Here is an 88,623-nt window from a genome sequence, read left to right as displayed (position 1 = left end):
GGCGGAGGAGGCCTGTTCGGTTGCCCCTTGGGAAAGCTGTTCCGAGCTTGCCGAAAGTTCCTGGCTGCCGGACGAGACGTTGTCGGCGGCGGCAAGCGCATCGCCCACCACGCCGCGAAGGCGCTCGATCATCGTGTTGACGTAGCCGAGCAGTTCGCCGATCTCGTCCCTGGTGGTGATCGTCGCAAAGCGGGTCAGGTCGCCTTCGGAGACATTCTGCACGGCGTTGACGGCATTGCGCAGGCCCTTGTTGATCGACATCGCGATCCAGACGGCGGCAAGGATGGCGATCAGCAGGGCCGCGCCGGCGACCGTGATCATGACGAGCCGCGTCCGGGCGTAGCTTTCATTCGCGTCCTGTCCGGCTTCGACGAGACGGCCCCCTTCGAGCTTGACGACCTCGGTCAGGAGCCCGTCTATGTCGTTGGTGACCGTGCGGGCCTCGTTGGTGGAGATCCGCAATGCCGAAGTCGTATCGCCGCCCAGCATCAGGGTGCGGATATGATCGTCCTGCTTGCGGAATTCCGCGGTGAAGGCGGCGAGCTTGGCCCACAGCACTTTTCCCTGCTCTGTCGCCCGGGCTTCGACGGACTTCAGGGTTTCGTCGAAGGAGCGGCGCGCCTCGTCGCTCTTGGATATATAGCCCTGCATCTCCGCCGAGCTGGTCGCCATCAGCAGGTTTTTCTGCTGGCGGATCTGCTGGAGCTGCTCGTTGTTGAGCGCCTGGGCCAGTTTCAGCCGTTCGGCCGGGCCGTCGAGGACGCTTCCGAGAGTCTCGTTGAGATTGCCGAGGCTGAATATGCCGTAGATTGCGGTGGCCAGCAGCATGATGATGATGAAACCGAACGCCGAGGCCAGCTTGAGCTTGATTGAGGCACGCATCTTTACGTCTCCATCGAAAGGATGATCAACCGTGGGAGGCCCCGGTCGCAGAATGATCGTGTTGAGCTGAGAAGATCACTTGAAGATTGGGGATGATGATGAATTCCGTTCCCCGCTTGACAAGGCAGTCGATGAAATCCGGCCGCCAGCGCATGCCGACGCTCGGGGGCGGTTCGCCTGCCGCCCGCATGAGCGTCGTCACTTCATGCACCTTGTCGGTCCGGATGCCCGCAAGCACCGGCTCCCCGTCGATATTGATCTCGATGACGATGATGCGGCTGTCGATGGTCGGCTTGGTCGCCTCCATGCCGAAGGCGAGCCGGATGTCGGCGAGCGGGATGACCTTGCCCCGGAAGTTGATGACGCTGCCGACGAAGGCCTTGGCGCCGGGAACGACCGTCTCGGGCAGGAGATCGAGGATTTCCTGCACGGTCACGGCTTCCAGCGCGAACATCTCGCCGGCGATGTCGAATGTCAGGACTTCCAGCTCGTCGCGGCCGTCCCAAAGGTCTTCGGAAATCTTTCTGATTGCCTCGTTCATCCCGCCGCCCGCAGATGCGCCTCCTGTTGTTGTCCTTCGGCCACCAGGTGACCGACATCGAGGATCAGCGCCACATCCCCGTCGCCGAGGATGGTCGCGCCGGAGAAGGTCGCGACGTCATGGTGCAGCTTCGACATGCCCTTGATGACCGTCTGGTGGTCGCCGATGATCTGGTCCACCACCAGCCCCACCCGTTCGGAACCGGTGGAGATGACCACCACCTTCTGGAAGGGATCGGGCTTGGTGCCGGTGCGGAAGAGATCGCGCAGCCGCAGGAAGGGGACCAGGCTGTCGCGCAGCGAGATGAAGCTGCGGCCGCGCGAACGCATGTCCTCTTCGATCGAAAGCTCCAGGCATTCCTCGACGGCCGAAAGCGGAATGACGTAGCGTCCGGCGCCCACACGGACGAGCAGACCGTCGATGATGGCGAGCGTCAGCGGGATGACGAGCGATATTTCGGAGCCCTTGCCCGGATGGCTGGTGACGTTGATCGTGCCGCGAAGCGCGTCGATCGTCCGTTTGACCACATCCATGCCGACGCCGCGGCCGGACAGGTTGGTGACCTGCTGTGCCGTCGAGAAGCCGGGCTGGAAGATGAGCTGGTAAAGCTCCTGGTCGGTGAGGCTGGCGTTGTGGGCGATGAGCCCGGATGCCTCGGCCTTGGCGCGCACCCGTTCGCGGTTGATGCCGCGGCCGTCGTCCTTGATCGTGATGATGACTTCGCCGGCCTGCTGGCGGGCGGAGAGGAAGATGCGGCCTGCTTCGGGCTTGCCGGCCGCACGCCGCTCGTCCGCCGTTTCGAGCCCATGGTCGCAGGAGTTCCGGACGAGATGAACCATCGGATCGACGAGACGTTCGATGACGCTCTTGTCGACTTCCGTGCTCTCCCCCTCCGTGACGAGTTCGATCATCTTGCCGGTCTCGTTGGCAAGATCGTGGACGAGGCGGCGGAACCTGCCGAAGAGCTGGGTTACCGGCACCATGCGCAGGACCATCATCGTATCGCGCAATTCGCCGGAAAGCCGCTCGACGTCCTCGGATACGGCGCGAAGCTGCAGATCGCCGCTGCCGCCGGCAAGCTGGCTGAGGCGCGACTGGGCGATCACGAGCTCGCCGACGCGATCCATCAGCTCGTCCAGCCGTTCGGCGGGCACGCGGACATTTTCGGAGGGCTTGGCGGGCTTCGCATCGGCGGCGGAGGCCGACGGCGCGGGTGTCGCCGGCCGTGCGGCGAGCGAGGGCGCCGGGGGCTCGGATGCCGCGGCCTTCGTCTCGATCTTCGCCGGGGCCTTCTCTTCCGCGCCGGGTGCCGCAGCCGTGGTGATTTCCAGCTGCATCTCGTCCATGACGAAGATGAAGACATCTTCGATCGCCGAGCGGGGCTGGGCCGTCAGGAGTTCCACGTTCCAGGAAATGTAGAGGTCGGTCGGCGCAAGCAGGTCGAGCGAGGGTATGGCCGAGCGGTCGGCGACGATCCGGCATTCGCCGAGATCGCGCAGCTCGTCGAGGAGCGGCAGCGGGTTGGTCCCGTTTGCCATGGCGTTTCGCGGCAGGGTGAAGCGGATCTTGAAAAGGGTCTGCGCCGGGGCGGCGGGTTTGGCGGGTTGCGCCGCCGCGTCCGGGTTCTTGGCGATCTCCACCGCCGCCCGCAGGCCGGCGAGAAGCGCTTCGCTCATCGCTTCATGGTCCCCTGCCGGCGTTTCGATCAGGGCGCGCATATGGTCCTTGGCTTCGAGAACCGCGGTGACCAGCTGCTGCGTTGCCGGCACCTCGCCCTTGCGGACCAGGTCGAAGGCCGTTTCGCAATGATGCGTGAAGGCTGCGAGCGCGTCGAAGCCGAACATGGCTCCCGAGCCCTTCAGCGTGTGGAGGCCGCGGAAGACCGCGTCCACCTGATCCTTGTCGCCGAGGTTTACGTTGAGATCGAGAAGGCCTGCCTCGATCTGCTCCAGAAGCTCGGCAGCTTCTATTCTGAAAACCGCGATAGGATCGGGAAAGCTCATTTGCCAAGCACCTTCCGGACGATCTTGACCAGGCTTTCCGGGTCGAAGGGCTTGGTCAGCCAGCCGGTGGCGCCGGCGGCCTTGGCCTGCTGCTTCAGGTCGTTGTCGGATTCCGTCGTCAGGAAGATGACCGGAACGCCCATATGCGCCGGCATCTTGCGCAGCTCCCGGATCATCGTGAGCCCATCCATGTTCGGCATGTTGAGGTCGGTGACGATCAGGTCGAACTGGCCTGCCTTGAGCTTGGAGATGCCGTCCAGGCCGTCCACCGCTTCGGTGACCTGGTAGCCGGCATTGCTGAGGGCAACGCGCGTCGTCAGGCGAATGCTGGCGGAATCGTCAACGGTGAGGATGGTGGCGGTCATTGGATTCCCCCTTGATGAAGCCAGAATTTTGCGTCTTCAGCGGATATTCCTTCGAGAAAACCGCTGCGCTGCAGGACCTCCAGCACCGGGCCGCCGACGGGTTGTGCGAGCGCGACATGTTTTCCCGCGGTGCCGGCATAGATCCGGGCAGCTTCCATGAGCTGGATGAAGCTGATGTCCACCTGGCAATCGGCAGGAAACTCAAATATTGTCGACTTGTTGTTGCCGACAACCTGAAGTATTTCCTGTTGAATTGCAGTGATCGTTCGAACCGTCAGGTTCTGTGGTAGACAAAAATAATCATCTTTAACATTGGAAGCAGGCATTTCGACCCCAATATAATTTTGGAAACGCTGAAATAGCTGCATGACTGTGGACTTACATCGTTAACGGGGTATTAATCGTAAGTGGCGATTTCTCACGACATAATAATGATAGGTTGCGTTTCTTGACGTAAACCGGACGAAAAATTAACCACAAGTCGCAAAACCAGCCGTTTCTTCTGCCGGAATTAACTCCTTGCGCCTCAGGATAGCTCCGACGCGGGACAAGACCTTGCCAGCACCTGCTGGCGTGAGGCTGTCCCAGAACGGCGCAATCGGATTTGGCGCCGTCAACAATTTGGGAAGGCGGAGGCCCTGTGGGGCTGAAAGGTGAGGCAGAGTGGCTGTCAGGGCATCCATTTACGAGGTCGCAGAAAGCTCGACGGGCGTTCTGCCTTTTGTCGACCGGATGGAAACGGCGCGTTCACGGATCGAGGAACGTTTCCTGGAGGGCGGCGCAGCACTTCTGTCCATCCTTGATGTATTGAACAAGCTGATTGACTCTCTCGATCAATTGACGGGCTCGCTGGACGAAGGAACGGCAAACGCCACGATGGCCGAGCTGAAGAGCACGGTCGACCGGCTGTCGCATCTGACCGAGATCGAAGCGGTGCGCCAGGCCGGGTTCCAGGAGATCGCCTGCACCGAGCGCAAGCTCGAGCCGCAGATCGGCGACATGCAGGAAACCCTGCGCTATCTGCGCACCTTTGCGGTGACCGCCAAGATAACCGGCGCAGGCATCGCCGATTTTTCCGGTTTTGCGGAAGAGATCCTTGAGCGAATCCAGGAAGGCACGCGGCAGGTCAACGATTTCGCCGGCAAGCTCTCGACGCTTGGCCACGGCCTCGGGCCGGTCATGACCAAGGGAAAGGCGATCCTCGCAAGCTATAACGAGACCGTTCCCCAGATCGTTGCGGGGCTTTCGGATGGGGCCGAGGAAATCGGCAGGCACCGCAAGCTGCTCGTCGAGCGCGCAGCCAAAGTGCGTTCCGTCGCCGGCGGCATCCAGGGGAAGCTCGCTTCGACGCTTTCGGCCATGCAGGTGGGCGATATCACCCGCCAGCGGATCGAACATTGCCAGTCCGGCCTCAAGATCCTTTCGGAATATCTGGAGTCGTCCGAGGGCGCGGTGCTCACGCCCGAGCAGCGCGACAGCCTGTCCCTGATCATCCGCAGGCTCGTATCGCTGCAGCTCGGCCAGTCGATCTCCGATTTCGATCGCGATACGGCGAAGATCGTTGCCACCGTGGCGAGCTTCCGTTCCGACCTGTCGGAAATCGAGGCCCTGCGTGCGGCGATGAGCGACGACAACAACGGTGACAGCGACAGCGCGATCCGCGAACTGGAGAACGGCGTCGCGGCGGCCCGCGTCGCGGTGCGCGAGATCGAGGATGTCGCCCGCGAGGCCGGCGAACTCAGCCGCTCGACCGGCAATATCGTGCATGAACTGCTGGACGGCATCGGTATCGTCAGGGCCGTGCGCACCGACATTCATTATATGGCGCTCAACACCAACCTGCGTTGCGGCAAGATCGGCGAGGAAGGCAAGGCGATCAACGTGGTGACCGCCGAACTGCGGAATTTCGCCGCGCAGCTCGATGAGACCGCGGAGAAGATTCTCGCCGAGCTTCAGACGCTGGAGGTTGCTTCCGACAAGCTGAACGGTGTCCAGTCGGAAGAGCAGGAAGAGTCCCTCGACAAGCGCCTCGAAAAGGCGCTGGAGAACATCCGCGCCGTCGGCGACCGGATGGACGAGCAGACCTCGGCGCTTGGCGAACAGAGCAGGACCGCGGTCGGCGAAATGGATGCGTCGCTGACGCGCCTGAACTTCAATGCCGAGCTTGGCGAGGTGCTGCGCGCCTGCGCGAAGGACATGGAGATCGTCGAGGAGGTGTTCGAGGCTCCCGGCATCGAGGCGGCGCTGGCCGATCTCGGCGGCCGCATCGCCCGTCTCTACACGATGGTGGCCGAACGCGAACTGCACGCCGACGTGCTCGGCACCGCGCCGCCGGCGGAAGCGCCGGCCCTGACGGCTGTCATGTCCGACGAGGATATCGAGGACGCGCTGTTCTGATCCGGAATGGTCCCGGACTGAACGGCAGGCCGGGCATGGGAAGCACGAGATCGAAAAGCCGCGTGAAGGGCGCTGCCCGCGACGGGGAACGGTATCGGGCAAAGCGGGTGAAGCGGCCCGGTCCTTGAAACGACACCCGCAGGCCTCATGCGGGCGGGCGATCGACCGCATCGCCACGGTGATATGACATCCATCCCTGCGATCAGCGCTGTCCCGAAAAACGCGATTGAGGCCTCCTTTGCCGGGCAGGCGTGTTAACATAATGTACGGTTCGCGCCTTGACCTTTGGCCGCGTCTCAGTCATTTGGACCGCCTTTGCTTGATGCGGCGCCCGGTCGGGACGAACCCCGGCGGCGTTCTATAAAGAGAAACAAGATGACCAAGGCTACCTCCTCGGCGCCCTCCCAGCGCATGCTTCGCGTTGGCGAACAGGTTCGCGCCGCCATAACCCAGGTCCTGCAGCGCGGCGAAGTGCGCGACGACCTGATCGAAAAGACCGTGATCTCGGTGTCCGAAGTGCGCATGTCGCCGGACCTGAAGGTCGCCACGGCCTATGTGACCCCGCTTGGGCTTCCGGATCACGCGGCGGTCATCGAGGCTTTGAACCGCCATGCGAAATTCATCCGCGGTCGTCTCGGCGGCCAGCTCCGGCAGATGAAATACATGCCGGAAGTGCGTTTCCGCGACGATACGAGCTTCGACAACTACAAGAAGATCGACGATCTCCTGCGCTCGCCCGAAGTCCAGCGTGACCTCGATGGCGACGGCGAAGACGAAAAGTAATCAATCAAGAGCAAGCATGTCCAAACCACGCAAACCCAAGGGCCGGCCGGTTTCCGGCTGGCTGATCCTCGACAAGCCGGTGGATTTCGGCTCGACCGAGGCCGTCTCCAAGATCAAGTGGCTGTTCAACGCCCAGAAGGCGGGTCACGCCGGCACGCTCGATCCGCTTGCCTCCGGCATGCTGCCGATCGCGCTCGGCGATGCGACGAAGACGGTCCCCTATGTGATGGATGGCCGCAAGATTTACGAATTCGCCGTCACCTGGGGTGAGGAGCGCACGACCGACGACCTCGAAGGCGAAGTGACCGTCACGTCCGACAAACGCCCGGGCGAACAGGATATCCGCGACCTGCTGCCGAAATATACCGGCACGATCACCCAGGTGCCGCCGCAGTTCTCGGCGATCAAGATCGCCGGCGAACGCGCCTATGATCTCGCCCGCGACGGCGAGACGGTCGAGATTCCTTCGCGGGAAGTGGAGATATTCCGTCTGACGCTGCTCGGTGTCACGGCCGACAAGGCGCATTTCGAGGTGGAATGCGGCAAGGGCACCTATGTGCGGGCGCTGGCGCGCGATTTCGGCCGCGACCTCGGCTGCTACGGCCATATTTCCGAGCTTCGCCGCACGTTCGTGGCGCCGTTCGCCGAGGATCGCATGGTGCCGCTCGCCGATCTCGTGGCGCTGGAGCAGATCGAGGACCGCGACGAGCGGCTTGCCGCGCTCGATGAATTCCTCATCGACACGGCCGAGGCGCTCTCGAACCTTCCGCATCTGCCGGTTACCGACGACCAGGCGCACCGGCTGAAGATGGGCAACCCCGTGATCCTGCGCGGCCGTGACGCCCCGGTGGCGCAGGCCGAAGCCTATGCGACATCCCGCGGCAAGCTGATCGCCATCGGCGAGATCGGCCAGGGAGAGTTCCGCCCGAAGCGGGTCTTCGGCTGAGCTGGATGCGGACCTGGAGATCGCGGCGCAAGCCGCCCGCGGTCATCCATTCGGCCCATTTGCCGTTTAAGCCGGCTCTCCGGTGCTGTCGTGAACCCCGACCGGGGACGACGGGGTTGCGCCGATGCCTTTGTCGGCCTCGATACGGAGGAGGAGCGCATGGCTGTCGACAAACGTGCGCCGCGGGATGCCGATCTTGCCGTCTCCGGCATGCTCAGCCGCGATCCGCATGATCTTGCCGAGGCGATGGATGATTTCGGCCATATCGTCCGGAAGCGCCCGCAGGCGGTCTTCAGGGCCGCATCGTCCGCCGATATCGCCGGACTCGTGCAGTGGGCCGCGGCCCGGGGCCTGAGGATCGCGGCCCGTGGGCAGGGCCACTCGGTCTACGGGCGTGCGATGTCCGACGGTGGAATCGTCCTCGATATGCGGCCGCTCGGCGCTGTTCACGACGTTCGGCCGGATCGCATGGTCGTCGATGCCGGGGTGACATGGAGCACTGTCCTCGACAGGGCATTGGCCCATGGGCTCACGCCGCCGGTGCTCACGAACTATCTCGAACTGTCCGTGGGCGGCACGCTTGCCGTCGGTGGCATCGGCGGGACGACGTTTCGCCATGGCATGCAGACGGACAATGTCCTCGCGCTGAATGTGGTGACGGGCGACGGCCGTGAATTGGCGTGTTCCGCAGAGGTGAATTCCGATCTTTTCGACGCCGTCCGCGCGGGACTGGGTCAAAGCGGGATCATCACGCAGGCCACGTTGCGTCTGATGCGCGCTCCCGGACGCGTCCGCCGGTTTCATCTGTTCTATGCCAACTTGCCGTCCTTGGCCGCCGATCAGCGGATCGCGCTTGCGGATGGCCGTTTCGACCACCTGCAAGGCGCAATCCTGCCCGACGGCAACGGTGGCTGGAAATATCAGCTCGAAGGCGTGGTGTTCTACGACGGCCATGCTGCTCCGGAGAACAAGGCCGTTCTTGCCGGCCTGTCGGATCGGCGCGGCGGGGCGGATATCTCCGACCTGACCTATGCCGAGGATGTCCGGGCGTTCTCGCGTCTCGAAAACCTGCTGCGGTCCAATGGGCAATGGTTCCATCCGCATCCCTGGCTGCTCACGTTCCTTCCCGGCTCCAGTGCGGAGGACATCGCCAGCGACATTCTGGACGGATTGACCAACGTGGATGTCGGTCCCTTCGGGCGGATCACCTTCTATCCCCTGCTCGCCGGGGCGCTGCGCACGCCTTTGCTCCGGCTGCCGGACGAGGACGTCGTCTTCCCGTTCAATCTGGTCCGCATCCCCGCGTCGGACGATGCTCTCGGCGCAGGGCGGCTGGTTGCCGGCAATCGCCTGCTCTACGACCGTATTCGCAGCGCGGGGGGATGCCTCTACCCGGTCAGCGCCTTTCCGATGTCGCAGGACGACTGGAAAAGTCATTTCGGGCCGAAGTGGTCGTTTCTGCATGAAGCCAGGCGACGCTACGATCCGCCCGGCACGCTCGCTCCCGGCTATGAACTGTTCTGACCGTCGCCGATGCGCCGCCGGCAAGGTGAGCCGGAGACCGTGCTCTGCGAGGCCAGAATATCGGCTCTTCCAATCCGGACCCGAATGGTTTATAGGCACCGCCAGCATGAAGGCCGCCAGAGGCGCCCCTTTTGCTTTTCATGGCCAAGGCTGGACGACATCCCGGCTTTTGGCGTCCCTACTCCTCTTCAACAGAAAGGATCGTCCGATGTCGATCACTGCCGAGCGCAAGGCTGCGCTGATCAAGGAATACGCCACCTCCGAGGGCGACACCGGTTCCCCGGAAGTACAGGTTGCGATCCTGACGGAGCGCATCAACAACCTGACCGAACACTTCAAGGACCACAAGAAGGACAACCATTCCCGCCGTGGTCTTCTGACGCTGGTTTCGAGCCGCCGCTCGCTTCTTGACTATCTCAAGAAGAAGGACGAAGCGCGTTACATCAAGCTGATCGCCGGCCTGGGCATTCGCCGCTAAGAAATCCTCCGGCGGGCCTGGAAACAGTGCCCGCCGGATGCCTTTTCGGGCCTTGCCCGATGAAATGCTCAAGCCGCGCACCAGATTGACGCGGCATGAGAGACGACGACGGACCCGGATGGGCCGGATCTGTCAGCCAACCGTTGACCTGTCATGGGGCAGGATTGCCGGATGCTTTCGGCCGAAGCCCTCGGGGCTTTGGCCAGGTTTCTCTTCCGGGGAAGCCGCCGATGAAAAGCCTCCCGTTGTCTTGCCCATGATGCGTCACAGATCGCGGTCGATCATGCGCTGCGCCGGATGTGGGCGATGCGTATGCCCCCGTATAAGGACAAGACATGTTCAATACTCACTCTGTCGAAATCGAATGGGCCGGCCGCCCGCTGAAGCTGGAAACGGGCAAGGTCGCCCGCCAGGCTGACGGCGCCGTCATCGCCACCTATGGCGAGACCGTGGTTCTTGCCACCGTCGTTTCCGCCAAGGCGCCGAAGCCGGGCCAGGATTTCTTCCCCCTCACGGTCAACTACCAGGAAAAGACCTATGCCGCCGGCAAGATCCCGGGCGGCTATTTCAAGCGCGAAGGCCGTCCGAGCGAAAACGAAACCCTCGTTTCCCGCCTGATCGACCGGCCGATCCGCCCACTCTTCCCGGAAGGCTACAAGAACGACACGCAGGTCGTCGTCACCGTCCTGCAGCATGACCTGGAAAATAATCCGGACGTCCTGTCGATGGTCGCCACGTCGGCAGCCCTGACGCTCTCCGGCGTTCCCTTCATGGGCCCGGTCGGCGGCGCCCGCGTCGGTTACATCAACGGCGAATACGTGCTCAACCCGCATCTCGACGAGATGGACGAGTCGAGCCTCGATCTCGTCGTGGCCGGCACCCAGGACGCCGTGCTGATGGTCGAATCCGAAGCCAAGGAACTCGCCGAGGACGTCATGCTCGGCGCCGTCATGTTCGGCCATCGCGGTTTCCAGCCGGTGATCGACGCGATCATCAAGCTTGCCGAAGTCGCCGCCAAGGAGCCGCGCGAATTCGAACCGGAAGACTTCTCCGCTCTTGAAACCGAGATGCTCGGGCTTGCCGAGGCAGAGCTGCGCGAAGCCTACAAGATCATCCAGAAGGCCGATCGTTACGCCGCCGTCGATGCCGTGAAGGCCAGGGTCAAGGCTCACTTCCTGCCGGAAGAGGGCGAAGCCAGGTACACGGCCGAGGAAATCGGCGCCGTCTTCAAGCACCTGCAGGCCAAGATCGTCCGCTGGAACATTCTCGACACCAAGAGCCGCATCGACGGCCGCGATCTTGAAACGGTCCGCCCGATCGTCGCTGAAGTCGGCATCCTGCCGCGCACCCACGGTTCGGCCCTGTTCACCCGTGGCGAAACCCAGGCGCTGGTTGTCGCCACGCTCGGCACCGGCGAAGACGAGCAGTATGTCGACAGCCTGACCGGCATGTACAAGGAGCAGTTCATGCTCCACTACAACTTCCCGCCCTTCTCGGTCGGCGAAACCGGCCGCATGGGCTCTCCGGGCCGCCGCGAGATCGGCCACGGCAAGCTCGCATGGCGCGCCATCCATCCGATGCTGCCGGGCCAGGAGCAGTTCCCCTACACGCTGCGCGTCGTTTCCGAAATCACCGAGTCCAACGGTTCGTCCTCGATGGCGACCGTCTGCGGCACCTCGCTGGCGCTGATGGATGCCGGTGTTCCGCTGGCGAAGCCGGTTGCCGGCATCGCCATGGGCCTGATCCTGGAAGGCGACCGCTTTGCGGTTCTTTCCGATATCCTGGGTGACGAAGATCATCTCGGCGACATGGACTTCAAGGTCGCCGGCACCGCCGACGGCATCACCTCGCTGCAGATGGACATCAAGATCGCCGGCATCACGGAAGAGATCATGCGTGTCGCGCTGAGCCAGGCGCAGGGTGGCCGCAAGCACATCCTCGGCGAAATGGCGAACGCGATCACCGAAAGCCGCGGCCAGCTCGGCGAGTTCGCGCCGCGCATCGAAGTGATGAACATCCCGGTCGACAAGATCCGCGAAGTTATCGGTTCGGGCGGCAAGGTCATCCGCGAGATCGTCGAGAAGACCGGCGCCAAGATCAACATCGAGGACGACGGCACCGTCAAGATCGCTTCCTCCTCCGCCAAGGAGATCGAAGCGGCCCGCAAGTGGATTCACTCGATCGTCGCAGAGCCGGAAGTCGGTCAGGTCTACGAAGGTACGGTCGTCAAGACCGCTGACTTCGGTGCCTTTGTCAACTTCTTCGGCGCCCGCGACGGCCTCGTGCACATCTCGCAGCTCGCCGCCGACCGTGTTGCCAAGACGACCGACGTCGTCAAGGAAGGCGACAAGGTCTGGGTCAAGCTCATGGGCTTCGACGAGCGCGGCAAGGTTCGCCTGTCGATGAAGGTCGTCGACCAGGCCACCGGCCAGGAAATTCCGCAGGAAAAGAAAGAGAAGAAGTCCGACGGCGAAGCCGCCGAGTAAGCTTCCCTCTCCTTGACCAATAACGAGGCGCGGAAGTCTTTCCGCGCCTTTTTCTGTATCGGAGCGAAGCGCTCCCGAGACCGGCTCGAAGAGCGAGCCGGTGGATGACCCAGAGGACGACCCAGAGGACGACAATGAACCGCGACGCCCTGAAGACCCTTTTCTATCCTTTCGTCACGGAAGCGGTTCCGCTGCCCGCTGCGGGCGAGCGCGTGCTTTTCCTCGGCGCCGAGGGCGGCAACGTCCTGCCGGACGGCTTTGAAGGCGAGATCACGTCCGTGCAGCCCTTCCGGCCGCTGTTCCGCGGCCTGCGCGAGGGGGCGCTTCCGGATGCCGAGGGCGCGGACTACGACTTCGCGCTGGTTCTGTGCGGCAAGCATCGCGGCGAGAACGAGGATCGCGTGGCCGAGGCGCTGGAGCGCGTCAGGGCAGGCGGCATCGTCGTCATCGCCGGTGGCAAGGAGGACGGCATCCAGCCGCTCCGCAACACGCTTCTGAAGCTCGGCCTGCAGATCGACTACACGCCGAAATATCACGGCGTGGCCATCTGGTTCGCCCGGCCGCAGGATGCCGGGGCGGCGATCAAGGCATTGAAGAAGTCGACGGTGCTGGTGGACGGCCGTTTCGAGGCCGCGCCGGGGGTCTTCTCCCATGACCGGGTCGATGCCGGATCGGAGCTGCTTGCCGGTCGCCTGCCTTCGGATTTCGACGGCAATGCCGCCGATTTCGGTGCCGGATGGGGTTATCTCTCCGTGATGCTGGCGGAAAGCTCGCCGCGCGTGAACCGTATCGACCTCTATGAAGCCGACCACCGGGCCCTGGAATTCGCCAGACGGAATCTCGCCCGCAATTGCCCCGGCCTGGATGCCCGTTTCCATTGGCATGATCTCGGCGGCGAGCCGGTGAAGGACAAATACGATCTCGTGGTCATGAATCCGCCCTTCCATGAGGCGCAGGCGGCCGATCCGGAGATCGGCAAGGCGATGATCCGCGGCGCGGCATCGGCGCTCAAGAATGGCGGCCGGCTGCTGCTGGTCGCCAACCGCGGCCTGCCCTATGAGCCGGTCCTGGCGGAAGGGTTCCGCGAGCATGGTGAAACCTGCCGCAATGCGCGTTATAAGGTTCTGTGGGCGCGGAAATAGGATTTAGGCTGCTTCGATTTCCTTGCGGGCAGCACTCGCGAGGAAGGCGGAGCGTGTGAGGCCGCGTCCCCTTGCGGCCGCGTCTATCGCATCCAGCATTCCCTTTTCGAACGTGACGTTGGCGCGCACGACCCTGGTATCATCTTCGATGAATGGGATGCGGGCCAGGAACGCACCCTTCGCAAGCTCCGCACGGATTTCCGCGCGGGCCATGAGGTCGCCGTAGGAGAATGGCTCGGGCAGGGCCGCGTCTTCGGCCCAAAGCCGAAGTGCTTCAATCGCATTGGCGGTCAGATCCTCTTCCACATCCGCCGCAGAAAAGACCGAGGGCAGGTCCGGGAAGCTGATCCCAAAGGCGCTGTCATTATCCTTGTGGACGAGAGCCATGAAGTATTTCACCGGTTCACCTCAAATCCATCCGGCCTGCTTGGCAATCGCAGGCGCGGTGCCAATCGGCAAATCCTTCTTCGGGTGCGGAACGATGATCGTTTGCGCACCCCTGCGAAGCTTGTGGTGAGATCCTCTTGCAGAAATCAATTCAAAGCCTTCGCGTTTCAAGCGGGCGATGATTTTATGGCTATTACGCTCCATCGCCACCCCGCTCCCTAACCGCGAAGATAGATGATCCTGCTTGAGGAAACAAGGAAATGCGCATTATGATGTGTATTTTTGGTGACGGAAAACGTGACTTTCGTCATTGGAAATCACTCCGCATCCGCCTTGCGCAGCCGGTCCAGCGTCGGCAGCGACGTGATGCTGTAGCCGGCATCGACGTAGTGGACCTCGCCGGTCACGCCGCGGGAAAGATCGGACAGGAGATAGAGGGCCGAACCGCCGATATCCTCGATGGTGGCGGTCCGCCGCAACGGCGAATTCTTCTGGTTCCAGGAATAGATCGCGCGGGCATCGGAAATGCCGGCGCCTGCGAGCGTCCGCACCGGTCCCGCGGAGATCGCGTTGACGCGGATGTCGCGCGGGCCGTAGTCGGCGGCGAGGTAGCGGACGGAAGCCTCCAGCGCCGCCTTGGCCACACCCATAACGTTGTAGTTGGGGATGACGCGCTGGGAGCCGTTGTAGGTCAGCGTCAGCATGGAGCCGCCATCGGTCATCAGCTCGGCGGCGCGCTTGGCGATTTCCGTGAAGGAGAAGCAGGAGATCACCATGGTGCGGCTGAAGTTTTCACGCGTCGTATCGGCGTAGAGGCCCTTCAGCTCGTTCTTGTCGGAAAAGCCGATCGCATGCACGACGAAATCGAGCGCGCCCCAGCGTTCCCGGATGGCCGCGAATGCGGCATCGACCGAGGCGATGTCCTCGACATCGCAGGGGACGATGAAATCGGAGCCGAGCTCCTCGGCGAGCGGCTTGACGCGTTTGCCGAGAGCCTCCCCCTGGTAGGTGAAGGCGAGTTCCGCGCCCTGGGCGGCGATGGCCTTGGATATGCCCCAGGCGATCGAGTGATTGTTGGCGACCCCCATGATCAGGCCGCGTTTCCCCTGCATGAATCCCGTCATGGAATTATCCGTTGTAACGCTGGAAGACGAGCGTGGCGTTGGTGCCGCCGAACCCGAAGGAATTGGAAAGAGCGATATCGATCTTGGCGTCGTCGATGCGTTTGCGCACGATCGGCACGCCCTCGAATTCCGGGTCCAGGGTTTCGATATGGGCGCTCTCGCCGATGAAGCGCTCCTGCATCATCAGAAGGCTGTAGATCGATTCCTGCACGCCGGCGCCGCCCAGCGAATGGCCGGTGAGCGACTTGGTCGACTGGACATGCGGAATCCTGTCCCCGAACACTTCGCGGATCGCGCCGATCTCCTTCGAATCGCCGACCGGGGTCGAGGTGCCGTGGGTGTTGATGTAGTCCACCTCGCCCTTCACCGTCGCAAGCGCCTGGCGCATGCAGCGCACCGCGCCCTCGCCGGAAGGCGCGACCATGTCGTAACCGTCCGAGGTGGCGCCGTAACCCGTGAGTTCGGCATAGATCTTCGCGCCGCGCGCCTTGGCATGCTCCAGTTCTTCCAGAACCAGAACGCCGGCGCCGCCGGCGATGACGAAACCGTCGCGGTCGACGTCATAGGCACGCGAGGCCTTTTCCGGCTGGTTGTTGAATTTGGTCGTCATGGCGCCCATGGCGTCGAAAAGGTTCGACATGGTCCAGTCGAGGTCCTCGTGGCCGCCGGCGAACATGACGTCCTGCTTGCCCCACTGGATCATCTCGGCGGCATTGCCGATGCAATGGGCCGAGGTGGAGCAGGCGGACGAGATCGAGTAGTTCACGCCATGGATCTTGAACCAGGTGGCGAGCGTCGCGGATGCCGTGGACGACATGGCCTTCGGCACCGCGAACGGGCCGATGCGCTTCGGGCTGTTGTTCTTGATCGTGATTTCGGCGGCCTCGATCAGCGTGCGCGTGGAAGGTCCGCCCGAGCCCATGATGATGCCGGTGCGTTCGTTCTGGCTATAGTCTTTTTCTTCCAGGCCGGAATCGGCGATCGCCTGCTTCATGGCGACGTGGTTCCAGGCGCCGCCCTGGGAGAGGAAGCGCATCGCCCGGCGATCGACGAGGTCGGTCGGGTCGAGCGTCGGTCTGCCCCAGACCTGGCATCTGAAGCCGTGCTCGGCAAAATCGGGGGAGAATGAAATGCCGGATTTTGCTTGACGCAAGGATTCGGTGACTTCGGCGGCATCGCTTCCGATCGAGGATACGATACCAAGACCCGTGACAACTACCCGTCTCATCTGATCAAACCTTTGTTGTTTTCGTCAGCCGCCTGAATGCGGTTTCAGGCCGTCTTGTCTTTCGACAGACCCACGCGAAGGTCGGTCGCCTGATATATGGTTTCTCCGTCCGCCTTCAGCCAGCCGTCGGCCGTGCCGAGCACCAGGCGGCCGCGCATGACGCGCTTGAAGTCGATGCCGTACTCGATAAGCTTGGTGTGCGGGCGGACCATGCCCTTGAACTTCACTTCGCCGGTTGAAAGCGCCATGCCGCGGCCCTCTTCACCGAGCCAGCCCAGGAAGAAGCCGGTCAATTGCCACATGCCGTCGAGGCCGAGGCAGCCCGGCATGATCGGGTTGCCCTCGAAATGGCAGGGAAAGTACCAGTCCTCGGGGCGCACGTCGTATTCCGCGCGGATATAGCCCTTGTCGAAGGTGCCGCCCGTTTCCGAGATATCCGTGATGCGGTGAACCATCAGCATGGGCGGCAGGGGCAATTGCGCATTGCCAGGCCCGAAAAGTTCGCCATGTGCGCAGGTTAGGATTTCTTCGTAAGAGAAGCTGGACTGTCTGGGTGCCATAAATTTCCGTTCCCCCCGTTGAACCTTCGACCTTTTGTTTCAGAACCACTATTGCAAGATCGCTCGAAATTGAAGCGTGACGATGACCGTGCGCTCCGCTCTGGGGAAAGCTGCCAAGCGCTGGAACATTCGTCTGTTCAGGTCCGCATATAGGAAGCTATGGGCGCAAACCAGAGGCTTGTGAAGGAAATAACGCGTTTTTGGCCAAGTCCCGGTCCGTATCCTCCGGAAACTATTGAAAGTGCTGACCGTAAAAGTTATATCGGAAAGTCAAGATACCTGACATGCGGGTGAACGGCAGGAGCTGACGGGCAAAATATGGCAGAAGCCATTACGGACATCGAGACGAGACTGCGCTTTTGCGGTCTGCGGCCGACGAGGCAGCGCGTAGCGCTCGCCGACCTCCTGTTCGCAAAGGGCGACCGCCACCTGACCGTCGAGGAGCTGCACGAAGAGGCGACGACCGCGGGTGTCCCCGTCTCGCTGGCAACCGTCTACAACACGCTGCACCAGTTCACCGAGGCCGGGCTCATTCGTGTCCTGGCGGTCGAAAGCACCAAGACCTATTTCGACACCAACATCTCCGATCACCACCACTTCTTCGTGGAAGGCCGCAACGAGGTGCTCGATATCCCGGTCAGCAATCTGGAGATCGGCAATCTCCCGCAGGCGCCGGAAGGCATGGAAATCGCCCATGTCGACGTGATCATCCGGCTTCGCGAAAAGAAAGCCTGACACGGCCGGTTTATTTCCTGTTTCTGCTGCCTTTGATCGCCTCGTCGGGATGACGGCCGGGGCGAGGCCTGTAACGCGGCAGCGTCCAGCCGTAATGGATGGCGCCGCCGCGCAGCGCGAAGGCGACGATGACGCCGAAGCCCGAGCTGACCTGCAGCGGCAGGTCGAGCGCGTGGGCGGCGGTGAAGCCGCCGGCGCCGGCAAGGGCCGCGGTAATGTAGATTTCCGGCCGGAGCAACACCGAAGGTTCGTTGGCAAGCAGGTCGCGCAGGATGCCCCCGAAGGCGGCGGTCAGCGTGCCGGCGACGATGGCGATCGTCGGCGAGTCCGTCGCGGCGAGGCCTTTTGCCGCGCCCAGCACGCTGTAGGCGGCAAGCCCGACCGCATCGAGCCATATCAGCAGGCGGTAGCGCCATTCCACGCGATGCGCCGTGCAGAAGACGAATATGCCGGCGGTCACGCAGATCAGGATATAGGTCGGGTCGAGCACCCAGAAGACCGGGGTCCGGCCAAGGATGATATCGCGAAGCGTGCCGCCTCCAAGCCCGGTGACGGCCGCCAGAAAGAGGAAGCCGATCAGGTCGAGTTCCTTGCGGGAGGCGGCGAGCGCACCCGTCGCCGCAAACACCGCGATGCCGGCATAGTCGAGAATCGTCAGCAAGGACATGCAAATCCCCAGCGTCCCCGGAACATCCGTGCGCGCAGCTGGACGCACGGGAAATGCTCCCGATCATTGAAACCACGCAATGCCGCTTTCCGACGATCGATCCCGATCTCGATTCCGGGCTGATGCCGTCGCCGCGATCCAGCGTCGCGCAAGCGCAAGCCTGTATCATAACCGCCGGTGATCGCGCCCGTCATCTGCGGGCAGGCGCCGTGAACAGATGAATTTGCGGAAGGTGGTGCCGTGAAGAAGCTCCTGATCGTATTCGTCCAGGCAATGGCGCTGATCCTGGTTCCGGCCCTGTCCCTTGCGCAGCAGGAGCTCGTCAGCGATCCGGAGATCTACGAGAAGGACCATTTCCGGGCCGAGTGCAAGATCGCCCAGTTCGAGCCGGACTTCATCAAGCGGTTCGACATCAACAATGACGGCATCGTCGACCTGGTGTCGGACCACAGCAAGCTGGTCTGCGACGGCAACAGGGGACCGGCCTGCAACAACGACGGTTGCCCCTACAATTTCTACATCCAGGCCAAGGAAGGCGGTTACATCATGATCGCCACCGCGCAGATATACGGCTACGACTTCGTCAAGTATTTCGGCAACATGGTCTTCGTGCTGAAGATGCACCCCCGCTATTGCGACCGCACCGACGCGGTGCCCTGCGAAATGCGCGTGCGCGTGCGCGGCGGCCGCTTCGTCACGATCTCGAAGCAATAATCATCCCGGAAAGATGTCGCCGATCCGCCCGGCAAGGTAATAGGCCGTCAGGCTCATCCATTCCCGCGCGGCGGTCGTGGTCAGCTGCGCGTTGAGCGAGGGCTGGGTGAAATCCGGCGAAAGGGCGGCGATGCCGCTCGTCCGATAGTCCACCGGCCAAGGCGTGACCTCGATCCCCGCCTTGCGGAACAGGCCGATCGAGCGCGGCATGTGGTAGGCGGACGTGATCAGCAGGCAGTTTTCCAGCCCCCGGCTCTTCAGGAGTTCGGCCGTGTTGAGCGCGTTCTCATAGGTCGTGCGGGAGCTGTTTTCCTTCACGAGCCGGTCGGCCGGAATGCCGAAGGCGGAAAACAGGCGTTCCGATGTCTCGGCCTCTCCTTCATATCCGCCGCTGATCGAGCCGTCGCCGCCGGAAATGAGTATGCGGGCCTCCGGGTGGTTGCGCGCAAGCCGCATCGCCTCCACGAAACGGTCGGCCGCCTGGTTGAGCTCGAAGCCGCCGCGCGCGGTGTTGATTTCATTGTCGAGCGCGCCGCCGAGCACGATCATGCAGGAAAGATGGTCGGGCTCCTGCGCGGGTTTCGGAAAGCGTGCCTCCAGGACCTGCAGCGCGACCGCTCCCGTCGTGGTGAACAGCGTGACGAACAGCGTCAGGGCCGCGGCAAGTGCTGCAAACCCGCAGGATCTTCGCCACCCGGCAAAGCACAGGAGGGCCGCTATTGCCGCGAGGAGAAACGCGGCGGAGAGCGGTTGGGCGAAGACCCAGAACAGTTTTGAAAGCAGGAACATCCGGTCTTCTGATAATAAGGGTCAGGCGCGGCGCCTGGCCGGGTTTGCCGGCTGCTGGTGAAAGTGCAGATGCAGGGGGCGCGGCAGGAAGATGGTCACGAAGGCCAGGGAGACGACCGCCAGCACGACCACCCAGAGGGCGCCGTTGCCCATGTATTTTGTCACGAACGCTCCGGCCACCGCGCCGCAGGCCATTCCCGTCCAGGGAACGGTCTGGATGACCCACCCCGCCGGATTGCGGTCTCCCACGATCCAGCGGCCGATTCCCCGGCCGAAACGCGAGAGGGCGCCGGTGATATAGGTCAGGCCGATCGGCAGGCCCTCGATATGTTCCACGGTGGCATTGATCATGCCCATGGCCAGAATGACCAGATAGAACTGCACGCGCGGATATTCCGTTTCCGGCAGGCTTGCGGCCAGTGCAAGCGTCACGGCCACGCCGGAAAGGACCACGAAGGTCCTGAGCGCCGAAAGCGTATGTGCAAGCACGATCCCGAGCGCGTTGCCGATGACGAAGACCCAGAGGGCGAAATACAGAATCAGCGCATGGGTGTAATCGCCACCGGCGAAGGAAAGGGCGGCACGCGTCGTATTGCCGGTCATGAAAGAGACGAAGTCGCCGGAAAGAAGCAGGCCCACGGCGTCGGTCATGCCCGCGACGAAGGAGATTGCCGCGACGAGCGCGAGGCCTGTGACAGTCCGTCTTCTTCTGATGATGTAGCGTCGTCTTTCTCTGGTCATGGAGGCCCCTTCCGCCTCGAAAATCCGCAGCGATCACGTCGGGATGGCATCGATCCGACTTGATCGCCGAAAAGTAGAAAAAAAATGGCAAATCCGCCCTGCCGCGCCGGCCCGGTCATGCACGAAGCCAGGCTTCGATACCCTTTGCGGCGGCGCGGCCCGTGGCGAAACAGGCAGTCAGCAGATAACCACCCGTTGGGGCCTCCCAATCAAGCATTTCTCCTGCGACAAAAAGCCCCGGCAGGCATTTCAGCATGTAGTTTCCGTCGAGACCGGCCCAGCTCACGCCGCCGGCCGACGAAATGGCTTCCGCGATCGGGCGCGTATGAAGAAGGGGGATGGGCAGGGCTTTGATCAGCGCCGCCAGTTCACCGGGGCTCATGCGGTTGGAGCCGGGCGCGAGTTCCCGCAGCAATGCGGCTTTCACGCCTTCGAGACCGGCTCCCTTGCGCAGCCGGTTGGAGAAGCTTGCCTTGGCGTCCTGCCGGGCGAGATCGCGGCCGATGCGTTCGGCGTTTCGGCCCGGCATCAGGTCGACCACGAGCGCGGCATGGCCATGCTCTGCGAGCCTGTTCCTCAACGCGGCGGAATGGGCATAGACGAGGCTTCCCTCGATCCCGTGTTTTGAGATCACGAATTCGCCCTGGAATGTGCCCGCATCCGACGTCGTCGTCACCGACTTCAGCGGCGCGCCGGCGAAGCGTTCGCGAAACGTGGCGCTCCAGGCGGTGTCGAAACCGCAATTGGACGGCTGGAAATCGGTGATCTCCACGCCCTTTGCCCTGAGCTGCGGCACCCAGGCGGCGTCAGAGCCGAGCCGCGGCCAGCTCGCGCCGCCGAGCGCCAGCAGGGCGGCATCCGGCCGGATGAGCAGATCGCCTTCGGGCGTCGTCAACCGATGGCCGTCGCCGTCAAGTCCCGTCCAGCGATGGCGCGTCTTCAGCGTCACGCCCTGTGCCTCCAGCCGGCGCAGCCAGGCGCGCAGCAGCGGCGAGGCCTTCATGACCTTGGGAAAGACGCGGCCCGACGTGCCGATGAAGGTTTCGGCGCCGAGGCCGGCCGCCCAATCCCGCACGTCCTGGGGCGTAAAGGCATCGAGCGCCGGCTGCAGCCGCGGAAGGGCCGCGCCGAAACGTTCCCCGAACCTGGCGAAGTCCTCGGAATGCGTGATGTTGAGCCCGGACTTGCCGGCCAGCAGGAATTTCCGCCCGAAGGTCGGCATGGCCTCGTAGACGGTCACCGAATGACCCGCGGCGGAAAGCACTTCCGCCGCCATGAGCCCCGCCGGCCCGCCGCCGATGATCGCAACTTGCTTCGTCATGATCTCCGGTTACGGCAGATCACTTCGCTTTGCCATAGCCTCCTGCGGTCGGCGTGATGACGGTCACCGCTTCGCCCGGCCCGATCACCGTCTGGGAGCAGCCGCCGAGTTCCTCGAAGCTGCCGTCGAGACGGCGCACCGTCGTCCGGCCCATCTCGCCCGCCTCGCCGCCGGCAAGACCATGCGGCCGGATCGTCCGGTGCGAGGAGAGGATGGCGCAATCCATCTTCTCCAGGAAACGGATCGTCCGCTTCGTGCCGCTGCCGGACGAGAATTTCCCCCTGCCGCCGGAATTGTCGCGGATGTGGAAGTCTTCGAGCAATACCGGATAGCGGGTTTCGAGGATTTCCGGGTCGGTAAGGCGGGAATTCGTCATGTGGACATGCACGGCGTCCGTGCCGTCAAAACCCCTGCCGTCGTTGAAAACGCCCGCCGGCGAGCCGGAGCACAGCGTTTCGTAATACTGGTAGGTGGCGTTGCCGAAGGTCAGGTTGTTCATCGTTCCCTGGCTCGCGGCCATGGCGCCGAGCGCGCCGAACAGCGCGTTGGTCACATGCTGGCTGGTCTCCACGTTGCCCGCGACAACAGCGGCCGGATATTGCGGCTTCAGCATCGAGCCTTCCGGCACGACGATCCGGATCGGCCTGAGGCAGCCGGCATTCATCGGGATCGAGCTTTCGACCATGACGCGGAAGACGTAGAGCACGGCGGCGCGGGTCACCGGTTCCGGTGCGTTGAAATTGTTTCTCCTCTGCGGGCTGGTGCCGGTGAAATCGACGGTCGCCTCGCGCCTGGCCTTGTCGATGGTGATCTTCACCCGGATCACGCTACCCTGGTCGGTCGCATAGGAGAATTCCGCGTCGCTGAGCTTCGCAAGAACGCGGCGGACGCTTTCCTCCGCATTGTCCTGCACATGCCCCATATAGGCCTGCACCACGGGAAGCCCGAACTGCGCGATCATCTTGCGCATCTCGTGCACGCCCTTTTCATTGGCGGCGATCTGCGCGCGCAGGTCGGCGACGTTCTGGGCGACGTTGCGGGCCGGGTAGGGGTGGTCGGACAGGAGCCTGGTGATGCCTGCTTCGTCGAACCGTCCGCGGTCGACCAGGAGCACGTTATCGAACAGCACGCCTTCCTCGTCGACCGTCGTCGCAAGCGGCGTCATCGAACCCGGCGCGGTGCCGCCGACATCCGCATGGTGGCCGCGCGAGGCGACGTAGAACAATATCTTCTGGCCGGTCTCGTCGAAAACCGGGGTCACGACGGTGATGTCCGGCAGATGCGTACCGCCGTTATAGGGCGCGTTCAGCGCGAAGACGTCGCCGGGGCGGATCTTGCCCTTGTTCCGGGCGATGACGCTTTCGACCGAACGGTCCATCGAGCCGAGATGCACCGGCATGTGCGGGGCATTCGCCACCAGCGCGCCGTTCTCGTCGAAGACGGCGCAGGAGAAGTCCAGCCGCTCCTTGATGTTGACCGAGGACGCGGTGTTCTGCAGCGTCACGCCCATCTGTTCGGCGATCGACATGAAGAGGTTGTTGAACACTTCGAGCAGGACCGGGTCGGCCTCGGTGCCGATTGGTTTGGCGCGCGAAAGCTCGGCGACGCGCTTCAGCACGACGTGGTTCAATCCCGTGATCTCGAAAGCCCAGCCCTCTTCCACGACGATCGTCTGATGCGGTTCGACGATCAGGCAGGGGCCGTTCGCCCTTGCCCCCGGCCGGATGTCGGCGCGGCGATAGACCGGCGCTTCGCGCCATGCGCCGCCGGAGAAGAATTTCGTCTCTTCGGCGGCATCCGGCGCGGCGCTGTCGAGCGCCGATTGCGGTTCCACCGGGTTCGCGCCGCCGCCGACCGCCTCGACCTCGTAGGCTTCGAAGATGATCTCGCGGTTTTCGAAGATGAAGCCGAACTGCTTCCTGTGCGCGGTCTCGAAAGCGGCCGTCATCCCGGCCGCGTCGCCGAGCGTGACCGGCAAGGTCGTATCCGTGCCCTGGTAGCGCAGGTGGGCGCGATGCAGGACACCCGTCTCGGCCCCGGAAACGCCCTGGGAGGCCATTTCCCCGACAACGCTGGAGGTGAGCTCGTCACGGGTCGGGCCGAGCGAAGCTAGCGCTTTTGAAAGCCCCTGCGACACGGTGCGCTGTCGGGTGGCGCGGATATCGGCAAGCCCCATGCCGTAGGCGGAAAGAATGCCCGAGAACGGGTGGATCAGAACGGTCGAGATGCCGAGCGCATCGGCCGTCAGGCAGGCGTGCTGGCCGCCGGCGCCGCCGAAGCAGGTGAGTACGTAATGCGTGACGTCGTAACCGCGCTGGACGCTGATCTTCTTGACCGCGTTCGCCATGTTCTCGACGGCGATGGCGAGGAAGCCGTCCGCCACCTCTTCGGGCGACCGGCCGTCGCCGATCACCCTGGCCATGTCTTCGAAGGCCGTGCGCACCGCATCCGCATCGAGCGGCTGGTCGCGGTCCGGTCCGAAGATCGCCGGGAAAAGTCCTGGCGAGAGCTTGCCCAGCATGACATTCGCATCGGTGACGGTCAGCGGGCCGCCGCGACGGTATGCCTTCGGGCCGGGATTGGCGCCGGCCGAATCCGGGCCGACGCGGAAACGGCCGTTCTCGAAATGCAGGATCGAGCCGCCGCCGGCCGCAACCGTGTGGATCGACATCATCGGCGCGCGCATGCGCACGCCGGCGACTTCCGTCTCGAACGAACGCTCCAGCTCGCCGTCGTAATGCGAGACGTCGGTGGAGGTGCCGCCCATGTCGAAGCCGATCATCCGGTCGAAGCCCGCAAGCCGCGAGGTCTCCACGGCGCCGACCACGCCGCCGGCGGGGCCGGACAGGATCGCGTCCTTGCCCTGGAACAGCCGCGCGGCGGTAAGCCCGCCGGAGGACTGCATGAACATCAGCTGCGCACCCTGGCCGTCGGCGGCGTCGAGCCCGGTGCCGAGTTCGCCCGCCACCTGCTCCACGTAGCGGCGCAGGATCGGCGAGAGATAGGCGTCGACCACCGTCGTGTCGCCGCGGCCGACCAGCTTGATCAGCGGTGAAACCTCGTGGCTGACGGAGATCTGGGTGAAGCCGATGGCGCGGGCGATCCCGGCGACGGTCCGTTCGTGGGCGGGGAAACGGTAGGCATGCATGAAGACGATCGCGAGGGCGCGGAAGCCGGCGTCGAACTGCGCCTGAAGCTCCCCGCGGATGGCTTTCTCGTCCGGCGCGGCCTCGACGGTGCCGTCGGCGCGCACGCGTTCGTCCACCTCGACGACGGCGCTGTAGAGCAGTTCCGGCTTGACGATCTGCTTCGCGAAGATGTCGGCGCGGGCCTGGTAGCCGATCGCCAGCGCATCGCGGAAGCCGCGCGTGGTGACGAGCAGGGTGCGTTCGCCCTTCCGCTCCAGGAGCGCATTGGTGGCGACCGTCGTTCCCATCTTCACGGCGCCGATGGCATCGGCCGGGATCGGGGCGCCTTTCGGTATGCCGAGAAGCTCGCGGATGCCCTGCACCGCCGCATCGCGATATGCCTCGGGATTTTCGGACAGCACCTTGTGGGCCGTGAGCGTTCCATCCGGTTTCCGTCCGACGATATCGGTGAACGTGCCGCCGCGATCGATCCAGAAATCCCACCTGTTGTCGGCCATATCCCGCCTCTCCTTGGAACCAGAGTTGCGACACGGGAACATTTTGTCGATAAAACGTCAATTATTTAATTGTAAAAGCGCGGCTTCATCCGGCATTTCGGCTGCCGCCGTTCTGGACGCTTCCGGGAAGATGTGATTTGAGAGGGCGGAAAATAAGCGCTGCAGCGTCTTCGACAGGAGAAAACCCGATGTCGTCGGACAAGAACGAATTCGGCCCCATCGTTTCCTCCGGGCATCTGGCGAGCGGAGCCTTGCCGGCGCTGTCGGAGATAGAGTTCGGCATGATCATGCTGAACCACGCGTTCAATCGCTGGATGGTTCGCTGCATGGCGGCGGTCGGCGTGTCCGATCTCTCCCCCGTCGACATCCTCGTGCTGCACAACATCAACAGCCGCAACAAGCCGAAGACGCTGGCCGACATCGCGCTCGTCCTCAACATCGAGGATACCCATGTCGTGACCTATGCGCTGAAGAAACTGGAACGATTGAAGCTGATCAAGTCCGGCCGGCGCGGCAAGGAAAAGCTCGTCATGGCGACGGAGGCCGGCGCCGACGCCTGCGCGCGCTACAAGGCGATGCGCGAGAGCCTCCTGGTGCGTTCGGTGCTGGCCACCGAAGTATCGGCGGAATCGCTCTCGGAAGTCGCAGCCCGCCTGCGGGCGCTTTCCGGCCATTACGACCAGGCCGCGCGCGCCGCCGCTTCTCTTTAGGCGAAAAGAGCCTTCATCAGCGGATGGGTCGGGTCCGCCATCCCGTCGAGCACGTTGAAATGGTGCTTGTCCGGCTCCTCGACGGCCTCCGTCTCCGCGCCCAGTCCTTTCCAGATGCTGGCAAGAAGTGCGTTCTGGCGGATGAACTCCGCCCGTTCGCCGGCTCCCGCCCAGCAGGTCACCCGGGCGCCGGGCAGCGGCTCCAGCAGCGCCGGGCTCTCCTCGTAGGCTTCCTCCCGGTCGATGCGCATCCTTGCGTTCGAGGAGAGGTTGATGAGCGGCCTGAGATCGTGCAGGCCGGAAAGCGAGACGGTATTGGCGATGCGGCCGCGCACCGCCTCCGGCAAGGGTGACGTCGCGGAGATCATCCGCGTCACCAGATGCCCGCCCGCCGAGTGACCGATCAGCCGGACAGGCCCGTCGATCGCGCCGGCTGCCGCTTCGACCGCCTTGCCGATCTCGACGGTGATGCCGGCGATGCGGTTTTCGGGAGCGAGCGTATAGGAGGGCATGGCGACCGCATAACCGCGCGCCACGGCGCCCTGCGCGTAATGCGACCAGTAGCCGTTGTCGAGGCCGATCCAGAAGCCGCCGTGCACGAAGACGACGAGGCCTTCCGGCGTGTCCTCCGGCAGGAAGAGATCGAACCGGTTGCGAGGCCTTTCGCCATAGGCGAGGCCGAGTTTCGCACGGCCAGCCGCGGCCAGCTCTTCCCGATACCGCCGCGCGGGCTCGACCCAGGCTGCCGGCCAGCGGTCGCCCTGGGGAATATTGATGCCGTTGGCATAGGCGTTGTCCCAGTCGCTGATCCGGTGGCGCATCGTCTTTTCTCTCCTTGGGCGCGGTTGTGCAGGCCCGGGCCGCATACTGGCATCGCCGTCGCCGGCATGGAAGCCGGTTTGGGCTTCCATGCCGGCCATCCGGCGAATTATTACAAACTTAAAATTTCTCTCTTGCAACCCGGGAGCAGCGGTGTAATTCTGAATAAAAGGCAAAAAGCCGCATCGATAAGAAATTGGGGAATTGAGAAATGCTGGGACCGTCAGGCCATCAGGATACGTTTGCCCGCGACAATCTTCCGCCGCCGGACCTGTGGCCGGATATCGGGCTCAAGGACTTCGATTACCCGGAATGGATGAACGCGGCGGTTGAACTGACCGACCGCATGGTGGATCGCGGCTTCGGCGATCATACCGCCCTTATCGGAAACGGTCGCCGCCGCACCTACAAGGAACTTTCCGACTGGACGAACCGCATCGCCCGGGCGCTGACCGAGGATTACGGCCTGAAGCCCGGCAATCGCGTGCTGATCCGTTCTGCCAACAATCCGGCCATGGTCGCCTGCTGGCTGGCGGCGACGAAGGCGGGCGCGGTGGTCGTCAACACCATGCCGATGCTGCGCGCCGGCGAACTGGCGAAGATCATCGACAAGGCCGAAATCTCCATGGCGCTCTGTGATACGCGCCTGATGGACGAACTGGTCGCAACCGCCAAGGAAAGCCGGTTCCTGATCCAGGTCATCGGCTTCGACGGCACGGCCAATCACGATGCCGAGCTCGATCGCGCCGCGCTCGACAAGCCCGTGCGTTACGATGCGGTGAAGACCGGTCGCGACGACGTGGCCCTGCTCGGGTTCACGTCCGGTTCCACCGGGATACCGAAGGCGACCATGCACTTTCATCGCGATATCCTCATCATCGCCGATGCCTATGCAAGGGAAGTGCTGGGCGTGACGCCGGAGGACATATTCGTCGGTTCCCCTCCGCTCGCCTTCACCTTCGGCCTCGGGGGGCTTGCGGTCTTCCCGCTGCGCTTCGGCGCGGCCGCGACGCTTCTCGAACAGGCGACGCCGCCGAAAATGGTCGAGATCATCGAGACCTACAAGGCGACGATCAGTTTCACTGCGCCCACCGCCTATCGCGCCATGCTGGCCGCGATGGATGCGGGCGCCGACCTGTCCTCGCTCCGCATCGCCGTTTCCGCCGGGGAGACCCTGCCGGGGCCTGTCTTCGAGGAGTGGGTGAGGAAGACCGGCAAGCCGATCCTCGACGGCATCGGCGCCACCGAGATGCTGCACATCTTCATCTCCAACCGCCTGGACGATCTGAAGCCCGCCTGCACCGGCAGGCCGCTCACCGGCTATGAGGCGATCGTCGTGGACGAGGACATGAAGGAAGTGCCGCGCGGCACGGTCGGCCGGCTGGCGGTCAAGGGACCGATCGGCTGTCGTTATCTCGCCGACGAGCGGCAGAAGGACTATGTCAGGAACGGCTGGAACCTGACGGGCGACAGCTTCGTGCAGGACGGGGAGGGCTACTTCCACTTCGCCGCCCGCTCCGACGACATGATCATTTCCGCCGGCTACAACATCGCCGGGCCGGAGGTGGAGGCGGCGCTCCTGAAGCATGACGCCGTATTGGAATGCGCCGTGGTCGGGGCGCCCGACGATGCACGCGGCACGATCGTCCAGGCGCATGTCGTGCTGGCAAAGGGCGTGGAGCCGAGCGCCGCGCTGGTGGAACTCCTGCAGAACCACGTCAAGGGCGTGATTGCGCCCTATAAATATCCGCGCTCGATCGTCTTCACCGACGCGCTGCCGAAAACCGAATCCGGCAAGATCCAGCGTTTCCGCCTGAAGCAGAAGCTTTCGGCCTGACCGTACTCGACGACGGTTGCATTTTGCCGCGCACGTAGAGTGGAAGTTTCCACGCAAATGTGGAAGACAAAGATGACCCGGCGGACATTCCATGTCCACCGAAGGCATCGGGAACGATTACAACAACAAACGGGAGTTCGTCACATGAAGAAACTGCTTGCTGCCGCGACGCTGGCATTGGGCGTCAGCGTCTCCGGCCTCGCTCTCGCCGAGCCGCTGAAGATCGGCATGATCACCACGCTTTCGGGCGGCGGCGCCGGTCTCGGCATCGATACGCGCGACGGTTTCATGCTGGCAATCAAGAATTCCGGCAACAAGGACATCACGGTCGTCACGGAAGACGATGCCCAGAAGCCGGAACTCGCCGTGCAGATCGCCGACAAGATGATCCAGAGCGATCAGGTGGACGTGCTGACCGGCATCGTCTGGTCGAACCTCCTGATGGCGGTCGCGCCGGGCGCCGTGGCGCAGGGCAAGTTCTACGTGTCGACCAATGCCGCCCCGGCCCAGCTTGCCGGCGTGAACTGCAACAGGCTCTATTTCAACGCCGCCTACCAGAACGACAACCTGCACGAGGCGATGGGCGAATATGCCAACAAGGGCTTCAAGAAGATGTTCATCCTCGCCCCGAACTATCCGGCGGGCAAGGATTCGCTGACGGGCTTCAAGCGCTACTACAAGGGCGAGCTCGTATCGGAAGTCTACACCCAGGTCGGCCAGACGGATTACGCCGCCGAAATCGCCCAGATGCGGGCATCCGGCGCAGACGGCATCTTCGTCTTCCTGCCGGGCGGCATGGGCATCGCCTTCATGAAGCAGTTCGCCCAGTCGGGCGTGAAGATCCCGGTCATGGGCCCCGGCTTTTCCTTCAGCCAGGACGTGCTGCCGGCGATCGGCGACGCGGCTCTCGGCGCCAAGGCCTCCGGCCAGTGGGCGCCGGATTTCGACAATCCGGCCAGCAAGAAATTCCTTGCCGACTTCAGGAAGGAATACAACCGCCTGCCGTCGATCTATGCCGTCCAGGCGTATGACGCCGCACAGCTCATCCTGTCGGCCGCCTCCAGGGCGAGCGTCAAGGATGCGGATGCTTTCCGCGCCGAACTCCTGAAGGCGGATATCCAGTCGCCGCGCGGCAAATTCAAGTTCAACACCAACCAGCATCCCATCCAGGATATCTACCTGACGGAAGTGGTGAAGCAGGATGGCGTCCTCACCAACAAGACGGTGGAGAAGATCTTCGCCGATCACGGCGACGCCTACGCCAAAGACTGCAAGATCTAAGGCTTCGTCGTGACTGTCGCACTTGCTTTCGAGCAGTTGCTGAACGGCCTGCAGCTCGGCGTCATGTTGTTCCTGATGGCTGCCGGGCTGACGCTGATCTTCGGCGTCATGGGCCTGATCAACCTCGCCCATGGCTCGCTCTACATGGTCGGCGCATTCGCTTGCGCCGCCGTGGCGGCCTGGACGGGCTCCTTCTGGATCGGGCTGGTCGCCAGCCTGGTCGCAGCGGCGGCGGCCGGCGCGATCGTTGAACTCGTCGTCATCCGCAGGCTTTACGACCGCAACCATCTCGACCAGGTCCTCGCCACCTTCGCGCTGATCCTGATCTTTTCCGAAGGCACGCGCTGGCTCTTCGGTTCGTTTCCGCTCTATCTCGACATTCCGCCGCTGCTGCAGGGCGCGTTGACACTGCCCGGCGGTACGGAATATCCGGTCTATCGTCTCGCCATCATTGCCGCCGGCGCGGTCGTCGCCTTCGGCCTCCACATGCTGATTTCGAGGACGCGGCTCGGCATGCGCATCCGCGCCGGCGAAAGCGACCGCGAGATGATCGGTGCGCTCGGCGTCGATATCCGCACGCTCTACACGGTCGTCTTCGCGCTCGGCGCGGCGCTTGCCGGTTTTGCCGGCGCCATGGTCGGCGCCATCCAGTCGGTGCAGGTCGGCATGGGCGAGCCGGTGCTCATCCTCGCCTTCGTGGTGATCGTCATCGGCGGCATCGGCTCGATCAAGGGAGCGCTGCTCGGCGCGCTGCTGGTCGGCGTAACGGATACGATGGGGCGCTTCCTGCTGCCGAAGCTGATGGTTCTGTTCGTACCGCCCGCCCAGGCCGGCATGATCGGCGCCGCCGCCGCCTCGATGCTGATCTATATCGTCATGGCGGTCATTCTTGCGGTCAAGCCGCGCGGCCTCTTCCCCGCGGCGCATGCGTGAGGCCCAAGGTTTGACGATGATCCTGAACCGCGAAACCCTCATCAACCTCGTTCTGGCGGCGCTGCTGCTCGCCGTGCCCCTCGCGGCGAATGCGCTCGGCCAGCCGTTCTACATCACGCTCGCAACCCGCATCGCCATCCTCGCGCTCGCCGCGACCGGCCTCAATCTGGCGCTCGGCCTCGGTGGCCTCGTCTCCTTCGGCCACGCCGCCTTTTTCGGCCTCGGCGGATACGTCGCCGGCATTCTCGCGGCCCATGCCTTTTCGGGCGATCCGCTGCTGTTCGGCCTGTCCGGAACGAAACAGATGTGGGTGATCTGGATCGTCGCGGTGGTCCTCTCGGCCCTCGTCGGCCTGGCGATCGGCGCGATCAGCCTCAGGACCTCGGGTGTCTATTTCATCATGATCACGCTCGCCTTTGCGCAGATGGTCTATTATTTCGCGATCTCCTGGCCCCCCTATGGCGGCGAGGATGGGCTTTCGATCCTCGTCCGCAACCAGTTCCCCGGCGTCAACACGATGCGGCCGCTGACCTTCTTCCTGATCTGCTACGTGATCCTGCTTTTGGGTGTCGGTCTTTTCGCGCTGATCCGCGCCTCGCGTTTCGGCTCGGCCCTGCAGGCGGCGCGGCAGAACGAGGTGCGTGTCGCGACCGTCGGCATCGAGCCCTACCGCATCCGGCTCACCGGTTTCGTCATCTCCGCGATGATCACCGGGCTGGCCGGCGCGTTGTTTGCCGATCTCAACCGCTTCGTCAGCCCCTCCATGCTCTCCTGGCACATGTCCGGCGAGTTGATCGTGCTGATCATCCTCGGCGGCACCGGCCGGCTGTTCGGGCCGCTGGCGGGCGCGGCGCTCTACGTCGCCTTCGAATATGCGCTCGGCGGCCTCACCGAGCGCTGGCAGTTCTTCCTCGGCCTCATCCTGCTTGCCGTCGTGCTGTTCGCCCGCGGCGGGCTTCTGGGCCTGCTTGCCGGAAAGGCCAGACATGGTTGAACCCGTCCTTGAGATTTCCAACCTCGTGAAGAATTTCGGTGCGCTCCGGGCAACCGACGGCGTGACGCTCGATCTTCGCCCGGGCGAAATCCATGCCCTGATCGGCCCGAACGGGGCGGGCAAATCGACGCTGATCCACCAGATCTGCGGCACGCTGAGGCAGGATTCCGGTACGATCCGCTTTGCCGGGCGGGATATCGGCGCGCAGACGGGGGCCGAACGCGCAAGGCTCGGCCTCGGCCGCACCTTTCAGGTCTCATCGATCGCGCCGGAGTTTTCGGCGCTTCGCAACGTCATGCTGGCGGTGCAGGCGAAACAGGGCTCCAGCTTCCGGTTCTTCAAGCCGGTGATGCGCGACAGGGGCCTGGTCGATACCGCCATGACCATGCTGGAGCGCGTCGGCCTGACGGCGCGTGCCCGCATCCCCGCCGCCGAGCTTTCCCACGGCGAACGCCGCCAGCTCGAAATCGCCATGGCGCTGGCGCTCCGTTCCCAAGCCTTCCTGCTCGACGAGCCGATGGCGGGCATGGGACCGGAAGGCTCGAAATCGCTGACCCGTTTCCTCGATACCCTGCGAAGGGAAGCGCCGATCCTGCTCGTCGAGCACGACATGGACGCGGTCTTCGCGCTGGCCGACCGCATTTCGGTTCTCGTCTACGGCCGGATCATCGCAACCGGCACCGTGGAGGAAATCCGCCGCGATCCCGCCGTGCGCGCCGCCTATCTCGGAGACCACGCCTGATGCTGCTCGACGTTTCGAAAATCGAGGCATTCTACGGCGCGAGCCAGGCGCTGTTCGGCGTCGACCTGTCCGTCGCCGAAGGCGAGGCCGTGGCGCTGATGGGCCGCAACGGCATGGGCAAGACCACCACCATCCGCGCCATCTGCAACATGAACCCGCCGCGCATCGGCACGGTCCGGCTCGGTGGCATGGATCTCCGGGGAAAGCGGCCGCATCATGTGGCAAGGCTCGGCATCGGCCTCGTGCCGGAAGGCCGCCGCTGCTTTCCGAACCTGACGGTGCATGAGAATCTCGTGGCCGCCGCCCGCCCGGGCAAGTGGACGCTGGAGCGGGTCAACGGGCTTTTCCCGCGGCTTCAGGAGCGCCATGCGCAGATGGCCCGGTCCTTGTCGGGCGGCGAGCAACAGATGCTGGCGATCGGCCGCGCGCTGATGACCAACCCGCGCCTGCTCATCCTCGATGAAGCGACCGAAGGCCTTGCGCCGGTCGTCCGCCAGGATATCTGGAAGGCGATCCGGCGCCTGAAAGCGGACGGCCTTTCGATTCTTGTGGTGGACAAGACGCTTTCCGAGCTTTTGCCCGTTGCGGATCGCTGCGTCATCCTTGAAAACGGCAGAAGCGCCTGGAGCGGCAAGGCAGCGGAACTGACGACGGAACTGCAGGATCGATATCTCGGGGTGTAAGTCATGGAAGGTGAAGCGGCAAGTGCCGATCTGGAATTGATCGCCCATGGCCCGCATGGGCGCAACAAGCCGGAGACGCGTCTCTGGCTGCGGATGCTGTCCACCACCAAGCTGATCACCAATGAGATTCGCCGTCGGCTGAGGGCCGAATTCGGTGCCACGCTTCCGCAGTTCGACCTGATGGCGCAGCTCTACCGGGAAAAGGACGGCCTGCGCCTGGGCGAGCTTTCGAAGCGGACCATGGTGACGAACGGCAATGTCACCGGCCTCGTCGAACGCCTGGAGGCCGATGGCTTCGTGCAGCGCGTGACGCCGGACGGAGACCGGCGCGTCACTGTCGCCAAGCTGACGCCGGAAGGAACCCGGCTGTTCGAGGCCATGGCGGCGGCCCACGAAGGCTGGCTGCGCGACATCATGGCGGATGTCGATCCGGCCAGGATCGCTTCCCTGTGGTCGGAGATCGGGGCGGTGAAGGCTTCCGCCAGCAACCATCTTTCCGGCAGCGCCTTCGATCAGTAGAACCCGACCGGGAACAGAATTCGGGGTGATGGAATGGCAGATCTGCAGGCGATCGTCGACGAGATCCATGAGAAGCTGACGCCACGGCTGGGCGAAGGCAAGGTGGCCGACTACATCCCGCAGCTTGCCCATGTCGACCCGAAGCGGTTCGGCATGGCGATCATCGATGTCGAGGGCCGGGTCTTCAAGGCTGGCGATGCCGACGTGCCCTTCTCGATCCAGAGCATTTCCAAGGTCTTCACGCTGACGCTGGCGCTCGGCAAACACGGCGAGACCACTTGGAATCGCGTCGGCCGCGAGCCCTCCGGCTCCGCCTTCAATTCGATTGTCCAGCTCGAGCACGAGGAAGGCAAGCCGCGCAATCCGTTCATCAATGCGGGCGCGATCGCGGTGAGCGATCTCGTGCTTGCCGGGCACACGCCGCGCGAGGCGATCGGCGAGATCGTCCGTTTCGTGCGTTATCTGGCCGACGACGAGACCATCGCCATCGATCCGGACGTGGCGAAATCGGAGCAGGCGACCGGCTACCGCAACTTCGCGCTTGCCAATTTCATGCGGTCCTTCAACAAGCTCACCCATCCGGTCGAGCATGTGCTGGGCGTCTATTTCCATCACTGCGCGCTGGCCATGACTTGCACGCAGCTTGCGAAGTCGGGCCTCTTCCTGGCCGCTTCGGGCCGCAATCCGCTGACGGGCCACACCGTGGTTTCCAAACAGCGGGCGCGGCGCATCAATGCGCTGATGCTGACCTGCGGCCACTACGATGGATCGGGGGATTTCGCCTATCGCGTCGGCCTGCCGGGGAAAAGCGGCGTCGGCGGCGGCATCCTGGCCGTGGCGCCGGGGCGGGCGTCGGTGGCCGTGTGGTCTCCCGGCCTCAATCACAACGGCAATTCGCTCATCGGCTCGCTGGCGCTGGAAATGCTGGCGACCAGGACCGGCTGGTCGGTCTTCGGCCATTGAGGCGTTCCATGCAACAAGAAAGCCCGGGCCAGGGCCCGGGCTTTTGAGTTTGAAGGCAGCGTTATGTGATCAGTCCTCGCTTGCTGCCATCTGCGAGAGCACTTCGCCGCGTCCGCGCGCACGCAGGATCAGCGGGATGATGAAGGCGAGCGCCGCCAGGATGAGCAGCGCGGCTGCAATCGGCGACTGGACCAGGGTCGTGACGTCGCCCTGGCTGATCGCCAGCGCGCGGCGGAGCTGCTGTTCGGCAAGCGGCCCGAGGATGAGGCCGACGACGACCGGTGCGATCGGATAGCCGAACACGCGCATGATGTAGCCGAGGAAGCCGAAGGTCAGCAGCATGCCGAGTTCGAAGACCGAGGGGTTGGCGCCGATCGTGCCGAGCGTCGCAAACAGCAGGATGCCCGCATAGAGCCACGGCTTCGGAATGGTCAGCAGCTTCACCCACAGGCCGACGAGCGGCAGGTTGAGCACGAGCAGCATGAGGTTCGCGATCAGAAGCGAGGCGATGAGGCCCCAGACGAGCTGCGGGTTGGTCACGAAGAGCAGCGGGCCGGGCTGCAGGCCGTATTGCTGGAAGCCCGCGAGCATGATCGCCGCCGTGGCGGAGGTGGGCAGGCCGAGCGTCAGCAGCGGCACCAGCGTGCCGGCGGCGGACGCATTGTTGGCCGCTTCCGGACCCGCGACGCCTTCGATCGCGCCGTTGCCGAATTCCTCCGGATGCTTGCTGAGCCGCTTTTCGGTCGCATAGGAGAGGAAGGTGCCGATTTCGGCGCCGCCCGCCGGCATGGCGCCGATCGGGAAACCGATGACGGTGCCGCGCAGCCAGGCTTTCCAGGACCGCGCCCAGTCCTGCGCGCTCATCCAGACGGAGCCTTTGACGGCTTCCACCGTTTCGGGTCCCCTGTTGCCCTGGGCCGCGATGAACAGGGTTTCGCCGATGGCGAACATGGCGACCGCCATGGTCGTGACCTCGATGCCGTCGAGGAGATCGGGTATGCCGAAGGACAGCCGGTTCTGGCCGGTGAGCTGGTCGATGCCGACCACGGAGAAGGCCAGCCCGACGAACAGCGAGGTCAGGCCGCGCAGGGCGGAATCGCCGAAGGCCGAGGAGACCGTCACGAAGGCGAGCACCATCAGCGCGAAATATTCGCGGGGGCCGAAGACCAGCGCGAGCTTGACGATGTAGGGGGCGATGAAGGCGAGCGCCAGCGTCGCGATCAGGCCCGCGACGAAGGAGCCGATCGCCGCGGTGGCCAGCGCCGGCCCGCCGCGCCCGGCCCGGGCCATCTTGTTGCCCTCCAGCGCCGTGACGATCGAGGAACTCTCGCCCGGCGTGTTGAGCAGGATCGACGTGGTCGAGCCGCCGTACATGCCGCCGTAATAGATGCCCGCGAACATGATCAGCGAACCGGTCGGGTCCAGCCTGTAGGTGACGGGCAGAAGCAGCGCGACGGTGAGCGCCGGGCCGATGCCGGGCAGCACGCCGACGGCGGTGCCGAGCGTCACGCCGATAAGGGCGTAGAGCAGGTTGATCGGCTGCGCCGCGGAGGCAAGCCCCTGCAGAAGGAATTCGAATGTGCTCATGGTCCTACTTTCCGGGCCCGATCACAGGAAAAGCCGTTCCAGCGGCCCGGCAGGCAGCGCAAGCTGCAGCAGTCCGGCGAAGATCAGCCAGATGAAAAGACAGATGACGATGCCGACGGGGATCGTGACCCACAGCTTGCGCTTGCCGAAGCCCGCGGCCGTCAGGCCGAACAGGACGCCGGTGGCGATCGAGAAGCCGGCGAAGCGCAGAAGCAGCATCTGCGCGGCAAGTCCGGCGACGATCCAGATCACGGGGCCGGTTTCCTGTTTCTCGCGCGTCGGAAAATCGCCGCGGAAAGCCTCGACCACGGTCCAGATCGCAAGTCCGATCAGCGCGAAGGCGATCCAGTCGGGCACGGTGGCCGGGCCTACCTGCGAATAGCCGCTGGCGCCTTTCAGCCGGGATACGTCGATGAGGATCACGGCCGCGATGGCAGCCAGGACCGCGGCAATGGCAAGCGCCGCCCAGTCTGGGCGGCGCTGCTCGGTCTTGTTGCTGTCGAGGCTCATTTGACCAGTCCGATGTCCTTGAGGATGGCTTCCGTGGCGGAAACGTCCTTGGCGAGCTGTTCCTCGAAGGCCGGGCCGGCGAGATAGGTGTCGGTCCAGCCCTTGGTCTTCAGGTTGTCCTGCCAGGTCTTGGACTTGGCGAGCTTCTCGATGTCGGCGGTCACGGCCTTCTTCTGCTCTTCGGAAAGGCCCGGAGCGGCGGCGACCATGCGCCAGTTCTGGACGACCACGTCGAAGCCGGATTCCTTCAGGGTCGGGGCGTCGGCGCCTTCGATCTTCTTGTCGGAGGAGACGGCGAGGAGGCGCAGCGTGCCCGCCTTGATCTGCGATTCGAATTCGCCATAGGACGAGACGCCGGCGGTCACCTGGCTGCCGAGGATCGCCGCGAGCGCTTCACCGCCGCCCGAAAACGCGATGTAGTTGATCTTGGTCGGGTCGACGCCGGCCGCCTTGGCAAGCAGGCCGACGAGGATGTGGTCCGTGCCGCCCGCCGAACCGCCGCCCCAGGAAACGGCGCCCGGGTTCGCCTTCAGCTTGGCGACGAGGTCGCCGATCGTCCTGATGTCGGACGAGGCCGGAACGACGATCGCTTCGTATTCGCCGGTCAGGCGGGCGATCGGCGTGACGTCCTTCAGCGTCACCGGCGACTTGTTGGTCAGGATCGCGCCGACCATGACGTAGCCGCCGACCAGCAGGGCGCCCGGATTGCCCTTCTGCTGGCTTGCGAACTGGGCGATGCCGATCGTGCCGCCGGCGCCCGGCACGTTCATGACCTGGACGTTGCCGGCGATCTTTTCCTGCTGGAACGCCGTCTGCATCGTGCGGGCCGTCTGGTCCCATCCGCCCCCAGGTGCTGCCGGAGCCATGATCGCATAGTCGGCCGCGGTGGCCGGCAGTGCGAGCGCGCCCGCGAGAATGGAAGCGAGGAAGAAATGTTTCAAGGGTCGATCCTCCGTTGGCGCCTCGGCGAGGCGCGCATGTTTTCCTGTCAAAACGATAGATGGAACGGACAGCGAGAACCGCCTGCCCGAAATCCTCCCGTCGTTGATCGGGTCCCCGCCTCCAAACGGGGGCCGATTAGACCTAAGCCAGCATATGAAGCTGACATCTACCTGACATTTTTCGCGGGCTTCGAGTTTGACAAGGGGTGGATGCCACGAAATCGCCGAAATTCGGTCTACTGCAGCCGCAGCACTTCGTTCCAGCGCGAGATCAGCCGCGCCCGCTTCACCTGATCGAGATAGACCATCAGCCCGAGGCTGACGGGAACGGGCTTCAACTGGCCGCCCAGCATCTCCCGCAGCGTCGTGGCGGTGTTGTTTCCCGCGACCTCCGGGCTGACCGCCGGTATCTGCAGCTCGCGCGCCATGATCGTCTGGCCTTCCTTCGACATGAAGAACTGCAGGTAGCGCTTGCCGAGGTCCGGCGCGGCTGCGGCCTGCGGGACGAGGCCGATGCGCGACATCACGACCGTGTAGTCCTTCGGCAGCACGATGCCGACATCGGGATGACGCGAGGCCCAGTCGGCGGCATAGGAACCGAGGATGTTGTAGCCAAGCAGGAAACGCCCGTCGGCGACGCGTTCCAGGATGGCCTGGCTGGTCGAATAGAGCTTGACGCCCGCCGCTCCCATGGCCCGGATCACCGACCAGATGTCGCTGAACTGCTCCTGGTCGCGCGCCATGAACAGGAAGCCCACGCCGGAACGCTCGATGTCATAGGTGCCGATCCGCCCGTAGATTGCATCTCCCTGCTTCTGCAGGAAGTCGACGAACTCCGCCCGCGTGGAGGGTGGCGGAAAATCCCTGAAGCTCGGTTTGTGATAGACGAAGACCGCGGGCTCGAAGGTGAGGGCATAGGCGGTATTGCGCCAGTTCGCCCAGGTCGGCCACTGGCCGCTCATCGGCAGGTCGCTGCGCTGCGCGTAACCGTCGTTGGCAAGCTTCACCTGCAGGTCCATGGCGGAGGAGAAGGCGAAATCGGCGGTCTTCTCGCCCATGTCGGTCTCCCGCACGATCCGGTCGTAGATCTCACCGGTCAGCATGTCCTCGTAACGCACGGCGACATCCGGATTGGCCTGCTGGAAGCCGGTGATCATCGGCTTGGCGAGCGGCTCGTCGAGCGAGGAATAGACGGTCAGGACGGGCGCGTCGCTCCGGCCGGAAGGCGCCGGAAACAGCGCCGTTTCCGCCGCCGCGGGGGCGGGCGAAAGGGCAAGGCAGAGGAGAGGGAAAAGCAGCCTTTTCATGCCTCCACAATGCCCCACCCGGGCCGCCCGGACAAGCCGGCCGGCCGGCGCGTGGCATTCGTGCCACGGTCTTGCGGATGCAGCTTCGGCCGGCTTGCTTTCCGGCCGGGCGCCATTACCTGTTGGCGGTCTTTCTCAGGCGCCGGAGGGCTGGCGCCCGCTGCGAACAAAGGTCAGAACCATGTCGCTTTCGCTCTACGATATCAGCGTGCCGGTCTTCATCAATGCCTTCGGCAACCTTGCGGAGATCCTGAAGAAAGGCGAGGCCTATGCCGACGAAAAAGGCCTGTCCCACAAGGACCTGCTGCAGGCCCGCCTGATCGACGACATGTATCCGCTGATCGCGCAGGTCCAGCGCGCCAGCGATACGGCCAGGTTCGCGGCGGTGCGCGTGGCGGGAATCGAGAACCTCCCCATGGCCGACGGCGAGGCGACCTTCGCGGAACTGCAGGACCGCATCGAAAGGACCGTGGCTTTCCTCAAGGGTATCGATCCGTCCGCCATGGCAGGCCGCGAGGAGGCCGAGGTGGTGCTCACCACCCGCAGCGGCTCCACGACCTTCACGGGCAAGAGCTACATTCTGGGTTTTGCCGTCCCGAACTTCTATTTCCATGTGACGACGGCCTATGCGATCCTGCGCCACAAGGGCGTTCCGGTCGGCAAGATGGACTATATCGGCCGTTCGAAATAACCCTTCGGCCCCCTTCGTGACTTCCCCGTCCAGCGCCTGTAGACTGGCCGGAAGGGAGGCATCGGGTGCGTATTCTTCTGGTCGAGGACAATCGGGCGCTGGCCGAGGGGCTGACGGCAATCCTGCGCGGCAGCGGCTATGCGGTCGACGCGGTTTCGGACGGGGCTTCCGCCGAAGCTGTTGCCGCGGCCGAGACCTATGACCTCGTCATCCTCGATCTGAACCTGCCGGAAATGGACGGGCTGGACGTGCTGCGCGCCATGCGCGCCCGCCAGAACAAGGCTGCGGTGATGATCCTGACCGCCCGCGGCACGCCGGAGGAGCGGGTGAAGGGGCTCGACCTCGGTGCCGACGACTACATGATAAAACCCTTCGACATATCGGAATTCGAGGCGCGCATCCGCGTGCTCCTGCGCCGCCAGGCGGGCCTGAGAAGCTCGATCGTGAACTATGGCGGGGTCACTTTCGACCTGAATTCGCGGACCTTCTCCATCCGCGGCATCCCGCTCGACATTCCCGCCCGCGAGATCGCGCTTCTGGAGCTTCTGTTCCTGAGGGCCGGAAAGGTCGTGTCGAAGGACGCCATCATCGGCTCGCTTACCGGTTTCGACGACGATCTTTCCGCCAACGCCATCGAGCAATATGTAAGCCGCCTGCGCCGCCGCCTCGCGCCGCACGGGCTGACGGTGAAGACCGCCCGCGGCATCGGGTATTATCTCGATGCGGCGGCGCCTGCCCCATGACGTCGCCGATGACGCAAACGGCCGCCTATTCGCTGCGGCGCCGGCTGCTCGCCTGGCTTCTGGCCTCCACCGCGGTGATCGGCACGGTCGCCATGATCGACACCTGGGACGAGGCGGTCGATACGGCGAACGAGGTTTCCGACCGCGTGCTCGCCGGCTCGGCCCTGGCGATCGCCGAGCGCGTGATCGTCGCCGAGGACGGATCGCTGGAAGTCGACATTCCCTATGTGGCGCTGGAAATGCTGACGTCGGCGGCGCAGGACCGGGTGTTCTACCGGGTCGACGGCCCGCCCGGAAAATTCATCACCGGCTATCAGAACCTTCCGTCCATCCCACGCCGGGAAGGACAGGCCGCCGCCTTCGAGAATTCCACCTTCCGCGGGGAGCCGATCCGCGTTGCGGCACTGGCGCGGTCCGCCTCGACCGGCATCAACTCGGTGCCTTTCATCGTCACCGTCGCCGAAACCACCATCGCCCGCCAGCAGCTGACGCGCACCATCCTGATCCGTTCGGCGCTGCGCCTTCTCTTCATGATCGCGGGAGCCGCCGTCATCGTCTGGGTGGCGGTGACGCTGTCGCTGCGCCCGCTCTACCGCTTCAGCGAGGCGATTGCGGAACGCAGCCCGGACGATCTTCACCCCATCCGCGAGCATGTGCCGAACGAGGTGCAGGGCCTTGTCGATACGGTCAATTCCTTCATGGTGCGCCTGGAAAGCGCCCTGGAGGCGCTCCGGCATTTCACCGGCAATGCCAGCCACCAGCTCCGCACGCCGCTTGCCATCATCCGCACCCAGCTTGCGCTGGCCCTGCGCGCCGCCTCGCTCGACGAGGCGAAGGAAGCAGCCCGCAAGGCGGACGAGGCGGTCGCCGATGCCGAGCGCATCCTTGCCCAGCTCCTGCTGATGGCCAAGATCGATGCGGCCACGCGCTCGGCCTCCCTGCAGAAGGTCAGCCTGACGGCGCTGGCGCAGGGCGCGACGGCCGAACATGTGCCGCTCGCCGCGGAAGCGGGCATCGATCTCGGTTTCGAAGGCGATGGCGAGGTCGCGATCACCGGCGAACCGCTCCTGCTCGGCGAGCTTCTGAAGAATCTGATCGGCAACGCCCTGCTCTATGCCGGCGCCGGCGCCGAGGTGACGGTCCGCGTCGGGCAGCAGGGCGGGGCCGCCGTGCTGGAAGTCGAGGACGACGGACCCGGCATCCCGCCGGAAAAGCGGGCCGCCGTATTGAAGCGTTTCGAAAGGGGAGACCGCACCGACAAGAGCGGAACCGGCCTCGGCCTGCCGATCGTGGAAGAGATCGCCCGCCTGCATGGCGCGGCGATGACCCTCGCAGATGGCCGGGAGGGCAGGGGGCTCAGGGTCGGGATACGCTTTCCCGTCGCCGGCTGATCCTATTCCTGATGCACCTTCGTGCCGCCGATCCAGGTGCTTTTCATGCCGAGGCCATCGGTGAGCAACACGAAATCGGCGTCATGGCCCGGTTTCAAGGCGCCCTTGCGGCCGGAAAGCCGGGCCGCTTCCGCAGGATAGGCCGACGCCATCCGCAGCGCTTCCTCGAGCGGCAGACCGAGCGTTTCGTGGACGAAGCGGACCGAGGAGATCATGTCGATGTCGGCGCCCGCGAGTGTCCCGTCGGCAAGCGTCAGGCGTCCGTCCCGGCGCAGGATCTCGCGGCCGTTCAGCGTGAAGCTCGTCATGTCCGTGCCGATCGGCGACATCGCGTCGGTGACGATGAAGATCCTGCCCGGCCCGGTCTTGGAGCGAAGCGCGACGCCCATCGCGACGGGGTGAACATGCACGCCGTCGGCGATCAGGCCGGCATGGAGCGAACCGATGTCGAGCGCCGCGCCCACCACGCCCGGCTGGCGGTGGCCAAGCGGGCTCATGGCGTTGAAGAGATGCGTCACGGTGCGGACGCCCGCGGCGGCATAATCCCGGGCGGCCTCGTAGGTCGTGTCGGTGTGGCCGAGGCTCACCACGAATCCGGCTTCCGCAAGCCGCGCTGCCTGCGCCGTGGTGACGTTTTCCGGCGCGATGGTGATCATCATGGCGTCGAACCTGCCCTTGCAGGACAGCATCAGCTCGACATCCTTCTCTTCCATCGGGCGGATCAGCTTCGGGTCATGGGCGCCCTTGCGCGCGACCGAAAGGTGCGGCCCCTCGAGATGCAGGCCGAGGAAGCCCGGAACGTCCTGCGCCTTGGCCTGCCTGCCGGCCTCGACGGTCCTGGCGGTGATCTCGAACGTGTCGGTGATCAGGGTCGGCAAGAGGCCGGTCGTGCCGAACTTGGCATGTGCCGCGCAGATCCGGACAAGCCCCGCGACGGTCGGTTCCTCGTTCAGCAGCACGCCGCCGCCGCCGTTCACCTGCAGGTCGATGAAGCCCGGGGCGACGAACCCGCCGCCGGCATCGACGGTCTCGACGCCTGCGGAAAGCTCCGTTCGGGGCCGGATCGCCTCGATCTTGCCGCCGGCGAAAACGAGTGCGGCATCTTCGTGCCAGGAAGCGCCGTCGAAGATGCGGGCTCCGGTGATGGCCTTGGCGGTGCTCATAATGTCTCGGTCACTTTCTTGAGTGCTAGGGGCGCATCCGGGTTGAAGCCCTTGGCGCGCGACCAGGCTTCCACGAAGCCGTAGAAAGGCAGGATCAGCGCCAGCGCATCGGTCAGCGGATGGCCGGTCGCCACGAAGGGCAGCCTGCGGGCCGCCTTCACCTTGTCGGAAGTCGCGAAAGCGAGCGCACCCTTGGCCGCGAGGGCCTCGGCGATCTCGACGGCGGAAGCCTCGGCGGCATCGCGCGCCGCGAAGGTCACGACGGGGAAGCGCTTTTCCACCAGGGCGACGGGGCCGTGCAGCACTTCCGCCGCGGAATAGGCCTCCGCATGCATGTTGGAGGTTTCCTTGAACTTCAGCGCGGCCTCGCTGGCGATCGACAGCGCCGGTCCGCGGCCGAGCATGTAGAGGGATTCCGCGTCCCCGAGTTCGCCGGCAAGCTCGCTCCAGTCGAGCTTCACCGCCTTCTCGAAATGCGAGGGCAGGTTTCGGATGGCGGTCTTCAGTCCCTCGTCGCCCACCCATTCGGAAAGCAGCGCAAGGCCCGCGACGATCGAGTTGACGAAGGATTTCGTTGCCGCGACGGCCAGTTCCGGCCCAGCATTGATATCGACCGCATGCGCCGAGGCGCTGGCGATCGGCGAGGGCAGCGTGTTGGTGAGTGCGACGGTCACCGCCCCGGCTGCGGTCGCGGCTTCCGCCATCGCGACGATGTCAGGGCTTTTGCCGGATTGGGAAATGGCGATCGCCGCACCGCCGCCGAGCCTGAGTTTCGCGCCGTAGATCGAGGCGAGCGAAGGGCCGAGCGACGCGACCGGCCGGCCGGCCGTAAGCTCGACCGCGTACTTGATGAAGGTCGCGGCGTGGTCGGAGGAGCCGCGGGCGATGGTGATCAGGAAGGCGGGGTCCTTGTCGCGGAGCGCCCGGCCGGCCGCCGCGAGATCCGCGGCCGACCGCTCCAGCAGGCGGGCGGTCGCCTCGGGTATCTCGTTGATCTCTTGCCGCATATGGGTCTGCATGGTTGTTTCCTCGAATTATCAGCTTTCGCCGAGCGACAGCTCGGCCACGAAATCATAGGCATCGCCGCGGTAGAGCGAGCGGGTCAGCTCCACCACGCGGCCGGACGCGAGATAGGACACGCGCTCGATCGACAGCCCGGCGGCACCGATCGGCACGGCCAGCAGTCCGGCATCCGGATTGTTCATATTGCAGGCGGATATCCGTTGTATGGCGCGCACGGGCCGGGCGTTCTTCTTTTCCAGCACCGCGTAGAGCGAGTTGGCGACCGCGGAGGGATCGGGCAGGAATTCCGCCGAGATGCTGGCGCGCTCGATGGCGAGCGGCATGTCGTTGGCGATGCGCAGGCGCCCGAGGCGGGCCACTTTTGTCCCCGGGGCGAGGCCCAGCATCATCATTTCCTCCGGGGAAGGGTGGAACAGGCCCCGTTCAAGCCATTCCGATTTCGTCACGAGGCCGCGCCGGGCCATGTCTTCCGTGAAGGAGGTGAGGCGGGTCAGCGGTTGCTGCACGCGCGACATGGGCTTGACGACGAAGGTGCCGGAACCGTGCCTGCGGGTGAGCAGCCCGTCCTTGACGAGGTCGTCCACCGCCTTGCGGACGGTCACGCGGCTGACATTGGCATAGTCCGCGAGGTCCCGCTCGGCGGGAAGCGCGTCGCCATGGCCGAGCTTGCCCGAGCGGATCGCATCCTCCAGGCTCTGGCGCAGCTTCCTGTAGAGCGGGCCGGTGCCGGCGGATTGCAGGCCTTCGAGCGGCAGGATTGCGGCAAGCGTCTCGTTCATGCCCGCACCTCCAGCCGGGCGCCGTAAGCCTTGACGGCAAGCGCCACGGCGCCGGTCAGCGCATCGGCAAGCGGTTCGGAAAGCCGTTTGCGGTGCCGTTCGGCGATATATTCGGGATAAAGCGCGGCAAGCCCGCCAAGCAGGCAGAGGCGGCCCTTGCCGCCGGTGATGCCGTTCACGGCGTCGAGCGCCTCATCGATGCCGGCGGCCCCGGTTTTCAGGATGCGGATCGCAGCCGCGTCTCCCTGCCGTGCGAAGTCGAACACTTTCGGCGTATGCCGGCCGAAATCGCCGGGCTTGGCGAGCCGCGCGAAATCGACGACGGCCTCCGGATCGTTGCCGAACCCGGCGAGGATCGCCTCGGAAAGCCCCGTCATCGGATGGATGCCGTCGTAGGCGAGCAGGCTCTCCTGCAGCGCAAGCTGGCCGATCCGCGCGCCGCTGCCGAGATCGCTGACCTGGAATCCCCAGCCGGCTATCGAACGCAGCTTTCCGTTATGCCGGATGATATAGATGGTGCCGGTGCCGACGATGCCGATCGCGCCGTCCTGGTCGCCGATCGCCCCCTGAAGCGCGATCACGCCGTCCGAGACGATGTCGGCCTGACGGAAAGGCAGCCGCGCCGTCACATAGCTCACCGCATCGCCGACATTGTTGCCGGCAAGGCCGAGAGTGGCGGAGGCGGACGAAAGACGAGGCCGCAGCCCGGCCGCCTCGAACGCCAGGCTTGCCGCTTCGGCAATATGCTTCAGGGCATTGTCGGGATCGGTCAGAATATTGGAGGCCCCGCTCTTGCCGCGGCCGAGAACGGTGCCATTTCCGTCAGCCAGCGCCGCGCGGCAGCTCGTTCCTCCGCCGTCTATTCCGATGAAATATTCCGTCATGGGCACCTCCATGGTTTATGATACCAAAAAAATACCATTAACCAAGAGCGATCTGCAGTATTTAAAATTTCCTTTCACAAGCCTCTGAAAGGAATAAATTATTTCATAAAATACTTCAATGACTTACTTCCACATTTACGAAAGTTAATCCTTGCTTCTGGACAATTGGTATTTTTTTGGCATCATTTTGGTTAGAGGGAGAAACGGATGCGCGAAAATGCCACCGAAAAAAGACACCGGGAAGCGAAAGGGCTCGATGCGCTTGCGCCCGTGAAAATCCTTGAGCTTCTGGCGGACGGCCAGCAGGAGGCGGCGAGAGCCGTCGACCGCGCTGTTCAGGCGATCGCCCAAGCGGCCGATCTGGTAACTGCAACGTTGAAGTCGGGCGGCAGGCTTGTTTATGCGGGCGCCGGCAGCGCCGGCCTTGTCGCGATGGCCGATGCGCTCGAACTGCCCGGCACCTATGGAATTGCGCCTGAACGGATCGCCGTCCTGTTCGCCGGCGGATTGTCCGCGGTCGCGGACCTGCCCGGCGGGCCGGAGGACGATCCGGCGCTCGGCCACCGCGATGCGGACATCATCGGGGCGTCCGACTGCGTGATCTGCGTGTCGGCGAGCGGTTCGACACCCTATACGGTCGCGGTCGCCGAGACCGCCAGGGCGCGGGGCGCCAGGCTGGTGGCGATCGCCAACAATGCCGGGGCCAGGCTGTTTAACGGGGCCGATGTCTCCATCCTGCTGGAAACGCCGCCGGAAGTGGTCGCCGGCTCGACCCGGATGGGCGCGGCGACGGCCCAGAAGATCGCCTTCAACATGCTGTCGACGCTTGCCGCGGTGAAGCTCGGCCATGTGCATGACGGCCATATGGTCAATCTGCGCGCCGACAACGACAAGCTGCGCGCCCGCGCAGCCGGCATGGTCGCCGAGATCGCCGAGATCGGCTTCGAGGAGGCGCGTGCCTGGTTCGAAGCGGCCGATGGCTCGGTGAAGGTCGCCGTTCTGCTCGCCGTCGGCGTGCGGAATGTCGAGGAGGCGCAGGAATTGCTGGCCCGGTCCGGCCAGGTGTTGCGTGCTGCGCTCGATGAGCTGCAGGCGGCCAAGAGTTCCGTGAAACGCGCCTGAAGGCGCAGGAAAGAGGGAGAACGTCATGACCCGCATATTGAAAGGCATGCTTTTCGCAACGACCGTGCTCGCGCCCGCGGGCATGGCATCGGCCCAGACCGCGCAGCTCACCATCGAGAGCTGGCGCAACGACGACCTGTCGATCTGGCAGGAAAAGATCATCCCGGCCTTCCAGGCCAAGAATCCGGGCATCAAGGTGACCTTCGCGCCGATGGCGCCCACGGAATACAATTCCGCCGTCAACGCCAAGCTCGAGGCCGGCACCGCCGGCGACCTCATCACCTGCCGCCCGTTCGACCTGTCGCTCGCCATGTTCCAGAAGGGCCAGCTCGCCTCGCTGAACGATCTGCCCGGCATTTCGAACTTCTCCGACGTCGCCAAGTCCGCCTGGACCACCGATGACGGCAAGACCACTTTCTGTGTGCCGATGGCATCGGTCATCCACGGCTTCATCTACAACAAGAAGGCTTTCGAGGAAGCCGGCGTGAAGGTGCCGAAGACCGAGGACGAGTTCTTCGCCGTACTCGAAAAGTTCAAGAAGGACGGCAACTACATCCCGCTCGCCATGGGCACCAAGGACCAGTGGGAAGCGGCCACGATGGGCTACTACAACATCGGCCCGAACGACTGGAAGGGCGAGGAAGGCCGCAAGGCGCTGATCGCGGGCAAGGAAAAGCTCACCGATCCGCAATGGGTCGAGCCCTACAAGACGCTTGCCAGGTGGAAGCCCTATCTCGGCGACGGTTTCGAGGCCCAGACCTATCCGGACAGCCAGAACCTCTTCACGCTCGGCCGCGCCGCGATCTATCCAGCCGGTTCGTGGGAAATCGCCCCGTTCAAGGCTCAGGCCGATTTCGAGATGGGCGCCTTCCCCCCGCCGGTGAGGAAGGCGGGCGACACCTGCTACATCTCCGACCATAACGACATCGGTCTTGGCCTCAACGCCAAGGGCAAGAACCCGGAGGCCGCGAAGAAATTCCTCGCCTGGGTCGCTTCGCCGGAATTCGCCGAGCTTTACGCCAACGCGCTGCCGGGCTTCTTCAGCCTGAACTCCACGGCCGTGAAGATGAATGACGCGCTTGCCCAGGAATTCGTTTCCTGGCGCCAGGACTGCAAGACGACGATCCGTCCAAGCGCGGCGATCGTCGGCCGCGGCCAGCCGAATCTCGATCTCGAAATGTGGCGTGTTTCCGCCAACGTCATCAACGGCACGGAAACGCCGGACCAGGCCGCAGCCGAAACCCAGAAGGGCCTCGACAGCTGGTACAAGCCGGCGAAGTAAGCGAATATCCCCTCACCCGGCCTCCGCTTCGCTCGGCCCCCCGACCGGGGTCGAGCCACGGGTCTCGCCCCGTCCTTCGGACCCCCAAGGGGAGAGGAGGAGCGGAGGCGTTACGGCAATGTCGCTTCTCCCCGCCGGGGAGAAGGTGCCGGCAGGCGGATGAGGGGGCTTCCCTTCCCACACGGAAATTGCTGTGGTGAGAGACGCCACCAATGAAATGGATTGCGCCATGAGCGATACCGACATGACCGATACCGCGATCGCTCCGGTGAAACGTCCGGCCCGGTGGCATATCCTCATTTTCCTGGCGCCGGCTTTCCTCGTCTATACGGCGGTGATGATCCTGCCGCTGATCGAGACGCTGAGGCTTTCGCTCTTCAACATGGTCGAGGGGCAATTCGCCTTCGTCGGCTTCGACAATTTCCGCACCCTGTTCACCGATCCGCGGCTTTCCGCCGATTTCTGGAACGCGCTCGGCAACAACGTCATCTTCTTCATCATCCACATGGTGGTGCAGAACCCGGTCGGGATCGCGATCGCCGCCATGCTGTCGGCGCCGAACCTCAGGTTTGCCGCCTTCTACCGGTCGGCGATCTTCGTTCCGACGCTTCTTTCCTTCGTCATCGTCGGCTTCATCTGGAAGCTCATCCTGTCGCCCATCTGGGGCATCGCGCCGGGCATGATGGATTGGGTGGGCCTGAAATGGGCTTTCGCCCCGTGGCTCGGCAAGCCGGAAACGGCGCTCGTCACCGTCTCGCTGATCTCGGTCTGGCAATATGTCGGCATCCCGATGATGTTGATCTACGCCGCTCTCCTGAACATCCCCGACGAGGTGCTGGAAGCCGCCGAATGCGACGGCATCACCGGCTGGAGCCAGTTCCGGAAGATCAAGCTGCCGCTCATCCTGCCCTCGATCGGCATCGTCTCGGTGCTCACCTTCGTCGGCAATTTCAACGCTTTCGACCTGATCTACACGGTGCAGAGCGCGCTTGCCGGCCCGAACGGCGCGACGGACATCCTGGGCACGCTGCTCTACCGCACCTTCTTCGGTTTCCAGAACCAGATGGGCGACCGCTCCATGGGCGCCACCATCGCCGCGGTGATGTTCCTCATCATCCTCGCCGGCGTCTCGCTTTATCTCTTCGTCATCCAGCGGCGCATGCGCCGCTACCAGTTCTAAAGGTACGGACATGTCGAAAGCCCGTTCCGCTCCGCTGCGCACCGCGCTCATCCATGTGGCGCTGATCGCCTATACGCTGGTGGCGCTTTTCCCGGTCTTCCTGACGCTGGTGAATTCGTTCAAGAACCGCAACGCGATCTTCCGCGAGCCCATGGCCTTTCCGACGCCGTCGAGCTTCAGCCTGATCGGTTACCAGACGGTGCTGAGCCAGGGCGATTTCATCGGCTATTTCCAGAACAGCCTGATCGTCACGGTGGTCTCGATCGCGCTCGTGCTGCTTTTCGGGGCCATGGCCGCCTTTGCGCTGTCCGAATACCGCTTCCGCGGCAACACGCTGATGGGGCTCTACCTGGCGCTCGGCATCATGATCCCGATCCGCCTCGGCACGGTGGCGATCCTGCAGGGCATGGTGGCGGCGGGGCTCGTCAACACGCTGACCGCGCTCATCCTCGTCTATACGGCGCAGGGCCTGCCGCTGGCGATCTTCATTCTGTCGGAATTCATGCGGACGGTCTCCGACGACCTGAAGAATGCCGGCCGCATCGACGGGCTTTCGGAATACGCGATCTTCTTCCGCCTCGTCCTGCCGCTGGTGCGCCCCGCGATGGCCACGGTCGCGGTCTTCACCATGATCCCGATCTGGAACGACCTCTGGTTCCCGCTGATCCTCGCGCCCGGCGAAAGCACGAAGACAGTGACATTGGGCGCCCAGATGTTCATCGGCCAGTTCGTGACCAACTGGAATGCCGTGCTGTCCGCCCTGTCGCTCGCCATCCTGCCGGTCATGGTGCTTTACGTCATCTTCTCGCGGCAGCTGATCCGGGGGATTACGTCGGGGGCGGTGAAGTGATGGGTTTGAGATTTGCGGAGTCGTTGCTCCCCCTCATCCGCCTGCCGGCACCTTCTCCCCGCCGGGTAGAAGGGGTTATGTCGCAGCGCCGCCGTTCCCCCTCTATCCAGCGGGGAGAAGGTGGCCGGGCGAAGCGGAGGCCGGGTGAGGGGACCGCATGGCACGCCATAGGGACAAGCATATGACCTCCACCAACCCCATCCGCGTCCTCGTCGCCGGCCTCGGCAATATGGGGCGCAGCCACGCGATCGCCTATCACAACGATCCGGGGTTCGAGATCGTCGGCCTCGTCAACCGCTCCAGGCGCGACCTGCCGGCCGAGCTCGACGCCTATCCGCTCTTCGCCGATTTCGAAGACGCGCTGAGAGAGGCCGGGCCCGACCTCTGCTCGATCAACACCTATTCGGATACCCATGCCGACTACGCCGTCATGGCTTTCGAAGCGGGCTGCCACGTCTTCGTCGAAAAGCCGCTGGCGACGACCGTCGCCGATGCCGAGCGCGTCGTCGCTGCCGCGAAGAAATACGGCCGCAAGCTGGTTGTCGGCTATATCCTGCGTCACCATCCGTCCTGGACGCGGCTCATCGCCGAAGCCCGCAAGCTCGGTCCGCCCTATGTGTTCCGCATGAACCTCAACCAGCAGTCCTCCGGCGACAAATGGGAGGTCCACAAGGCGCTGATGCAGACGACCCCGCCGATCGTCGATTGCGGCGTGCATTATGTCGACGTCTGGTGCCAGATCACCGACGCGAAGGCCGTGGAGGTGCGTGGCATGGGCCTGCGCATGACCGATGAGATCGCGCCGGACATGTACAATTACGGCCATATGCAGGTCCTGTTCGAGGACGGTTCGGTCGGGTGGTACGAAGCCGGCTGGGGGCCGATGATGTCGGAGATGGCCTTCTTCGTGAAGGACGTCATGTCGCCGCGGGGCTCCGTCTCGATCCTCGTCGACGCCAGGGCGAAGTCCGACGATATCGACACCCACACGAAGACGTCGGTGATCCGCGTCCATTCGGCCGGGACCGGCCCGGACGGCCGGTTCACAAGTCCGGACGAGGACCTCCCGATGACCGGCGAGCCGGACCACCAGAAGCTCTGCGATCTCGAACAGGCCTACGTGCTGAAGGCCATCCGCGAAGACATCGATCTGAGCCGCCACATGGACGACGCCGTGCAGTCGCTGCGCATCTGCCTCGCGGCGGACGAGAGCGTGCGCACCGGCAAGCCGGTCCGCCTCTGAAGTTTCATCTGTAAGGAAGACGCCCTTGGGTTCGCTGCAACTGAAATCCATCCGCAAGGCCTTCGGCGACCACGAGGTGCTGAAGGGTATCGACCTCGAGGTGAAGGACGGCGAGTTCGTGATCTTCGTCGGCCCGTCCGGCTGCGGCAAGTCCACGCTGCTGCGCACCATCGCCGGCCTTGAGGACGTGACCTCCGGTTCGATCAGGATCGACGGCCAGGAAGTGGCAAGCGTGCCGCCCGCAAGGCGCGGCATCGCCATGGTCTTCCAGTCCTACGCGCTTTATCCGCACCTGACGGTGAAGGACAATATGGGCCTCGGCCTGAAGCAGGCCGGCACGGAGAAGGCCGAGATCGACGCGCGCGTCTCCAGGGCCTCGACCATGCTGTCGCTCGATCCCTATCTCGCCCGCCGCCCCTCCGAACTTTCCGGCGGCCAGCGCCAGCGCGTCGCGATCGGCCGCGCCATCGTGCGCGAGCCGAAGCTGTTCCTGTTCGACGAGCCGCTATCGAACCTCGATGCGGCGCTGCGCGTCCAGACGAGGCTGGAAATCGCCGGCCTGCACCGGCGGCTGAAGGCGACGATGATCTACGTCACCCACGACCAAGTCGAGGCGATGACGCTCGCCGACAAGATCGTCGTGCTGAACGCCGGCGCGATCGAGCAGGTCGGCTCCCCGATGGACCTCTACAACCGGCCCGCCAATATCTTCGTCGCCGGCTTCATCGGTTCGCCGCAGATGAACTTCATCCCCGCCGGACGGCTGGGGGAGGCGGGTGCCAAAACCATCGGCATCCGCCCGGAGCATATCGCCCTGTCGCGCGAAAGCGGCGACTGGAGGGGCAAGGTGATTCATGTGGAACATCTGGGCGCCGATACGATCGTCTACCTGGAAACCGGGGCGATCGGCCTTCTCACCGTGCGCCTGTTCGGCGAACATGCCTACGCCCCCGATGACGTGGTTTTCGCGACGCCGGACAAAACGAGACAGCACCGTTTCGACGGGAACGACCGGGCGATCGCCTGACCGGCGCCCGTCCTGTTCGGCCGCCGGCAGTTTCGCCTCGCCGGCAGCCTGCACCGCCAGGCTGCCGAAGCGGATGCCGGCCTTGAGGTGAAGCAGGTGCCGATCGCTCTTGTCGCGGTCACAGGTTATGTCTTTTTCGAAGAGATGCCTGAGATTCGCGTCGTGATCGTCATCCTCGTTGCTGCAGGGAGCGGCCTTGCTCGAACGGCGGCGTGTACGCAAGGCAATGTGAACCGAAATTGAGCGGAAACGGCCCGGCCCCGCCGAACTTTCCGCCGTCCTCCGCGTTATCCGGGAACAAGGAGGCGCCCCATGGTCGCTCTGTTGTTCATTCTGGCCTGCATAGCGGTTCTCGCCGCGGTATTTGCGATTGTCGTCCAGCAGATGGCCGCCGCCCGCCGGCAGCATCATCTCGACGAACTGGCGGCCGACGCCCTGGCGCTTGACGAGCCGGTGCAGCAGCGCAAGGCGGCGCGCCGTCTTCGCCGCCTCCCTGCGCAGAACCTCTCAAGCCCGCCATCGCCTCGCCGGCGTGTGCGTCATAAACCGCCGGGACATCCGCCGTCCGCCCTGATGACGAAATAGCCCGGCCCCGGACGCGAAGGTTCGAACTTCCGCCGCGATAGACTGTTCGTTTTCGTGGAAGGATTTGGTGGAGCTAAGCGGGATCGAACCGCTGACCTCTTGCATGCCATGCAAGCGCTCTCCCAGCTGAGCTATAGCCCCATCAGGGTGGTCCGGTATTTTCCGGTCCTGGGAACTCCGAAGGCGTCTGCCTTCTGGAGTGGCGGCTTATTACTTCCGGTTTTCGCCGAGTGCAAGCCGAAATTTGTGCACCCGGCAATTTTTATTGAATTGCCGGGCTTTAACGGAAATCGATCAGACTTCGTCGTCGTCGCCGGTAACGCCGATGATGCCCGACATGTCGTCGTCTTCATCGTCTTCGTCGGCTTCGAGGAAGGTATCGTCGTCGTCATCGCCGAGATCGACGTCGTCGTCGCCCATATCCGGCAGGTCGTCGCCGCCGGCGGCATCGTCGCCCTCCTCGAGGGAAACGAGCTCGACTTCCGGATTTTCGGTATCGACTTCCTGGACGTCTTCCTCTTCGGCCTGTTCCATCTTCACGGCCACGCTGTTTTCTTCGAAGAAGGACAGCGGCCAGGACTTGCCGGTATAGGGAGAGACCACCGGATCACGGTTCAGGTCGTAGAACTTCTTGCCGGTATCGGGGTCGGTGCGTTTGGTTCCGAGTTCCGCTTTTGCCACAGTCAGAGCCTCATGGGGATGGCCGAATGGATCGGCGCGCCGCTTCAAGCGGCCTTATGGGGTGAAAAATCTAAGCCGGTCCCCATAAGGCTTGTCCTCATTGATGTCAAAGACAAACTTTCATGGGTTCCATCAATGCGGCACGGGTGATCGTTTCGCGGCATTGTGGTAATGACCACCCTTCAGAGCCGAAGGACGCATTCCATGTATCAGCCGCCGCATTTTCGTGAAGATGACCTCGCCACGCAGCATGCGCTGATCCGCGTGCATCCGCTTGGACTGCTGGTCACGTCCGGCGCCTCCGGCCTGCTCGCCAATCCGGTGCCCTTCCATCTGGATGCCGAAGCCTCCGCGAAGGGGACGCTCAGGCTGCATCTTGCCCGCGCCAACGGCCAGTGGAAGGATATCCGCGACGGCGCCCCGGTTCTCGCCGTTTTCCAGGGCGCGGATTCCTACGTGACTCCCTCCTGGTACCAGACCAAGCGGGAAACCGGAAAGGTCGTGCCCACCTGGAACTATGCGATCGTCCAGGCGAGGGGGCCGGCCCGCATCGTCGAGGATGCCGGCTGGCTGCTTTCCCAGATCAACGCCATCACCGGCCAGCATGAGGGTGGCCGCAGCGTTCCGTGGTCCGTCGGCGATGCGCCGGAGGATTTCATTCGCGCCCAGTTGAAGGGCATTGTCGGCGTGGAGATCGAGATCGCCGGGATCGAAGGCAAGTGGAAGGTCAGCCAGAACCGGCCGGCCGCCGATCGCGAAGGTGTCGCGGCGGGGCTTGATGAAATGCCCGGACAGGATCATATGGCGGAGCTTGTGCGCCACTATGGCGCTCTGCGCAACACCTGAGCTTTGAAATTGACGCCTGGAATGATCATCGCCATCGACGGACCGGCCGCTGCCGGCAAGGGCACCCTGTCGCGGAAGATCGCCGAGACCTACGGTTTCCATCATCTCGACACGGGCCTCACCTACCGTGCCGCCGCAAAGGCTCTGATCGATGCGGGGCTTCCGCTCGACGATGAGGCCGTTGCCGGGAAAATGGCGCGCGAGGTCGAACTTTCCGGCCTAGACCGCGATATATTGTCCAGCCACGCCATCGGCGAAGCGGCCTCGAAAATCGCCGTCATGCCGTCCGTCCGCCGGGCCTTGGTCGAAGCCCAGCGTGACTTCTCGCGAAGGGAGCCGGGCACGGTCCTGGACGGCCGCGACATCGGCACGGTCGTCTGTCCGGATGCCGGGGTGAAGCTCTACGTGACGGCCTCGCCGGAGGTGCGGGCAAGACGCCGATATGACGAAATCCTCTTGAGGGGCGGCACGGCGGATTACGAGGCGGTCTTCGCGGACGTGAAGAAGCGTGACGAGCGGGACATGGGCCGGGCCGACAGCCCCCTGAAGCCCGCCGAGGATGCGCACTTGCTTGATACCTCGGAAATGGGTATAGAGGCCGCGTTTCAGGCGGCGAAGGCCATCATCGACGCCGCCCTGAACGGAAAATAGCCCGAAGGTCAGTCCCCGCGCCGGATTGCCTCCCCCGGATTGCCCGGATGAGAGAGGCGGACTTGAGCCTTTTGGGCATGTGCAACGCGAACCACCGGCGCAAAGAGTGTCCAGATGGGCACATCAGGAGATTTCATGGCAGTATCTAACCCCACGCGGGAGGACTTCGCAGCCCTCCTCGAAGAATCCTTTGCCAAGACCGATCTTGCCGAAGGCTATGTCGCCAAGGGCATCGTGACGGCGATCGAAAAGGACGTCGCGGTCGTTGACGTCGGCCTCAAGGTCGAAGGCCGCATCGCGCTCAAGGAATTCGGCGCCAAGGGCAAGGACGGTTCGCTGAAGGTCGGCGACGAAGTCGAGGTTTACGTCGAGCGCATCGAAAACGCGCTGGGCGAAGCGGTCCTCTCGCGCGAGAAGGCCCGCCGCGAAGAAAGCTGGGTCAAGCTCGAAGCCAAGTTCGAAGCCGGCGAGCGTGTCGAAGGCGTCATCTTCAACCAGGTCAAGGGTGGCTTCACCGTCGATCTCGACGGCGCCGTCGCCTTCCTGCCGCGTTCGCAGGTCGACATCCGTCCGATCCGCGACGTCACCCCGCTCATGCACAACCCGCAGCCCTTCGAAATCCTCAAGATGGACAAGCGCCGCGGCAACATCGTCGTTTCGCGCCGCACGGTTCTCGAAGAGTCCCGCGCCGAGCAGCGTTCTGAAATCGTTCAGAACCTCGAGGAAGGCCAGGTTGTCGACGGCGTCGTCAAGAACATCACCGATTACGGTGCGTTCGTCGACCTCGGCGGCATCGACGGCCTGCTGCACGTCACCGACATGGCATGGCGCCGCGTCAACCATCCGTCGGAGATCCTGTCCATCGGCCAGCAGGTCAAGGTTCAGATCATCCGCATCAACCAGGAAACCCACCGCATCTCGCTCGGCATGAAGCAGCTCGAGTCCGATCCGTGGGATGGCATCTCGGCCAAGTATCCGGTCGGCAAGAAGATTTCCGGCACTGTCACGAACATCACCGACTACGGTGCGTTCGTCGAACTGGAGCCGGGCATCGAAGGCCTGATCCACATCTCCGAAATGTCCTGGACCAAGAAGAACGTCCACCCCGGCAAGATCCTGTCCACCAGCCAGGAAGTCGACGTTGTCGTTCTCGAAGTCGATCCGTCCAAGCGCCGTATCTCGCTCGGCCTCAAGCAGACGCTGGAAAACCCGTGGCAGGCATTCGCCTACTCGCATCCGGCCGGCACCGAAGTCGAAGGCGAAGTCAAGAACAAGACCGAATTCGGCTTGTTCATCGGCCTCGAAGGCGATGTCGACGGCATGGTCCACCTCTCCGACCTTGACTGGAACCGTCCGGGCGAACAGGTCATCGAGGAGTTCAACAAGGGCGACGTCGTCAAGGCTGTCGTTCTCGATGTGGACGTCGAGAAGGAGCGTATCTCGCTCGGCATCAAGCAGCTCGGCCGCGATACGGTCGGTGAAGCTGCCGCTTCCGGCGACCTGCGCAAGAACGCCGTCGTTTCGGCTGAAGTCATCGCCGTCAACGACGGTGGCATCGAGGTTCGTCTCGTCAACCACGAAGACATCACCTCCTTCATCCGCCGCAACGACCTGGCACGCGATCGCGACGATCAGCGTCCGGAGCGTTTCTCGATCGGCCAGACGGTCGACGCCCGCGTCGTCAACTTCTCCAAGAAGGACCGCAAGGTCATGCTGTCGATCAAGGCTCTCGAGATCGCGGAAGAGAAGGAAGCCGTTGCTCAGTTCGGTTCGTCCGACAGCGGCGCTTCGCTCGGCGACATCCTCGGCGCGGCTCTGAAGAACCGCAACAACGCCGAATAATCGGCCGTTTTACGGAAATCGAAAACCGCCGGGCGAAAGTCCGGCGGTTTTTTGCTGCCCGTCGTCATCCCCGGGCCGACAGCGTCGGCCCCGAAGATCGGAAGCGATCTTCGGAAGGGACGATGCGTCGATTTAGCGGGTCCGTTCGGACGCCCGGTTCTGGCCTCGTTCTGGCCCCGGGGATCAGGCCCAGCCGGCCATGCGCCAGTAAAGATCGTTCGCCCGGCTCGCATCCTCGGCATCTTCGCCGGCGGCGTCCTCGTGCGTCTCCGCGCTTTCGTCCTCGGCGGCCCTCTCGTCGTGGAAAGCCTGCTCGCCGGATGAATGCTGCTGCTCGCCGTCCTCGTCGGTCTTCGATATCTCCCGCGTCTTGCGCTCTTCCGGGTCTCTTTCCTGCTCCTCGGGCGGGTAGGGAACGTAGGGCAGGGGAACGCCTTCGCGCAGGACGTGCGGCAGCGGCAGCGGAAGGGCGAGCTGTTCGGCAGGTTCCGGTGCGCCGGCAGGCTGGCCGCCCGCATTGGCGGGCGTGCCTGCTGAACGGGCGGACGCCGGGTTCTCCGGTTCCGTTGCCGCCTGTCCGCCCGGCCTGGACAAGGGGGCGGCCGTCTCTTCCCCCGGCAGCGGCAATGGCCTTGCCGGAGATTCGCCGTCCAGCAGCTCCTCCAGGGCCAGTTGCTCGGGCAGGGTCCTGGCGGCGGCCGGCAAGGGTTCCAGAAGTTCGCTATTGCCGTCGGCGAAAACCTCCGCGAGCCATTCGGCCAGCGTCGCAAGCTTCGCCCTGTCGGCGGCGGCCGACGGACGCGTCTGGTCGAGGCTTCGCTGCGAAAGGCGGGCAAGCGCCGGTCCGTCGTAGAAAACCGGCGATGCGTTGCGTTTCTCGGCCGCCGCGGAGAGCGCGTTCTCCCTTCCGCCGCCGTCGGGATGCCGCGCGGCGGCCGACCTCTCCGGCATGTCGTCCTCCCGGGTTGCGAGAAGACCGGGCGTCTCGCCTTCGGCCTCTTCGGCAATGATGTCCTGCCCGGTCGCGGTCGCCGCGTCGCTTTCCGCACTACCCTCCGCCTGCAATTGGTCTTCGCCAGTCGGGGCGAACGCGGCTGCTTCCATGTCGGCGGCGGATGCGGCCGGCTCGCGGGATGCGCTTCCGGCTTTGGTCCCGGCCAAGGAGAGGATGGTTTCCGATACCGGGGCCTCCTGGCCGTCCGCGGCGCCCGCGCCGATATCGCCGGCCCCGGCGGCGGGTGTATCGGTTGCCCCGGCCTGCGAAGCTGCGTGGGCATCGGTTCCGGGCTGGGCCGCCTGGCTGGATGGAGCCGCGCCGGCATTGGCCGGCCTCGGCGGCGGAATGATCGCCGGGTCGGCGCCGGCGTTCTGGCGGTAGGAGCTGACCACCGCCCTGGCGGCAAGATCGCGGTCGAGCAGCTGTGCCGTTTCCATCCTCACGGCAAACCGCGCCGCATCCGGTCCGGCCGGATTGTTGAGGATTTCGGTCAGCAGCCGCAGCGAGATGCCCTTGACGAGCTGGTTGAGGGCGCGTTCGAGCGCGGCCTGCTGGGCCGGGCTCATGGCCTTGACGGCTTCCATGAGGCGCTGCGCATAGTCCAGCAGGGCTTCGCCTTCGCGGCGGGGAAGCCTGATCAGCTTGCCGACCGTCTCGGCGAAGATGGAAAACCCGTGTGCGAGCTGGAGCTGGGCCGAAAGCGAAAGGATGTCCAGCCGCCCGCCCGAGAGCGGCATGGAGCCGGTGGTCTCGGCGCTGGCGGGGTTGCTGGCGACGTCGATCCGCTGGCGCAGCACCGGCTGGGGCGATTGCGCCTGATAATCGACGAAGGAACTCAACGTGGCACGAACCGGAGGCAGCATCGTCCGCTCCATGTCTGATTGACGACAGGACAGCTCGGCTAGCGGTTCTCGTGTTTTCGCAACGAAACGGCGCTGCGGCCGTGACGCCTCATGGCGTCTCCAATGCCGATGGATAGGATATATCTTGCGGCAAAAAGGTTAATGCTTCGCTAACGGAGTCAGCGAGGATGATCCCGGACGATACGGATGGGGGAAGGCGGGACTATTGCGGGATCACGCGGCCAACTTCTTTTTCAACAACTCGTAGATGCCGATCTCGTCCACGCGGACCGGCAGGATCTGGGCCTGGGATTCGATCGCCTTGTCGGCGGCAAGCTCCTCGATCGCATCGGCGTTGAGCTCGCTTGTCGGCGCCGCCTCTCCTCCTTCGACCGGAATGTCGCTTGAGGCTGCGATCTTGTCTTCGGTGGATGCGGGATCGGCAACCAGGCTGTCGGCGGCCTTGCCCGTATCGGAACTGGCGACCTGCTCGGCCGCGGCGGCGAAGATGGACAGCAGCGCGGTTCCGTCGACCGGCGTGCCGGTATCGGCCGCGCCCTCTGCGTCCGTGCTTGTTCCCGCCTTGTCATTGGTCTTCTCGATGACGTCCTGAACCTTCTGGACATCGTCGAGCTTCTTGCCGGCTTCCGCGGCTTCGATATCGTCCTGGCGCTCGGCGCGGGTCTCCTCGTCCTCGACGCGGGTAGGGTCGTAGCCCTGCGGGCCGAGTTTCAGCTCCTCGAGCGTCCTCGGATCGGCGACGTCCTCGAGGCGCTGCACCACGCGTTCGACCTCGGTGCCGAGCTTGCCGCCGTTGGCCTTGCGGTTGAGGCCTTCCATCAGCCGTTCGTTGGCGTCGCCGTAGGGATTCTTGATGGCTGCGAGCAGCGTGTCCATGGTGATGCCCATGTCCTTCAGGCCGAGATCGTCCGCAAGGTCGCTGACCGCGTTCGGCAGCATGCTTTTCAGGGTATCTTCCAGCGCCCTGCCGAGCTGGTAGGAGGAACGGGCCTGATCCGTATCGATGCCGAGCTTGGCCGCCAGACGGTCGACAAGCTCGATCTTCAATTCGTTCGGATCGGTGCGGTTGACGCCGAAGAGGGCCGACGAGATCTTTTCCTTGGCGCGCCTGGCCTCTTCGCTGGCGCTGATCCGTGCTTCGGTAACCGGATCGCGTTCCTTGCCGGTGCGTTGCTGTTCCTCTTTCTTGCGCTGCTCTTCGATGGTGTCGAGCATCGATTGCATGACGCTGGTCGCGGCAAGCCCGTAAGTCTGCTGGGTGGGAAGCAACATGGCCCGAGTCCGGTCTCGTTGAGATTTTGCACCACCGGCAAAACTAGTTTCGGAGGGTTAACGGGATATTACCGCGCCATTAGGACTTATCCCACCAAGAATTGGGAGGTCGCGGCTTCAGGACCAGCGTGACGAGCACGAAGCTGACATAGAGCAGAAGATACCAGGAGCCCAGCTTGCCGAACGAAACCACATGCCAGGTCTTCTGCGTCGGGTAGATCCACGTGCCGGTCAGCGTGCCGATGTTTTCCGCGACCCACAGGAAGGCCGACGACAGGAACGCCGCCACGACCAGCGGCATGCTGAGGGTCGTCCGGTCGGTCGTGAAATGGATGCTCACCCGCCGGAAGACGATCACCGTCGCGGCGAAAAGAATGTAGCGGATATCCGGCAGATAATGATGGCTGAAGAAATTGACGTAGATCGCGGTCGCCAGCAGCCCCGTCTGCCACATCGGCGGATAATGGGTGAACCGCATGTCGAAGATGCGGATCGTGCGGGCCATGAAGGAACCGACCGACGCATACATGAAACCGGAAAACAGCGGTACGCCGGCGATCTGGACGATCGCCGGTTCCGGATAGGCCCATGATCCCATCTGCACCTTGAAGATCTCCATGACCGTGCCGGTGACATGGTAGACGAGGATGACTTTCGCCTCGTCCAGGCTTTCCATCCTGAGGCGCAGGAAAAGGGCCTGGATCGCAAGCGCCGCGATGAACAGGAAATCGTAGCGATGGATCGGCCAGCCCGGCTGCCAGACGAATTTGGTGACGAGCATCAGCCCCAGCATGATCGCCGCGAACAGGCAGGCCCAGGCCTGTTTCAGGCCGAAGAGGATGAATTCGGAAAGCCACCAGGGAAGCCGCGCCAGCGCGCCGCGAACGAGAAGGCGCAGCGGTTCCAGATACGGTCCCGTTTCATGCGCGGGCGGGCGTTCCCGGTAACGCTGCTCCATCAGCTATGGGCGAAGATATCCGCCTCTTCCCAGCCGAGCAGGTCGAGCTTCGCGCGTGTCGGCAGGAATTCGAAGCAGGACTGGGCGAATTCGAGGCGGTTGTCGCGCGCGAGCCGCTCGGTGAGCCGGTCGCGCAGCGCATGCAGGTAGAGAACGTCGGAAGCGGCGTATTCGAGCTGCGCCGGCGAAAGCACCTCCGCCGCCCAGTCCGATTGCTGCTGCGCCTTGGAGATGTCGATGTCGAGCAGTTCCCTGAGATTGTCCTTCAGCCCATGCCGGTCCGTATAGGTACGGGCAAGGCGCGAGGCGATCTTCGTGCAGAAGACCGGCGTCGTCGTCACGCCGAACGTATGGAAGAGCACGGCGATGTCGAACCGGCCGTAGTGGAAGATTTTCTGCCGGGACGGGTCGGCGAGCATGGCGACCAGGTTCGGCGCGCGGCCCTGGCCGGCGGCGATGCGGATCACGTCGGCCGAACCGTCGCCCGGCGAGAGCTGCACGACGCAGAGCCGGTCGCGGCGCGGCACGAGGCCGAGCGTTTCCGTATCGATGGCGATCGCTCCCGTGTAGCGGGCCGCATCGGCCGCGGGAATATCGCCCTCATGATATCGAATCTCTGCCATGTCCGTCTCCATCCGCCTGTCTTCGGGCATCCGCTATAGACCACGTTTTCCGTCAAGGATACCGCCAACTTGAGGCCGGGTGATCGAGGGTGCCCGAAACAGCGCCGCCGGGCGATGGAATTCGGCCTGGGCATTTGCTCAGCCCTGCACTCAATGCATTGCTGCATTGCAACAGGGTGGATTGGCGCGGTTAATCGGTTCGCATATATATTTAGTCATCGAGCGACGCACTCCTCCTCCCAGCGTCGCTGGATACGGATCGACAACATCCTCCTCCTCCCAGTTGTCGATCGAGTTTAAAGCCTGGCGCACCCTCCTCCCGCGCCAGGCTTTTCTATTTTGAGGATTTGTTTTCCCGAATTGTCAGGCTTTCGTTCCGGGCGTGATTCGACCGCTCCGCGATACGATATCGATACCCTGCCGGCGTCACGGAAGTGTCATGCCGCACCGATATAGGTGACCTCGCCTTCCTTTTAAACTTTTCGTGAGGTCACTATGCGCAAGCTTCTTGCAGCCCTGGTCGTTTCGACCGCACTCTCCGGCGCTGCCCAGGCCGCTACCGTCTATCCGCTGGATCGTGCCACGATCCTCGCCGGCTCCCCGTTCGACTTCAAGGTCGAGTTCAGCAGCGTCGTGAAGCCGGAAGACGTCAAGATCACCGTCAACGGCCAGGATTACAAGGCCGTTCTCGGCAAGGATGTCCAGTTCGTCGCCGAAGAGAAGGTGAAGGACAAGGTGGCCGGTTCCGCCGTCATCCTGCGCGGCCTGACGATCGCCGACGCCGGCGATTACAAGGTCGAGGTCTCCGCCGGTTCCGAAACCAGGAGCGTCACCTGGAACGTCTACGGCACGGGCGCTGCCCCGAAGGCGAAGAACGTGATCTTCTTCCTCGGCGACGGCCTTTCGGTGGCCCACCGCACCGCTGCCCGCATCATGTCCAAGGGCATGACCGAGGGCAAGGCAAACGGCCGCCTCAACCTCGACGATATCCCGCCGGCCGCGTTCATCGGCACCTCCGCGACCAATGCCATCGCCACCGACTCGGCCAACACCATGTCGGCCTACATGACCGGCCACAAGACCGCCGTTAACGCCATCGGCGTTTACGCCGACCGCACGGCCGACCCGCTCGACGACCCGAAGGTCGAGACCATCGCGGAAGCCCTGCGCCGCCAGACGAAGAAGTCGATCGGCATCGTCGCGACCGCCGAGGTCGAGGACGCGACGCCGGCCGCCGTGGTTTCCCACACCCGCAGCCGCAACGACAAGGCCGAGATCGTCGGCATGCTTCTCGACGTCAAGCCGGACGTTCTGCTGGGCGGCGGTTCCGCCTACTTCCTCCCCAAGGAAGTCGCCGGTTCCAAGCGCAAGGACGACAAGGACTACATCAAGCTCTTCAAGGATGCCGGCTACAGCCTCGCCACGGACAAGAACGAGCTTGCCGCCAACGCCAAGGCCAACGGCCTGCTGCTCGGCCTCTTCCATCCCGGCAACCTGGACGTCGCGCTTGACCGCGAATTCCTGAAGAAGGGCACCGTCGACAAGTATCCGAACCAGCCGGGCCTGGTTGAAATGACCAAGGTCGCCCTCGATCGCCTTTCCAACGATCCGAACGGCTTCTTCCTGATGGTCGAAGGTTCCTCGATCGACAAGATGTCCCATCCGCTGGACTGGGATCGCGCCGTCATCGACACGATCGAATTCGACAAGGCGATCGGCCTTGCCCGCGAGTTCCAGAAGTCCCATCCCGACACGCTGATCGTCGTCACCGGCGACCACACCCATGGCGTTTCGATCATCGGCACCGTCGACGACGAAAAGCCGGGCACGGAAATGCGCGAAAAGGTCGGCACCTATGCCGAAGCCGGCTTCCCGAACTACAAGGACGAGAACGGCGACGGATATCCGGACAGGATCGACGTCTCCCGCCGCCTGTTCCTGAACGCCAACAACGGCCCCGACCATTACGAAACCTTCCGTCCGAAGATGGATGGCCCGTTCGTTCCGGCCATCCAGAACGAAAAGAAGGAATATGTCGCCAACGAACAGTACAAGGATGTTCCCGGCGCCGTCTTCGTTCAGGGCAATATCCCGAAGAGCAGCGACAGCGGCGTTCACGCCGTGGACGACGTCGTGCTGCAGGCCATCGGCCCCGGCTCGGAAGGCTTCACGGGCTACATGGAGCAGAGCGACGTCTACAAGGTTCTCGCCGATACCTTCGCTCTCGGCGTGAAGCAGACGAACTAAACTCTCCGGCTGCCTGCGGGCAGCCTGTGCTACGATCCTCTTCCCGGCCGGGTCTCGGCCGGGAAATCCGTTTCAGGAGGTTTTCATGGAAAAGCTCTTTTCACTCGATCTGCGCCGCCGTTCGATGCTTGGCCTCGCCGCCGCCGCTCCGCTTCTGGTCACGGCCCGCTCCGCGTTCGCGGCCTCCGACCTCGGCTTCAACGAGCTCTACGGCAAGTTCGGCGTCCTGGGCCTCGAGTTTTCCGACAAGGTGAAGAAGCTGGCCGGCAGGGAGGTCGCGGTGCGCGGCTTCATGGCGCCGCCGCTGAAGGCCGAGGCGCAGTTCTTCGTGCTCACCGAAGTGCCGATGTCGCTCTGCCCCTTCTGCTCGTCCGATGCCGACTGGCCCGACAACATCATCGTCGTCTATCTTTCCGAAAAGCAGACGTTCACGCAGCCGAGCCAGACGATCGAAGTCCGCGGCAGGCTGGAGTTCGGTTCCTGGACCGATCCCGAGACGGGTTTCGTGAGCCTGCTGCGCCTGCGCCAGGCAGAATACGCCACGGTCTGACATGCTTGCGCTCGCCATCGATGGGCTGGAGGTTTCCTTCGCCGGCCTCGAAAAACCGGTCCTCGCCATCGAGGCGCTGACGATCCGCGCCGGGGAGCGCGTGGCGATCACCGGCGGCTCCGGCTCCGGCAAGAGCACGTTCATCAATATCGTTACCGGCCTGGAGCGGGCGACGGCCGGCCGCATCGTCTGGAGCGGTCAGGATATCGCCCGGCTGTCGGAAACCGCGCGCGATCGCTGGCGGGCCGGGCATGTCGGCCTCGTCATGCAGGATTTCCATCTGTTTCCCGGCCTTGCCGCCGTCGAGAACGTGCTCCTGCCGGTGCGGCTGGCGCGCGTCGCCGATGCGGCGATGGTCGCCCGGGCGCATGAATTGCTGAAGACGGTCGGCCTTTCCCGGCCGCATCAGAGGATCGAGACCATGTCGCGCGGGGAGATGCAGCGGGTGGCGATCGCCCGCGCATTGCTGCGCAAGCCCGGCGTGATCGTCGCCGACGAGCCCACCGCCAGCCTGGACGTGGAGGCCGGCGAGGCTGTCGGCCGCCTGCTGCTCGACATGGCGGCCGAGGCCGGAAGCACGCTGATCGTCGTGTCACACGACCAGCGGCTGATCGAGCGCCTCGGCCGGCGCATCACCCTTAGGGCCGGGCGGATCGTCGCCGACAGTCTTCGTGAAGAGGTGGCGGCATGATCCGTTTCATCGTGGCCGATCTGCGCCGTCTCTGGGCGGGCGCGGTGGTGGTCGTGCTTCTGGTGGCGCTTGCGACCGCCCTGGGCGTCACGGTGACCCTGCAGGAACGCGCCCTGCGTCTCGGCAGCGCCCGGGCCGCCGACAAGTTCGACCTGGTCATCGGCGCCGCCGGCAGCGAAACCCAGCTCGTCCTCTCCTCCGTCTTCCTGCAGCCCGCGCCGCTGCCCCTGATGCCGGGCGAGGTTCTGGCGAAACTCTCGAAGGACCCGCGGGTCGCCTGGGTGGCGCCCGTCGGATTCGGGGATTCCTTTTCGGGCTATCCTCTTGTCGGCACCACGCGCGCCCTGATTTCGAGCACCGTCTCCGGTTTTGCCGAAGGCCGGATGTTCGAAAAGGAGGGCGAGGCGGTGATCGGCTCGGCCGTGAAGCTCCCGACCGGCGCGCAGATCAAGCCGATGCATGGCACGGCGGATACCGGCGGCGAGACCCATGCCGGCGTGGTCTATCAGGTGACGGGCAGGCTGAAGCCGACAGGCACGCCCTGGGACCGCGCCATCCTCGTGCCGATCCAGGCCGTCTGGCACGTCCATGGTCTCGGCCACGAGCATGGGCACGAGGAGGAAGAGCATCACGAGGGCGAAACGCCCGGGGTGACGCCCGCTGCGGCCGCGACCGACGAACACGGCCATGGTCCGATCGAGGCCGCCCGCGAGCACGGCCATGATCATGATCACGATCACGATCATGAGCACGGGATGGCTGCGGTTGCCGGCCATGGTGGGCATGACGACGAGGACCACGACCACGGCGGCATCGAGGCGGACGCGCCCGTCGTCGAGGATTTCGGCGCCGGGGCGCCGGGCCTGCCTGCGGTTCTGGTGAAGCCGAGAACGATCGCCGATGCCTACAAGCTCCGGCAGGAATATCGCAGCGGCAATACGCTCGCCGTTTTCCCGGGCGAGGTTCTGACCAGGCTTTATGCCACGCTTGGCGATGCCAAGCTGGTCCTGAGCGCGGTTGCCGCCGGCTCGCAGGGGCTGGTCGCGGCCGCGCTGGTCATGGTCACCGTCACCCATATCGGCCAGCGCCGGCGCCAGATCGGCGCGCTCCGGGCTTTCGGGGCACCGCGGCTTTCCGTCTTCGCCATCGTCTGGCTGGAGCTTTTCGTGCTGGTTGCCCTTGGCATCGGCCTCGGTTTCCTGCTCGGCCTTTTTGCCGCGCAGGTGATTGCCGGCATATTCACCGCCCGGAGCGGCGTCATCCTGCCGGTCGGATTCGCATCCGAAGATCTGCGGCTGGCGCTTGCCCTGCTTGGCGTGGCGGCCGCCCTGGCGACCCTGCCGGCGATATTGGCGTACCGTCAGTCACCGGCAACGGCGCTTCGCGCCTGATCGAGCGACCTGATCGTCGCGATCAGGTCGTCATCGATCTCCAGGCCCCGTTCGATCGCCGCCCGGCGGGCGTTCTGGCCGCGCCGGCCGGGCAGGCGGATATCCTCTTCGGACATCATTTCCTGCGCCAGCGCGGCGATACGCCCGGCCGCCGAAGCGGCGCCTGCGGCGGGATCGATGACGATCAGCATTTGGCCCACCGAGGGTGGAGCGCCCTTCTCCTCCATGAATGAACTGGCCTCATGGGAGAAATTCGATCCGGTGAGACCGGCCGCGAGGACTTCCACCATCAGCGCCAATGCAGCGCCCTTGGCGCCGCCGGAAGGCGCCATCACGCCCTTCAGCGCCTCGTTCGGATCGGTGGTCGGCCTGCCTTCGGCATCGAAGGCCCAGCCTTCCGGAATGCTCTCGCCCTTCTGGCGCGCCGCCATGATCTTGCCGGCCGCGACGGTGGAAAGCGCAAGATCGATGACCAGCGGATCGTCGCCCGCAACAGGCGCGGCGAATGCGATCGGATTGGTGCCGAACAGCCGTTTCCTCCCGCCCCAGGCCGCCATCGAGGCCGGCGCGTTGGCGAACATCAGGGCGGCAAGCCCCTGTTCGGCAAACCGCTCGACCGTCAGCGCCATCACGCCGGCATGGTGCGAACGATGGACGAGGCCGAGCGCGATACCCTGTTCGCGGGCAATCGCCGGAAGTTCCGCAACCGCCAGATCGAAGGCCGGATAGGCGTAACCGAGGGCGGCGTCGATGGTGAGCACCGCCGGCCGCGGGCGGGTGGCCATGGGCCGTGCCCTGCCATCCACCTTGCCGTTGCGTGCCTGGCCGATATAGGCGGGGATGCGCCGTAGCCCGTGGCCGTATTGCCCGGCGGCTTCCGCATGAACCAGCGCATGCGCCACGGATCGTGCGGTTTCGGCGAGAACGCCATTGGCTTCGAAAACGCCCCGTACGAACGCTTCGGCTTCTTCCAGTGTCATCTGCATGCGGGATATCCGGGCCTGTTTATGGATGGATATCCTGCATATAGCCTGATGTCACAGGCACGTCAGCGCCTGATCGAGATAACTTGCGACGCCCGAAGGTGGAGCGGGAATGGGAGAGGCCCGCCGTACGGCGGAGACGATGTAGTTGTCGATCGCCGAATCGCCGGAGGAGCGGGAAAGCGAGACGCCGGTGACATTGCCGCTGCCGTCGAAGCTGAACCGCACGGCCGCCGTGCCGGTGCCGTTGCCGGGGCATTTGCGCGCCGTCCTGGCAAGCTTTGCCTGCACCCGGGATTTCCACTTCGCGGGCGAGACCGACTGGGCAAAGAAGCCGGTCGAATTCTGGCTTGCGGCGGTGCGGTCCGATTGCCGGGTCTGGACCTTCGCTTCCGCCATATCCTGACGCGCCTGTTGCTGCTGCTGTTTCGGCTTCTGGGGCTTCTTGACCGGTTCCTTCCTGGGCTCCGGCTTTTTTGCTTCTTCCGGCGGCTTTTCCGCGACCGGCGGGCGCATCATCGGCAAGGGCACCTCGACGTTTTCCAGCGCGGCCGTCATCTGCTGCTCGATCGGATCGATTTCCTCGACGGGTTCCGGCGGCGGCTCGGGAATGGTCTCGGTGATTTCCGGCGTCGGTTCCGGCATTTCCGGCGGCGGCTCCTCGGCCACCGGCTCCGGGGTCTGCTCGACCACCGGCTCGGGCGTCGGTTCCGGCTCGGGTTGAGGCTGCTCCACCGGCTGCGGTTCCTCGACCGGTTGCGTCTCCTCGCTCTTGACCTCTTCCTGCTCCTGGAGGTCGGAGGAAACCTGATCCTCTTCGGTGTTGACGGCTTCCGGTTCCGGAGCAAGCTCGATCATGATCGCGGCGGGCGGGGAGCTGTCGGCCGGCATGTCCGGCGTTTCCTGCAGGAGAAGGGCGGCGGCGGCGAAATGCACCGTCAGCACCACCAATCCGGCGACGCTCCAGAGCGCCAGTTCGCCGACGCGTCCGCCCGGACCGGCCTGCGAGACGACGAGGCTCATGGCATGCCTCCCGGGGCGGGAGGCGCCGGTGCGGCCTGAGGCTGCGGGGCAGGGGGCGTCGCGTCGCCGCCGCCTGGGCCGGGAGGCGTCGGAAGGGTTTCGAGACCCACGAGCGCGATCTTGAGATAACCGGCGTCGCGCAACAGGTTCATGACTTCCATGAACTGTCCGTAGTCGACCGTCTTGTCGGCGCGCAGGAAGATACGGGTATCCCTGTTGCCCTGCGTCACGCGGTCGAGCGCCGCGGCAAGCTGGTCCCGCTCGACGGCGTCGTTGCCGATATTGAGGCCCAGATCTTCCTTCACCGTCAGGTAAAGCGGTTCGTCCGGCCGTTCGGCAGGCCTGGCGGTCGAAGCGGGCAGGTCGACATTGACGTCGACCGTCGCGAGCGGTGCCGCCACCATGAAGATGATCAGGAGGACCAGCATGACATCGATGAACGGCGTCACGTTGATTTCGTGATTTTCGGAGAGTTCGTCGCCATGCTGTTCGCGAATGCCGCCGGCCATGATCGATCAGCCTCCTGCAACGAGCGAGACGGGCGTCTTGCGGGCTCCGGGCGGCACCTTGCGGAAGTCGAGATCGCGGCTGACGAGCCGTTCCACGCCCGCGGCGGCATCCGCCAGAAGCTGGCGGTAGCCGGTCACCGAGCGGGCGAAGACGTTATAGATCACGACGGCCGGGATGGCGGCGACGAGGCCGATCGCGGTGGCGAGCAGGGCCTCCGCGATGCCGGGCGCGACCACGGCGAGATTGGTCGTGTTCGACTGCGAAATGCCGATGAAGGAATTCATGATGCCCCAGACGGTACCGAACAGGCCGACGAACGGGGCCGTGGAACCGATGGTCGCCAGCACTCCGGTGCCGCGCGACATGCGCCGGCCGGCATAGGCCTCGATACGGGAGAGGGACGAACCGACCCGCTCCTTGACGCCATCGCCATGGGCGTGGTCGAGCGCGGCTTCGGAGAGCTGCACTTCCTCGGCTGCGGCGCGCAGCATGAGCGCGGCCGGGCCGCCACGGCCGTTGGCGGCGTTGACTGCCTCGGAAAGCGTGCGCGAGGAGCGGATGATCTTCAGCGTGCGCCCGGCCCGGGTGCGGGCTCCGGCCAGTTCCAGCGTCTTGGCGAGCCAGACGGTCCAGGTGACGAGCGAGGCGAAGGCAAGCCCCAGCATGACCCCTTTGACCACCCAGTCGGCAGCCATGAACATGCCCCAGGGCGAAAGGTCATGCGGCAGATCCGAGCGGCGTTCCGGTTCGAGGAGCTGCGTGAACGTGTTGGCGGGTTCCTGAGAGGCGGGCTGGCCTTCGGTCGCCGTCGTGCCGGACTGCATGGACGGCGCCTGCATCGCTGGCGCCGTCGCCGCCGGTGCGGATGCGGCGGGCTGGCCCGGCTGGGCAGCCTGCGGGAAAGCCGGTTGCGCCGATGTGATCGCCTGCGCCGGCGCCGCCGGCTGGGCGGCGGCATCCGGGCTGGCTGTCTGCGCCATCGCCGTCGTGGCGGCCAGCATCGCAGCCGCCAGCATCGTCAAGGCTGTCGCAAGCCCGTTCCTGTTTCGTGGGCGCTTGGAGAAGGCGGGTTTCAGGATGGCGGACATGGCAGCGATACTCCGGACTGTTCGGCAGGGCGGACGGCGCGTGCGCGCGGGGCCGGCCCTGGCGGAAACGAAGACATCGGAAAGCCGCCGGCACCCCCGGCGGGTTCACGATGTTGCTGCTACCCGATAATAAACATGAGTAGAAATGGCAACTAATAAATCCTGAGAAAGACGATCAAATTCACCTTACAGGCGAACCGCCGGGCGGCGGATGCATGGGTGCCGCCGCCTGCCCTCGGGATAGGCCGGGTTATCGCGCCAGCCAGCCGCCGTCGACCGGCAGGACGATGCCGTGCACATAGTCGGATGCCGGCGAGGCGAGGAAGACGGCGGCGCCGCCAAGCTCCGCCGGCTGGCCCCAATGGCCCGCGGGTATGCGTCCGAGGATCGCGGCGTTCCGGTCCGGGTCGTTGCGCAACGCTTCGGTATTGTTGGTGGAGAAATAACCGGGGGCGATGGCGTTCACATTGATGCCCTTGCCGGCCCATTCGCAGGCCAGCAGCCGGGTGAGGCCCGCAAGCCCGCTCTTCGAGGCGGTATAGGAGGGAACGCGGATACCGCCCTGGAACGAGAGGAGCGAGGCGATGTTGACGATCTTGCCGCCCTTGCCCTCGGCGATGAGGTGGCGTGCGAAGGCCTGGGAGAGGAAGAAGACGCTCTTCAGGTTCACGTCCATGACCGCATCCCAATCGGCCTCGGTGAAGTCGACGGCATCCGCGCGGCGGATGATCCCGGCATTGTTGACGAGGATGTCGGCGCGTCCGGTCCAGTCCAGGGTTTCCCGGAGCACCCGGTCGACCGGCTCGATCGTCGAAAGGTCCGCCTGGATCGATCTGGCCCGCCCGCCGATGGCGCCGATCGCCGCTTCCGTCCCGGTCATGGAGGAGCGTCCGACGAGCGCCACATCCGCGCCGGCTTCCGCCAGGGCCACGGCAATCGCTTGACCGAGGCCGGTATTGGCGCCGGTGACGATGGCGGTCTTGCCGGTGAGGTCGAATGAAACGGGCATGTTTTCCTCCTCAGAAACTGGAAAATGCAGACATAGGGTGGATGCTTACCGTCCCGAGCCCTCCGGTTGAAGCTGAAAATTTTTGCCAGGCCGCAGGCCGGGACGGGAAGAGGGCGGCCTCAAAGATCCGGGGCATCCGTTTCGGACGCGTCGAACCTGCGGCATCGGCCCGAAGATCGGAATCGATTTTCGGAAAGCACGATGCGTCGATTCAATAGGTTGGAGCGTCCTTTGTGCGTCCCAGAGGACGCACGGCGTTCTAATGTCGGCGGATCAAGCCGCGGACATAGCGTATGTAGAGTTCAGCCATCGCGTCATCGGGAAAAATCCGCCGGGGCAGGAGCAGGTGCCCGCCGTCGTAAAAAAGAACCAGCCAGCCGCCCAGTTCCATCAACGCCCTGACCCGCTTCGTGTCCAGTTCGATCAGCAGGCCATCGCCTTGTGCCCGGATGATGTCGGGACCGAATTCCGCCTCGATGCGGCGCATCTCCCGCCTTTCCGAAACGAGGAGCGGAGAGGGGTTCGCCTTCCGGAGCCTTCTTGCCAGCGCGTCGTAAAACCCCAGCAATCCCAGGAACTTCCTCCGTCTCTCGAAGTGGTATTGCACCACAAGAGAGACGCCTTCCTCCAGTTCCTCGTCACCCAGCATGTATTCGAAATGCCAGGAGCCGCCTGTGAAACTCACAGACGGCTCCTGAAATTCGTGCGTCTCGTCGCCGGGCGTCACAGCGTGCGCGTGACGTGCTCGACGCGGAAGCATTCGATGATGTCGCCGGCGCGGATGTCTTCGTAGTTTTCGAAGGCCATGCCGCATTCCTGGCCGACCGGCACTTCCGAGACTTCGTCCTTGAAGCGCTTGAGCGTCTTGAGCTTGCCTTCGTGGATGACGACGTTGTCGCGGATGAGGCGGACGCCCGCACCACGCTCGACCTTGCCTTCCGTGACGCGGCAGCCTGCGACCTTGCCGACCTTGGTGATGTTGAACACTTCCAGGATTTCGGCATTGCCGAGGAAGGTCTCGCGCCGTTCCGGCGAAAGCAGGCCGGACATGGCCGCCTTCACGTCATCCACGAGGTCGTAGATGATGTTGTAGTAGCGGATCTCGATGCCCGAACGTTCGGCGAAGGCGCGGGCCTGCGCGTTGGCGCGGACGTTGAAGCCGATGATCGCCGCATCGGAAGCCTCGGCAAGCGAGATATCCGACTCGGTGATGCCGCCGGCGCCCGAATGGACGATGCGGGCACGGACTTCGTCGGTGCCGAGCTTGTCGAGCGCGCCGATGATGGCTTCGATGGAGCCCTGCACGTCGCCCTTGATGAGCAGCGGGAACTCCTTCATGCCGGAGCTCTGGAGCTGCGTCATCATCTGCTCGAGCGAGCCGCGCGAACCGGACTGGCGGGCGGCCGCCTTGTCGCGAGCAAGCCGCTGGCGGTATTCGGAGATCTCGCGGGCGCGGCTTTCGCTGTCGACCACGGCGAACTTGTCGCCCGCGGCCGGCGTGCCCGAAAGGCCGAGCACCTCGACCGGAGTGGCCGGGCCTGCTTCCTTCACATGCTCGCCCTTGTCGTTGACGAGCGCGCGCACGCGACCCCACTGGTCGCCGGCGACGATGATCTGGCCGGGCCTCAGCGTGCCCTTCTGCACGAGGACGGTCGCGACGGAGCCGCGGCCGCGGTCGAGCTGGGCCTCGATCACCGTGCCTTCGGCCGTCCGGTTCGGATTGGCCTTGAGGTCGAGGATTTCCGCCTGCAGCAGGATCGCTTCGAGCAGCTTGTCGAGGTTGGTGTGGTTCTTGGCCGAAACCTCGACGTCGAGCACTTCACCGCCCATGGATTCCACGAAGACTTCGTGCTGCAGCAGCTCGGTGCGGACCTTCTGCGGATTGGCGGTCGGCTTGTCGATCTTGTTGATCGCCACGATGATCGGCACGCCGGCCGCCTTGGCGTGGTTGATCGATTCGATCGTCTGCGGCATCACGCTGTCGTCAGCCGCGACCACCAGGATCGCGATGTCGGTGGCCTGGGCGCCGCGGGCGCGCATCGCCGTGAAGGCGGCGTGGCCGGGCGTGTCGATGAAGGTGATCTTCTGGCCGTTCTGCTCGACCTGATAGGCGCCGATATGCTGGGTGATGCCGCCGGCTTCGCCCGCGACGACGTTCGCATGGCGAATGGCGTCGAGCAGCGAGGTCTTGCCGTGGTCGACGTGCCCCATGATGGTGACGACCGGCGGACGCGGCAGCATTTCGCCTTCGTCGTCGGCCACGTTGAAGATGCCCTCTTCGACGTCCGATTCCGAAACGCGCTTGACGGTGTGGCCGAATTCACCGGCGATGAGTTCGGCAAGGTCGGCGTCGATGACGTCGCCCGGCTTCATCATCTGGCCTTCCTTCATCAGGTACTTGATGACGTCGACCGCGCGTTCGGACATGCGCTGCGACAGTTCCTGGATGGTGATGGTCTCCGGCAGGATGACTTCGCGTATGACCTTTTCGCGCGGCTCCTGCATCTGGCTGCGGCGGAACTTCTCCTGCCGGCGGCGGATCGCGGCCAGCGAACGGCCGCGGGCGCTGTTGCCCTCGTCGTCCTCGCTCACGGTGGTGATGGTCAGCTTGCCGCGGCGACGATCGTCCTCGCCCTTCGGGCGGGCCGGGACCTTGGCGGGCGCCGGCGTTGCCACGCGGCCGCGGCCGGGAACGCTGCGGGCCTGGCCGCGATCGTCTTCCTCGTCCTCATTGGCCCGGCGGCCACGGACGGCGGCCGGCTGGGCGGCCGGAGCGCCTGCTGCCGGGGCGGGACGCGGGGCCTGGGGGCGGGCTTCCTGCGGACGAGCGGCCGGAGCGGCGGCGCGCTCGGCCGGCCTCTGCTGCTGCGCGGCCACGGGTGCCGGAGCCGGGGCTGCGACGGGCGCTGCAGGCTCTTCTGCGGCTGCCTGCTGCTGGGCTGCGGCTTCCGCCGCGCGGCGGGCTTCTTCCGCGGCTTCCTCGGCCTTGCGGCGTTCTTCCTCGGCCTTGCGGCGTGCCTCGTCCTCGGCGCGGCGCTTGGCTTCCTCGACCTCGCGGGCCTGCGCTTCAATCAAGGCCCTGCGGCGCGCCTCCATCTCGCCTGCCGAAAGGTCGTGCAGCACCTGCGGACGCTGCGGTTGGCGCGGCGGCGGTGCGGACGGACCCGAGGACGAACGCTGGCCCTGCGGCGCGTGCGGGCGCTGGCCCTGCTGCACCGGCTGGTGGATGCGCGGCGGCGGGCTGGAAGGCTGCGGGCGCTGCGGTGCCGGCTGCGCCGGTTCGGCCGGACGCGGGGCAGGCGCGGGCGCGGCGGTGAAGGCCGGCTTTTCGTCCATCGGCCGGGTCGGCCGCCGCTTCACCGTCTCGACGACGACCGCCTTCGTGCGACCGCGACCCATGTCCTGGCGCACGGTACCCTGGCTCATCCCTGTTGGCTTCAGGGTGAGGGTCTTCTTTACGCCGAGTGTCTTGTCGTCTTTGTTGTCGGTCATTCCGTTCCTGTTCCTTCGGACGGGAACGGATGGAGGCCATCAGGTCCCGTCAATCAAATGCAAATATCCGGTACGGCGGCCGGCGTCAGCCGGTGACCGTATCATTGTTCTGGCCGGCCAGCGCCGCCATTTGCTCCGGATTGACCGACACCGCGGTACTTTTCGAGCATGGTTGCGCGCTTCACTACACCCTCACCCGCCTGCCCTGCAAGCGCGCAAGCATGGATAAAAGCATTCTGGCCCATCACTTCGTCCATTTCAGCTCCCGTAAAGAGCGAAAAAGACGGAATGTCTTCCTGCATCTCGTTTCCGAGCGTCCAGGCCTTGCGGGCCTGGTCGATTTTCCTCACGCCGTCGGCCGCCGCATCGGCCGCATGGAACACCGCCAGTGCCGCGCCGGAGCGCACCGCCGCATCCACCTTCATCGCGCCCGAGATGAACTGGCCTGCCTTGCGGGCCATGTTCATCATGCCGACGAGGTCGGCTGCGATCAGCCGGTCGACGAGCGCGCCGAGATCGGCGTCGGCCTTCGCCTCGGTCTTCAGCGCCCGGGCGAAGAGCTTCCTCGCGACGGCCCGGTCGACAAGCGGCCGTTCCGCCCTGATCCAGCAGCCGCGGCCGGGAAGCTGCCGCTTCAGGTCCGGCACCACGCGCCCGTCCGGCGCGGCCACGAAGCGGATCAGTGCTTCCGGCGATGCCGTTTCGCGCGTGACGATGCAGGTGCGGTCGTTCACGACAATCTCGCCCAGGTCGTCATTGTCCGGCCCGTCATCGTCATCGGCGTCCGGGGCTTCTCGCAGCGGGATCATTCCTCTTCTGCGGTGTCCGCCTCCTCGGTCTGTTCCTGGGCGAGATCCGCTTCGGTGATCCAGCCGGCGAGCAGGCGCGCCTGAACGATCATGTTTTCGGCTTCGGTGCGGGAAACGTCGAATTTCGAGAACAGGCCCTCGAACTTCTTCGTCTCGCCATCCTTGCGTTCGGTCCAGCCGACGAGGTCGTCGGCGGCGCAGCCGGCGAAATCTTCGACCGTCTTGATGCCGTCCTCGCCGAGCGCCACCAGCATCTGGGCGGTCAGGCCGTTGATCTGGCGCAGCTCGTCGGAAACCCCGAGTTCCTTGCGCCTGGCGTCGTTTTCCGCCTCGATGCGCTCCAGGTAGTCGCGGGCGCGCGTCTGGATTTCCGTCGCCGTGTCCTCGTCGAAACCCTCGATCGAGGAGATTTCGTCGAGATCGACATAAGCCAGCTCCTCGACCTGCGCGAAGCCCTCGGAAGCGAGCACCTGGCCGATCATCTCGTCGACGTCGAGCGCGTCCATGAAGAGGTTGGTGCGCTCGTTGAATTCCTTCTGGCGGCGTTCGGACTCTTCCTGCTCCGTCATGATGTCGATGTCCCAGCCGGTGAGCTGGGAGGCGAGGCGGACGTTCTGGCCGCGGCGGCCGATCGCGAGCGAGAGCTGCTCGTCCGGAACCACCACCTCGATGCGCTCGGCATCCTCGTCGAGAACCACCTTCGAGACTTCCGCCGGCTGCAGCGCGTTGACGATGAACGACGCCGGGTCCTGGCTCCACGGAATGATGTCGATCTTCTCGCCCTGCAGTTCGCCGACCACGGCCTGGACGCGGCTGCCGCGCATGCCGACGCAGGCGCCGACCGGGTCGATCGACGAGTCGTTGGAGATGACGGCGATCTTGGCGCGCGAGCCCGGATCGCGGGCGACGGACTTGATCTGGATGATGCCGTCGTAGATTTCCGGCACTTCCATGGTGAAGAGCTTGACCATGAACTGCGGATGGGTGCGCGACAGGAAGATCTGCGGACCGCGCTGTTCGCGGCGCACGTCGTAGACATAGGCGCGGACGCGGTCGCCATAGCGCAGGTTCTCGCGCGGGATCATCTCGTCGCGGCGGATGATGCCTTCGCCGCGGCCGAGGTCGACGATGACGTTGCCGTATTCGACGCGCTTGACGGTGCCGTTGACGATTTCGCCGACGCGATCCTTGAACTCGTCGAACTGGCGGTCACGCTCGGCCTCGCGCACCTTCTGCACGATCACCTGCTTGGCGGACTGGGCGGCGATGCGGCCGAAATCCATCGGCGGCAGCGGATCGGCGATGAAGTCGCCGATCTTGGCGTCCGGGTTGCGGTCGCGGGCCAGCGTCAGCGGGATCTGGGTGCCGTAGTCCTCGGCGGCTTCCACCACCTCCAGCAGGCGCTGCAGGCGGATTTCACCGGTCTTGGAATTGATGTCGGCGCGGATGTTGGTTTCCGAGCCGTAGCGGGAGCGCGCGGCCTTCTGAATGGCGTCGGCCATCGCGGCCAGCACGATTTCCCGGTCGATGACCTTTTCGCGCGCCACTGCATCCGCGATCTGCAGAAGTTCAAGCCGGTTCGCACTCACTGCCATTGTCGTTGGTCTCCGTAGGTCGAAAGCATGGCCTCCTTGAAGGCCCCTGTCTCTTGTTCGGGTTATGTCTCTTGTTCGGTTATTCGTCGTCTTCGCCGTTCTGGTTCGCGGCCTGCGCCTTCGCGAGCTTGTCGGCCCGAAGCGCGTCGCGGATCAGATCGTCGGTCAGGATGAGCTTTGCCTCGGCCAGCGCCGAAAACGGGATCGTCACCCGCGGTTCCTCGCCATAGGCGACCTGGTCCCGCTCGACCGTGAACCCTTCTTCGTTCATTTCCGTGATCCTGCCGCGGAACCGCTTGCGGTTGTCGATCATGATCGACGTTTCGCATTTGATCAGATGGCCCTTCCAGCGGGTGAAATCCGATTTGCGGACCATCGGGCGGTCGATGCCCGGCGAGGACACTTCGAGATGATACGCCTTATCGATCGGATCTTCCACATCAAGAACGGGGGAGATGGCCATGGAAATGGCTTCGCAGCCGTCGACATCCATGGTTCCGTCGTTGCGCTCGGCCATGATCTGCAGCGTCAGGCCGTTCTGGTTCAGCATGCGCACCCGCACCAGCCGGTAATCCATGGCGGCCAGCACCGGCTCGATGATTTCGGCGATCCTGAGGTCGAGCCCGGTCTCGACGATGAGACGCGGCTCGTTTTCGGTTTGCGGCATAGGCTCTCCGGTTCGCTGCCCCGTCCGCTGGTCCGGCCGGGTTGGAGCGATCGCCTAACAAAAAAGAGCGGGTCCGGTCGGGCCCACTCTTCATCGGACGATCAAGAATATGGCCTGCATATACGCCCTTGGCCCCCCGATTGCAAGGGCGGCCTCTTTCTTTGGTCCCGACCGCTGGAATTTGAACCGGCTCGGTCTATAACCGTTCGCAGTGACGCACGAAAGAACGAGGCTGACAAGTGCCCGATCGGATATCGACTCTGGCTCCCTTCCGGCACCAAACATTCAGGACGATCTGGATCGCCAGCCTGGCATCCAACTTCGGCGGCCTCATCCAGGCGGTGGGCGCCGCCTGGATGATGACCTCGATCTCCGACTCGCAGGACATGGTCGCACTGGTCCAGGCATCGACTGCCCTGCCGATCATGCTTTTCTCGATGATCGCGGGCGCGCTGGCCGACAATTTCAACCGGCGCAGCCTGATGGTGACGGCGCAGCTCTTCATGCTGGTCGTCTCGGTGACGTTGACCGCCTGCGCCTATCTCGGCCTGCTCACGCCCTGGCTGCTGCTCGCCTTCACCTTTCTGCTCGGCTGCGGCACGGCTCTCAACAATCCGTCCTGGCAGGCGTCGGTCGGCGACCTGGTGCCCCGTGAGGTCCTGCCGGCGGCGGTGACCCTCAACAGCGTCGGTTTCAACATCACCCGCAGCGTCGGTCCGGCGATCGGCGGGGCGATCGTCGCCGCGGCGGGTGCCGCGGCCGCCTTCGCCGTCAATTCGCTGAGCTATTTCGCGCTCATCTACGCGCTCTTGCGCTGGAGGCCTGAAAAGCAGGACAACACCCTGCCGCGCGAAACACTTCTCAGGGCGCTTTCGGCCGGCCTCGGTTACGTGGCCATGTCGCCGAACATCCTCAACGTCCTGCTGCGGGCGCTGGTCTTCGGCATTTCGGCGAGCGCCATCCTGGCGCTCCTGCCGATCGTGGCGCGCGATCTGGTCGCCGGCGGGCCTCTCACCTACGGCATCATGCTGGGTGCCTTCGGCCTGGGGGCGATCGCGGGCGCGATGGGCAATTCGCGGCTGCGCGAGAAGTTTTCCAGCGAGACGATCGTCCGCCTGTCGTTTCTCGGCTTTGCGGCCAGCGCCGGCGTCATCGGCCTGAGCTCCAGCACCCTGGTCACGTCGCTCGTTCTTCTCGTCCCCGGCGCCTGCTGGGTGCTGGCGCTTTCGCTCTTCAACACGACCGTGCAGCTTTCCACGCCCCGCTGGGTCGTCGGCCGGGCGCTCTCGTTTTATCAGACCGCCGCTTTCGGCGGCATCGCCGGCGGAAGCTGGTTATGGGGCGTCCTGTCGGAGACGTTCGGCGCCCCGGTCGCGCTGACGCTTTCCAGCCTCGCCATGCTGTTCGGCGCGGCGATCGGCCTGCGCCTGTCCCTGCCGCAATTCGGCGACCTCAATCTCGATCCGCTCAACCGGTTCAACGAACCGTTGCTGAGGCTCGACCTGCAGCCCCGCAGCGGGCCGATCGTCTCGCTGGTGGACTATACGATCGCCGACGAGGACGTCTCCGAGTTTCTGCTGCTGATGTCCCAGCGCCGCCGCATCCGGATTCGCGACGGCGCGCGGCAATGGACGCTGATGCGCGACCTGGAGCATCCCGAGGTCTGGACCGAGACCTATCACACCGCCACATGGGCGGATTATGTCAGGCACAACCAGCGCCGGACCCAGGCGGATGCCGAGGTCTGGGACGCCATCCGCCGCCTCCATCGCGGCGACGAGGGGCCGCGTGTCCACCGCATGATCGAGCGCCAGACAATCCCGCCCAGGACGGACGTGTTCCACAAGCCTGCGCCCGACCTGCACCATTGAACCGATGTTGTCCTTCCGCAAAGCCCGGCTTTCCGATCTCCCTTCGAAGCGGTCGATCTAGCGGATCTTGCCTTTCAGCGACGGGTCGGGGAAGCAGGTGGGCGCCAGGCCGTTCTTCGCCTGCCAGTCGCCGAGCGAGCGGCGTGTCTTGTAGCCCGGCAGCCCGTCGACGTTCCCGACGTCATATCCTCTGGCGACAAGCGCCTTCTGCATGGCGAGCACGTCCGAGCGCAGCATCTTGCCGACATCCCCCCAGGGAGCCTGGAACGGCCCGGCGCCCGAGGCGATGCGATCGGCCAGGTTGCCGATGAAAAGCGCATAGAGGTCGGAATTGTTGTACTGCTTCAGCACGTAGAAATTCGGCGTGACGATGAATTCGGGGCCGTGCCGCCCGGCGGGCACCAGCATCATCCCGTCCGCCTTGAGATCGGCCGAGGGAAACGCCTTGCCGGAAATGCGGGTGATCCCCGTCGCGGCCCAGGCCGAGACCGGCCTGGCAAGGTCCGGCCCTTCCTGTGCGCAGGATACGTTTTGGGGAATGCTCACCTCGAAACCCCAGTCGCGGCTGCGCTGCCAGCCTTCCTTCTGCAGGTAATGGGCGATCGAGGCGAGCGCGTCCGGCACGGAGTTCCAGATGTCCGCATGCCCGTCGCGGTCGAAGTCGACGGCATATTTCAGGTAGCTCGACGGCATGAATTGCGGCTGGCCGAGCGCGCCGGCCCACGAGCCTTTCATGGTCGCCGGATCGGCATCGCCCCGCTCGATCATCTTCAGCGCGGCGATCAGCTCCTCGCGGAACATGTCCTTGCGGGTGGACATGAAGGCCTTGGTCGCGAGCACCTGCACGGCCGAAAACGGCAGTTTCGCCCTTCCGAAACCGGATTCGCGTCCCCAGATCGCCACGACGATCTCGCCCGGCACGCCATAGGCGGCCTCGATCCTCCTGAGCACGGCCGCATGGGTGGAAAAAAGCCCGCGGCCGGTCGCGGCCAGTCCCTGCAGCCGCTTCTCCGAAAAATAGGCGCCGGGCGAAGAGAATTCCGCCTGGCTCTGGTCCTGCTGTTTCGGCGGCTTCGTGCCCGGCGGCACGAGATCGGGCAGGTCCCAATTGAGCGTCACCCCCTGGAAGGCGATCTTCAGCGTGCCGTCCGAGATGCCGGCCTTTTTCGCGGCCGGGCCCAGATCGCCGACGATCCATCGCTGGAACTGCTTTTCCACGTCCGGCCTGTTCTGGGCGAGCGCGGGAAGGGGGAGGAGGGCGGTGAATAGGGCGAAGACCAATGCGACGGCTCGCCTGATGGCGCCCCCCTCTGCCCTGCCGGGCATCTCCCCCACAAGGGGGGAGATCGGATGGGGTTGGCGCCCTGCCCAAATCACAGCAAGCGATTGGAAGAGGCGCAGCAGGCGCTTCTTGATCGAGACTGATGCAGGTGCCGCAACGAGGAAAGAAGAGCGTGCCTCTGGCCGATCTCCCCCCTCGTGGGGGAGACGTCCGGCAGGACGGAGGGGGGCGGGCTTGCGCAATGCTCTCCCGCTCGTTCCCGCAGACAAACCGGAGGGGATAAGTCTCCACATGCTCAAGCCTCCCGAGCCTATATCGCCGTCCGCGCCCTGAGCGCGGCCGTCAGCGTGCCCTCGTCGAGATAGTCGAGCTCGCCTCCCACCGGCACGCCGTGGGCGAGCCGCGTGATCTTCACGTCGATGCCCGAGAGCTGGTCGGTGATGTAGTGGGCGGTCGTCTGGCCTTCGACGGTCGCGTTGACCGCGATGATGATCTCGCGGATCGTCCCTTCGTTCACGCGGTCGATCAGCCCGCGGATGTTGAGGTCGTCCGGCCCGATCCCGTCGAGCGGCGAAAGCGTGCCGCCGAGCACATGATAGGCGGCATTCATCGCGCCGGCCCGTTCCAGCGCCCAGAGGTCGGAAACGTCCTCGACGACGATCAGCATGGACTGGTCGCGGCGGATATCGGTGCAGACCGTGCAGGGGTCGACGGTGTCGACATTGCCGCAGCGCGAGCACACCTTCACCTTGTCATAGGCTTCGCCCATGGCATGCGACAGAGGCCCGAGAAGCTGCTCCTTCTTCTTGATCAGGTGCAGCGCCGCCCGGCGCGCGGAGCGGGGCCCGAGGCCGGGAACCTTCGCCAGAAGCTGGATGAGTTTTTCGATTTCGGGGCCGGTGACTCGCTTTGCCATGCGGCGCTTGTACTCCATATGCCGGCAAAACGGAACGCCGAGAAGCCTGCGGGTTGGAACCGGCCGCAGGGGCGTTCCGGCGCCGGGTCACGACGGTTCAGCGCGCCGCGATGGCCGCGGCGGCGCCCGCCATCGTTCCGGCGGAGAAACGGTTGGCGATCTTCACCGCCCGACGGCTCTTGAGGAACTGCCGCGCCTTCGCGGCAAGCATCACCCAGGCGAGATCGACGACGACAAGCACGACGAACATCGCTGCGACCAGCTCCAGCCAGCCGGTCAGCGTCACGCCGCCGAGATCAATGATCGAGGGCAGCAGCGCCACGTAGAACATCATGATCTTCGGGTTGCCGAGCGTCACGGTGAGCCCGGCGAGGAACATCTTAGGCGCCGAGCGGCTTTCCGGCAGGTCCTCCTGCGGCCCGGCCGGTTCCGCGAACCACATCTTCCATGCGAGGAAGAGCAGGTAGGCGACGCCGATCCACTTGATCGTCACGAAGACGAGATGGAAGCTCTCCGCGATCGCGGCGAGGCCGGCGACCGCGAACGACAGCCACACGGCTTCACCGACCCACATCGCCGCCAGGAACGGCAATACGTCGCGATAGCCCTTCGAAAGCACGCGCGCGACAAGCGCGGCGATGCTGGGACCCGGCGAGCCGGCGGCCACGAAAAGCGCCGCGGCGAAGACCAGAAGCGATGTGAGCGTCATCGGAACCTCTCCATTCCCCCTGACAACGGGATTGACAACGGGATCAGGACACGGGCAGCAGGATCAGAACGGAAGCTTCATGCCGGGCGGGATCGGCAGGCCGGCGGTCAGTTCCCTGGTCTTTTCCGCGGCGATCTGCTCGGCCCGTTCCTTGGCGGCCTTGTGGGCCGCGATGATCAGGTCCTCGAGGATTTCGACGTCGTCTTCCTTGAAGAGCGAGGGGTCGATCTTCAGCCCGAGCATCTCGCCCTTGCCGTTCAGCCGCACGGTCACGAGGCCGCCGCCGGAGGTGCCTTCGACGTCGAGCGCGGCGATATCCGCCTGCATCTTCTCCATCTTGGCCTGCATTTCCTTGACCTTGCCCATCATGCCCATGATGTCGCGCATGTCGCTTTCCTCTTCTTCTCTTATAGTTCGATGTCGTCGCCGGGCAGGATGTCGCCCTCGGCGGATTCCGCGGTCGCCGGTGCGGGCTGCTCCTCCGCCTCGTTCTCCTCTTCCGCGGCGCGGATGCGCACGTCGATGATCTTCGCGCCCGGGAACTGGGCGAGGATTGCCGCCACGTCCGGGTCGGCGCGGGCGTCGGTCTTGCGCTGTTCCTGGGCCTGCTCTTCCGCCTGGGCCAGCGTGGGCGCGCCCCGCTCGTTGGAAAGCGTCACCCACCAGGTGATCCCCGTCCATTCCCTGAGCTTCGACGTGAGGTCGTTGAGAATGGATTTCGGCGCGTCGGGCTCGAGATTGATTTCCAGCCGGCCCGGTTCGAGCTTCACCAGATGGACGGACTGGCGGATGCGGGCGCGCAGGACGGGCTCGCGGTTCTTGGCGCAGAGTTCGGCGATATCGTCCAGCGACCGCACGGGAACCCTGGGTTCCGGCTGAGGCTCGGCCGCGGCTTGCATCGCCGGGCGCTCCAGCGGCTCCCCGACGTTTTCCGGTGCGGGAACGGCGCGCAGCATGGCGGTCGGCCCCCGTCCTGAAGCTTCGGCCGGAACGCGCGGCGCCGACATGTCCGCGCCGCGGGCGTTCACCGGAGATTGCGGCGGCGAGACCGGCCGTCCTCCGCCCCCGTTGCCGCCCCCTCCGTTTCCGCCATTGCCGCCCGCGGCGGGCGGGCGCTGGCCGTCGCCATTCGCAAGATCCGCAAGCCTGCGCGCCGCCTCTTCCGGCGAGGGAAGATGGGCGGCGTGGGTCAGCCGGATCAGCACCATTTCGGCCGCGCCGGCGGGCCGCGAGGAATTCTCCGCTTCCGGAATGCCCTTGAGCAGCATCTGCCAGATGCGCGACAGCGTGCTGACCGCGACGGTGTCGGCGAATTCCTGGCCGCGCACGCGCTCGATTTCGCTGAGCGAGGGGTCCTGCGCCGCGTCGGGAATGTATTTGAAGCGGGTGACGAGATGGGTGAAATCGGCAAGGTCGGTCAGCACGACGACCGGATTGGCGCCGGCCTCGTATTGCGCGCCGAATTCGGAAAGCACGGCCGTCACGTCGCCGCGCACGATATGCTCGAAGAGATCGACGATGCGGGCGCGGTCGGCGAGCCCCAGCATGCCGCGCACGGTTTCCGCCAGCACCCGGCCGCCGCCATGGGCGATCGACTGGTCGAGCAGCGAGAGCCCGTCGCGGGCCGAACCCTCCGCTGCGCGCGCGATCATCGCCAGCGCTTCCGGTTCGGCCGGAATGCCTTCCTTCTCCAGGATCGTGGTGAACAGGCCGACGAGGTCGGCGGCGCTGATGCGGCGCAGGTCGAATCGCTGGCAGCGGGAAAGGACGGTGATCGGAACCTTGCGGATTTCCGTCGTGGCGAAGATGAACTTCACATGCTCCGGCGGCTCTTCGAGCGTCTTCAAGAGGCCGTTGAAGGCCTGCGTCGAGAGCATGTGCACTTCGTCGATGATATAGACCTTGTAGCGCGCCGAAACGGGGCGGTAGCGCACCTGCTCGATGATCTCGCGGATGTCGTCGATGCCGGTATGCGAGGCAGCGTCCATCTCGATCACGTCGACATGGCGGCCTTCCATGATCGCCTGGCAATGCTCGCCGGGTTGCCTGAGGTCGATCGTCGGCTTGTCGATCCCGGCGGTCTTGTAGTTCAGCGCGCGGGCGAGGATGCGGGCGGTGGTGGTCTTGCCCACGCCGCGAACCCCGGTCAGCATGTAGGCCTGCGCGATGCGCCCGGTCTCGAATGCATTGGTGAGCGTGCGGACCATCGGCTCCTGGCCGACCATGAGGTCCGAGAAATCCTTGGGACGGTATTTGCGGGCAAGCACCCGGTATCCGTTTCCGGCGGGGGTGCTCGTCTGTGTGGGCCCGATATCGCTCATTCAGTCCAGCCTGCGCGGGCCGTTCCAGCCACTTGACCGGACCGGAAGCTGACCAAGATGGTAGAAAAAGGTGGGAGGCTGGCACGGCGACCCGTGCCGGGCTCGTTAGGGCTGCTTCCTTCCGGACCTGACCCGGTTGGCGAGTGGCTCGTCCACCACCAACCTCCCGCCGCACATATCGGCAATAACGCTTCCAAATGCAAGCCAACCCTGTAAAAAACTGCTATCGAATAAAAAAACGACGGAGGAATGCCTTGGGCGATTTCGAACTGGACGGGATACTCGCCCGGGATTCCGAACCGGTGACGGTACTCGGCCTGTGCCAGCTCCGGCTGCTGAAGGACAGCCGCTGGCCCTGGCTGATGCTGGTGCCGCAGCGAGGCGGCATGACCGAGATCTTCGATCTCACCCCCCTCGACCAGGCGCTTTTGACCTTCGAGACGAACATGGTCGGGGCGGCGCTGAAGAAGGTGACCGGCGCGACCAAGATCAATGTGGGCGCCCTCGGCAACATCGTTCGCCAGCTGCATGTGCATGTCATTGCCCGGTTCGAGGGCGATCCGAACTGGCCCGGCCCGATCTGGGGTTTCGGCCAGGCGGCGCCCTATGACGAATCGCGGAAACAGGATTTCCTCAAGAAACTCATTGAAGCTCTGTGATCATGGCCGCGACCCTTTTTAAAACCGATTCTCCCCATCCCGAACCCAGCGAGCTCACGGCTTTTTCCGGCAACAGGCTGGATCGCCAGGCCGAGTACCGCGACGACGATTGCCTTGAAAAGGCGCTCGCGATCGAGGGCGCGCATCTTTTCGCCTTCACGGGCAGCCGCCTGATCCTCAAGCACGACGGCCAGGTCCTCGATCCGCTCTTCGCGCCCTACGAGCTTGCCGAGCTGCGGCCCGATTTCGACAATGCCGTCCTGCTCGGCTACAAGGAGAACGGCGAGCCGCGCATCGCCGTGCCGGTCCTGATCCCCGCCGAGGAACTGGCCAGCCACTACAAGCCCACCGAGGCGCGGGCGCTCTTCCGCGATTCGCTGGTCGAAGGCGAGCTGCAGGGGGAGGTCGCGCAGGCGGTCTCGCTTCTCAACTGGAACGCCGCCAACCGGTTCTGCGGCCGGTGCGGTTCTCCCACCGAGCCGAAGATCGGCGGCTACAAGCGCGTCTGCACCCAGTGCCAGCACATGATGTTCCCGCGCACCGATCCGGTGGTGATCATGCTGGCCATCGATGCGGAGCGCGACCGGTGCCTGCTCGGCCGCAGCCACCATTTCCAGGAAGGCATGTATTCCTGCCTTGCGGGTTTCGTCGAGCCGGGCGAGACGATCGAGAATGCCGTGCGCCGCGAGACCTTCGAGGAATCCGGCATCGAGATCGGCCGGGTGCGCTACCACGCCTCCCAGCCCTGGCCCATGCCGCATTCGCTGATGATCGGCTGTTATGCCGAGGCGACCTCCATCGAGATCAGGATCGATCCGCAGGAAATGGCGGATGTCCGCTGGTTCGAGCGCGCCGAGGCCGCCGCCATGCTGGATGCCGGGCCGGACAGCCCCTATTTCGCGCCGGTCCGGGGAGCGATCGCCCACCGCCTGCTGCGCGACTGGATCGAATGGGGTGAGGACTGGTCGGCGAAGCCGACGGAATGATCCAGTGAACCATTCCGAAGGACGAACGCCCGGGAGCGCAAGCGAAGGGCCGGGCGGTCGGGCAAACTCGACGCAACGACCCGCCGAACCGTTCCGAAGGACGGAGCGAACGGCTCACCGCCGGGAAAAACAAGGGGGCGCAATCTCATGACCGTTGCCCGTTCGGAGCGCCTTCTGGTCCTTCTCCAGGTGCTCCGTCGCTATCGACAGCCCGTCAGCGGCGCAAGGCTGGCGGCGGAAACGGGCGTCAGCCTTCGCACCCTCTACCGGGATATCGCCAGCCTCCAGGCCCAGGGCGCCTTCATCGAGGGCGAGGCCGGCCTGGGCTACGTCTTGAAGCCCGGGTTCATGCTGCCGCCGATGATGTTCACCGAGGAGGAGATCGAGGCGCTGGTGCTCGGCTCCCGCTGGGTGGCGAAGACGGCTGATCCGCGGCTCGCCGCCGGCGCCGTCGATGCCCTGGCGAAGATCGCCGCCGTGCTGCCGCCGGACCTGAAGGCGGAGCTCGATGCGTCGACCCTGCTCGTCGGCCAGCGGCGCCGGCAGGAGGACAGGGCCGATCTCGGCCTGATCCGCAAGGCGATCCGGGCGGAACATGTTCTCGAACTCGCCTATGAGGACGACAGGGGCGTGCCGACGCAGCGCAGGGTCTGGCCCTTCGCGCTCGGTTTCTTCGACAATGTCCGGGTCACGGTCGCGTGGTGCGAGCTGCGCCGGGATTTCCGGCATTTCCGCACCGATCGCATGGTCTCGGTCGTTTCGACGGGCGAGCGCTATCCGCGCCGCCGGCAGGTTCTTTTGAAGGAGTGGCGGAAGATGCAGGGAATCCCTGCCGAGCCATGATTGCTGCTGCCATTATCTGACAGCAGGGCACGCTAGGGTGAGGTCGGTCCCAAACAAAGGAGCACTGACATGGTTCACCCCGATTTCATCATCCTCTTCGTCGACAATCCGTTGAAAAGCGCCGATTTCTACCGGTCGCTGTTCGATGCCGAGCCCGTCGAGCGCTCGGCGACCTTCGCCCTGTTCGCCCTGCCGACGGGCATGCGGGTCGGCCTCTGGTCCAGCCATACGGCCGAGCCGCCGGTGACGGCCGCCGGCGGCGGAGCGGAAGTCTGCTTCAGGCGGGACGATGCCGCCGATGTGGACCGGATCTACGCGGACTGGACGAAGCGCGGGCTCCGGGTCCTGCAGACGCCCGTCCACATGGATTTCGGCTATACATTCGTCGTGACCGACCTGGACGGCCATCGCCTGCGGGTCTATTCGATGAGCGAGTGAGGCCGTGAAAGAAGGGAGCAGGAGCCGCCCCTCTGCTCTGTTGGGCATCTCCCCCATGGGGGGGAGATCGCATATGAGGAACGGAGCAGGTGCGGTTTGCTCCCTCTTCTCATCCAAGAAGTGCCGAGCAAAGCGAGGCGATGAGGGGGTGCACACGCGGCAAACGCATCGCCAGCCCGTTTGGCTTCGCCTCCCTTGCCCTTCGGACCGCCTTTGCCGGGGCGGGCCACGGGTCTCGCCCGTTCTCGGACCCCCACAGGGGAGAAAGGGAGCAAGCTCCTCCCTTACCATTCCACCGAAGCCTCGGAATATCTCGCTCATATGCGATAGCCCTGCCTGGTGGGGAATATGCCCGGCAGGGCAGAAGGGGGTGCGGCGAGGCAGATCAATGCCTTGGCGAAAAACGATGGGAAAAATCACCCGTATTTTTCCCCGGCCTTTCCGTCGGTGTCTACAATCCCTGCGTTCCGTTTCGGCTGCCCCGGTCAAGCATCGCCGGCGAGACGGGACCGGTGCCCTGGTGAACCGCCGTCGATGCAGGCGGGCCGTCAGGGGCTGCGCA

The 88,623-nt window shown here is 64.7% G+C and carries 85 protein-coding genes, 1 tRNA gene and 1 other RNA gene; 41 read left to right on the top strand and 46 right to left on the bottom strand.

The genetic code is table 11. The annotated features are described in order from the left end of the window. The 5 genes from ACFFP0_RS30260 to ACFFP0_RS30240 form a co-directional block, all read right to left on the bottom strand. Positions 1–882, bottom strand: an 882-nt coding sequence (locus ACFFP0_RS30260) for an MCP four helix bundle domain-containing protein (RefSeq protein WP_377265942.1), incomplete at its 3' end; no start/stop codon positions are given. 25 nt (positions 883–907) lie between these two features. After that, complete coding sequence (locus tag ACFFP0_RS30255) at positions 908–1,423, bottom strand: chemotaxis protein CheW (protein WP_377265941.1); 516 nt, start codon at positions 1,421–1,423, stop codon at positions 908–910. Continuing rightward, positions 1,420–3,426, bottom strand: coding sequence for a chemotaxis protein CheA (locus tag ACFFP0_RS30250; RefSeq protein WP_377265940.1), 2,007 nt, complete (start codon positions 3,424–3,426; stop codon positions 1,420–1,422). The genes ACFFP0_RS30255 and ACFFP0_RS30250 overlap by 4 nt, the downstream gene beginning before the upstream one ends. Beyond that, a complete protein-coding gene (locus ACFFP0_RS30245; protein ID WP_377265939.1) occupies positions 3,423–3,791 on the bottom strand; it encodes a response regulator in 369 nt (122 codons plus the stop codon). The genes ACFFP0_RS30250 and ACFFP0_RS30245 overlap by 4 nt, the downstream gene beginning before the upstream one ends. Next, positions 3,788–4,117: a hypothetical protein gene (locus tag ACFFP0_RS30240; protein WP_377265938.1), complete on the bottom strand. Its 330-nt coding sequence runs from the start codon at positions 4,115–4,117 to the stop codon at positions 3,788–3,790. The genes ACFFP0_RS30245 and ACFFP0_RS30240 overlap by 4 nt, the downstream gene beginning before the upstream one ends. 337 nt (positions 4,118–4,454) lie before the next feature. On the opposite strand from ACFFP0_RS30240, the gene ACFFP0_RS30235 reads away from it, so the two are divergent. The 7 genes from ACFFP0_RS30235 (at position 4,455) to ACFFP0_RS30205 (ending at position 13,547) form a co-directional block, all read left to right on the top strand. Then, positions 4,455–6,188: a methyl-accepting chemotaxis protein gene (locus ACFFP0_RS30235; RefSeq protein WP_377265937.1), complete on the top strand. Its 1,734-nt coding sequence runs from the start codon at positions 4,455–4,457 to the stop codon at positions 6,186–6,188. 375 nt (positions 6,189–6,563) lie between these two features. After that, positions 6,564–6,971 carry a 30S ribosome-binding factor RbfA gene (gene rbfA, locus ACFFP0_RS30230; protein WP_377265936.1) on the top strand — a complete coding sequence of 136 codons (408 nt, stop codon included), beginning with the start codon at positions 6,564–6,566 and terminating at the stop codon, positions 6,969–6,971. 16 nt (positions 6,972–6,987) lie between these two features. Then, positions 6,988–7,917, top strand: coding sequence for a tRNA pseudouridine(55) synthase TruB (truB, locus tag ACFFP0_RS30225; protein ID WP_377265935.1), 930 nt, complete (start codon positions 6,988–6,990; stop codon positions 7,915–7,917). Between the two features lie 159 nt (positions 7,918–8,076). Next, entirely contained in the window at positions 8,077–9,441 is a 1,365-nt protein-coding gene (locus tag ACFFP0_RS30220) for an FAD-binding protein (RefSeq protein ID WP_377265934.1), read from the top strand. 208 nt (positions 9,442–9,649) lie between these two features. Further along, on the top strand, positions 9,650–9,919 hold the full coding sequence (rpsO, locus tag ACFFP0_RS30215; protein WP_377265933.1) for a 30S ribosomal protein S15: 270 nt from the start codon (positions 9,650–9,652) through the stop codon (positions 9,917–9,919). Positions 9,920–10,254: 335 nt separating this feature from the next. Beyond that, positions 10,255–12,405: a polyribonucleotide nucleotidyltransferase gene (gene pnp / locus ACFFP0_RS30210; protein WP_377265932.1), complete on the top strand. Its 2,151-nt coding sequence runs from the start codon at positions 10,255–10,257 to the stop codon at positions 12,403–12,405. 134 nt (positions 12,406–12,539) lie between these two features. Beyond that, positions 12,540–13,547: a class I SAM-dependent methyltransferase gene (locus tag ACFFP0_RS30205; protein ID WP_377265931.1), complete on the top strand. Its 1,008-nt coding sequence runs from the start codon at positions 12,540–12,542 to the stop codon at positions 13,545–13,547. 3 nt (positions 13,548–13,550) lie between these two features. Here the strand turns inward: ACFFP0_RS30205 and ACFFP0_RS30200 are convergent, their stop codons facing one another. The 5 genes from ACFFP0_RS30200 to fabA form a co-directional block, all read right to left on the bottom strand. After that, on the bottom strand, positions 13,551–13,946 hold the full coding sequence (locus tag ACFFP0_RS30200) for a type II toxin-antitoxin system HicB family antitoxin (protein WP_377265930.1): 396 nt from the start codon (positions 13,944–13,946) through the stop codon (positions 13,551–13,553). Positions 13,947–13,955: 9 nt separating this feature from the next. Next, entirely contained in the window at positions 13,956–14,138 is a 183-nt protein-coding gene (locus ACFFP0_RS30195; protein WP_377265929.1) for a type II toxin-antitoxin system HicA family toxin, read from the bottom strand. Positions 14,139–14,251: 113 nt separating this feature from the next. Continuing rightward, positions 14,252–15,058 carry an enoyl-ACP reductase FabI gene (fabI, locus tag ACFFP0_RS30190; RefSeq protein ID WP_377265928.1) on the bottom strand — a complete coding sequence of 269 codons (807 nt, stop codon included), beginning with the start codon at positions 15,056–15,058 and terminating at the stop codon, positions 14,252–14,254. Between the two features lie 4 nt (positions 15,059–15,062). Beyond that, entirely contained in the window at positions 15,063–16,286 is a 1,224-nt protein-coding gene (fabB, locus tag ACFFP0_RS30185) for a beta-ketoacyl-ACP synthase I (RefSeq protein ID WP_377265927.1), read from the bottom strand. Between the two features lie 44 nt (positions 16,287–16,330). Further along, positions 16,331–16,846, bottom strand: a complete 516-nt coding sequence (gene fabA / locus ACFFP0_RS30180) for a 3-hydroxyacyl-[acyl-carrier-protein] dehydratase FabA (protein WP_377265926.1) — start codon at positions 16,844–16,846, stop codon at positions 16,331–16,333. Between the two features lie 318 nt (positions 16,847–17,164). On the opposite strand from fabA, the gene irrA reads away from it, so the two are divergent. Continuing rightward, a complete protein-coding gene (gene irrA, locus ACFFP0_RS30175; protein ID WP_377265925.1) occupies positions 17,165–17,581 on the top strand; it encodes an iron response transcriptional regulator IrrA in 417 nt (138 codons plus the stop codon). 10 nt (positions 17,582–17,591) lie between these two features. Here the strand turns inward: irrA and ACFFP0_RS30170 are convergent, their stop codons facing one another. Continuing rightward, entirely contained in the window at positions 17,592–18,248 is a 657-nt protein-coding gene (locus ACFFP0_RS30170; RefSeq protein ID WP_377265924.1) for a trimeric intracellular cation channel family protein, read from the bottom strand. A 240-nt stretch (positions 18,249–18,488) separates the two neighbouring features. Between ACFFP0_RS30170 and ACFFP0_RS30165 the strand changes: the two genes are divergently transcribed. Further along, complete coding sequence (locus ACFFP0_RS30165; RefSeq protein WP_377265923.1) at positions 18,489–18,962, top strand: hypothetical protein; 474 nt, start codon at positions 18,489–18,491, stop codon at positions 18,960–18,962. Here the strand turns inward: ACFFP0_RS30165 and ACFFP0_RS30160 are convergent, their stop codons facing one another. The 4 genes from ACFFP0_RS30160 to ACFFP0_RS30145 form a co-directional block, all read right to left on the bottom strand. Then, on the bottom strand, positions 18,963–19,751 hold the full coding sequence (locus ACFFP0_RS30160) for a YdcF family protein (protein ID WP_377265922.1): 789 nt from the start codon (positions 19,749–19,751) through the stop codon (positions 18,963–18,965). 21 nt (positions 19,752–19,772) lie between these two features. Next, complete coding sequence (locus ACFFP0_RS30155) at positions 19,773–20,492, bottom strand: YoaK family protein (RefSeq protein ID WP_377265921.1); 720 nt, start codon at positions 20,490–20,492, stop codon at positions 19,773–19,775. 115 nt (positions 20,493–20,607) lie between these two features. Beyond that, a complete protein-coding gene (locus ACFFP0_RS30150) occupies positions 20,608–21,813 on the bottom strand; it encodes a TIGR03862 family flavoprotein (RefSeq protein ID WP_377265920.1) in 1,206 nt (401 codons plus the stop codon). A 19-nt stretch (positions 21,814–21,832) separates the two neighbouring features. Further along, the gene (locus ACFFP0_RS30145; RefSeq protein WP_377265919.1) at positions 21,833–25,459 is read right to left on the bottom strand and encodes a hydantoinase B/oxoprolinase family protein; all 3,627 of its coding nucleotides are present in this window, start codon (positions 25,457–25,459) and stop codon (positions 21,833–21,835) included. Positions 25,460–25,647: 188 nt separating this feature from the next. On the opposite strand from ACFFP0_RS30145, the gene ACFFP0_RS30140 reads away from it, so the two are divergent. After that, on the top strand, positions 25,648–26,169 hold the full coding sequence (locus ACFFP0_RS30140) for a winged helix DNA-binding protein (protein WP_377265918.1): 522 nt from the start codon (positions 25,648–25,650) through the stop codon (positions 26,167–26,169). Here the strand turns inward: ACFFP0_RS30140 and ACFFP0_RS30135 are convergent. Then, positions 26,166–26,990 carry a hormone-sensitive lipase gene (locus ACFFP0_RS30135; RefSeq protein WP_377265917.1) on the bottom strand — a complete coding sequence of 275 codons (825 nt, stop codon included), beginning with the start codon at positions 26,988–26,990 and terminating at the stop codon, positions 26,166–26,168. The two genes, ACFFP0_RS30140 and ACFFP0_RS30135, sit on opposite strands and share 4 nt — an antisense overlap. A gap of 209 nt (positions 26,991–27,199) precedes the next feature. Here ACFFP0_RS30135 and ACFFP0_RS30130 point away from each other — a divergent pair, with 209 nt between their 5' ends. The 8 genes from ACFFP0_RS30130 (at position 27,200) to ACFFP0_RS30095 (ending at position 34,940) form a co-directional block, all read left to right on the top strand. Continuing rightward, positions 27,200–28,825 (top strand): AMP-binding protein, encoded by a 1,626-nt coding sequence (locus ACFFP0_RS30130; protein WP_377265916.1) that lies wholly within the window; start codon positions 27,200–27,202, stop codon positions 28,823–28,825. A gap of 144 nt (positions 28,826–28,969) precedes the next feature. Then, positions 28,970–30,106, top strand: a complete 1,137-nt coding sequence (locus tag ACFFP0_RS30125; protein ID WP_377265915.1) for an ABC transporter substrate-binding protein — start codon at positions 28,970–28,972, stop codon at positions 30,104–30,106. A gap of 9 nt (positions 30,107–30,115) precedes the next feature. Further along, complete coding sequence (locus ACFFP0_RS30120) at positions 30,116–31,039, top strand: branched-chain amino acid ABC transporter permease (RefSeq protein ID WP_377265914.1); 924 nt, start codon at positions 30,116–30,118, stop codon at positions 31,037–31,039. Between the two features lie 16 nt (positions 31,040–31,055). Further along, a complete protein-coding gene (locus tag ACFFP0_RS30115; protein WP_377265913.1) occupies positions 31,056–32,033 on the top strand; it encodes a branched-chain amino acid ABC transporter permease in 978 nt (325 codons plus the stop codon). After that, the gene (locus tag ACFFP0_RS30110; protein WP_377265912.1) at positions 32,026–32,775 is read left to right on the top strand and encodes an ABC transporter ATP-binding protein; all 750 of its coding nucleotides are present in this window, start codon (positions 32,026–32,028) and stop codon (positions 32,773–32,775) included. The genes ACFFP0_RS30115 and ACFFP0_RS30110 overlap by 8 nt, the downstream gene beginning before the upstream one ends. Further along, the gene (locus ACFFP0_RS30105; protein ID WP_377265911.1) at positions 32,775–33,458 is read left to right on the top strand and encodes an ABC transporter ATP-binding protein; all 684 of its coding nucleotides are present in this window, start codon (positions 32,775–32,777) and stop codon (positions 33,456–33,458) included. The genes ACFFP0_RS30110 and ACFFP0_RS30105 overlap by 1 nt, the downstream gene beginning before the upstream one ends. A 3-nt stretch (positions 33,459–33,461) precedes the next feature. Then, on the top strand, positions 33,462–33,977 hold the full coding sequence (locus ACFFP0_RS30100) for a MarR family winged helix-turn-helix transcriptional regulator (RefSeq protein WP_377265910.1): 516 nt from the start codon (positions 33,462–33,464) through the stop codon (positions 33,975–33,977). A 33-nt stretch (positions 33,978–34,010) separates the two neighbouring features. Beyond that, complete coding sequence (locus ACFFP0_RS30095) at positions 34,011–34,940, top strand: glutaminase (protein WP_377265909.1); 930 nt, start codon at positions 34,011–34,013, stop codon at positions 34,938–34,940. 69 nt (positions 34,941–35,009) lie between these two features. Here the strand turns inward: ACFFP0_RS30095 and ACFFP0_RS30090 are convergent, their stop codons facing one another. From ACFFP0_RS30090 to ACFFP0_RS30075, 4 genes are all read right to left on the bottom strand, one after another. Next, positions 35,010–36,527: a tripartite tricarboxylate transporter permease gene (locus tag ACFFP0_RS30090; protein ID WP_377265908.1), complete on the bottom strand. Its 1,518-nt coding sequence runs from the start codon at positions 36,525–36,527 to the stop codon at positions 35,010–35,012. Positions 36,528–36,548: 21 nt separating this feature from the next. After that, positions 36,549–37,037, bottom strand: a complete 489-nt coding sequence (locus ACFFP0_RS30085) for a tripartite tricarboxylate transporter TctB family protein (protein WP_377265907.1) — start codon at positions 37,035–37,037, stop codon at positions 36,549–36,551. Continuing rightward, positions 37,034–37,978, bottom strand: coding sequence for a Bug family tripartite tricarboxylate transporter substrate binding protein (locus tag ACFFP0_RS30080; protein WP_377265906.1), 945 nt, complete (start codon positions 37,976–37,978; stop codon positions 37,034–37,036). Before ACFFP0_RS30080 ends, ACFFP0_RS30085 begins: the two co-directional genes overlap by 4 nt. Before the next feature lie 236 nt (positions 37,979–38,214). Beyond that, positions 38,215–39,285: an ABC transporter substrate-binding protein gene (locus ACFFP0_RS30075; RefSeq protein ID WP_377265905.1), complete on the bottom strand. Its 1,071-nt coding sequence runs from the start codon at positions 39,283–39,285 to the stop codon at positions 38,215–38,217. 181 nt (positions 39,286–39,466) lie between these two features. Between ACFFP0_RS30075 and ACFFP0_RS30070 the strand changes: the two genes are divergently transcribed. The 3 genes from ACFFP0_RS30070 (at position 39,467) to ACFFP0_RS30060 (ending at position 42,110) form a co-directional block, all read left to right on the top strand. Further along, entirely contained in the window at positions 39,467–39,976 is a 510-nt protein-coding gene (locus ACFFP0_RS30070; protein WP_377265904.1) for a DUF1993 domain-containing protein, read from the top strand. Between the two features lie 65 nt (positions 39,977–40,041). Further along, a complete protein-coding gene (locus tag ACFFP0_RS30065) occupies positions 40,042–40,719 on the top strand; it encodes a response regulator (RefSeq protein ID WP_377265903.1) in 678 nt (225 codons plus the stop codon). Continuing rightward, positions 40,716–42,110: a sensor histidine kinase gene (locus ACFFP0_RS30060; RefSeq protein ID WP_377265902.1), complete on the top strand. Its 1,395-nt coding sequence runs from the start codon at positions 40,716–40,718 to the stop codon at positions 42,108–42,110. Before ACFFP0_RS30065 ends, ACFFP0_RS30060 begins: the two co-directional genes overlap by 4 nt. A gap of 2 nt (positions 42,111–42,112) precedes the next feature. Here the strand turns inward: ACFFP0_RS30060 and nagA are convergent, their stop codons facing one another. From nagA to ACFFP0_RS30040, 4 genes are read right to left on the bottom strand one after another with little or no spacing between them, the layout of a single operon-like run. Next, positions 42,113–43,273: an N-acetylglucosamine-6-phosphate deacetylase gene (nagA, locus tag ACFFP0_RS30055; protein ID WP_377265901.1), complete on the bottom strand. Its 1,161-nt coding sequence runs from the start codon at positions 43,271–43,273 to the stop codon at positions 42,113–42,115. Continuing rightward, positions 43,270–44,292 (bottom strand): SIS domain-containing protein, encoded by a 1,023-nt coding sequence (locus tag ACFFP0_RS30050; protein WP_377265900.1) that lies wholly within the window; start codon positions 44,290–44,292, stop codon positions 43,270–43,272. Before ACFFP0_RS30050 ends, nagA begins: the two co-directional genes overlap by 4 nt. 18 nt (positions 44,293–44,310) lie before the next feature. Continuing rightward, positions 44,311–45,075: a GntR family transcriptional regulator gene (locus ACFFP0_RS30045; protein ID WP_377265899.1), complete on the bottom strand. Its 765-nt coding sequence runs from the start codon at positions 45,073–45,075 to the stop codon at positions 44,311–44,313. Then, on the bottom strand, positions 45,072–45,959 hold the full coding sequence (locus tag ACFFP0_RS30040) for a glucosamine kinase nucleotide-binding domain-containing protein (protein ID WP_377265898.1): 888 nt from the start codon (positions 45,957–45,959) through the stop codon (positions 45,072–45,074). The genes ACFFP0_RS30045 and ACFFP0_RS30040 overlap by 4 nt, the downstream gene beginning before the upstream one ends. A gap of 207 nt (positions 45,960–46,166) precedes the next feature. Here ACFFP0_RS30040 and ACFFP0_RS30035 point away from each other — a divergent pair, with 207 nt between their 5' ends. The 8 genes from ACFFP0_RS30035 (at position 46,167) to ACFFP0_RS30000 (ending at position 53,248) form a co-directional block, all read left to right on the top strand. Continuing rightward, positions 46,167–47,081, top strand: coding sequence for an N-acetylmuramic acid 6-phosphate etherase (locus tag ACFFP0_RS30035; protein WP_377265897.1), 915 nt, complete (start codon positions 46,167–46,169; stop codon positions 47,079–47,081). Positions 47,082–47,106: 25 nt separating this feature from the next. Continuing rightward, positions 47,107–48,363 carry an ABC transporter substrate-binding protein gene (locus ACFFP0_RS30030; protein ID WP_377265896.1) on the top strand — a complete coding sequence of 419 codons (1,257 nt, stop codon included), beginning with the start codon at positions 47,107–47,109 and terminating at the stop codon, positions 48,361–48,363. A 229-nt stretch (positions 48,364–48,592) separates the two neighbouring features. Beyond that, complete coding sequence (locus tag ACFFP0_RS30025) at positions 48,593–49,543, top strand: carbohydrate ABC transporter permease (RefSeq protein ID WP_377265895.1); 951 nt, start codon at positions 48,593–48,595, stop codon at positions 49,541–49,543. 10 nt (positions 49,544–49,553) lie between these two features. After that, entirely contained in the window at positions 49,554–50,393 is an 840-nt protein-coding gene (locus tag ACFFP0_RS30020; protein ID WP_377265894.1) for a carbohydrate ABC transporter permease, read from the top strand. A gap of 181 nt (positions 50,394–50,574) precedes the next feature. Next, positions 50,575–51,636, top strand: a complete 1,062-nt coding sequence (locus ACFFP0_RS30015; RefSeq protein ID WP_377265945.1) for a Gfo/Idh/MocA family protein — start codon at positions 50,575–50,577, stop codon at positions 51,634–51,636. A 25-nt stretch (positions 51,637–51,661) separates the two neighbouring features. Continuing rightward, positions 51,662–52,663, top strand: a complete 1,002-nt coding sequence (locus ACFFP0_RS30010; protein ID WP_377265893.1) for an ABC transporter ATP-binding protein — start codon at positions 51,662–51,664, stop codon at positions 52,661–52,663. A 96-nt stretch (positions 52,664–52,759) separates the two neighbouring features. Beyond that, positions 52,760–52,906, top strand: a complete 147-nt coding sequence (locus ACFFP0_RS30005) for a hypothetical protein (protein WP_377265892.1) — start codon at positions 52,760–52,762, stop codon at positions 52,904–52,906. 69 nt (positions 52,907–52,975) lie between these two features. Then, complete coding sequence (locus ACFFP0_RS30000) at positions 52,976–53,248, top strand: hypothetical protein (RefSeq protein WP_377265891.1); 273 nt, start codon at positions 52,976–52,978, stop codon at positions 53,246–53,248. A 65-nt stretch (positions 53,249–53,313) separates the two neighbouring features. Here ACFFP0_RS30000 and ACFFP0_RS29995 read toward each other — a convergent pair. Both ACFFP0_RS29995 and ACFFP0_RS29990 read right to left on the bottom strand, forming a co-directional pair. Beyond that, positions 53,314–53,389 (bottom strand) — tRNA-Ala (locus ACFFP0_RS29995). Positions 53,390–53,542: 153 nt separating this feature from the next. Continuing rightward, a complete protein-coding gene (locus ACFFP0_RS29990) occupies positions 53,543–53,929 on the bottom strand; it encodes a TIGR02300 family protein (RefSeq protein ID WP_377265890.1) in 387 nt (128 codons plus the stop codon). A 204-nt stretch (positions 53,930–54,133) separates the two neighbouring features. On the opposite strand from ACFFP0_RS29990, the gene ACFFP0_RS29985 reads away from it, so the two are divergent. The 3 genes from ACFFP0_RS29985 (at position 54,134) to rpsA (ending at position 57,268) form a co-directional block, all read left to right on the top strand. After that, positions 54,134–54,775, top strand: a complete 642-nt coding sequence (locus ACFFP0_RS29985) for an FMN-binding negative transcriptional regulator (protein WP_377265889.1) — start codon at positions 54,134–54,136, stop codon at positions 54,773–54,775. 21 nt (positions 54,776–54,796) lie between these two features. Continuing rightward, on the top strand, positions 54,797–55,426 hold the full coding sequence (gene cmk / locus ACFFP0_RS29980; protein ID WP_377265888.1) for a (d)CMP kinase: 630 nt from the start codon (positions 54,797–54,799) through the stop codon (positions 55,424–55,426). A 135-nt stretch (positions 55,427–55,561) separates the two neighbouring features. Next, entirely contained in the window at positions 55,562–57,268 is a 1,707-nt protein-coding gene (gene rpsA / locus ACFFP0_RS29975; protein WP_377265887.1) for a 30S ribosomal protein S1, read from the top strand. A 183-nt stretch (positions 57,269–57,451) separates the two neighbouring features. Here rpsA and ACFFP0_RS29970 read toward each other — a convergent pair whose 3' ends face one another. The 4 genes from ACFFP0_RS29970 to ACFFP0_RS29955 all read right to left on the bottom strand — a co-directional run bounded on the left by ACFFP0_RS29970 (position 57,452) and on the right by ACFFP0_RS29955 (position 61,981). Then, positions 57,452–59,128, bottom strand: a complete 1,677-nt coding sequence (locus tag ACFFP0_RS29970) for a hypothetical protein (RefSeq protein WP_377265886.1) — start codon at positions 59,126–59,128, stop codon at positions 57,452–57,454. Positions 59,129–59,341: 213 nt separating this feature from the next. After that, complete coding sequence (locus ACFFP0_RS29965) at positions 59,342–60,400, bottom strand: hypothetical protein (protein ID WP_377265885.1); 1,059 nt, start codon at positions 60,398–60,400, stop codon at positions 59,342–59,344. Positions 60,401–60,479: 79 nt separating this feature from the next. Next, positions 60,480–61,358 (bottom strand): DUF817 domain-containing protein, encoded by an 879-nt coding sequence (locus tag ACFFP0_RS29960; RefSeq protein WP_377265884.1) that lies wholly within the window; start codon positions 61,356–61,358, stop codon positions 60,480–60,482. Then, on the bottom strand, positions 61,358–61,981 hold the full coding sequence (locus ACFFP0_RS29955; protein ID WP_377265883.1) for a ribonuclease D: 624 nt from the start codon (positions 61,979–61,981) through the stop codon (positions 61,358–61,360). Before ACFFP0_RS29955 ends, ACFFP0_RS29960 begins: the two co-directional genes overlap by 1 nt. 495 nt (positions 61,982–62,476) lie before the next feature. Between ACFFP0_RS29955 and ACFFP0_RS29950 the strand changes: the two genes are divergently transcribed. From ACFFP0_RS29950 to ACFFP0_RS29935, 4 genes are all read left to right on the top strand, one after another. After that, positions 62,477–64,228 (top strand): alkaline phosphatase, encoded by a 1,752-nt coding sequence (locus ACFFP0_RS29950; RefSeq protein ID WP_377265882.1) that lies wholly within the window; start codon positions 62,477–62,479, stop codon positions 64,226–64,228. Between the two features lie 85 nt (positions 64,229–64,313). Then, on the top strand, positions 64,314–64,778 hold the full coding sequence (locus ACFFP0_RS29945) for a hypothetical protein (protein ID WP_377265881.1): 465 nt from the start codon (positions 64,314–64,316) through the stop codon (positions 64,776–64,778). 1 nt (position 64,779) lies between these two features. Next, positions 64,780–65,469, top strand: coding sequence for an ABC transporter ATP-binding protein (locus ACFFP0_RS29940; protein WP_377265880.1), 690 nt, complete (start codon positions 64,780–64,782; stop codon positions 65,467–65,469). After that, positions 65,466–66,860: an FtsX-like permease family protein gene (locus ACFFP0_RS29935; RefSeq protein WP_377265879.1), complete on the top strand. Its 1,395-nt coding sequence runs from the start codon at positions 65,466–65,468 to the stop codon at positions 66,858–66,860. Before ACFFP0_RS29940 ends, ACFFP0_RS29935 begins: the two co-directional genes overlap by 4 nt. Here ACFFP0_RS29935 and ACFFP0_RS29930 read toward each other — a convergent pair. The 10 genes from ACFFP0_RS29930 to rimP form a co-directional block, all read right to left on the bottom strand. Beyond that, positions 66,830–67,846 (bottom strand): Ldh family oxidoreductase, encoded by a 1,017-nt coding sequence (locus tag ACFFP0_RS29930; protein WP_377265878.1) that lies wholly within the window; start codon positions 67,844–67,846, stop codon positions 66,830–66,832. The genes ACFFP0_RS29935 and ACFFP0_RS29930 overlap by 31 nt on opposite strands. Positions 67,847–67,897: 51 nt before the next feature. Continuing rightward, positions 67,898–68,866 (bottom strand): cell envelope integrity protein TolA, encoded by a 969-nt coding sequence (gene tolA / locus ACFFP0_RS29925; protein ID WP_377265877.1) that lies wholly within the window; start codon positions 68,864–68,866, stop codon positions 67,898–67,900. Then, positions 68,863–69,375 carry a TonB system transport protein ExbD gene (gene exbD / locus ACFFP0_RS29920; RefSeq protein ID WP_377265876.1) on the bottom strand — a complete coding sequence of 171 codons (513 nt, stop codon included), beginning with the start codon at positions 69,373–69,375 and terminating at the stop codon, positions 68,863–68,865. The genes tolA and exbD overlap by 4 nt, the downstream gene beginning before the upstream one ends. A 6-nt stretch (positions 69,376–69,381) precedes the next feature. Beyond that, complete coding sequence (gene exbB, locus ACFFP0_RS29915) at positions 69,382–70,473, bottom strand: tonB-system energizer ExbB (protein WP_377265944.1); 1,092 nt, start codon at positions 70,471–70,473, stop codon at positions 69,382–69,384. Between the two features lie 241 nt (positions 70,474–70,714). Further along, positions 70,715–71,473 (bottom strand): 2-dehydro-3-deoxy-D-gluconate 5-dehydrogenase KduD, encoded by a 759-nt coding sequence (gene kduD, locus ACFFP0_RS29910; protein WP_377265875.1) that lies wholly within the window; start codon positions 71,471–71,473, stop codon positions 70,715–70,717. 259 nt (positions 71,474–71,732) lie between these two features. Continuing rightward, positions 71,733–72,158, bottom strand: a complete 426-nt coding sequence (locus tag ACFFP0_RS29905; protein WP_377265874.1) for a hypothetical protein — start codon at positions 72,156–72,158, stop codon at positions 71,733–71,735. A gap of 38 nt (positions 72,159–72,196) precedes the next feature. After that, positions 72,197–74,965 (bottom strand): translation initiation factor IF-2, encoded by a 2,769-nt coding sequence (gene infB / locus ACFFP0_RS29900; RefSeq protein ID WP_377265873.1) that lies wholly within the window; start codon positions 74,963–74,965, stop codon positions 72,197–72,199. A gap of 101 nt (positions 74,966–75,066) precedes the next feature. After that, positions 75,067–75,774: an RNA-binding protein gene (locus tag ACFFP0_RS29895; RefSeq protein ID WP_377265872.1), complete on the bottom strand. Its 708-nt coding sequence runs from the start codon at positions 75,772–75,774 to the stop codon at positions 75,067–75,069. After that, positions 75,771–77,369 carry a transcription termination factor NusA gene (nusA, locus tag ACFFP0_RS29890; protein WP_377265871.1) on the bottom strand — a complete coding sequence of 533 codons (1,599 nt, stop codon included), beginning with the start codon at positions 77,367–77,369 and terminating at the stop codon, positions 75,771–75,773. The genes ACFFP0_RS29895 and nusA overlap by 4 nt, the downstream gene beginning before the upstream one ends. A 79-nt stretch (positions 77,370–77,448) precedes the next feature. Next, positions 77,449–78,036, bottom strand: coding sequence for a ribosome maturation factor RimP (gene rimP, locus ACFFP0_RS29885; RefSeq protein ID WP_377265870.1), 588 nt, complete (start codon positions 78,034–78,036; stop codon positions 77,449–77,451). Positions 78,037–78,275: 239 nt separating this feature from the next. Between rimP and ACFFP0_RS29880 the strand changes: the two genes are divergently transcribed. Further along, positions 78,276–79,907, top strand: a complete 1,632-nt coding sequence (locus ACFFP0_RS29880; RefSeq protein ID WP_377265869.1) for an MFS transporter — start codon at positions 78,276–78,278, stop codon at positions 79,905–79,907. Between the two features lie 57 nt (positions 79,908–79,964). Here the strand turns inward: ACFFP0_RS29880 and ACFFP0_RS29875 are convergent, their stop codons facing one another. From ACFFP0_RS29875 to ffs, 6 genes are all read right to left on the bottom strand, one after another. Then, complete coding sequence (locus tag ACFFP0_RS29875) at positions 79,965–81,281, bottom strand: lytic murein transglycosylase (RefSeq protein ID WP_377265943.1); 1,317 nt, start codon at positions 81,279–81,281, stop codon at positions 79,965–79,967. 218 nt (positions 81,282–81,499) lie between these two features. After that, positions 81,500–82,105, bottom strand: a complete 606-nt coding sequence (recR, locus tag ACFFP0_RS29870) for a recombination mediator RecR (protein WP_377265868.1) — start codon at positions 82,103–82,105, stop codon at positions 81,500–81,502. Between the two features lie 97 nt (positions 82,106–82,202). Continuing rightward, the gene (locus tag ACFFP0_RS29865; RefSeq protein ID WP_377265867.1) at positions 82,203–82,814 is read right to left on the bottom strand and encodes a LysE family translocator; all 612 of its coding nucleotides are present in this window, start codon (positions 82,812–82,814) and stop codon (positions 82,203–82,205) included. A 63-nt stretch (positions 82,815–82,877) separates the two neighbouring features. Continuing rightward, positions 82,878–83,201, bottom strand: a complete 324-nt coding sequence (locus tag ACFFP0_RS29860; protein WP_377265866.1) for a YbaB/EbfC family nucleoid-associated protein — start codon at positions 83,199–83,201, stop codon at positions 82,878–82,880. Positions 83,202–83,221: 20 nt separating this feature from the next. Next, positions 83,222–85,135 (bottom strand): DNA polymerase III subunit gamma/tau, encoded by a 1,914-nt coding sequence (locus ACFFP0_RS29855; protein WP_377265865.1) that lies wholly within the window; start codon positions 85,133–85,135, stop codon positions 83,222–83,224. 70 nt (positions 85,136–85,205) lie between these two features. Next, positions 85,206–85,302: signal recognition particle sRNA small type (gene ffs, locus ACFFP0_RS29850), an RNA gene on the bottom strand. Positions 85,303–85,389: 87 nt separating this feature from the next. Between ffs and ACFFP0_RS29845 the strand changes: the two genes are divergently transcribed. The 4 genes from ACFFP0_RS29845 (at position 85,390) to ACFFP0_RS29830 (ending at position 88,061) form a co-directional block, all read left to right on the top strand. Beyond that, positions 85,390–85,794 (top strand): HIT family protein, encoded by a 405-nt coding sequence (locus tag ACFFP0_RS29845; protein WP_377265864.1) that lies wholly within the window; start codon positions 85,390–85,392, stop codon positions 85,792–85,794. A 2-nt stretch (positions 85,795–85,796) separates the two neighbouring features. Further along, positions 85,797–86,780 carry an NAD(+) diphosphatase gene (nudC, locus tag ACFFP0_RS29840; RefSeq protein WP_377265863.1) on the top strand — a complete coding sequence of 328 codons (984 nt, stop codon included), beginning with the start codon at positions 85,797–85,799 and terminating at the stop codon, positions 86,778–86,780. Positions 86,781–86,927: 147 nt separating this feature from the next. Beyond that, on the top strand, positions 86,928–87,623 hold the full coding sequence (locus ACFFP0_RS29835) for a helix-turn-helix transcriptional regulator (protein WP_377265862.1): 696 nt from the start codon (positions 86,928–86,930) through the stop codon (positions 87,621–87,623). Positions 87,624–87,692: 69 nt separating this feature from the next. After that, positions 87,693–88,061, top strand: coding sequence for a VOC family protein (locus ACFFP0_RS29830; protein ID WP_377265861.1), 369 nt, complete (start codon positions 87,693–87,695; stop codon positions 88,059–88,061). Positions 88,062–88,623 lie beyond the last annotated feature (562 nt).

This window comes from Neorhizobium puerariae (assembly GCF_042429745.1).
Classification (GTDB): domain Bacteria; phylum Pseudomonadota; class Alphaproteobacteria; order Rhizobiales; family Rhizobiaceae; genus Neorhizobium; species Neorhizobium puerariae.
This window is presented reverse-complemented; position numbering and strand designations above follow the sequence as displayed.

Coding starts and splice junctions, on each gene's coding strand:
- ACFFP0_RS30255 (WP_377265941.1), bottom strand. CDS start 1,423: ATGAACGAGGCAATCAGAAAGATTTCCGAAGACCTTTGGGACGGCCGC.
- ACFFP0_RS30250 (WP_377265940.1), bottom strand. CDS start 3,426: ATGAGCTTTCCCGATCCTATCGCGGTTTTCAGAATAGAAGCTGCCGAG.
- ACFFP0_RS30245 (WP_377265939.1), bottom strand. CDS start 3,791: ATGACCGCCACCATCCTCACCGTTGACGATTCCGCCAGCATTCGCCTG.
- ACFFP0_RS30240 (WP_377265938.1), bottom strand. CDS start 4,117: ATGCCTGCTTCCAATGTTAAAGATGATTATTTTTGTCTACCACAGAAC.
- rbfA (WP_377265936.1), top strand. CDS start 6,564: ATGACCAAGGCTACCTCCTCGGCGCCCTCCCAGCGCATGCTTCGCGTT.
- truB (WP_377265935.1), top strand. CDS start 6,988: ATGTCCAAACCACGCAAACCCAAGGGCCGGCCGGTTTCCGGCTGGCTG.
- ACFFP0_RS30220 (WP_377265934.1), top strand. CDS start 8,077: ATGGCTGTCGACAAACGTGCGCCGCGGGATGCCGATCTTGCCGTCTCC.
- rpsO (WP_377265933.1), top strand. CDS start 9,650: ATGTCGATCACTGCCGAGCGCAAGGCTGCGCTGATCAAGGAATACGCC.
- pnp (WP_377265932.1), top strand. CDS start 10,255: ATGTTCAATACTCACTCTGTCGAAATCGAATGGGCCGGCCGCCCGCTG.
- ACFFP0_RS30205 (WP_377265931.1), top strand. CDS start 12,540: ATGAACCGCGACGCCCTGAAGACCCTTTTCTATCCTTTCGTCACGGAA.
- ACFFP0_RS30195 (WP_377265929.1), bottom strand. CDS start 14,138: ATGGAGCGTAATAGCCATAAAATCATCGCCCGCTTGAAACGCGAAGGC.
- fabI (WP_377265928.1), bottom strand. CDS start 15,058: ATGACGGGATTCATGCAGGGGAAACGCGGCCTGATCATGGGGGTCGCC.
- fabB (WP_377265927.1), bottom strand. CDS start 16,286: ATGAGACGGGTAGTTGTCACGGGTCTTGGTATCGTATCCTCGATCGGA.
- fabA (WP_377265926.1), bottom strand. CDS start 16,846: ATGGCACCCAGACAGTCCAGCTTCTCTTACGAAGAAATCCTAACCTGC.
- irrA (WP_377265925.1), top strand. CDS start 17,165: ATGGCAGAAGCCATTACGGACATCGAGACGAGACTGCGCTTTTGCGGT.
- ACFFP0_RS30170 (WP_377265924.1), bottom strand. CDS start 18,248: ATGTCCTTGCTGACGATTCTCGACTATGCCGGCATCGCGGTGTTTGCG.
- ACFFP0_RS30160 (WP_377265922.1), bottom strand. CDS start 19,751: ATGTTCCTGCTTTCAAAACTGTTCTGGGTCTTCGCCCAACCGCTCTCC.
- ACFFP0_RS30155 (WP_377265921.1), bottom strand. CDS start 20,492: ATGACCAGAGAAAGACGACGCTACATCATCAGAAGAAGACGGACTGTC.
- ACFFP0_RS30150 (WP_377265920.1), bottom strand. CDS start 21,813: ATGACGAAGCAAGTTGCGATCATCGGCGGCGGGCCGGCGGGGCTCATG.
- ACFFP0_RS30145 (WP_377265919.1), bottom strand. CDS start 25,459: ATGGCCGACAACAGGTGGGATTTCTGGATCGATCGCGGCGGCACGTTC.
- ACFFP0_RS30140 (WP_377265918.1), top strand. CDS start 25,648: ATGTCGTCGGACAAGAACGAATTCGGCCCCATCGTTTCCTCCGGGCAT.
- ACFFP0_RS30135 (WP_377265917.1), bottom strand. CDS start 26,990: ATGCGCCACCGGATCAGCGACTGGGACAACGCCTATGCCAACGGCATC.
- ACFFP0_RS30130 (WP_377265916.1), top strand. CDS start 27,200: ATGCTGGGACCGTCAGGCCATCAGGATACGTTTGCCCGCGACAATCTT.
- ACFFP0_RS30125 (WP_377265915.1), top strand. CDS start 28,970: ATGAAGAAACTGCTTGCTGCCGCGACGCTGGCATTGGGCGTCAGCGTC.
- ACFFP0_RS30115 (WP_377265913.1), top strand. CDS start 31,056: ATGATCCTGAACCGCGAAACCCTCATCAACCTCGTTCTGGCGGCGCTG.
- ACFFP0_RS30110 (WP_377265912.1), top strand. CDS start 32,026: ATGGTTGAACCCGTCCTTGAGATTTCCAACCTCGTGAAGAATTTCGGT.
- ACFFP0_RS30105 (WP_377265911.1), top strand. CDS start 32,775: ATGCTGCTCGACGTTTCGAAAATCGAGGCATTCTACGGCGCGAGCCAG.
- ACFFP0_RS30100 (WP_377265910.1), top strand. CDS start 33,462: ATGGAAGGTGAAGCGGCAAGTGCCGATCTGGAATTGATCGCCCATGGC.
- ACFFP0_RS30095 (WP_377265909.1), top strand. CDS start 34,011: ATGGCAGATCTGCAGGCGATCGTCGACGAGATCCATGAGAAGCTGACG.
- ACFFP0_RS30090 (WP_377265908.1), bottom strand. CDS start 36,527: ATGAGCACATTCGAATTCCTTCTGCAGGGGCTTGCCTCCGCGGCGCAG.
- ACFFP0_RS30085 (WP_377265907.1), bottom strand. CDS start 37,037: ATGAGCCTCGACAGCAACAAGACCGAGCAGCGCCGCCCAGACTGGGCG.
- ACFFP0_RS30075 (WP_377265905.1), bottom strand. CDS start 39,285: ATGAAAAGGCTGCTTTTCCCTCTCCTCTGCCTTGCCCTTTCGCCCGCC.
- ACFFP0_RS30070 (WP_377265904.1), top strand. CDS start 39,467: ATGTCGCTTTCGCTCTACGATATCAGCGTGCCGGTCTTCATCAATGCC.
- ACFFP0_RS30060 (WP_377265902.1), top strand. CDS start 40,716: ATGACGTCGCCGATGACGCAAACGGCCGCCTATTCGCTGCGGCGCCGG.
- nagA (WP_377265901.1), bottom strand. CDS start 43,273: ATGAGCACCGCCAAGGCCATCACCGGAGCCCGCATCTTCGACGGCGCT.
- ACFFP0_RS30050 (WP_377265900.1), bottom strand. CDS start 44,292: ATGCAGACCCATATGCGGCAAGAGATCAACGAGATACCCGAGGCGACC.
- ACFFP0_RS30045 (WP_377265899.1), bottom strand. CDS start 45,075: ATGAACGAGACGCTTGCCGCAATCCTGCCGCTCGAAGGCCTGCAATCC.
- ACFFP0_RS30040 (WP_377265898.1), bottom strand. CDS start 45,959: ATGACGGAATATTTCATCGGAATAGACGGCGGAGGAACGAGCTGCCGC.
- ACFFP0_RS30035 (WP_377265897.1), top strand. CDS start 46,167: ATGCGCGAAAATGCCACCGAAAAAAGACACCGGGAAGCGAAAGGGCTC.
- ACFFP0_RS30030 (WP_377265896.1), top strand. CDS start 47,107: ATGACCCGCATATTGAAAGGCATGCTTTTCGCAACGACCGTGCTCGCG.
- ACFFP0_RS30025 (WP_377265895.1), top strand. CDS start 48,593: ATGAGCGATACCGACATGACCGATACCGCGATCGCTCCGGTGAAACGT.
- ACFFP0_RS30020 (WP_377265894.1), top strand. CDS start 49,554: ATGTCGAAAGCCCGTTCCGCTCCGCTGCGCACCGCGCTCATCCATGTG.
- ACFFP0_RS30015 (WP_377265945.1), top strand. CDS start 50,575: ATGACCTCCACCAACCCCATCCGCGTCCTCGTCGCCGGCCTCGGCAAT.
- ACFFP0_RS30000 (WP_377265891.1), top strand. CDS start 52,976: ATGGTCGCTCTGTTGTTCATTCTGGCCTGCATAGCGGTTCTCGCCGCG.
- ACFFP0_RS29985 (WP_377265889.1), top strand. CDS start 54,134: ATGTATCAGCCGCCGCATTTTCGTGAAGATGACCTCGCCACGCAGCAT.
- cmk (WP_377265888.1), top strand. CDS start 54,797: ATGATCATCGCCATCGACGGACCGGCCGCTGCCGGCAAGGGCACCCTG.
- rpsA (WP_377265887.1), top strand. CDS start 55,562: ATGGCAGTATCTAACCCCACGCGGGAGGACTTCGCAGCCCTCCTCGAA.
- ACFFP0_RS29970 (WP_377265886.1), bottom strand. CDS start 59,128: ATGCTGCCTCCGGTTCGTGCCACGTTGAGTTCCTTCGTCGATTATCAG.
- ACFFP0_RS29965 (WP_377265885.1), bottom strand. CDS start 60,400: ATGTTGCTTCCCACCCAGCAGACTTACGGGCTTGCCGCGACCAGCGTC.
- ACFFP0_RS29960 (WP_377265884.1), bottom strand. CDS start 61,358: ATGGAGCAGCGTTACCGGGAACGCCCGCCCGCGCATGAAACGGGACCG.
- ACFFP0_RS29955 (WP_377265883.1), bottom strand. CDS start 61,981: ATGGCAGAGATTCGATATCATGAGGGCGATATTCCCGCGGCCGATGCG.
- ACFFP0_RS29950 (WP_377265882.1), top strand. CDS start 62,477: ATGCGCAAGCTTCTTGCAGCCCTGGTCGTTTCGACCGCACTCTCCGGC.
- ACFFP0_RS29945 (WP_377265881.1), top strand. CDS start 64,314: ATGGAAAAGCTCTTTTCACTCGATCTGCGCCGCCGTTCGATGCTTGGC.
- ACFFP0_RS29940 (WP_377265880.1), top strand. CDS start 64,780: ATGCTTGCGCTCGCCATCGATGGGCTGGAGGTTTCCTTCGCCGGCCTC.
- ACFFP0_RS29935 (WP_377265879.1), top strand. CDS start 65,466: ATGATCCGTTTCATCGTGGCCGATCTGCGCCGTCTCTGGGCGGGCGCG.
- ACFFP0_RS29930 (WP_377265878.1), bottom strand. CDS start 67,846: ATGCAGATGACACTGGAAGAAGCCGAAGCGTTCGTACGGGGCGTTTTC.
- tolA (WP_377265877.1), bottom strand. CDS start 68,866: ATGAGCCTCGTCGTCTCGCAGGCCGGTCCGGGCGGACGCGTCGGCGAA.
- exbD (WP_377265876.1), bottom strand. CDS start 69,375: ATGGCCGGCGGCATTCGCGAACAGCATGGCGACGAACTCTCCGAAAAT.
- kduD (WP_377265875.1), bottom strand. CDS start 71,473: ATGCCCGTTTCATTCGACCTCACCGGCAAGACCGCCATCGTCACCGGC.
- infB (WP_377265873.1), bottom strand. CDS start 74,965: ATGACCGACAACAAAGACGACAAGACACTCGGCGTAAAGAAGACCCTC.
- ACFFP0_RS29895 (WP_377265872.1), bottom strand. CDS start 75,774: ATGATCCCGCTGCGAGAAGCCCCGGACGCCGATGACGATGACGGGCCG.
- nusA (WP_377265871.1), bottom strand. CDS start 77,369: ATGGCAGTGAGTGCGAACCGGCTTGAACTTCTGCAGATCGCGGATGCA.
- rimP (WP_377265870.1), bottom strand. CDS start 78,036: ATGCCGCAAACCGAAAACGAGCCGCGTCTCATCGTCGAGACCGGGCTC.
- recR (WP_377265868.1), bottom strand. CDS start 82,105: ATGGCAAAGCGAGTCACCGGCCCCGAAATCGAAAAACTCATCCAGCTT.
- ACFFP0_RS29865 (WP_377265867.1), bottom strand. CDS start 82,814: ATGACGCTCACATCGCTTCTGGTCTTCGCCGCGGCGCTTTTCGTGGCC.
- ACFFP0_RS29860 (WP_377265866.1), bottom strand. CDS start 83,201: ATGCGCGACATCATGGGCATGATGGGCAAGGTCAAGGAAATGCAGGCC.
- ACFFP0_RS29855 (WP_377265865.1), bottom strand. CDS start 85,135: ATGAGCGATATCGGGCCCACACAGACGAGCACCCCCGCCGGAAACGGA.
- nudC (WP_377265863.1), top strand. CDS start 85,797: ATGGCCGCGACCCTTTTTAAAACCGATTCTCCCCATCCCGAACCCAGC.
- ACFFP0_RS29835 (WP_377265862.1), top strand. CDS start 86,928: ATGACCGTTGCCCGTTCGGAGCGCCTTCTGGTCCTTCTCCAGGTGCTC.
- ACFFP0_RS29830 (WP_377265861.1), top strand. CDS start 87,693: ATGGTTCACCCCGATTTCATCATCCTCTTCGTCGACAATCCGTTGAAA.